We start from the raw sequence: 112,537 nt of genomic DNA on the forward strand, positions 1-112,537 counted from the left end.
GCTTCGCGGTCATGGCGGAAGCGTCGCGCGAGTTCAACTGGTCGCTGCCGATGCCTGTTATCGCCAAGATCTGGCGTGCCGGCTGCATCATTCGTTCGCAGTTCCTCGATGAGATCACCTCGGCCTTTACCAAGGCTCCGGACGCTGCAAACCTGATCGTGACGCCGGCTTTCTCCGAGATGGTTGAGGAATCTCTGCCTGCCCTGCGCCGCGTGGTTGGTGCCGCACTGCAGGCCGGTCTGCCGGTTCCGGCGCTCACCTCGGCTCTGACTTACTTCGATGCCTATCGCCAGGGCCGCGGCACGGCCAACCTGATCCAGGCACAGCGCGACTTCTTCGGCGCACACGGCTTCGATCGCCTCGACGGCAAGGACTTCCACCATGGCCCGTGGGGCAGTGGTGCGGCGACGTTCTAAGTCTGCTAAAAGGCCAGCCGGGTTTGCCCGGCTGGCCTTGCGTTTCTAGTACTACAGTTGCAGATGATCTCGTGTTTTGTAGTGAGTGATCATTGCTGACGCCTGATGCTTTCGTCGCCAAACTGACCATTCCAATATGAAGGAGAGCTTCGGCGGCCTTCGGATGGAGAGACGCATAATTAGGCCGCGTATTTCGGCAACGGAGGGGATGAGGGCAATTTTGCGGGTCAGGCAGCGATTGACGGATTTGGACTCCTTTCGTTCGGTTTGCCAAACGCCGAACGACGCAAATCAGCACTGAGCCTTGTGAGGAAAGCGGCCGCCGCCATGACCAACGTCATATGGCGGTGCCAGCCGTGCCAGGATCGGGCCTCGCAGTGGTCGAGGCCGAGATCATCCTTCGCGCGCTGGAAACATTCCTCAATTGTCCAGCGCAAACCTGCCGCACCCGCCAGTTCTGCAAGGGTGGCTTCTGCAGGCGCAAAGACCAGATAATAGCTCACCGCATCTGGGTTGGAGCGGCTTTTGCGGATCAGCACGTAGCGGGCAAAGCCAGGCGCCACAGCGTACGGCAAAGATATGCGCGCCCAATCGTAAAGCCGCAGTCCTTTGGCGCCTTCACCCGCCGGCAATGCCTGCCATGCGTCATCGGGTAAATCGTCTGCCATGTCTCGGGGATCGGTTTGCAGTAAGCCCTCGTCTGTCAACAACCGCAATGTTTGATTGGACCGGACGGACAGAACATAGGGTTGTTGGCGTTCCTCAAGCATGCGGCGGGTTTTATAATCACTGCCATAGACGGCATCTGCCAGAACCCATGCGCATGGTACTCCCTTGTCGAGCGCCTCACCGAGCATCGCCCGCGCCATAGCCGGCTTGGTGGCAAAAACGGTTTCCTTGGGAACCGCGGCGTCGTTTCGGCGCTTCTCATCTGTTGCCCATGCCTCGGGCAAATAGAGCCTGCGGTCGATCAGCGCCTGACCAAAGCGGCTGGCATAGGTAATAAAAACGCCAATCTGGCAGTTCTCGATGCGGCCCGCCGTTCCAGAATACTGGCGCGAAACACCGACAGAATGCTCACCTTTTTTGACAAAGCCAGTCTCATCGACCACCAAAACACCCGACGGATCGCCCAGTGTCTCCACAACATAATCGAAAACAATGTCACGCATTCGGTCTGCGTCCCAATTCGAGCGACCCAATAGAGCCTGAGTCCGCCACGGCCTGGAAAAGCCCGCCTGTTCGGCCATCAGCCAACCAGTTTTGCGTTCTATTCCAGACAAAAGGCCATCAATGAACGTTGAACACGTCTCTCTCGCCTCGCTGCGACGAAACACCGAGAAAAGCTGAACCTTAAGTGCCGAAAGCTCACGCTCCCAATCAATCGCAGTGCCAGTCCACGATGAAACGCTCATGCCGAATCCTCCACACGACAACCGCTTGAAGGGAATCACGAAACCAACACTAATGCAACTGTAGTACTAGGCTTTGTACGCCGGGAATGGCGTGTCAGAAGCGAATATCCGCCATCGGACGGACCAGGATGCGGGCGCTGCCGGCATCGAAATCGTCGAGCGTTTCGTTGTGATGCGCGACGATATCGGCGAAGTTCAGCGTATCGGAGTCGGCCGTCGTATGGCCATCGCCAACCAGCGTAACATCATAGCCCAGCGACACCGCACGCCTGACTGTCGTGTCGACGCAAAACTGCGTCATGCAGCCGCCAACGATCAGATGCGTGACATTTCGCTCCGCCAATCGGTCGGCAAGATCCGTTTCGAAGAACGAGTCTGAGCTCTTCTTGTGAACAATGGTGTCGCCCTCGGCAGGCGATAGTTCCGACCGGATGGCCCAGCCGGTAGTGCCGACCGCCAGGCGATGACCGGGATCGCCGTCGTGCTGGACGAGCACGACCGGTGCCTCGACGCGATGGGCCTCGGCACGAAGCGACTGGAGCCGTGAAACCGTTTCATTCAGCGCAGCATCGATGATGGGTTGACGCTCGGGAGTACCTTTTCCCGCAAGGATGGCGTTTTGTACGTCGATGATCAGCAGTGCCGTCGTCATATCCAGTGCGTCTCCGCTGTGATTGCTTGTCTCTCTACTGCCACCAGATCGGGGTTGGCGCGCCGATGGTCTAAATGCTCCTCCGCGACCAGACGGGCTGGCTGATGCTTTGCAGCAGCTCCGGCTCGATTCCGTCGATGCGCGCTATGACCGCCTTCGCCATTTCCCGCCCGGCATGGCGGACATCCTCATAGGCGGTGATGATCTCGGGACGGATCCAGTTGAGGATCGGCGCCGATTCCTTGGAGACCATGTCGACGTCGTGGCCAAGTCGCTTGCCGGCGGCCTCGATACCCGCGTTGACGGCGATGGCGGCGCTTCCGGCTGAGCAGACGATGCCGTCAGGCGCATTCTGGGCGCGCATCATCACCTCGACGGCATTGCGGATTTCCTCTAGCGGGTTGTCGATCGTCACGCGTAACGGCACTTCCTCGGCTCCGTAGTCATGCAGTCCGGTCTGAAATCCGATGCGCGTGTGCGTGTAGTACGTCAGCTTGCTTGGAGGCTGGAGCAGCGCAATGCGCTTGCGGCCCCTGCCGACCAGCTTTTCGACGGCCTGATGGGCGAAAGCCTCGTTGTCGAAGTCGTGAAAGGGATGGGTGAGGCCGGCATCGGTGCGCCCGTGCGTGGCAAAGGGCATGCTGTGCTCTGTGAGCAGGCGAACACGTGGATCGTCGGGCTCGATGCGCGAGATGATGACGCCGTCGGCGGACCCTGTTTCCAGGATGTAGCGTACCGGCAGCATCGGATCCTTGCTGTGGGAGTGCGGCGTGACGACGATATGGTAGGGTGTGCCGGTCAACACCTCCGAGATGCCGAATACCATCTGGCTGCTGAAGCCCATGATTTCTTCATCGATGCTCAACACCAGCGCAATGACGTTGGTCTTGCCGGTTCGCAGGCGCACGCCGGCCCTGTTCGGCTGGTAGCCAAGCTGGCGGGCGACCATGCGCACGCGTTCCTTGGTTTCCGCACCGATGTCAGGAGCATCCTTGAGCGCGCGCGATACCGTCGTCACGCCGAGCCCGGTCATGAAGGCAATCGTTTTCAGTGTCGGCCGCTCTCGAGTTGCCTCGGAGACCGCTCCTGCAAAATTCGCTTTGTTTTCCATCCCTCTAGGCCGTCCCGCGCGATTTGGTCCCGCTTATAGTGTCTTTTCGGAGCGCTGTAAGCACGAAGAACGCAAAAGCCGCTCCTCCTCTAAGAAGCAAAATCTGTAACGATACAGTAGAAATGTCGAGGACTTTTTATCGAGGGCAGATCGCGACTGCCCGCAATGGTTGAAATCGCTAATTTTTCCCGAATTTTGTGCATGTGCGAACGAAAGCACCGTGGAATGTTGTCGCACAGTTGATATAAATGCAGTTTTATCAAACATATAGCCAAATTGTGCAAATGCTCGTTCGGTTGCTCATCTTTGCGGCGACCTGTCGAAAATCAGCGCGTTCCGACAGGCATTGGTAGTAAATGGTGGCCAGGAGGAAAATTTTCTAGGCGGGCTGTTGCGCCGAAATATCGATTGAATTAAGTTTTTCCGGCAACGTTTCAGTGAGGGAGGAGAACTCATGAATTTTCGTTTGATGGCGGCTGCACTTGCCGCTTCCGTCGTGCTGCCGCTCGGTGCGGCGGACGCGACCGATCTTGAAGTCACCCATTGGTGGACATCTGGCGGCGAAGCTGCTGCCGTGGCGGAACTCGCAAAGGCCTTCGATGCGACCGGCAACAAGTGGGTCGACGGCGCAATCGCCGGTTCCGGCGGTACTGCGCGTCCGATCATGATCAGCCGCATCACCGGCGGCGACCCGATGGGCGCGACACAATTCAACCACGGCCGCCAGGCGGAAGAACTGGTTCAGGCTGGGCTGATGCGCGATCTGACCGATGTCGCTACTGCCGAGCACTGGAAGGACATCATCCGTCCGTCGAGCCTGCTCGATTCTTGCACGATCGACGGCAAGATCTATTGCGCCCCGGTCAACATCCACTCCTGGCAGTGGCTGTGGCTCTCGAATGCAGCCTTCAAGAAGGCCGGCGTCGAAGTGCCGAAGAACTGGGACGAATTCGTCGCTGCTGCTCCCGCGCTTGAGAAGGCCGGCATCGTCCCGCTCGCCGTCGGTGGTCAGCCGTGGCAGGCTGCCGGCGCGTTCGACGTGTTGATGGTTGCCATCGCCGGCAAGGATACCTTCCATAAGGTATTCAAGGACAAGGACGCTGAAGCGGCTGCCGGTCCGGAGATCGCCAAGGTCTTCAAGGCTGCCGACGACGCTCGCAAGATGTCGAAGGGCAGCAACGTTCAGGACTGGAACCAGGCAACCAACCTCGTCATAACAGGCAAGGCCGGTGGCCAGATCATGGGTGACTGGGCGCAGGGCGAATTCCAGCTGGCCGGTCAGAAAGCCGGTTCCGACTATACCTGCCTTCCGGGCCTCGGCGTGAACGAGATCATCTCCACGGGTGGTGATGCCTTCTACTTCCCACTGCTCAAGGACGAAGCCAAGTCGAAGGCGCAGGATGTTCTCGCCAAGACGCTTCTCGATCCTAAGACGCAGGTTGCCTTCAACCTGAAGAAGGGCTCGCTGCCGGTGCGCGGCGACGTCGACCTCGCGGCCGCCAACGACTGCATGAAGAAGGGTCTCGATATCCTGGCCAAGGGTAACGTGATCGAAGGTACGGACCAACTTCTGTCGGCTGACAGCCAGAAGCAGAAGGAAGACCTCTTCTCCGAGTTCTTCGCAAATCCGTCGATGACTCCGGAAGCCGCTCAGAAGCGCTTCGCTGAGATCATCGCTTCTGCCGACTGATCGTCGCATTCCGACGCTGTTGCGACCCGGCTCCGGTCAACGGAGCCGGGTTTGCCCGGAACTCCCATCGTGATCCGGGTGGCGGCGGCGCTCGATACCGGCGCGTGCTGATGCATGGTGGTCCGGTTTCGGTACGGGAGTGAGAAGAGGAGGCGACCGGCAGGAGGTTCGCCGCTCTGGATCTCAGAGGAATTGCGATTCAGGAGGAATTACAATGACGGGTCAAGCGAAAGCAGGCCGGCCAAATCAGTTACTGCGCAATCTGAATTCGAAGATTGCATCCATCCCCATGATCCTCACCGCCCTCGTTATCTTTCTCGGCGGCACGGTCTGGACGGTATTCTATTCATTCACCAACTCGAAGCTCCTTCCGCGGTTGAGCTTTGTCGGTTTCGATCAATACAAGCGCCTTTGGGCTGCTCCGCGCTGGATCGTCTCCATCGAGAACCTTGCCGTCTACGGCGTTCTCTCGCTCATTTTCAGCCTTGTCATCGGCTTCGTGCTGGCGGCGCTGATGGACCAGAAGATCCGGTTCGAGAATACGTTCCGCACGATCTTCCTTTACCCCTTTGCCCTGTCCTTCATCGTGACGGGTCTCGTTTGGCAGTGGGTTCTCAATCCGGAGTTTGGCATCCAGTCGGTGGTGCGTTCGCTCGGCTGGACGAGCTTCACCTTCGATCCGCTCTATACGCCGAGCATCGTCATTTACGGTGTTCTGATCGCAGCACTCTGGCAGGGAACCGGGCTCGTCATGTGCCTGATGCTCGCCGGTCTGCGCGGTATCGACGAGGATATCTGGAAGGCCTCGCGCGTCGACGGTATCCCGATGTGGAAGACCTATCTTTTCATTGTCATTCCGATGATGCGGCCGGTGTTCATTACCACGCTCGTCATCATCGCCAGCGGCATTGTCAAGGTCTACGACCTCGTGGTGGCGCAAACCAGCGGCGGTCCCGGCATTTCGTCGGAAGTGCCCGCCAAGTACGTCTACGACTACATGTTCCAGGCGCAGAATCTGGGTCAAGGCTTCGCGGCATCGACCATGATGCTTGTGACCGTCGCAATTATCATCGTTCCCTGGGCTTATCTGGAATTCGGGGGAGGGCGTAAACGTGCCTGACACCATTGCTCTCAAGAACACGGATACCGGTATCGTGACGGACAAGACACTTTCCGGGCCGCGTGGTCCGAAGCCGAAGCGGGTGATTTCTCCGCGCAATATCATGCTCTACGGCACCCTTTTCGTCGCTGCGGCCTATTACCTGCTGCCGCTCTACGTGATGATCGTCACGTCGCTGAAAGGGATGCCCGAGATCCGTCTTGGCAACATCTTCTCACCGCCGGTCGAAATCACCTTCGAGCCTTGGGTCAAGGCATGGGCGACAGCCTGCACCGGCCTCAACTGCGACGGTCTTTCGCGTGGCTTCTGGAACTCGGTGCGGATCACAGTTCCTTCCGTGGTCGGCTCAATCGCAATCGCTTCGGTGAATGGCTATGCGCTTGCCAACTGGCGCTTCAAGGGATCGGAGCTGTTCTTCTCCATCCTCGTGATCGGTGCATTCATTCCCTACCAGGTCATGATCTATCCGATCGTCATCGTACTGCGTGAACTGGGGATCTACGGCACGCTGACCGGCCTGATTATCGTCCACAGCATCTTCGGCATGCCGATTCTGACACTGCTCTTCCGCAACTATTTCGCATCGTTGCCGCAGGAGCTGTTCAAGGCGGCGCGCATCGACGGCGCGGGCTTCTGGCAGATCTTCCTAAAGATTATGGTGCCCATGTCGCTGCCGATCTTCGTCGTCGCAATGATCCTGCAGGTCACCGGCATCTGGAACGACTTCCTCTTCGGCGTCGTCTTCACCCGGCCGGAATATTATCCGATGACCGTCCAGCTCAACAACATCGTCAATTCTGTCCAGGGCGTGAAGGAATACAACGTCAACATGGCCGCAACCATCCTCACGGGTCTGGTGCCGCTGGTTGTGTATTTCGTGTCAGGGCGACTTTTCGTCCGCGGCATTGCCGCTGGCGCAGTGAAAGGCTGATCCATGAATTCGAGCGTTTCCATCAAAGATCTGTCGTTGAACTTCGGCGCGGTTAGCGTTCTCAAGGATCTCAATCTCGAGATCAATGACGGCGAATTCCTCGTGCTGCTCGGATCGTCCGGTTGCGGCAAGTCGACCTTGCTGAACTGCATTGCCGGTCTGCTGGACGCGTCCGACGGTCAGATCTTCATCAAGGGCAAGAACGTCACTTGGGAGGAACCCAAGGATCGTGGCATCGGCATGGTGTTTCAGTCCTACGCGCTCTATCCACAGATGACGGTCGAGAAGAACCTGTCCTTTGGCCTGCAGGTCGCCAAGATCCCGCAGCCCGAAATCGACAAGCGCGTGGCACGCGCTTCGGAAATCCTGCAGATCCAGCCGCTTCTGAAGCGCAAGCCGGCCGAGCTTTCGGGCGGTCAGCGTCAGCGCGTGGCGATCGGTCGTGCGCTGGTGCGCGATGTCGACGTGTTTCTCTTCGATGAGCCGCTTTCCAACCTCGATGCCAAGCTTAGGTCGGAACTGCGCGTCGAGATCAAGCGCCTGCACCAGTCGCTGAAGAACACGATGATCTACGTTACCCACGACCAGATCGAGGCGCTGACGCTCGCCGATCGTATCGCGATCATGAAGAGCGGCATCATCCAGCAGCTCGCCGATCCGACGACGATCTACAACAGGCCGCGCAATCTCTTCGTTGCCGGCTTCATCGGTTCGCCGTCGATGAATTTCCTGCGCGGTGAGATCACCAAGCAGGGCGAGCAGACGTTCTTCACTGCCAATGGCGTGAACTTCTCTGTCGCAGACTATCACACGCCCGAAGTGCTGCAGGCCGGCCGCAAGGTCATCCTCGGCGTTCGTCCGGAGCATGTGAAGGTCAACGAGAATCTCGGCGCCGAGGTTCACGATGCGACCGTCGACATCGAGGAACCTATGGGCGCCGACAACCTGCTCTGGTTGAAGCACGCCGGCCACACGATGTCGGTGCGCATCAACGGCGCACGCCGCTTCAACCCGGGCTCTGCCGTCAAGCTCGGCTTCGATATGTCTCTGGCGTCGATCTTCGATGCCGAGACCGAGCTTCGCCTCTAGAAACCGCAAATGCGGGCGGAGCAACCGGTTCCGCCCATTCGTCCAATCGGCCATCCGGCCACCAAGTTCGGCTGCGGCCCGCGGGTGCGGGCATTCCCAAGCGCGGCCCGATCGGGATAATGCTATGACATCCTTGCCGACAAATGGGTTTAACCTCGACCTATCCGGATCGTGGACCCTCACCTCAGCCGATGGCGACGTCACGACATCCATCACGCTGCCGGGCGATGTGCACACGGCACTGCATGCCGCCGAGCTTATTCCCGATCCATATTTCGGCCGCAACGAGGAGGTCGTTCAGTGGGTGGCGCACCGCGACTGGGTGCTTGAGCGTAGCTTCACACTGTCGGAGCCGAACGGCGACTGGTTTCTCGATATCGACTATCTCGATACCGTGGCTGCCGTCTTCATCAACGGTTCGCCAGTGCTGCTCGCAGATAACAGCTTTCGGCGCTATCGACCTGACGTCGGCGACCAGTTGAAGGCCGGCGACAACGTTATTCGCGTCGTCCTGCATTCAGGCATTGCGGCCGGTGCCGACCGACAGGCCAGGCAGCCTTTCTACATTCCCTATTCGACGGGCAATTCGCCGATCCCCAACGGTAACATGCTGCGCAAGCCGCAATGCCATTTCGGCTGGGACTGGAACATCGCGATTGCGCCGCTAGGGCTTTACGGCACGATCACGCTGCGCAAGCTCGAGACGGCACGCATCGAGCACGTCACGACGCGGCAGGTTCACAATCTCGACGGTTCCGTGGATCTGCAGGTCAGCGCGACGTTGTTTGCCAAGAACCTCGGGATTGTACCGGTACATTTCTCGCTTGATGGCGAGCGCGTTCGCCTCGACGTCGGCGTTGGTACCGGCGAGACGGTGGTCAATCATGTCTTCGAGATCGACAAGCCGCGGATCTGGTGGCCTGCCGGCAGCGGCGAGCAGGCGCTTTATGCACTGACGGTCGATCTGCCAACGGAGGCGGTGACCAAGCAGATCGGCCTTCGCACGGTCGAACTCATCACGACGCCCGATGCTGCCGGCAGCCGCTTTGCGCTGAAGGTCAATGGCCGCGAGATTTTCTGCCGCGGCGCCAACTGGATCCCGGCCGATGCGCTGTTCTCGCTGTCGAGCCCTGAGAAGACCGAGGATCTCTTACGGTCGGCCAAGGCCGCCAACATGAACATGATCCGCGTCTGGGGCGGCGGGTTTTACGAGCACGGCCATTTCTACGATCTCTGCGACCGGCTCGGCCTCATGGTCTGGCAGGACTTCATGTTCGCCTGCAACCTTTATCCCTCGACCGAGGACTTCCTCGACAACGTCACGCTCGAAGTCGATTATCAGGTCCGTCGGCTGTCCTCGCATCCGTCGATCGCACTCTGGTGCGGCGACAACGAGCTGGTTGGCGCACTGACCTGGTTCGAGGAATCGAGAAAGGATCGCGACCGCTATCTTGTTTCCTACGATCGCCTCAACCGGACGATCGAGCAGGCGATGAAGAAGGCGGCACCCGATGCCATCTGGTGGCCGTCGAGCCCGGCGTCGGGCTATCTCGATTTCGGCGACGCCTGGCATGCCGACGGTTCCGGCGATATGCACTATTGGTCGGTCTGGCACGAGAACAAGTCGTTCGACAATTACCGCACCGTGCGCCCGCGCTTCTGCTCGGAATTCGGCTTCCAGTCCTATACGTCGCTGCCCGTCATCAAGACGTATGCCGACGCGAAGGACATGAACGTTGCTTCGCCTGTGATGGAGCTGCACCAGAAGAATGCCGGCGGCAACGAGCGCATAGCAGGCACGATGTTCCGCTACTTCCGCTTCCCGAAGGATTTTCCGAATTTCGTCTATCTATCACAGATCCAGCAGGGTCTGGCGATCAAGACCGCGGTGGAATACTGGCGGTCGCTGAAGCCGCATTGCATGGGCACGATTTACTGGCAGCTGAACGACACATGGCCCGTCGCCTCTTGGTCGAGCCTCGACTACGGCGGGCGTTGGAAGGCGATGCACTATCTGGTGAAGCGCTTCTTCCAGCCGGTCGCGGTCGCGGCGATCCCGTCCGAGGATGGCAAGCAGATCCGCTTCTCGCTGGTCAACGATACGCTCGCCGAAGTCAGCGTCGATCTGTCGATCTCGATCCTCGACATGAGGGGCGAGCGCAAGCACCTGAAGGACGTCCAGGCCGTCTGCACGCCGGATGGCGCGGTTACCGCCGCATCCATCGATGTGGCAGATCTGCCTGCGGGCACGCTGCTTGCGTGGCGCTTCACGGCGTCGAACGGCATGGGCGGCGAGGGGCACTATGTCCATGGCACCTATAAGGCGCTGGAACTCGAGCCCGCCGGCCTGATGGTCACGCACGAATATGTCGAGGAGGCCGGCTCCGTCTGCCTTAACGTCACCGCCAAGGGACTTGCGCTCTTCGTGATGATCGAGACCGACACCGAGGGCAAGTATTCCGACAACGCCTTCGATCTGGCGGCGGGCGAGACGCGCCGCATCACCTTCGCCCCGGCCAGGCCGCTCGAGGACGGCCAACTGCCGGAATTCCGTTTCTACGACCTGCAATCTTGTCAGTCCGTGGATTAACCCTGACTGAAATGCAATGGGCACGAGGCCCGAGGAGGAATGATGACGAAACTGAGTTTCCAGCTTTACAGCGCCCGTAACTTCCAGCCCTATTCGGCGATCTTCGAAAAGCTCGGCAAGGCCGGCTATCAGGAAGTCGAAGGCTTTGGCGGCATCTACGCGGATCTCGACGATGCCGGCCTGAAGAGCCTGCGCGCGGAACTCGACAAGAACGGTCTGACGATGGCAAGCGGCCATTTCAGTCCGGATTTCCTGGATGGCGAAGTTCAGAAGTCGCTGAACATTGCAAAGATACTCGGCATGGACTCGATCTATGCCCCGCATCTGGCGGCCGATCAACGACCGACCGACGGTGCCGGCTGGCTCGCATTCGGCAAGCGACTGCATGAGATGAGCAAGCCCTACAAGGACGCCGGTTATGAATTCGGCTGGCACAACCACGACTTCGAGTTCGTGAAGCTCGCCGACGGCTCGCTGCCAATCGAGCGCATCTTCGAAGGCGCCTCTGACATTTCCTGGGAAGCCGATATCGCCTGGGTCGTCCGCGGCGGTGCCGATCCCTTCGCATGGATCGAAAAGCTCGGCTCGCGCATCACCTCTGCCCACGTCAAGGACATCGCTCCATCAGGTGAAAACAAGAACGAGGACGGCTGGGCCGATGTCGGCCACGGCACACTGCCTTGGGCAAAACTCATCGCAGCACTCAAGGACACCACGACCAAGCACTACGTCGTCGAGCATGACAATCCGGCCGATGTCGATCGCCTGATCACCCGCTCGATTGCATCCTTCAAGACCTACTGAGGCACACCATGACCAAGGAACTTGGCGTCGGCATCATCGGATGCGGCAACATCTCCACCACCTACTTCTCGCTTTCGCCCCTGTTCAAGGGACTGAAGGTTCTGGCCTGCGCCGATATCAACGTGCAGGCTGCCCAGGCCCGCGCCGAAGAATACGGCGTCAAGGCGCAGACGATCGACGAGCTTCTCGCCAATGACGAGATTGACGTCATCGTCAACCTGACCATCCCCGACGCGCATTTTCCGGTTTCGAAAGCGATCCTCAGAGCCGGCAAGCACGTCTATTCGGAAAAGCCGCTGGTCCTCACCCTCGAACAGGGTGAGGAGCTGCGACGCATTGCCAAGGAGAAGAACCTTTCCGTCGGTTGCGCTCCGGATACCTTCCTCGGCGGCGCGCATCAGCTTGCCCGCAAGTACATCGACGAAGGCGGCATCGGTCGCGTCACCTCGGGTGCCTGCTATGTCATGAGCCCGGGCATGGAGATGTGGCATCCGAACCCGGACTTCTTCTTCCTGCCCGGCGGTGGCCCGATCCTCGATCTCGGCCCGTACTACATCGCCAACCTGATCAACCTGATCGGTCCGGTGAAGCGTGTCGGCGCCATGACCTCCATGGCATCGGAAACCCGCACGATCACCAGTGCGCCGCGCAGCGGCGAGATCATCCCGGTAAAGACGCCGACGACGATCCAGGCGATCCTCGAATTCGTCAGCGGCGCGACCGTCACGCTGACGGCGAGCTGGGATGTGTGGTCTCACCGCCATGCGAACATGGAGCTCTACGGCACCGACGGTTCGCTCTACGTGCCGGATCCGAACTTCTTCGGCGGCGTCGTCGAGGCCAGCGGCCGCGACAAGGAGATCAAGGCGCTCGACGGCTGGGAGCATCCGTTCGGTATCTTCAACCAGGAGAGCCCGCAGGGACCGCGCGCAAACTACCGCACCGCAGGTCTCGCCGACATGGCGATGGCGATCATCGAGGGCCGCGATGCGCGTTGCTCGCTCGATCGCACGCTGCACGGCGTCGACGTCATGACGTCGATCCTGAAGTCGGGCGAGGAAGGCCGTTTCATAGAGCTGACGACGACCTGCACGCAGCCGGCCGCACTCGGCATCGAAGAGGCGCAGGCGCTCTTGAAGTAAGCGACCAAAGGACTATGGTCCGGCGCGGGCGACAAGCCCGCGCCTTTTTGCTTAAAGGATCAGAATTATGAGCTGGCAACCGGCTTCCGACCGCTATTCAAAGATGAAGTATAACCGCACAGGCCGTTCCGGCCTGAAGCTGCCGGCCGTCTCCCTTGGCCTCTGGCACAATTTCGGCGGCGACACGCCGCATGACCGCAAGATCGACATGTGCCGCACGGCCTTCGACCTCGGCATCACCCATTTCGACCTCGCCAACAACTACGGCCCGCCTCCGGGCAGCGCCGAGATCGCCTTCGGCGAGATCCTGCGCACCGAATTTGCCGGCCTGCGCTGCGAGCTGATCATCTCGTCCAAGGCCGGCTACGACATGTGGCCGGGCCCTTACGGCGAGTGGGGCAGCCGCAAGTATCTGATCGCTTCCTGCGATCAGAGCCTGAAGCGCATGGGCCTCGACTATGTCGATATCTTCTATTCGCACCGCTTCGACCCGGATACGCCGCTCGATGAGACCTGCGGCGCGCTCGATCATATCGTGCGTTCCGGCCGTGCGCTCTATGTCGGCATCTCCTCCTACAATTCGCAGCGTACGCGTGACGCGGCGGCGATCCTCAAGGATCTCGGTACGCCATGCCTGATTCACCAGCCGAGCTATTCCATGCTCAACCGCTGGGTCGAGGACGACAAGCTGCTGGATACGCTGGATGACGTGGGCATGGGCTCGATCGTGTTCTCGCCGCTGGCGCAGGGCATGCTGACAACCAAATATCTCGGCGGTATTCCGCAGGATAGCCGCGCTGCGCAGAACCACTTCCTCAAGAAGGACTTCATCCGTCCCGCGATCATCGACAATATCCGCAAGCTCAATGAGATCGCCGAACGCCGTGGTCAGACGCTGGCACAGATGGCGATCGCCTGGGTGCTGCGCGGCGACCGCGTGACGTCGGCGCTAATCGGCGCCAGCCGCTCGTCGCAGATCGTCGATTGCGTCAAAGCGCTCGATAATCTCGAATTCACGGCAGACGAACTCAAGGAGATCGATGGCTACGCCCGCGAGGCTGACATCAATCTCTGGGCAAAGTCTGCGGAACGGGAATAAATCCAAGCGCCCGGAACGATCTTTCGGGCGTTTTTCAAATGCTTTTTGATGTACGTGCTGCAAATCCAGCGTGTGTGGGAGGAGATGTCACCATGATCCGCAATCCTATCTTGCCGGGCTTCAACCCCGATCCGTCGATCTGCCGCGTCGGCGACGATTATTACATCGCGACCTCGACCTTCGAGTGGTATCCCGGTGTTCAGATTCACCACTCGCGCGATCTGGTCAATTGGACGATGGTGCGGCGTCCGCTTGAGCGCCAGTCGCAACTCGACATGCGCGGCAATCCCGACAGCTGCGGCGTCTGGGCGCCCTGTCTTTCCTATGCCGACGGGTTGTTCTGGCTTGTTTACACCGACGTCAAACGCTTCGACGGCAATTTCAAGGACGCGCACAACTACATCGTCACCTCGCCTGATATCGAAGGCGAGTGGTCCGAACCGGTCTACGTCAACTCCTCCGGCTTCGACCCCTCGCTGTTCCACGACGAGGACGGCCGCAAGTGGTTCCTCAACATGCAGTGGAACCATCGCACCGAGAGCTTCGGCGGTGCGCCGAAGTCGCCGGCCTTCGACGGCATCCTGCTGCAGGAGTGGGACGCGGCGACAAATTCGCTGAAGGGGCCGACCAAGAACATCTTCGCCGGCAGCCCGCTGGGCTTGGTCGAGGGCCCGCATCTCTTCAAGCGCAACGGCTATTACTACCTGACGACCGCCGAGGGCGGCACCGGCTATGATCATGCCGTCACGATGGCTCGTTCGCGGACGATTGAGGGCCCCTACGAGCTGCATCCGAACCGGCACCTGATCACGTCAAAGGATCATCCCGAAGCCATTCTGCAAAGGGCAGGGCACGGCCAGCATGTCGAGACGCCGGACGGCCAAGTCTACCACACCCATCTCTGCGGCCGCCCGATGCCGCCCAAGCGTCGCTGCACGCTCGGCCGCGAAACGAGCCTTCAGAAGTGCGTGTGGAAGGAGGATGACTGGCTATATCTCGAAAACGGCACGACCGTTCCGGATGTCACCGTGCCAGGACTGACCGGTGCAGTGCCTGTCGAGAAGCCGGTGCGCAGCGAATACTCCTTCGATGGCGTCACTCTGCCCGATGATTTCCAGTGGCTTCGAACGCCAAAGCCCGAGCGCATCTTCAACCTCACCGATCGCGCAGGTCATCTGCGACTGATCGCGCGCGAAAGCATCGGCTCGTGGTTCGAACAGTCTCTCGTCGCCCGTCGCCAGGAGAACCACAGCTTCCGGGCGGAGACTGTCGTGGAGTTCGATCCCGACACCTACCAGCAGGTTGCCGGCCTGACCCACTATTACAACAGGCATAAGTTCCATGCGATCGGCGTCACCCTGCACGAGAAGCTTGGACGGTGTGTCACGGTCTTTTCGTGTGATGGCGATTATCCAAACAGCCGCCTCAGCTTCCCGGCCGGCAGCGGCGTTGCCATTCCGGCCGAGGGACGCGTGCAGCTTTCCATGGAGATCCGAGACAACGACCTGCAGTTCTTCTGGCAGACGGAAGGGAAGGGCGCGTGGCAGCCGATCGGTCCGGTGCTCGATGCGGGCATCGTTTCCGATGAGGGCGGGCGAGGCGAGCATGGCTCCTTTACCGGCGCATTCGCCGGGGTCTTTGCCTTCGATACCTCAGGCCGCGCGAAGACAGCGGATTTCGACTGGTTCAACTATGAAGAGCTTTGATAGATATGCGACATCGCCCAGAAATGCCGGGCGATGTCGCAATCTTTAATTTAGAGTATTCTTCTAACCATATGTTATTATTACAGAAGTTTAATTTAAGTTTCAGTTTCAGTTCATCATTTTGGGCCTAGGTTCGGGCCGTGTTCAACACGAGGAACCTCCCATGAAAAAGCTTACCACCGTCTTTCTCGCTGCTGCCGTGCTTGCTGGTCCGCTGCTGGCAACGACCGAAGCGAGCGCTCAGGATCATCGTCGGCCGGTTGTCGTGGAGCGCGACGTGCACGTTACGAAGTATCGCTGGACGCGCGGTCACCGCATGACACCCGTCGAACGCCGCCATATGCGCGACGTGCGCGACTATCACCGTTATCGCCTGTCGGCTCCGCCACGCGGCTATCGCTGGGTGCAGATCGATAACAACTTCCTGCTCATCGGCGCCGTCAACGGTGTGATCGCGAACATCGTCATTCGCTGAACGGCCACGTCAGGAAAGGGCGGCTTTCGTGCCGCCCTTCTCATTCAATCGGACGCTTGTTTGCGGGCCTCCAGCAGCCGCTGTACGAAACCGGCCAGCAGGGGAAGCTGCTCGCACTCCTCACAACGGCAGCGATAGGCTTGTTTCGTCACGCAGCGCGTTCTCCCCAGCTCGCGAACGGATCCGGCAGTGCGCGCCACTTTTCCGGTGTAAAGGTCTCTGCCGGCACGAGGCAGCCGTCAAGCTTTTGCCGCATCCAATCTTCGTCCATCGGTTCACTGCCGATGAAGACGATCTCCTGTCGGCGGTCGCCCCAGACCGCGTCAAGATAGGGAGTTATGGTGGCCAGGAAGCGCTCATCCTCCGGCCATCGTTCACGCGGTACCGACGCCCACCACAGCCCCATCCTCGCTGTCCGCAGGAACGCTCCGGCCTGGCTGACTTCGCCGACATGACGAGGGCGCGTTGCAAGCCAGAAAAACCCTTTCGCTCGGACAACGCCCGGCCAGGCAGAACCGAAGAAGCGCTGCAGCTTGGCGGGGTCGAAGGGCCGTCTTTCCCGATAGACGAAGGAGCGGATGCCGTACTCCTCCGTCTCAGGCACGTGCTCGGAAAAGCCGTGCAGCTCCTTGTACCAGCGCGGATGCGTCTCGGCGCGATCGATGTCGAAACGTCCCGTCCCGAGGACCTCGTCCAGGTCCACTTGGCCGAAGTCGGTTTCGATCAGCCTAGCGTCGGGATTAAGTCCGACGATGATCTGACGCACTGCCTGGCGTTGTGCCGGCGTCGCGGTGCCGATCTTGTTGAGGATGATCACATCGGTGAATTCGATCTGCTCGACCAGCAGATCGATGATGGTGCGATTGTCGCCGTCGCCCGCGGTTTCGCCGCGATTAGCCAGAAAGTCTGCGGATGCATAGTCCGAGAGCAGGTTGGTGGCATCCACAACCGTCACCATCGTGTCAAGCCTCGCTACATCGGAGAGGCTGGCGCCGTTCTCATCGCGGAATTCGAACGTTGTCGCCACCGGCAGAGGTTCGGCAATGCCAGTCGATTTGATCAGGAGGTAGTCGAAGCGCCGCTGTTCCGCCAGGTTGCGGACTTCCTTCAGGAGATCATCTCTCAGTGTGCAGCAGATGCAGCCGTTCGTTTCCACCAGCTGTTCGTCGGTCCGTGACAGGTTGGCACCGCCGTCGCGAACGAGGGCTGCGTCGATGTTGACCTCGCTCATGTCGTTGACGATGACGGCGACGCGCAGGCCTTGCCGGTTTCCGAGGATGTGGTTCAGCAGCGTTGTCTTGCCGGCTCCGAGGAAACCAGACAAGACCGTTACGGGAAGTCTTCTATCCATCTTTTCTCTCTGATATGGTATAATATTACATTCGGTACGCTAGAAAAGGCGGGCTCCGGGCCTGGCTCCGGGCCCGCCTTTTCTGTGTCAGCTTTCTCGCGCAAGGCAGTCCTTCATGCTGTTGGCAATGCCGTGCATGAGGTTGAAATAGAGGTCCGGCCCGGCATCGAGCGTTGCCGCTTCGGGATCGAGCACACCGGCCTTCGCCTTGGTGCCCTCTATGACCACGTCGACCAATCGCGGCTGGAATTGCGGCTCGGCGAAAACGCAGGTGGCACCCAACTCGCCGACCTTCTTGTGAATTTCCGCGATGCGTTCGGCGCCTGGGATCGTTTCGGGACTGACGGTGATCGAGCCGGCGATCCGCACATTGTAGCGGTGTTCGAAATATTGATAGGCATCGTGGAAGACGATGAACGGCTTGTCCTTTACCGCTGACACGATGCCGGCGATCTCCTTGTCGAGTGCGTCGAGCCGGTCGTCCAACGTCTTCGCGTTCGCCTGATAGGTGAGGGCATTGGCGGGATCGGCTGCGACCAGAGTAGTCGTGATCTCGGCTGCCATCGCTTTTGCATTTTGCGGATCGAGCCAGAGATGGGTATCGAACGCGCCGTGATCGTGGTCGTGATCCTCATCCGCATGGGCCTGGTCGTGCCCATTGCCGTCGTGGTGGTTTCCATCATTGTGGTCGCCGTCATCATGCGGCTCGAACGCACCGCCTTCGCGGAATTTGAGCTTCGTTAGACCGGGAGCCTTGTCGAGTTCGGCGACGAGCGCATCGGACCCGATCGCCTCGAGAGGCTTCTCCAGAAACGCTTCGAGCCCAGGGCCGACCCAGAAGACGACCTTGGCATTCTGAAGCGCACGCGCGTTGGAGGGCTTCATGTTGTAGGTATGCGGCGAGGCGGCACCGTCGACGATCAGTTCGGGCGTGCCGACTCCCTGCATGATAGCCGATACGAGGGAATGCACCGGCTTGATCGAGGTCACGACGACAGGCGCATCGGCCGCTCTGCCCGCCTCGGCAAAAAAGATGGCGGGGACTGCGAGGATAAGGGCCGTCGCGAGTTTCATCTGTGTGCTCCGCTTGAATTGCAGTTGTAATGTTATTACATCAATTGCGTTATGCTATAACGTGTGCGATAGCAAGTCGCAACAGCACATTCGGAAAAATGATGTCCTTTCCCGCAAATTCCGAAGCGAAGCCGCTGGTGTCGCTTTCCAATGTCGGCGTCCAACGGGACGGCCGTTGGCTCGTCCGCGGCGTCGATTTCTCGGTCTCGCGCGGCGAGATCGTCACGCTGATCGGCCCCAACGGATCGGGCAAGTCTACGACGGTCAAGACGGCGATCGGCGTGCTGAAGCCGGACGAGGGCAGGGTGGACCGTGCCTCTGGTCTCAAGGTTGGCTACGTGCCGCAGAAACTGGCGATCGATTGGACTTTGCCGCTCACCGTTCGCCGGCTGATGACGCTGACTGGGCCGCTCTCCGAAGGCGACATGGCCGCTGCGCTCGATGCTGTCGGACTGTCGCATATGCTAGGCGCGGAAGTGCAGCATTTGTCCGGCGGCGAGTTTCAGCGGGCTTTGATGGCGCGGGCGATCGCCCGCAAGCCCGATCTCCTTGTCCTCGATGAACCCGTTCAGGGTGTCGATTTCTCTGGCGAGATTGCGATCTACGATCTGATCCGGTCGATCCGCAACACGACCGGCTGCGGTATCCTGCTGATTTCTCATGACCTGCATGTCGTCATGGCGGCGACGGACACCGTTATCTGCCTCAACGGCCATGTCTGCTGCCGCGGCACGCCACAGGCGGTGAGCCAGAGTGCGGAATATGTCCGCCTGTTCGGCAGCCGCGCAGCGCAGGCGCTCGCCGTCTACAGCCATCACCACGATCACACGCATCTGCCGGATGGCCGTGTGCTGCATTCGGACGGCTCGGTGACCGATCACTGCCATCCCGATGACGGGCACCATCACGGCCACGAGGGCCACGACCACGATCACGCCGGCCACGGTCACGATCATACCCATGCCGCCGGTGATCATCATACGGATGATCACAAACACGACCGCGATCACAGGCAGCCTGCAGGAGAACGCCATGTTTGACGATTTCTTCGTCCGCGCGATCCTTGCCGGCGTCGGGCTGGCGCTGACGACCGGCCCGCTCGGCTGCTTCATCATCTGGCGGCGCATGGCCTATTTCGGCGATACGATCGCTCATTCGGCCTTGCTCGGCGTAGCGCTCTCGCTGCTCCTGCGGTTCAATCTGACGCTTGCCGTGTTCCTTGTTGCGGCGACCGTGTCGATCCTTCTGCTGTTCCTGCAGAAGCGGCAGGCGTTATCTGCGGACGCGTTGCTAGGGATTCTCTCGCATGCGACGCTGGCGATCGGCCTCGTCATGGTCGCCTTCATGAGCTGGGTGCGTATCGACCTCATCGCTTTCCTGTTCGGCGATATCCTTGCGGTCTCGAAGACAGACATTGTCATGATTTGGGGCGGCGGCATTCTCGTGCTGGCGGCGATTGCCTGGCTCTGGCGTCCGCTACTGGCCTCTACGGTCAATCCCGAGCTTGCCGAGGCCGAGGGACTGCAGCCCGAGCGGGCGCGGCTCTTCTTCATGCTGCTGATGGCTGTCGTCATCGCCATCGCGATGAAGATCGTCGGCATCATGCTGATCACTTCGCTGCTGATCATCCCGGCGGCAGCAGCGCGCCGTTTCGCCTCGACGCCTGAGGTCATGGCCGCCTTCGCCTCGCTGATCGGCGCCGTCGCCGTCGTCGGCGGGCTGTTCGGCTCGCTGACGTATGATACGCCCTCCGGCCCGTCGATCGTCGTGGCTGCCCTGATCCTCTTCATCCTGAGCCTGCTGCCGAAGCGCTGGCGCGGGCAGGCCCTGGAAGGACAACGTTCATGAACGCACCTGCTTTGACCAAAAACCAGGCCCTCGTCTTCGAGGTACTCGAGAAGGCAGACGGACCGCTCAGCGCGTACACGATCCTCGACAAGCTGCGCGACCATGGCTTTCGCGCACCGCTGCAAGTCTATCGCGCGCTGGAGAAGCTGCTTGAGTATGGTGTCGTCCACCGGTTGGAGAGCATCAACGCCTTCGTTGCCTGCGCCCATCCGGATCAGAACTGCCACAGCCACGGCATCGTCGCCTTCGCGATCTGCGAAAGCTGCGGGCATGTCATGGAATTCCATGACCACGAGGTCGATCACCGCCTGATGAACTGGACCCGCGGCAAGAAGTTCAAGGCGGAGAAGACCACGATCGAGATCCGCGGTCTGTGCGAGACCTGTGCGGCTTAGGCTGCAACCACGCGCTCTCAATGATTGCTATGCGGCGGGGGTTGGGCACCGCACATATGCCAAGACGCCATCTGCTGTGGCTGATACGGACGGTTCCGCTCAGCGGATGTGCCACCGGCTTACAATGAGGCCGTGTATGCGAAGCGAGACGGCGCGCATTCGAGCCTGACAAGATCGAAACCACGAGGCAAACCCTCGGCCCACCCGCCCGGGTGGCCGACAACATCGAACGCTGCCGACAGGCGATTGAAGGATCGCCGGCGGCGTTTGAGGCAAATGGCCCGCAAGCCAATGAAACCGAGAACATTTCGATTGTGCCGAATACCTGCGGGATCGCCAGAACGATGGAAGGCTCATTGCTAGGAAAGCATCCAACCGGTCGATACGAGTTTTGCGCCGAAATCTGCTAATGAGCTTCTCGAAGGTCTTCGGTCCGTTGCCGCGCGACGGCGAAGAAGCAATGGACGGCCAATCGTGACGAGTTGACCTACCAACTCAACTACATCGCCCAGAAAACCAGCAAGGTCATGGCATAGCTCGCGCCAAAAAACCATTACAGTCAAGGCCGCAGACCTGACGCTGCATCTTCTCGAAGTCAATCTCAACAGTGCGCTGGCCGGGTTCGAATTCTTCATCTAAGGGGCCGCGCAGAAGAAACTGACGGCGGATTTCGGTCTTGTGAAGATCGCCGTCAAGAATGTCACCAGCGTTGGCCTCCTGTTCTGACGGCGGTGTCAGAGCGGATGCAGGTCGCGCGCGAAACGCTGCCAGTTGCCGACATACTTCTCGGCAGAGCGGCGCAGCCCTGCTATTGCTGCATCGTCGAGCGTGCGGACAACCCGCGCCGGCGAGCCGACGATGAGCGAATTGTCGGGAAACTGCTTACCCTCAGTGATCAACGCATTGGCGCCGACCAGGCAGTTGCGACCGATCTTGGCGCCATTAAGCACAGTGGCTCCCATGCCGATCAGGGAATTGTCGCCGATCACGCAGCCATGGACGATCGCATGATGACCGATGGTGCAGCCTTCGCCGATCGTCACCGGAAAGCCCGGATCGGTGTGCAGCATGGCGCCTTCCTGAATGTTCGTCGACCTGCCGACGGTGATCGGTTCGTTGTCGCCGCGCAATACCGCGCCGAACCAGACGCCCACATCCTCGCCAAGCGTAACTTGACCGATTACATGCGCGTCGGGGGCGATCCAATAGGTGCCGGCGGGCGGCAGGTCCGGCGTCAGTCCGGCGAGCGCGTAGACAGGCATGGCGTCTCCTCTCAGGCCACCTTGACCGACAGCGTGGCGATGCCGTCGATGCCGCAATCGACGCGATCGCCCTTCTTCACGGCACCGACGCCGGCTGGCGTGCCGGTCATGATGACATCGCCCGGGGCCAGGATGAAAAGCTTCGACAGTTCGGCGATGATCTCCGGCACCTTCCAGATCATCTGGTTGAGGTCGCCATCCTGCGCGCGTTTGCCGTTCAGCTCCAGCCAAATGCGTCCGCCCAAGGGGTGGCCGAGTTTGCTTGCCGGGACGATCGGCGACACCGGCGCCGAATATTCGAACGCCTTTGCGACCTCCCAGGGACGGCCGAGCTTCTTCGCCTCGGCCTGCAGGTCGCGGCGGGTGAAATCGATGCCGACGGCGTAGCCGTAGATGCAGTCGAGCGCCCTATCGACAGGGAGATCCTGGCCACCGGCCTTCAGCGCCAACACGCACTCGACCTCGAAATGCACGTCGCTGGAAAGCGGCGGGTAGGGAAAATCCCTGCCTGCGGGCAGCAGGTTGTCGGCGTTCTTCTGGAAAAAGAAGGGCGGCTCGCGGCTTGGGTCATGCCCCATCTCGATCGCATGCTCGGCATAGTTACGCCCGACGCAGTAGACCCGGCGCACCGGGAAGAGTTCGGCGGTGCCTTCTACGGGAAGCAGAACGGGCTGCGGCAGGGGGATGACGGTGGCGGGGAGGGACATCGCGAGCTCTTGCTGTTCATGAGTCCCCCGCATCTTAGACGGAAAGCGACCGCGGAGGGAAGCGTGGTTCAACAAGTGACCGTCGCCGTCGTTCTGCATCCTGACATTGCTGTCCTGCGCGGGGAAAACTGGCGTTTCGCCCGCCTTTGCGCTGTGAGCGCGGCATGACGACATCCAATTTCTACACCGAAGGCCTGAAAACCGGCCGGCCAACGATCGCCGCGGAAAACACGACTGGCTTTTTTATGCGAGCCTAAAACGTAACGAGTTTTTTAGGCGCGACAATGCGCGCCGGTCCGCCTTCATGGCGCGGCTTCTTGTACACCAATGGCCGGCGCGGTCACCACCTGCGCCAAACACAAGCAGCGCGCCGGCCGGTGTTTTTTCGGGAAGTCCGCAGCGGGAGCTGTTCATCGGAGGTTAAGGCCTATTAACCCAGACTCGCAACCTGAAAGGATGCGCCGATGATGAAGAAGCTTTTTCCCACACTCGCAGCCATGGTCCTGGCTGCATCTTTCGCCCTGCCGCTAAACGCCATGCCGATCGTCGTGCCGAAAGCAGCACCTATCCACACCACCGATGTCGAGCAGGTCAAAAACCGCGGTCATGGCAATGGATATGCGTATGGCCACTGGAAGAATCGGCGGTACGCTTACCGCGACTGCCGGTATTACGGCTCGTGCTACCGTCCGCGATACTACGGCTATCCCCGATATTCCGGATATCCCCGGTACGGCTATGGTGGCGACTACTACCCCTATCATCGCAGGTCAGGTGTGAGCCTGTATTTCAATTTCTAGTCGGCATGCCACGGACAGTGGCCACATGAGGAGGCTTGAACCCGTCGGACGAATGCCGGCGGCTTTTTCTTGGTGGCATACGCGAAAGAAAGACCGCCTCAACATGACCAGTTGAGACGGTCAATGCGGATGCAAAATCCGCCGCCCCAGTGCGTTGACGCAGAAGCACCGAGGCGCTGTTGCCGCCTCATCGTGTGGGTTGGGGTGAGATGAGGCAATGAGAACCTATCAGCGCCCGGCACCTTGCGAAATTATACGTAGGTTGTCGGAAGCTTGTGCGCAGGTATGAGGCGTCCAAACGCGCCATCTGTTGGCTGAGGCCGCGACGTAAGGACGCCGTCACGCGCCATTCATGTTCCACGGAACGAACCCGCGACCCCCTGATTACCAGCCAGCACGCCCGCGGCTGTCATCTAAGGGCGCGCCACCGAGGAGACCGCAGCCATCGGCGCGAATGCCGGCCCCAGTCGCAGAAGTAATGGGTGGCTACAGGCAACATCGAATAGTCATTGAAATTGGTCCGTCTCTCTGAGGCGGACTTTTTTCGTCTTTGGAGAAAAAGAGCCCGGCGTTGGTCTGGCCGGGCTCCGGCACCACGGCCTGGCAGCATGAAAGCTGCAAGCCGTACGACACTACAGGATCGGTGCCGCTGTTAAGTGAACTTTTGGCCCGTTGAAAGGTTCCGCGAAGAAAGCAAAGCCCGACGGGCTAGGGGGCGGCGCCGGGCCATTTGCGGACCTGCATAGGGCGATGCTTGGTCCCACAGCGTGTTGGAAACGCTGCATTGGTATAACCGGCGGCGGCGGAAAAGGTTCCCTATTGGCAAGCCTCCTCAAGCCACTTCCATCCAGCAAACTTGTCACCGACCTCGCGCAGGTGAGAGTAGCGTTGCAGGCTGTTCCATGAGCGGTGCCCGCTGACACTTGCGGCGAGCGGAATGGTGCGGCCCATCTCGAACAGGCGAGATACGCCTTCATGCCGCAGGTCATGGAAATGAAGGTCATCGATTTCGAGGAACTGGCAGGCCCGGGTGAACGCCGCACTCACTGCGTCGACACTATACGGGAAGATGCGTTCGCTTTTTCTTGGCATTGCCTTGATGATGCGCAGTGCCTCGGGCGGTAGTTCAACCCAGACATCATTTCCCTTCTTCTGTCCAGGATGCTTCATGTCGCGCACAAGGATGCGGCTGTGCGGCTCGTCAAGGTCATCCCAACGAATGCGGACAACCTCTTCCTGCCGGCGCGTCGAATAGGTCGCGAAGGCAACAATCTTGTGCATCGGCGAGGACTGCGGGGCGCGCGCTTGGCGGTCGACAAAGTGCTGCATGATCTTGTCGAGTTCAGGCAGGGTAGGGCGCCGATCGCGCTTCGCTGACTTGCTGATGGTTTCCTGGCGGGACAGAGCCGCTTGCGCGTTTCGCATCGCCTGGTCGTCGAGAGGAATGCTCCAGAGCGCACGGGCGTCCTTGAATACGGCCGAGAGGTGCGAGATGTAGTTGCCGACGGTCTGTGGCTTCCTGCCGCCGCTCAAAAGCTCGCGCGCAAAGGCCGATATGTCGCTGGCCTTGATCGCTGCGCAATCCATCGAGGCAATGGCGTATCCCTTGATAGAGCGGAGACATTGCTCTTTCGTGCGCCCAATGTCTTTCTTCTCTTTGGTGTACAGGTCGATCACGTCGGCCAGCGTAGAGGACTTTGCAGAAGCCCGTTCGATTGCGCCTGGCTGATCCAGTTCCGATTCACGAAAGCGGATCCACGCCTCGGCTTCGCGCTTCGTATCGAATGTCTTCGCCTCGCGCCAAACTATCGCACCGCCTTTCTTTCTGAGGATTTGAGCGGTATATCCGGTGCTTCCGTCCTGACGCTTGCGGGCGCTGATGGTTCCCATGGTACGAGATTTCTCCCTCGAAGTACTACAATGTTGTATCTTACGCTGAAAAACGGTGCAACAGGCGGAAAGAGCCTGACAAAGCATGACAAAGACCACCGAGGCTAACGAATTGAATTTCTACCAGAAAGCCTTGATTTCAAGGGTTCCGATCTTCGCCGTTGCGCCGATGATCGACTGGACCGATCGACATTGTCGCTATTTCCACCGGCAAATCAGCCGCAATGCGCTGCTCTACACGGAAATGGTCGTGGCCGATGCGATCATCCATGGGCCGCGCGAACGTCTCCTGTCCTTCGATGCGGTGGAGCATCCGGTGGCGCTGCAGCTCGGCGGGTCAGATCCGGCAAAGCTCGCAGAAGCGGTCCTGATCGCCGCGCCCTATGGCTACGACGAGATCAACCTGAATGTCGGCTGCCCCTCGGACCGGGTGCAGTCGGGCACCTTCGGCGCCTGCCTGATGCTGACGCCGGAGACGGTGGCGGCCTGCGTCAAGGCGATGAAGGCGGTTGCCGACCGGCCCGTGACGGTGAAGTGCCGGATCGGCGTCGACGAGCAGGATCCGGAAGCGGCTCTGCCCGATCTTCTTGACCGGGTGGTCGATGCCGGCGCCGACGCCGTCTGGATCCACGCGCGCAAGGCGTGGCTCAAGGGCCTGTCGCCGAAGGAGAACCGCGAAATCCCGCCGCTCGACTACGAGATCGTCTACCGCATGAAACGGGCGCGGCCGGATGTCTTCATCGGCATCAACGGCGGCATCCAGACGCTGGACGAGGCGGCCGCTCACTTGAATCATATCGACGGCATCATGCTCGGACGCGCGGCCTACCAGAACGCCGCTGTTCTCGCCGACGTCGATCAGCGATTCTACGGTGCAGCGGCCCAGGAGGCTGATTGGGGCGCGATCCGCGACCGGATGATGGCCTATGCCGAGCGCCATATCGAAAGCGGCGGGCGGATGCAGCAGGTGGCGCGGCACATGGTCGGGCTGTTTACCGGGCTGCCCGGCGCGCGGCGCTATCGGCAGATCCTTTCGACCGATGCGGTGAAGACAGGGGCGGGGCCCGAGGTGATCGCGGCTGCCTTCGCGGCGGTGGATTTCGAAGGCGCGCGGGAAGCGGTCGGCGCCTAGAGAGCGGTCAGGCAAGGCGGCCCCTCTTCGAGCCGGCGCCCGCTGCCACGATCGCTTTCCTCAACGGCCCTCCTGCCCATCCCCGCAAACGAAAACGGCGCCCCTTGCGGAGCGCCGTTCCATCCTGCCGAAACAGGAAATTTAGATTAGTTGGCCGAGATGTTGACGGCCTTCGGGCCCTTGCCCATGCGATCCGGCTCGGTGTCGAAGGTTACCTGCTGGCCTTCGCGGAGCGACGGGATGCGGGAAGCCTGGAGCGCGGAGATGTGAACGAAAACGTCCTTCGCGCCGCCATCCGGAGTGATGAAACCAAAACCCTTGTCCTGGTTGAAGAATTTTACGACGCCTTTGGTGGCCATTGGGATAGTCCTTTTCCCTTAGTCTGTCTGGTATCCATCCCCCCGAGAGGAAATGGACGGCTTTAGCTTTCGCGCTCCCTCATCGAAATTCAGCGCGCGAAGGGTCAGTCGAGTAGTTCACGAACGGGGAAAGAACGTCTACGCACGCGGGTGTCCCCCACGCTGCCTTCCTGCCGGAAGGCGTTACCACATCAGTCCAGTCACCGGCATGCAAATGCCCGAGAGCTGCATTTGGTGACAGCATTCGAAGCAAAAGGCAAGCGGCAATATTGTGGCACGCGATTCCGCGCGCCGGGAATGGCCAAAGATTCAGACACTTGACGAAAGGTAAGGATGCACAGCCGGCACTGTATCTTTTCCGGATTCTGTGCCGGAACGGCGCTGTTTCGGCGTTTTCGCACCCTCCGCCTCGATCCAGCCTCATCTGAAAAAGGTGCAAATGACGCCGTCAAGTGCCCGTTTGGCGGTTTGTGCTCGCAACGCCGGTCTCTCTGCAGCCCCCTATGTGTGCCGCACTTGCCCGGATGATGCGTGTTCTTGTGAAACACTGCAATCATTCGTGGCCATAGCCGTCATGCCGGCTTGATCCGGCATCCAGCGGCGCGATGTCGATCGCGCGAAGGCCATTTTGGGTTCGGGTTCATGTTCGCTGATCCATTCACCACGCGGACACGCGGTGAATGGATCCCGGATCAAGTCCGGGATGACGGGAAGAGGGTCAGGTCAGCGCCCCGGTCGCCCGGTCTTCCCCTTTGTCCTGCCCTTGCGCTTTTGCTCGGCCGGGTCCTCGTAGGAGCCAATGCCCGTCTTGCCGCGGACGAGGGGGCGCGGGTCGTCGGTGGGTCCTCGGGTCTCGCTGCGCTCGCCCGAGGATGACGACGGAGAGGGAAGCGGCGAGGCGCGCTTCTTCGTACCGATCGATTCCCCTGGCTTTTCCGGCAGCGCGCCGCTGACCGGTCTTTCGGTGCGGCCGACGGTCATTTCGTCGAGGCTGTTGCGGCGGAAGAGGCTCTTGCGCGCGGGCTCGGCGATGTCGCGGCCCATTTCGTCTCGGTCCGGCTTGCGGAAGAGGGGCGTTGCGGTGTCGGTGCCCGGGCCCATGTCGTCGAGGCCGGGCTTTGCGAAGTAGGAGGTTCCTCGCCCGCCCTCGTGGTTCGAGACGGCCCTTTGGGCCTCCTCACGATGAGGGCTCTCACTGTGGCCACGGCTCGCTGCTGCGTCCCCACCCCGAGGGCTACCCGCTGCAGTCGTCGCTCCGTCCTCATCCTGAGGCGGTCGCGCAGCGCCCCTCGAAGGACGAGGGCGGCCGCCTTCCATCGCCCTGGATTCTTCGCGGGCCAGAGGGTCGTCCATGGCTGCGAGTTCGACGGCCCTGAGGCGCTTGATCTCGTCGCGCAGACGCGCGGCCTTTTCGAAGTCCAGGTCGGCGGCGGCGTCGCGCATCTGTTTTTCCAGCGCGTTGAGATGGGTCTGCAGGTTGGCGCCGACGAGGTTTCCGCCGTCCGCAAAGCCCTTGCCTGACGCACCCGAGATGTCGGCGCGGACGTGGTCGCGTTCGTAGACGGAGTCGAGGATGTCGGAGATCTTCGCCTTGACCGATTCCGGGGTGATGCCGTGTTCGGCATTGTAGGCCATCTGCTTTTCGCGGCGGCGGCCGGTTTCCTCCATCGCCCGCTTCATCGAGCCGGTGACGTTGTCGGCGTAGAGTATGACCTTGCCGTCGACGTTTCTTGCGGCGCGGCCGATGGTCTGGACCAGCGAGGTTTCGGAGCGCAGGAAGCCTTCCTTGTCGGCATCGAGGATGGCGACGAAGCCGCATTCGGGAATGTCGAGGCCTTCGCGCAGAAGGTTGATGCCGACGAGCACGTCGAAGGCGCCGAGGCGGAGATCGCGGATGATCTCGATGCGCTCCAGCGTGTCGATGTCGGAGTGCATGTAGCGGACGCGCACGCCCTGCTCGTGCAGGTATTCGGTGAGGTCTTCGGCCATGCGTTTGGTGAGCACGGTGCAGAGGGTGCGGTAGCCCTTGGCCGCGGTCTCGCGGATCTCGCCGAGCACGTCGTCGACCTGGCTGCGGGCGGAGCGGACCTCGACGGGCGGGTCGATGAGGCCGGTCGGGCGGATCACCTGTTCGGCGAAGACGCCGCCGGACTGATCCATCTCCCAGCCGCCTGGCGTGGCCGAGACCGCGATGGTGTCGGGGCGCATCGCGTCCCATTCCTCGAAGCGCAGCGGCCGGTTGTCCATGCAGGAGGGCAGGCGGAAGCCGTATTCGGCGAGCGTCGCCTTGCGGCGGAAGTCGCCGCGGTACATGCCGCCGATCTGCGGCACGGTGACGTGGCTTTCGTCGATGAAGACGATGGCGTTGTCGGGGACGTACTCGAACAAGGTCGGCGGCGGGTCGCCTGGGTCGCGGCCGGTGAGGTAGCGCGAATAGTTCTCGATGCCCTGACAGGAGCCGGTGGCTTCGAGCATTTCAATATCGTAGCGGGTGCGCTGCTCCAGACGCTGGGCCTCCAGCAGGCGACCGGCCTTCTCAAGCTCGACGAGGCGGCCCTTCAGCTCCTCCTTGATCGACTTGATGGCAGCGTTCAGCGTCGGGCGCGGGGTGACATAGTGCGAATTGGCGTAGATCTTCACCGATTTCAGGTCGCCGGTCTTCTGGCCGGTCAACGGGTCGAACTCGGTGATGGCGTCGACCTCGTCGCCGAACATGGAGATGCGCCAGGCCGCGTCTTCCAAGTGGGCCGGGAAGATCTCGATCGTATCGCCGCGGACACGGAAGGAGCCGCGCTGGAAATCCATGTCGCGGCGCTTGTACTGCTGGGCGACGAGGTCGGCCAAGAGCTGGCGCTGGTCGAGTCGGTCCCCGACATTCATCTGGAAGGTCATGGCGGTATAGGTCTCGACCGAGCCAATGCCGTAGATGCAGGACACGGAGGCGACGATGATGCAGTCGTCGCGTTCGAGCAGCGAGCGCGTCGCCGAGTGGCGCATCCGGTCGATCTGCTCGTTGATCGAGGATTCCTTCTCGATATAGGTGTCGGAGCGCGGGACGTAGGCTTCCGGCTGGTAGTAGTCGTAATAGGAGACGAAGTACTCGACGGCGTTATCAGGGAAGAAGTTCTTGAACTCTGAATAGAGCTGGGCGGCGAGCGTCTTGTTCGGCGCCAGGATGAGCGCCGGGCGCTGCGTTTGCTCGATCACCTTGGCCATGGTGAAGGTCTTGCCGGAGCCGGTGACGCCGAGCAACACCTGGGAACGGTCGCCGTTCTCCAGGCCCTCGACGAGGTCCCTGATGGCGGTCGGCTGGTCGCCGGCGGGCTGGTATTCGCTGTCCATTCGGATCGAGATGCCGCCCTCGGATTTCTCCGGCCGCGCGGGACGGTGCGGCGTCCAGATCTTGCCGTTCTTGTGCAGCGGGTTGCCGCTCTCGATCAGCGCCGACAGTGCCTCGACAGTGGCGGTGACGGCGGTGCCGGCCTGCAGCGAGGCGGCCTCCTCCAGCGTCGTATCCATGCCCGCAACCGGGTTGAGGCCGGCTGCCGCGCGGGTCTTCGGGTCGGTCGAGCCGCCCATCGACGTGCCGCGTGCGGATTTCGACGCGGCGATCTCCACTTTCTTGCGATGCTTGCCCGCCTTTGAGGCGATTTGCCGCTGGGTCTCGACGCCGGAGGCCTCCGCATCGGCTTCCAACTGCTTCACCCAGTCGGCGACGGAACCCTCAAGAGGGGCGCCTTCAAAAGACGGCTGTGGGGCTTCCTCGAAGCCATTCGGGGCGGGAGATTTCTTCGGAGTTTTGGCCATGGGCGGAATATGGCGGGAGTCATTGCGAAAGTGAAGAGGCAAAGAGTACAAAAGGGAAACAAATGAATCGTTCGGATTTGGTAAACAGTGGCGTTCGATTTTCTCCTAACCCGCTGTCGGCTGAGGCCGCGGTGGGACGTCCTTGACATCTGAGGCGGGCTGCGAAGAGGCCCACGAAGGGGAGTAGACATGAGAAAGATCATCACAGGTGCATTCGCCAGTCTCGACGGCGTCATGCAGGCGCCGGGCGGCCCGCATGAGGACCCAATCGGCGGCTTCAAGTATGGCGGCTGGGCCGCCCCTTATTTTGACCAGGCGATGGGGGAGGCCGTGGGCGAGATGTTCGCCAATCCCTTCGATTTGCTGCTCGGCCGCAAGACCTATGATATCTTCGCCGCGCATTGGCCCTATGTCGCTGCCGACGACCCGATCGGACCGCTGTTCGATCGAATCACCAAGTACGTTGCGACCCGTAACCCGGACCTGAAGCTCAGCTGGCAGAACAGCCAAGTGCTCGGCGCCGACGTCGTCGGTGTGATCAAGGCGCTAAAGAGCAGCGATGGCCCGGATCTCCTGACGCAGGGATCGACCGACTTCCTGCAGACCTTGTTCCAAAACGACCTGGTCGACGAACTGCATATTTCATTCTTTCCCGTTGTGCTCGGCAAAGGCAAGAAACTGTTCGGCGACGGCGCCTTTCCGGGCGCGCTGAAACTCGTCGGTTCGAAGGTCTCCGGTTCCGGCGTGACGGTGAACAAATATGTCCGAAGCGGCGACATCATCACCGGCTCGTTCGAATTCGAGCAGCCCACTGCGGCAGAGCTGGAGCGGCGCAGGAAGCTGAGCTGAGGCGATGGGATGGGGTGCCGTCTTGAACCAAATGAGGAGCAGCGGATCCCGGCGCTGCTCTTCGTTTTCCTTGGACGCGGTTTCCAGAGGTGAGTCGTGGAGGAGCTTCCGCTGATCAAAACGCGGCGCAAGGGCAAAAACTCTATTCAGAGCATGCTGATCCCGAGCGAGACGATGGTCGCCGACGAATTGCGCGCCGCCCGGCCGGGCCATCTGTCGGATATCGCGGAGTAAGGCGCGCACTCGCGGCGAAGTACGAAGCGGATGCGTGCTGCCCGGTGACCGTGCACCGGCATCTGGTACGCATCAGCCAGGACGACAGCGCTCCCTTTTGGCGCGTTGTCGACCCCGAACGGCCGTTCGCCCGACGCATGGTAGGCGGGCCGGATCATATCCGCGAGAAGCTTGCCGCCGAGCGCTGAGCGACGGTCAAACTGTCGCAGGCGGGAACCACGACAGCATTGCTGACGTTAGCCGAGGCTGCCTGTCACAGCTTCGACCTCGCCCGTCCCTGGTCGATCCCTCTCTTCGACGGCATCCGGACATTGCCCGCCTCGCCGCCGCTTTCGGACGGAGGAACAATGATGTCCGCACTGCAGAGCCTGCGCGCGCTCACCCCGCAGCAGCGCAACACCGTGATCGCCAGCTATCTCGGCTGGACGCTCGATGCCTTCGATTTCTTCATTCTGGTTTTCGTTCTTAAGCACATTGCAGAGGAGTTTCATACCGACGTTCCGGCCGTGTCGGTTGCGATCTTCCTGACGCTGGCCATGCGGCCGCTCGGCGCGCTGCTGTTCGGGCTGGCGTCGGACAAATACGGCCGGCGGATCACATTGATGGTCAATGTGCTGTTCTATTCACTGTTCGAGTTCCTGACCGGCTTTTCCACCGGGCTGACCATGTTCATCGTGCTGAGAGCGCTCTACGGCATCGTCATGGGGGGCGAGTGGGGCGTCGGCGCCTCACTCGTCATGGAGACCGTGCCGGAGGAAAGCCGCGGCATCGTTTCCGGCATCCTGCAGGCCGGCTACCCCTCGGGCTATCTGCTTGCCTCGATTGTCTTCTTCCTGCTCTTTCCGGTCATCGGCTGGCGCGGCATGTTCTTCGTCGGCGCACTGCCGGCGCTGTTGGTGTTCTATATCAGGCGCAATGTCGAGGAGAGCCCGGCCTTCCTCAAGCGCCGGGAGCAGGGACGGCGGCCTTTCCTCAGCGTGCTGCGGGAGAATGTGCCGCTGTTCATATGGGTCGTGCTGCTGATGACGGCGTTCAACTTCTTCAGCCACGGCACGCAGGACATCTATCCGACCTTCCTGGAAACACAACGTAACTATGACAGCTACACAACGGGCGCGATCGCGATCGTCTACAATATCGGCGCGATCTGCGGCGGCCTGTTCTTCGGCGCGCTGTCGCAGCAGATTGGCCGCAGGAAAGCGATCGTTATCGCTTCGCTGATCGCCGTGCCGGTGGCGCCGCTCTGGGTCTATGCGCCGGGGCCGGTGCTGCTCGCCGTCGGCGCCTTCCTCATGCAGTTCTTCGTGCAGGGCGCCTGGGGCATCGTGCCGGTGCACCTGAACGAACTGTCGCCGGACGAGGTGCGCGGGACCTTCCCGGGCTTTGCCTACCAGCTCGGCAATCTGCTGGCCTCCGGCAATGCGACGCTGCAGGCGGGGCTGGCCGCGCATTGGGACGGCGACTATGCCTACGCGCTCCTGATCGTGGCGGTGATCGTCGCCATCGTCGTCGCGCTGCTTGCCGGCTTCGGCTTCGAGAAGAAGGACGTGCGGTTCGGCACGGATGAGGCAGAGGAGCCGCACGGCGTGCGCGCATGATCGGACAAGCGAACCGCTGAAGGCAGGCGCGGCATGGCCGCGCCTGCATTTCTTTCGACTACCCTTGGGTCAGACGATGACCGGCATCAGGAAGCGGACGAATTCAGATTCCTTCGCGACGGAGCTGTTCTTCTCTAGCCGCGGAAAGGTCCTTTCGCACACCGTGTTGCCCTGGTTGCCGCCAAGCAGCGTTACCGTCGTGCTCGTCCAGGCGACCACGAAGCCGACATGGCCGTTGCCTTTGGGCCCAGCTCTGGTCGGTGAAGGGCGGCGCATAGCGGCGAACCGCGGTGGCGCCCGGCTGCGGGTCTTGCCGCACATGAAACTGCTTTTGCTTGTCCCGGAAGAAGGAGCGGGCGCCCGGATGGTCGGTGCCCATGTGGCAGCTTGTGACGAGGAGTAGTTCACGAAAGCCGCGCACACCTTGAGGTCATTGAGGATGTGCGGGTTCTCTCCGGGATCAGGCCATTGGCTGCGTTCACGCGCTGGAAGGGCCGCCACGCGGCGGGCGATGGTCATCCAGTCCTTGCGTGGTCGATGCCGCCGACGACGCAACGTCGATGGACGCACCCGCCAGCGCTGCCTTTCCGGCATCCTCGTTAGGAACGATCGCGAAGCTGCCGTCGTCGCCGATGGCGAGACGTGCCCTTGCGGATATTGGCCGCATTGCAATCGCGCCGGGAGCGGGAGCCGCCTTCGCGGATTTCGTCGCGGTCTGTACAGAGGATCGTCTCCGGCGCGATTGCGCGGGCGTGGACGAATGGTCCGGGCGCGCCGGCTACCGGCGGGGTAGGGCTGTCCATGTTGGCAACGGGCGGCGTGCTTGGCAAAGCTTCTCGGCCGTCTGGCCGGTTGTCATGTTTTTCGCTTCCAACATTTTCATGACCTTTGCGTGGTATGGACATCTCAAGCACAAGGGCACGGCGCTGTTCATTGCCATCGTCGTCAGCTGGGCGATCGCCTTCTTCGAATACTGCCTTGCCGTGCCGGCCAACCGCATCGGTTCGGTGGTCTACTCGACGGCGCAGCTGAAGACGATGCAGGAAGTGATCACGCTGCTCGTCTTCTCCGGTTTCTCGGTGTTCTGGCTCGGCGAAACCCTGACCTGGAACCACGTGATCGGCTTTGCCCTGATCGCGATCGGCGCATCCTTCATCTTCCGCGGCTAACGGTCTGGAATTGCGGGCGACTTAACGGGCGGAATCGTCCCGGTCTCAGCGCGACAAGCCGATGCCGTTCCTGCACGCCCAGACAGATCTACCGCTCCACGAAGCCGCGCAGGCGTTCGAGCGCGGCGTCCCATTGTCGCGAGACGCTGTCGAGATAGGCGCGCATCTCGCCGATCCGATCGGGTTGGAAGGCGTAATGGCTTTCCCGCCCGACTTTGGCGGAGCGGACCAGGCCGGCCTGTTCCAGCACGTGCAGATGCTTCGTCACCGCCTGCCGGCTGAGTGCGGTCCCGACGGAAAGCCCTGATATCGAGCGTTCGCGCCCGTCGCTGAGGGTCGTCAGCAGCGACAGGCGCGTCGGGTCCCCCAGCGCGGCGAACAGGATTGCCGCGTTCGCGCGGTGGAATTCGACGTTAGCGATCGACGTATTCCTCGATGTTTTTCATCTGTTCGGCCCAGCCGCCGTCGTTCATGCGGAAGGCTTCCTCGCGGCGATGCGGCGGGACCTTGTCGAAACCCGATTCCGTGACGGTCAGGCGCGAGCCCGATGACGTCGGCTCCAGACGAAACTCGACCAGGGTCGGCGGCTCGCCGGAGTAGTCGACATCGGGATCGATGGCGTAGGGATGCCAGGTGAAGGAAAACAGTTCGGGCTCTTCCATGCGCTTGACGGTCGCCTGCCAGCGAATGTGCTCGTAGCCGGGGTAGGTGATGTGACCGGTCGAATTCTCGCCCGGCACGAAGGGGCCGTCCAGCTGGACGCGGAACCATTCGCCGAATTCGCGGTGATCGGTGATGGCTTTCCAGACGCGCTCGACCGGCGCATTCAGTTCGATGATCTTCTCAATGCGGTCAGACATATCAGCAACCTCCTGGTTGCCTTTTAAATCGCATATTCGCGATGAATTGGCAACCAAAAAGTTGCGAATTGTTACCCGAGGATGTCGTAGATGCGGAAGATGAAGCTGACCTGATAGACCAGATTGAGCCAGACAAAGGCCGTGTGGAAGCGGCGGTTTGCGGTCCATGCGGCGATGAGGCAGAGGATGACATAGACGATGTTGCGCGCCGGATACTCCCAGCCGATGGAGTGGATGTGGTCAGCGCCCTTGATCGCAGTGTCGACGATGTCGACAGCGTAGGTGAGGGCGAGCGTGCCGAAGAACCAGCGCCGGCGGGAGTGTACGGCATAGGGCTTGGCCTTTCCCGGATGCTGGATGATACCAGCGATGCCGGTCAGCAGCCGCGCAAGGCTCAGCGAGATTACCATCCCCATCACCACCTTGATGTGGAGAAAGACCTCCGGCGAGGCGACCGATTCCATGGCCTACTCCGCGGGAACCGGCTTGGGCTTTCCGCTCTCGTCGAGCGCAACCATGATGAAAGTCGCCGCTGTCACCTTTTCCATGTTGTTGTAGCGGGCGCGCGTGGCCCAAGCCTCGACCGAGAGCATGATCGAGGTGCGGCCGACGGCTTCGATCGTCGTATAGACCGACAGTGTATCGCCGATCTTCACCGGCAGGGCGAAGGCCATCTCCTTGACGGCCGCAGTGACGACACGGCCCTTGGCGCGCTCGGAGGCGGTGATGCCCGAGGCAAGGTCCATCTGTGCCATGACCCAGCCACCGAAAATGTCACCCGCCGGATTGGCATCGGCGGGCATCGCCACGGTGCGAAGGGTCAGCGCGCCACTCGGCTTGGCGTTGTCGGTCATGCAAGGTTCCTCTTCAGCATATGGATAGCGATTCCGAAGGACCGTAGCGCAGATGCCGTTGAAGCGAAACGCGGCCCTGTCGAGAGACGGTGCGTTGGCCGCCGCACCTGCTACCATAGTTCTATGAGATCTTACCTAGCGCGGTTTGCACGGGTCGTGGCTTGTCAATAAAAATCAATGCTTTGCCTTGGAAATATGCGGTGGTGGCGAAAGTGCTCACGCAGCGGCAGTTCAGTAAACTCTAATTAAAATTCACGATCCGGTAAGGCTCGCATTGCAGTATTTGACTATTCTCAAATTCTGAACTGCCGGGGCTCAATGCGTAACGTCAAGATTTCCACTCGCCTCTATTCTCTCGTGGGGCTGGCGCTGACCATTCTGGTGCTCGCCATCACCTTCTTCCTCAACTATTCGCACGCGAAGCTGGAGAGCGAGCGCAAGCATGGTCTTGCGCAGATGGATGCGACGGCGATCGCCATCTTCCAGAAATACTACAAGTTGGAACAGTCCGGCGCCATGACGCGGGAGCAGGCGCAGACCGCGTCGAAGGAGGTGATTTCAGCCATGCGCTACGGCGGCAATGGCTACTTCTGGATCAACGACATGCACCCGAGGATGATCATGCATCCGATCAAGCCGGAGCTGAACGGAACGGACCTGTCCCAGAACAAGGATCCGACCGGCAAGTTCATCTTCGTCGAGTTCGCCAATACCGTGAAGAAGAGTGGCGAAGGCTTCGTTGATTACTACTGGCCAAAGCCGGGTGCGGCCGATCCGGTGCTCAAATATTCTCATGTGGTCGGCTTCGAGCCCTGGGGCTGGGTGGTCGGCACCGGCGTCTATGCCGACGACCTTGCGGCGCTCTATCGCCAGAACGCGATCTGGGCCGTAGGGGCTTGCCTGATCGGCGCGATCGTGATCATCGGCGTCGCCTTCGGGATCGTACGCAGCGTGACCTCGCCGATCGCTCGGCTGAAGGGCGCGATGAACGCCATTGCCGATGAACGCGACGTCGGCGAGATCGTCGATCACGAGCGGCGTGACGAGATCGGCGCAATGGCGAAGTCTCTGCTTGTGCTGCGTGACTCCGTCCGCGAGCGTACCCTGATGCGCGATCGCGAGAGCCAGCACCAGCTGCAGATCGAGGAGGAGCGTCGCGGCAACGAGGCCAACTGGCGCTCGGCAGCCGATCGCCAGACCTTTGCGATCCAGTCGCTCGGGGCAGGCCTGGAAAAGCTTGCCGCCGGTGACCTGACCGTATCGATCGGCGATCTCGGCGACGATTACGCCAAGCTGCGTTCCGACTTCAACTCAGCCGTCGACGCGCTGAACGGCGTGATTCAGGCGATCGCGGAATCGACCCGTGTCGTCAACGACAGCGCCGGCAATATCAGTGCAGCCACGAACGATCTGTCGAAGCGCACCGAGCAGCAGGCGGCCGCCCTTGAAGAGACGGCGGCGGCACTCGACGAGATCACCGCGACCGTGCGGACTGCTTCGGAACGTGCGGCGGAAGCCCGCGAGATGGTGGCGGAAACCAAGACCAGCGCCGGCAAGTCGGGCGAGATCGTCCGCAATGCGGTCACCGCGATGAACCGGATCGAGGACTCATCAAACCGCATCAGCCAGATCATCGGCGTCATCGATGAGATTGCCTTCCAGACGAACCTGCTGGCGCTGAATGCCGGCGTCGAGGCGGCACGTGCAGGCGAGGCGGGTCGCGGTTTTGCGGTAGTCGCACAGGAAGTACGCGAACTGGCTCAACGCTCCGCAAACGCAGCAAAGGAGATCAAGGTACTCATCAGCACCTCGGCAAGCGAAGTCGGAAACGGCGTAACGCTGGTGCGTTCTACTGGTGATGCGCTGCTCGAAATCGAGGAGCTGGTCAATCGTGTCAACAACCATGTCGCCTCGATCGCGACTGCAGCGCGCGAGCAGGCCACGGGGCTCAACGAGATCAACACCTCGGTCAACCACATGGATCAGATGACGCAGCAGAATGCCGCGATGGTGGAGGAGACGACGGCTGCAAGCCAGACACTGGCCGAAGAAAGCCGGCAGTTGAGCACCTTGCTGGCCAATTTCAGACTGCGTGCTGCCCGTGGAAATGGTGCAGGACGGATGTCCCGCGCTGCCTGATGAGTTGACTAACAAATAGATCGAGGGTCTCCCGGGCGACGCCACGGGGGACCTTTTTCGTGATGCCTACCTGCCCGTTGCGTCCTTTGAATTTGCGCTTTCAGATAGTAATGTGCATGGCGTCCGCAATGGAGTCCACGAATGCTTCGGTTCTCGCCTTGCTTCCCATGCATGAGCTTGTTCGGCATCGTTTTCTGCTTGTTGTCGATTGCAGCCTGGGCGCCTTTCCTGAAGGACAACAGATCACTTGCCGGCTTCGATACCGATGTGGATGTGTCGTTCTCCAGTATCCTCAACCATCTCGATTTCGTGCTGATGGGGAATGTCAAAGTCACGAACGGCAAATGGTCGGTCTCTACAGGCGCGAGAAGCAAATGAGAGGGAACGCATGAGACATTTGCTGCTGCGCCTATTCGTGTCGCTTTCGACGCCGGGGTTGGCACTTGGCTTCATTTTCTTTGCCGCGTCGCTGACGCCGAGCCTCATGCCGCGCTCCTTCTTCATTCAAGGCGCGCTGTCGGGCATCGCCGCCGCCGTAGGGTATCTTTTCGGGGTAACCTTTACCTGGCTGTGGAAATACCTGGAGCTGCCGGTCGCCAGCGGACGCAGACTGCCCGGCAACCTGATCGTTTGCGGACTGGGTGTTGTGCTGTCGGTGGTCGTCCTTTGGCGCGCTGCCGGCTGGCAGAATTCGATCCGTGACTTGTGGCACATGGAGCGCGTCGATACGGCTGAGCCTTTCAGTGTCGCGCTTGTCGCAACCGTCGCCTTCTTCGTTGCTCTTCTGATCGGTCGGCTGTTCCGGTTCACGTGTCTGTTCCTGTCGAAGTGGCTGTCGCGCTTCGTGCCGCGCCGCGTCTCGCAGCTGACTGGGGGTGTCCTTGCGATCGCCCTCTTCTGGTCTGTCGTAGACGGCGTGCTCCTGCGTGCGGCGTTGCATCTAGCCGACAGTTCATTCCAAAGGGTCGATGCGCTTCTGGAAGACGGCGTTCCTATCCCAGGCGATCCGGCAAAGACCGGAAGCGCCGCCTCGCTTGTCGCCTGGGAGGGACTTGGGCGTCAGGGCCGTAATTTCATCGTCTCTGGGCCGACAGCCGCGCAAATCGGCGATTTCTGGAAGACGCCGGCGCGCGAGCCGCTGCGAACCTATGTGGGCCTCAACAACGCAGAAACGATCGAGGAGCGCGCAAAGCTCGCACTCGAAGAGATGAAGCGCCAAGGCGCATTCGAACGCTCGCTCCTCATCATCATCGTTCCGACGGGAACCGGCTGGATCGACCCGGAGGCAATGGACACGCTCGAGTATCTGCGTCACGGGGACGTGGCGAGCGTCGGGCTTCAATATTCCTATCTGACAAGTTGGTTGTCGCTGCTTGTCGAGCCGGAATACGGTTCGGCGTCCGCCAGGGCGTTGTTTCGCGAGGTCTACGGCTACTGGACAACGTTGCCGCGGGACGAGAGACCGAAGCTTTACCTGCACGGCCTCAGCCTTGGAGCACTGAATTCCCAAGTCTCCGCGGATATCTTCGACATCGTGGCGGATCCATTCCAGGGGGCGTTGTGGAGCGGGCCTCCTTTTGAAAGCAGGATGTGGCGAGACGTGACGGCCGCGCGCAATCCCCAATCACCTGCGTGGTTGCCGCAGTTCCGCGACGGATCCCTCATCCGATTCACCAACCAGACGAACCAGTTGGATATTCCCGGCGCAAACTGGGGACCCATTCGCATCGTCTATCTGCAGTATGCCAGCGACGCCGTGACGTTCTTCGATCCCTATTCTTTCTATCGGGAGCCGGCATGGATGAGGCGTCCGCGCGGGCCAGATGTTTCGCCGAGCCTGCGCTGGTTTCCGGCGCTGACAATGCTGCAATTGCTGGTCGATATGGCGATCGCAACGAGTTCTCCGATGGGGTACGGCCACGTCTATGCCCCCCAGCACTATATCGATGGCTGGATCGCCGTGACGGACGCGAAGATTGACCGCGAGCGGCTCAACGCCTTGAAGCGGCTGTTCGAGGAGCGGTCCGTGCAGACGGGCGAGGGCGACTAGTTATCCACAGACCGTGTTTCAAACAGGGAAACGCTATACGTTAACCATGTTCATTAGGCCTTCATTCAGCGTCTCGTATCAGTTTGCGCCGCAGTGGCTGGGAAACCACAGCATTGAGGCTCGAAACAATGACCTACAGCGGCTTTCTTCTTACTGCCATCGTGGCTGGTCTGATCACAATTCTGGCGGTCGGCAGTCGCCCGGCGACCGAGGCTGCGTCCAACTGGCCGCAGATGGACGTGATGAAGACGGATCGGATCGTCACGGGCAGCGTTCCTGCGCGATAAATGAGGGCGCGTCAGTTTTGTTCTGCGCCAGCGGCGGCGGGTGCATCAAATTGGTACTTCGGACGTCTCTCAGAGAGACGATGTTACTGATATTCAGACTCTGTTAGGTATCTCGGGGGCAAGGCCTTTTTCAACCCCGGCGGATGACCTAAGCCGACATCATGGGAGAGAAATCATCATCCGAATCGCGGCCGTGCCTGATCGATCTGGTGATCGTCGGGGTGGCCGCGGGGCTTCTGGCCTGCCTGCTGCGCGGCGGCAACATCGGTGCGATCGCGCCGGGAACTGCCTTGTCCTGGTATTTTCTGGGCTTCCCGATCATCAGGACAAGAAATCGCTCGCGCTAATTGGGAGTCCGAAGCAAGGGCGCGTTAATAGTAGGGGCTTAAACGGGTAGGGTTCGTAAGGCAATTTACCCATGTATAGTTCCGATCAACGATACGACGTCATTTGCGACCCGCTCGATCTCTGGATGGTGTGGGACAACCAGACTGAAGAGCCTGCGTCCTTCGGCGGGCAGATACTGCATGGCTTGACGGAACGCCACGCCGTCGAGGTCGCCAAAATCATGAATGAACTCTACGGCAGTGAGAAACGAGATGCGCCCACAGCGTTTCGCAGCGTCGGGGGCTGACGCTCTGAGGGCACGTCACCGGTGCGTTTAGCCGTCGGGCTGCACCGCCACAGAGTTCAGGCTAATCTCCGCCATCGCATGCTTTGGCAGCGCGATATGGGGAGGCGGATGCCATGGGCACGAAGGAATTGTTCTCAATCGCCGCCGATCATGCCGTGCGCTTTCGTGACACGGCCGACAGTCGCCCCCATCGCCCATTGCGTGACTATGCCACCGCCGTGGAGGCCTTTGCCGCCCCGCTGCCTGAACAGTCATCGCCGATGGTCGACGTGCTCGACGAACTGGTGACGACGGCGGAGCCGGGATTGCATCTGATGACCGGCGCGCGCTTTTTCGGCTGGGTCATCGGAGGCTCTCACCCGATGGGAGTTGCCGCCGATTTTCTAACGAGCGCGTGGGGACAGAATGCCGGCAACCATACGGCGTCGCCGTCGGCGGCCGCCGCTGAAACGGTAGGCGCGCGCTGGCTGCTTCAGCTGCTTGGACTTCCCGCTGGCTGTTCTGTCGGCTTTGTCACGGGCGCGACCGTCGCGAATTTCACCTGCCTTGCGGCCGCTCGAGGCGAGGTGCTGCTACGGTCAGGCTGGGATGTCGATGCCAACGGGGAGCGCCGCAAATCACGGTGCTGATCGGCGATGATGCGCATACGACGGTGTTCTCCGCGTTGCAGTTTCTCGGCCTCGGCCACGATCGCGTGGTGCGGATCCCGACGGATGATCTGGGGAGCATCGCGCCGGTGGCGTTCGAGCAGGCCGTTGCCGATGTCTCTGGCCCTTGCATAGCGATCCTCCAGGCAGGGCAGATCAATACGGGCGCCTGTGACGATTTCGGCAACTTGATCCCGATTGCCAAGTCGAAGGGCGCATGGGTGCATGTCGACCGGGCGTTCGGCCTCTGGGCGCAGGCCTCGGCGCGGCGGCGTCATTTAACCGCCGGCGTGGAGCAGGCGGACAGCTGGGCCACCGATGGGCACAAATGGCTGCAGACGCCCTGTGATTGCGGCTATGCGATCGTGCGCGACGAACTCGCGCACCGGCGGGCCATGCCATATCGGCGAGCTATCTGCCGCTTGCCAGCGAGGGCGAGCGCGATCCTTCGCACTATGTGCCGGAGCTGTCGCGGCGGGCGCGCGGCTTTGCCACATGGGCGATGATCAGGCATCTCGGGCCCAGCGGCGTCGAGGCCCTGGTCGACGGCGCCTGCGACGCTGCGACAGGCATGGCACTGGTGCTTGCCGGGGAACCGGGAATTGCGATTGGCAACGATGTGCTCCTCAATCAGGTGATTGTGCGCTTCGGAGCGGACCTGCCGCCTGAGCAGGCCGACGAGCTCACCAAGCGAACGATCGGCGCCTTTCAGCGCGAGGGCGCTCTGTTTGCCGGCGCAGCGACATGGCGCGGCAGGCAGGTCATGCGCCTATCGGTTGCCAACTACCAGACGAACGCTGCCGAAGCGGCGAAGGCGGTCGATGCGATCTTGAGAGCCTATCGGGCAGAGCGGCGCGACGCCGTGTAACCTTATAGTGACCTGTCGTGTCGTGGTTGCGACGGGACGCATGCCAGTCGCCGTCCAGCGTGGCCCGGCACTACTGCCCGCGACCCCTTAGCCAGTGATCGATTGAGAGAGTGCCCGCTCCGGCGGCGGCGAGCACGAACATGCCGCCCGCGATGGCCAGATCTTTTTCGAAATGAAGCAGTTCGTTCTGATCGCTGAAGTTGGTATGGAAAAGCGTGGCAGTGGCGACGCAAAATAGGCCTAAGGCGGACGCGCCGATGCGGGTCAAAAGCCCGGTGGCGATGGATAGGCCGGCGCCGATTTGGAGAGCGATCGTTGCTACAAGCAGTGGAACGCTCAATCCGAATTGTGCAGCCATCTCGACGGCCCCCGAAAAATTGAGCGCCAGCGAGACGCCCTCATGCAGAAAGATCCAGGCGAGAAGCAGTCGGCCGATCAATAGCGCAATGTCGATCGCTCCTGTGCCGACCGAGGATTTGCCGTCTGCCATATGAACCTCCGTGCCGCGCTGCCAACGACCTCAGGCAGCGCGCTCGCATCATAGACCAGAGACGAGAATTCGCCAGCCTTGCCTCCTGAGCCCTAGCGCGAGCAGGAGGCTAGGCAGCGTCCATCTCCGGATTGTCGATACACGCGGGAGCCTCGTGGACCTGGAAGCGGTTCTTGCCGTCAGTCTTGGCCTTGTAGAGTGCGGCATCGGCACAAACAAAGATGTTGGAGTTCATTGATGCATCGAAGAAGGCGACGCCCACGGACGCGCCGACATGCATTCTGGCGCCGTCCCGTTCGACCGAGTGGGTGAGGCAATGGACGACGGTCTCAGCGAGCTTGGCGACGCTTTCGGCGCTGTCGTAGCCGCTGACAAGGACCGCAAATTCATCGCCGCCAATGCGGGCCACGAGGTCTGCTCCCTTGCACGCTGAAAGCAGCCGCTCTGCCGTTTCCTTGAGGCACTCGTCGCCAGCCTGGTGGCCGAAGGTCGTTGATGCCCTTGAAGCCGTCGAGATCAATGAGCAGCAGGGCGGCGCTGCTGCCACTGATGCAGCGTAGTGGCAGGCGCTGCAGGGCCGTCTGAAACTGCGCGCGGTTCGGCAGGCCCGTCAGGATGTCGAATTCGGCGAGATAGCGGATCTGGTCAAACATCATCTTTTCGGCCGTGATGTCGAGCTTCATGCCGAAGATGCGGGCAGGGACATCGCCCTCACATTCGACGGTGGCCGTAATGCGGATCCAACGCGTATTGCCCTTGGGTGTCACGATCTCCGCGTCGAGCGTAAAGCCGCTCTGCTCCTGGATCGCGCGGCTGCGCAGCCGTACAAGCTCGGCAAGCGACTCCTTGGAATAGCATTTCAAGATTTCCGCGCGATCGAGATCGGCCTCGTATGGCACGTCGAAGAGATCATAGACCATCTTGGTCCAGACAAGGCGGTTGTCCGGCAGGCTGCATTCCCACACGCCGATCCTGGCGGCTTCGGATGAGCGATCGAATATCTTTCGGCTGTGGGCGAGGGCAATCGCCTGCTGTTCGAGCTGCTGCTCTTTTTCCGCGACGGCACTTTGGAGCGCCTCTATGACAGTCTGGCTGCCACGCCGGGATGGTGCCAGGCGAGCGGCGATTTTGGCGAAAGTAGCGAGGAGCTTCATGCCCGACCCAACGGTTGGCGATCCAAATCCTACAATCGTTGGAATGACTTAAGATTTCGTTCTGTGCATTGTGCAGCAAATTGCGTTGTCGAACAAACCGATGCCCAAACCGGAACATCTGCGCGTCCGGGCAAGCGTTTCTCCCTCGGGCCTGCGTGTGCTGTTGCGGCTCTATATCGGGCTCAAGACGCGGGCGGTAGCAATCCAGGTAAGCTTTCGTTCACCGTTCTTCATTAAATTTCGGCTTAAGTTTTAGATCCCTGCCGTTCCTCGGAAGCGATGAGAGCATGGCGTTTGTTTCCATTCTTCGGCAATACGTGTTGCCAGTGCTGCTCTCGACAGCACTGGCAACGTGTTCGACCGATGGCCTTATTCCGCCCGGCGACGTAGACAATGGCACACGGGTGGGGTCGATCTCTCCGCCTGAGCGTCGCGCGCCTGCTGCGCGGATGCAGATGGCACCGAGTGAGCAGGCCTATCCGGCAGCAAATGCGCCGGTCAGTGATGCTGCCGGATCCGTCGACTACCTCAACACGCCCAATCTTGCCGGAACGGGAAAACGCCGCGCCCAGAGCCAATCGCAAGCGCTTCAGGCACCTGCGCAGGCCGGGCGACTGCCGATGATCGATAGCGACGAGGCAATGGCGGGCGCACAGGGCGCAGCCGGCTCTCTTCGCAACCAGCCTACGACCTGGGGCGGCACGCAGCAGCTCGCCGTGCCTGCGGGCGGCGTCAATATGGACGCTGAACTTGGAGCCGAGCCCGCCGTCGGTCTTGCCGAGGAGCAACAGCAACAGATTGCCGAGGGCCAGTCCGATCAGCCCGTTGTCGATGGCATCGGTACCGACAATCCCACCCAGCTCAACCGCGTGCGGATCCCCGCGCCGGCCGCGCAGGCGCAGATGGGCAACGCGCCTGTGTGGACCGATGGAAGGCCGGTGGTCGCGCCGGCGCGCGTGCCGGAAGAGAACGAGGAACAGCAGGTCGCCATGCTGCGACCCAACAACCCGACCGCGCCGATGATGAGTGAACCGGCCGCCCCCGCAGATCCGAGCGTGATGCCGGCCTCGGAGCTTGCCTGCCGTCGCGACTTGAAGCGCATGGGCGTCGTCTATTCCGAGAAGCCGCCGATCTCGAACGGGCCTGCCTGCCAGGTGCCGTACCCGATTTCCCTGCAGGGCCTTTCCGGCAATATCGGCGTCCGGCCAGCGGTGACACTGAATTGCCAGGTGACACTCGCCTTCGCCAAATGGGTCAAGAACGAACTCGCGCCTTCCGCCCGCTTTCGCTACTGGTCCGGCATCAAGACCATTCAGCCTCTCGGCGGATATAGCTGCCGCCGCATGAACAACAGCCGGCAGCGCTACAACCCGATGTCCGAGCATGCCCGCGGCAACGCAATCGATGTCGGCAAATTCGTCCTGAAGAGCGGTCACGCGATCGACGTGCGCAAGAAAGGGCTGTTCTCGTTCCGGGAGGGCCGGCTGTTGCAGGCCGTGCGCAGCGACAGTTGCAAGTATTTCAATACGGTGCTCGGACCCGGCAGCAATCCGGAGCACTGGAACCATTTCCACTTCGATCTCCGGGCGCGCCAGAGCGGCAAAGTCTACTGCGATTGAAAAGGAAAGGCCGGCTCGAAAGCCGGCCCAAGGCGAACGCAGCGCGGGCGGCGCCGCCCGGCCGGGTCAAGGCATGTGATGACTGGATACACTTCACTGCATGTCGAGGAAGCAAAGGGAGCGTAACGAGATCGCTCAGGCAGCTCTCCGCAAGGGGTGCGGCGGGACGGAGAGCGCTTGCTTGCCTCGCCGTCTTTATGGCTGAGAAATATCACCGGTTGATGACATCTTGCCGCTTTGGAGTTTTCCACAGGCGCGAATGGTTTTTTCTTTCAGACGCGTTTTCACGCAAGTGAATACTCTGTTCGTCTGTGCCGGGATGTCAAAACTACTCAAAGCGGATATATAGCGCCCCAGCAACTCCCGCCGCAGATGTCAGAAGAGCCCTTTATGGCCCCGATCATTTCCATCCGAAATCTCACCAAGACTTATGCCAACGGATTTCAAGCGCTCAAGGGTATCGACCTTGATGTCGAGCGCGGCGAGATTCTGGCCTTGCTCGGACCGAACGGCGCGGGCAAGACGACGATGATCTCGATTGTCTGTGGTATCGCCAATCCGAGTGGCGGCACAGTGACCGTTGACGGTCATGATGTGGTCAAGGATTTCCGGGCGACGCGCTCTTTGATCGGCCTCGTTCCCCAGGAGTTGACCACGGACCAGTTTGAGACGGTGTGGAATACGGTCAGCTTCTCGCGCGGGCTGCACGGCAAGCGATCCGATCCGGCGCATATCGAGAAGGTGCTCCGCGACCTTTCGCTGTGGGACAAAAAGGACAACATGCTGCGGCAACTGTCGGGCGGCATGAAGCGGCGCGTGCTCATCGCCAAGGCGCTGTCGCATGAGCCGGAAATCCTCTTCCTCGACGAGCCCACCGCGGGCGTCGATGTGACGCTGCGAAAGGACATGTGGCACGTCGTCGAAAAGCTGCGGCGCTCCGGAGTCACGATCATCCTGACCACGCACTACATCGAAGAGGCAGAAGAGATTGCCGATCGCGTCGGCGTCATCAACGGCGGGGAGCTCCTGCTGGTGGGAGACAAGACGGCGCTGATGGCGAAGCTTGGCCGCAAGCAGCTCATTCTCGAATTGAACGAGCCACTGCAGGAGCTGCCGGACCGTTTTGCCGGCAACGGTCTTTCGCTCGCCGCAGACGGCAGCCGGCTGATCTACGATTTCGATGCCCAGAACGAGCAGGAGAGCGTCGCAACGCTGCTGACGCGGCTCGGCGAGCACAATATTCACTTCAAGGATCTTTCGACGCAGCAGAGCTCGCTGGAAGACATCTTCGTGGCGCTCGTGGGAGGAGCGAAATGAACGTCGAAGCAATCAAATCCATCTACTTCTTCGAAATGGCGCGCACACGCCGGACGCTGTTGCAGAGCGTCGTTTCGCCTGTCATTTCGACATCGCTTTATTTCATCGTTTTCGGCGCGGCGATCGGCTCGCGGATCCAACAGGTGGAGGGCGTTTCCTACGGCGCCTTCATCACACCGGGGCTGATCATGCTGACGCTGCTTGGCCAATGCATCAGCAATGGATCCTTCGGCATCTACTTTCCGAAATTCACCGGCACGATCTACGAGGTATTGTCGGCGCCGGTGGCCATGAGCGAAATCCTGCTCGGTTATGTCGGCGCTGCGGCGACAAAGGGGCTGATGATCGGGGTGATCATCCTGTTGACGGCGAATATATTTGTGGATGTGAGGATCGAGCATCCGGTGATGATGGTCCTGTTCTTCCTGCTGACGGCGATCACCTTCAGCCTGTTCGGTTTCATGATCGGCATCTGGGCGACCAACTTCGAACAGCTGAACCTCATCCCCATGCTCGTCGTGCCACCGCTGACCTTCCTTGGTGGCAGCTTCTATTCGATCAGCATGCTGCCGCCGTTCTGGCAGGCGGTGAGCCACTTCAATCCGGTGCTCTATCTCGTCAGCGGCTTCCGCTGGAGCTTCTTCGGCATTGCCGACGTCAATCCGCTGGTGAGCCTCGGGATGATCTCGATCTTCCTGGCGATTTGCCTGGGGACGCTGGGCTGGATCTTCAAGACGGGATACAGGCTGCGAAATTAACTGCTACCTGCGCGAGGTCCAAGGGCCGTCCCTAGTCTCGCATCCGCAGCTCGTCCGTCTGGATCTGCAGAGATCCGAGGGTGGAGAGGAAGCTCATACCGAGGAGGCTCTGGTCGAGCTTTCCGTCCTGCGCGACGCTGGCCGGAACGTTATGACGGATGATCGGGCCGATCGCGACCTCGGAGAGCGTCACACGGGCTGCGCGGGCGCGACCGTTGGCCGTCATGACGCTCATCGAATAATCGAGATTCTCGGGAATGATGCCGACCCGCTCCGCGTCCTCGCGGGATAGCGCGATCATGCTTGCACCCGTGTCGACCAGCATCGAAATGCTCTGGCCGTTGATCGTGACATAGGCCTCGTAGTGACCGTTCAGGAGCTTGTGAAGGATCACCTCCTCGACGCCCTCGCTGGTGGTCACGACGACTGCGCGGCCCGGGACAAGGCCGGCGAGCAGGCGGTGGCCGATGCCAAGCGCCTCCTGCCGATATAGATAGATGGTCGCAAGAGCGAGGATCAGCACAAGCCAGATCATCAAATTGCGCAGGGTCTCACTTGCGCTCGTGCGCCGTGCCCAGACGCCGGCGGCCAGCATCAGCGCGATCGGAAGCAGATAAACGACGCGGCCGAAATCGTCGGTCCTCATGCCGAAGATCCGGTTCGTGTCATCGCTGAATATGAGTACGGCGAGACCCAGGCCAAGGACCGCAAGGACGATCGTCAGACGGTTCATGCACGCTGCTCCGCTGTGGCCTGCATCATCGGCTGTGGCGGGATTGCCAGTCGGCTTGCGGCAAGCCGCGCGGGCAATATGGCTATCAGCTGCCGGCGTTCCTCGTCGGAGAAGGACATCCAACCGCCGATCTCGGGAAGCGTACGGCCGCAACCCATGCACAGGCCGGTTTCCGGATCGATCGAGCAGACATGGATGCAGGGTGTTTGCATGCAATCTATATCGAGGTTTCACAAAGCCATGGCAAGGGCGCAGACGGTGGCGATTTCCGAAATCTGCTGGGCCGCGCCAAGCGTGTCGCCTGTATGCCCGGCGAGCTTGCGACGGACGAACCGGGTAAAGGCCATGACCGACAAACCACAGGCAAGAAGCGCGCAGACGAGGGGCAGGAGGCCAAGGCTTGGCCAGAGCAGCAGAGCCGACAAAAGGCAGCCGGAGGCAAGCGCCATATGCATCGTGCCTTCGCTCGGCTGTCCTGCGGCGGCGGCTACGCCATCGGGTTTTGCCGATGGCAGCCGATGCCAGTGCCAAACAAGCGCGCCACGGCTGATGCAGGCTATCGCCGGCAGAGCGAGCGCTGCGGCCAAGGGCGGGGCTGCGCGTGCGACTGCGGCGAGTGCGCCTGCTCGAAGCGCAAACGACAGGATCAAGGCGATTGCGCCATAGGTGCCGATGCGGCTGTCCTTCATGATCGAGAGTGCATGCTCGCGGTCGCGCCCGCCGCCGAGGCCGTCGGCGCAGTCGGCCAGACCATCTTCGTGAAGCGCGCCTGTCAATGCCGCCTGTACGGCAAGCGCGACGAAAGCCGACATCAGCCGGTCTGCATGCAGGCAGAGCATCACCAGGAAGACAAGCGCGGGCAGGAGCGCAATGACAATGCCTGCGACCGGAAAGGCGCGGGAGGCCCTGTCAAGCTTGCCGTTGAAATCGACGAAGGCAGAAGGCGGCATCGGAATGCGGCTGAGAAAGGCAACGGCGCGAGCGACGTCGGCCGCATAGTTTCCAATGTTCATCGTGCAGCTCGACCCCGCGACCATATGCAGCGCTTTTGGAGTTGTTCGCCTCCGCGGCTGCCTTTAAGAGAGTGGCGACGAAAGAAGCTGATTTGCAGCGAAAAGACAAGTTATCGACCAAGACAAGGAAACCGAATTCATGAGCGTCTCAGGCCTGCCATTCGATGATTTCCGGGCACTTCTGCGCGATCTGCCGGGGCCGGATGCCAGGGCACTCGCAGCCGCACGCGAACGCGATGCGCAGCTGACGAAGCCGCCCGGCGCGCTCGGCCGGCTCGAGGAAATTGCGTTCTGGCTTGCCGCTTGGACGGGCAAGGCACCGGCGGTGAACCGGCCGTTGGTGGCGATCTTCGCCGGCAACCACGGCGTTACTAGGCAGGGCATCACGCCGTTTCCGTCGGCCGTGACGCAGCAGATGGTCGAGAATTTCGCGGCCGGCGGCGCGGCCATCAACCAGATCTGCGTGGCCTATGATCTCGGCCTGAAGGTATTCGATCTCGCTCTCGACTACCCGACCGGCGATATCACCGAGGAGCCCGCGTTGTCGGAGCGCGATTGCGCGGCGACCATGGCATTCGGCATGGAAGCGATCGCAGGCGGCACCGATCTTCTCTGCATCGGCGAGATGGGAATCGGCAACACCACGATCGCAGCGGCGATCAACTATGCGCTTTACGGCGGCAACGCGCGCGACTGGGTCGGTCCGGGAACCGGCTCGGAAGGCGAGATGCTGGAGCGCAAGATTGCTGCTGTCGAAAAGGCGGTCGCGCTGCACAGCGATCACCTGGACGATCCGCTGGAGATCATGCGCCGCCTCGGCGGCCGCGAAATCGCGGCGATGGCTGGAGCCATCCTTGCCGCGCGAGTCGAGCGGATCCCGGTATTGATCGACGGTTATGTCGCAACGGCGGCCGCCGCCATCCTGAAGGCCGCCAATCCTTCAGCGCTCGACCACTGCCTGATCGGTCACGTCTCCGGCGAACCGGGTCATCTGCGGGCCGTCGAGATGCTCGGCAAGACGCCGCTTCTGGCGCTCGGCATGCGGCTCGGCGAGGGGACGGGAGCAGCGCTGGCGGCCGGGATCGTCAAGGCAGCGGCGGCCTGCCATTCCGGCATGGCAACGTTCTCGCAGGCCGGCGTCAGCAACAAGCACTGAGCTTTCGGGTTTGTGACAGGTTGATGACAGAGTTCTTGCCGCGGGGGTCGTGAACCGGTATTCGCAATTTCTGACTGGTGGCGGCAACGGCCGCCATTGATGGACAACGAGGGCACTTGATGAAACCTGCCGTGACAAAACTCACTGGCATCAGCCACTTCCTTGCAGCAGCCGGCTATTCGATCGGCGGTTTCCGGCGGCTGATCAAGGAGGCTGCGTTCCGGCAGGAACTGTTGTTCTTCGCGGTTTCGCTGATCCTGCTGATCGCTGTCGGTGCGGCACTCGCCGAGCTGATGATCGCCACTGTGTTGTTTCTCGCACTCTTCGCTGTCGAGGCGCTGAACACGGCGATCGAGGAAGTCATCGACAGGATTTCGCCCGAGATCTCGATGGTGGGAAAGCACGCCAAGGATCTCGGATCTTTCGCCGTCGTCTGCATGATCGTCGCATGCGGCGTGTTCCTGGTGTTCACGATCGGGAAGCATCTGCTGTTCGGATGACGGCGCCCGCAAGGTGCGCTCCTCGGCGGATGCATCGCTCGGCAAATAGTGATGCTTTTGGCCGTAGGCGGCAGCCATCAGAAACCACTAGCGCGGTAGCTTCGCCGCGGGCGTGGCCGCGAGTTTCTTGCCCAGTTCGACTGCCTTGATAGATCCGTTGGTCTGGTAGAGCAGGCTCGCAATGACGCGTTGAGACTGTCGCTGACCGACAGGCTGGATGCCCGAGACGGCATCGCGAGACGCTGTCTTGCATGCTGCGCGCAAGGCGCCGTAGAACTCAGCGAGACCGCCAAACGAGCTCTCAAGAACCTGACCGATCCGACCGGCATCGACAATGACCTGCAGGACTTAAAAGACGACCCTGATTTGAAGCGGATCATCGACTAATTTAGGACGGCTACGCAAAGCTCCGACGCTTGCGGGAAACCACCGGCGTATCCTCGACTGCCGGGACGGTCTGCAGCACGCGCTTGGCGGGCAGGATCGCTATAACTTCGGTGCCTTCGCGCAGCTTCGACTTGAGGATGAACTGGCCGTCGTGCTTGGCGAGGATCGCCTGAACAATCGGCAGACCGAGGCCGGTGCCCTGTTCTGCGCTCTTGATCGCGATCGACCCCTGGCCGAAAGCCGACAGGACTACAGGGATCTCTTCTTCCGGAATTCCGGGACCGTTGTCCTTGATGGAGATGTACTGGCCGCCGCCTGCCGTCCAGCCGACCTTCACGTGGATTTCGCCGGCTTGTGGCGTGAACTTCACGGCGTTCGAAAGCAGGTTGAGGATGACCTGGCGCAGCGCTTTCTCGTCTGCCCAGACGGCAGGCAATTCGGCCTCGAACTGCTGCGAGATGGTGATGTTCTTGCCGCGGGCGCGCAGTTGCACCATGCCGATGCAATCTTCTGATATGTTCAGCAGCGAGATTGCGTCCTCGCTGAGCTCGTATTTGCCAGCCTCGATGCGCGACAGGTCGAGGATCTCGTTGATAAGGTTCAGCAGATGCTCGCCAGAGCGGTGGATGTCGTTGGTGTATTCCTTGTAGGTGGGGTTGTTGAGCGGCCCCATCACCTCGGCAGACATGACCTCCGAGAAGCCCAGGATGGCGTTAAGCGGTGTGCGCAATTCATGTGACATGGAGGCGAGGAAGCGGGACTTTGCCAGGTTCGCTTCCTCCGCCCGACGACGGGCTTCATCCGACATAGATTTTGCGACTTCCAGCTCGGCGATCAGATCGTCCTTCTCGGCCTGATATGCGAGGATCTTCAGGTTGGACTGGAAGAGCCGGTCGCTGATGTAGTTGAAAAGGATCACCGTCGTGGTGAAGATGGCCGTCAGGCTGATCTCGAGGATTTCGCGGGAGAGCCCGGCCTTGGCAACCAGTCCGAGAACGACAGGTGCAAAGGTTATCAGGACCGACGGCGTCAGCATGAAGTTCGACATTGCCGTGACGGAGAGCGCAATGAGCAGCGTGGCACCTTTGTAGAGCAGGAAGCTAGAGGGCTCGCATGCGGTGCAGTCCTGCAGGGCGAACACCGCCCAGCAGCAGCCAACCATGAATTGCCCAAGCAAGAGAACGCGGCGCCATTTGCGCGCGGTTGTCGCGTTGATCTCCTGACCGCGGGCGCGTCGCGCGAGGAACACGTTTGCGGCATGGGCCGTCAGCGTGAGCAGCGCCCACAGAAAGATCTGCGTGTTTTCGGTGAAGTAGACGCCGAGAGCGGCAATAATGATGACGAAGAGCGGTACGATCGACGCGCCCTGGAGGACAGCATTGATGTACATCACGAGGACGTCGCGATCGAATGCGCCGCTTGCTGCGTGGCTCGACTGGAGGCGTTCCCGCGTCAGTCGAACAGCCTTCGACACAGGCTTGTTCCGGTGACTGCGTGACTTGTCGACGATGTTCTTATCGGCCGATGTGCTAACGCCTGTACTCATTGTGCACGTTGAAACTTGATCCGCGGGTGTCTACACCCTAGACCGCAATTCTTAAGATGATGTTAGGCATCTTTGCCAAGGATTTGTTTTTGAAGGAGGCGAAAGCGTGACACGCGGTTTGCGGGTGATGCGCGACGGCGTGACGGCGCTGGCTCTGCTGGCATTCCTATGGCTGATTGCAGCCAAGCTGAACGACGGGGCCGAGACGGTTTATTCCGGCCAATTTCATGCGGCGGACGGCGACAGCCTGAACCTCGGCAAGGAGCGAATGCGGCTTTACGGCATCGATGCGCCGGAGCTCAGCCAGAGGTGCGAACGGGCAGGCAGCGCATGGGCATGCGGGCAGGAGGCGAAGCGGGCACTGCAGGTTCTTATCGTGCCGGCAGATACGCAGTGCAGCGGAACGGAGCGGGACCGCTTCGATCGTCTGCTTGTCGTCTGTCGTTCCGGCGGCGTCGATCTTAACGCTGCAATGGTGCGCAGAGGCATGGCGGTATCCTATGGCGCCTATGGCGACGAGGAAGCGCGGGCGCGGGTGGAGAAAGCCGGACTCTGGGCAGGCACGTTCGAGATGCCCCGCAGCGTCCGCGACCATGCGCCGCGTGCAGATGCTCGTGGCATCATGGGGTTGCTTGGATGGTGATTGGCAAAAACGCGCCGGACGAGTGGGTGCTGGATGCTCTTCGGCAGGAGATTGCAGCCTGCCGCATCTGTCGTGACGCGCCGCTTGGCGGGGCGGTCGCTCGTTTGCCGCACGAGCCACGGCCAGTCGCCGTGATATCGTCGAAGGCGAGGATATTGATCGCGGGGCAGGCGCCTGGCCTCAGGGTTCACGAGACCGGCATTCCGTTCAACGATGCATCCGGCGATCGCCTGCGCGACTGGCTGCAGGTCGATCGGGAGACGTTTTACGACCGCGATCGCTTCGCCATCGTGCCGATGGGCTTCTGTTTCCCCGGCTATGACGCCAAGGGTAGCGACCTGCCGCCGCGCCGCGAATGCGCACCACACTGGCAGAGCAGGACGATTTCGGCGATGCCGCAGATTGAACTTCTGCTGGCGGTCGGCCGATATGCGCAGGCCTGGCACATGGGCGCCAAGCGCCGCGAAAACATGACCGAGACAGTGCGGGCCTGGCGGGCGACGCTGTCGCATCGGCGCTCACCGGCAATTTTGCCGCTGCCACATCCGAGTTGGCGCAACACGGCCTGGATCAAGCGCAATCCGTGGTTCGAGGCGGAGCTGCTGCCAATTCTGCGGGAACGCGTGAAACTCCTGACTGACTGAAACAAAATTCTTTTAAACTGCCGGAATCGCGCTATACAGAGAAAATAATTCGAAGGGGCTTTGCTGTATGGACCGTCTTGACCGCAAGATCCTGCGCCTTTTGCAGGAAGATTCGACTTTGGCCGTTGCCGATCTCGCCAAGAAGGTCGGGCTTTCCACGACACCCTGCTGGCGGCGCATCCAGAAGATGGAAGAGGATGGCGTCATCAAGCGCCGCGTCGCCATCCTTGATCCGGAAAAGGTCAACACCAAGGTCACGGTCTTCGTGTCGATCCGGACAGCAACGCACTCGATCGAGTGGCTGCGGCGTTTTTCGGAAGTCGTTGCCGATTTTCCCGAGGTGGTCGAGTTCTATCGCATGAGCGGCGACGTGGACTATTTGCTGCGCGTGGTCGTGCCAGATATTGCCGCCTATGACGCCTTCTACAAGCGGATGATCGCGAAGATCGAGATCCGCGACGTGTCTTCCACCTTCGCCATGGAGCAGATCAAGTATTCGACGCAGCTGCCGCTCGATTACATGATTCTCGACAACGCCAAATCGAACGAGGACTGAGGGGACGCCGCTGGTCGCTGCGCCTTCTGCTACTCGCTTTGCCGCAGGTTTCTCAGCCGGTCGAAAAGAACCGCGAGAACGATCGCGCCGCCGATGAAGGTGCCCTGCCAGAAGGCATTGATACCAAGCAAGCCAAGGCTGTTTCGGATGACTTCGATCAAGGCAGCGCCGACGATGGCACCGAAGGCGGTGCCGACGCCGCCGGCGAGATTGGCGCCGCCGATGACGGCTGCGGCAATCACCTGCAGTTCCATGCCCGCGCCGATGTTCGTGGTTACGGCGCCAAGCCAGCCGGTCTGGATGATGCCGGCAACACCGGCCGACAACGCCGAGATCATATAGATCGCGACCTTGATCTTCCTGACGGGCACGCCAGTCAGCGTCGCGGCGTGCTCGTTTCCACCGATGGCGAAGACGTAGCGACCAAATCGCGTCCAGCGCAGCACAAAGCCGGTCAGAAGTGCCAGAACCGCCATGTATAGCACTGGGTTGGCGATGCCGAAGAGCCATGCGCCGCCGCCGAGCGCCAGCAGCTTGTCGTGATCCGGGCCAAACTGGAAGACGACGGTGTTGTTCGAGGCCACCATCGCGAGGCTGCGGGCAATCGACAACATGCCGAGCGTGACGACGAAGGGCGGGAAATCGAGATAGGCGATCAGGATGCCATTGAACGCGCCGACCACCAGCGCTGTGCCAATCGAGGCTGCAATGCCCGTTCCGATGCCGTAGCCGGCATGCATGGTAACCGCGAGCACCATACTACAGAGGCAAAGGACCGAACCGACCGAGAGGTCGATGCCGCCCGTGATGATGACCAGCGTCATGCCGAGCGCGATGATCGCGATGAAGGTGACGTTGCGGGTGATGTTGTAAAGGTTGGCGGGCGTGGCGAAGGAGCTGGTCGCGAAGGACAGGAAGATACAGGCGAGAACGACGGCAACGAGGACCCAGAAGGTCTGGCTCGCGAATACCGATGCGAACCAGCTGCGTTGCTTCTGCGCTATCGTCTGATCGAGGGTTATTGCCATGGTCGACCTTCACTTACGTTAGGACCGGGTACGGATCACACTTGTTCGATTGCGCCCGTTATGAGCCCTGTGACTTCCTCCGGCGAACTCGCCGCGATCTGCTTGTCGGCAACCTTGCGCCCGCGCCGCATGACAATCACACGGTCAGCAACCGAGAAGACATCAGGCATGCGGTGGCTGATCAGAATGACGGCGATGCCACGATCGCGCAGTTGGCGGATGAGGGCAAGAACCTCGGCAACCTGGCGCACGGAGATGGCGGCGGTGGGCTCGTCCATGAGCACGAGCTTTGCCTCCGCCAGCATGGTGCGGGCGATCGCGACCGCCTGGCGCTGACCGCCCGACATCTGCTTGACCAGGTCTCGCGGGCGCGTCTCCGATTTCAGTTCCCTGAAGATTTCGCCGGCGCGCCTGTACATCGTCTTGTAGTCGAGAATGCGCAGGGGCCCGAAACCGCGGCGGATTTCTCGGCCTAGGAACACGTTGGCGGCAGCCGTCAGATTGTTGCAAAGCGCCAGGTCCTGGTGGACGATCTCGATGCCCCGCTGCCGGGCTTCGACCGGCTTGTGCAGAATGAGGTCTTGACCATCAAGCTGCATCGTTCCGTGGCTTGGGCGGAAATTGCCGGCAATCATTTTCACGAGCGTCGACTTGCCGGCGCCGTTGTCGCCCATCAAGCCCACGACCTCTCCCGCCTCGAGCGAAAACGAAACGTCGTTGACCGCCTGTATGGCGCCGAAATGTTTTGAGATGTTGGCGAGCTCGAGAACTGCCACCAGCCGTCTAGCCTCCCAAAGCCGCGACCCTGTTTCGAGCCGCGATTTCGCCCGCCAGTTTCGTCCCCGCGAGCGCTCTCGACATTTATCCAGAACCACGCGAAACCGTCAATCGGATGTCGCTAATTTGCGGTCCCCGCTACAATTATTCGTTTTGTAGTACAATTTCGTTGACGCGCGGAAGTGTCTGTATATTAGCTGTTGTTGGAGGAGAGCATGCTGATCCTTGTCACCGGTGCAACGGGCAAGGTCGGGCAGCACTTCATCGTTGGGCTGCTCGACGATCCGCGATTTTCAAAGGCGCGCATTCGCGCGCTTTGTCATAATCGCTTGTGCCCAGAAACCGAGCGTGTCGAGGCGGTGCGCGGCTCGATCAGCGATCGCGAGGCGGTGAGGAATGCGCTCGCTGATGTCACGCATGTCGTGCATCTCGCGACGTGCAAGGAGACGCCAGACGAGGTCATGGACGTCACCGTCAAGGGACTTTTCTGGCTTCTCGAGGGCTTCAGAACGAGCGCCACTGCGCGCCAATTCATTCTCATCGGCGGCGATGCGGGGATCGGCCACTTCTTCTATCGCCATGAAGCGCCAATCACTGAAGCGACGCCGCATCAGGCCTATCCCGGCTGCTATGCGCTGTCGAAGGTGCTGGAAGAGGTGATGCTGGTGCAGTTCCAAATCCAGTACGGCATCAATGGCTGCTGTCTGCGTGCGCCCTGGATCATGGAGAAGGACGACTTCAAGTTCACATTGTCGTTCGGCGACGACGTTTTCGGCGGGCCGGACTGGAAGGCGCTCGTGCCGCGGGCTGACGCGGAACGCTATGCACGGGAGCACGCGGTTCCGCTGTTGCGTGATGCTGACGGCAGGCCCTTGAAGCGCAATTTCGTTCACGTCGACGACCTCGTCTCCGCGATCCTTGCCGCGCTCGACAATCCGCGCGCCAAAGGGCAGCTGTTCAACATTTGCATGGACCGACCCGTCGACTACGGTGAGGTTGCGGCCCACCTTGCGCGGACGCGCGAGCTCGGCTCGGTCGACATACCGAGCCAATTCCATTCGAACTGGATGGACAACAGCAAGGCGAAGTACCTGCTTGGATGGCGGCCCGTCTACGATCCGGAAATGCTTATCGACTCGGCCTGGGGGTATGTGCGTTCGGAGGAGGATCCTCGCATCGTCTGGTATCCGGGTTGATCATGTGGCGGGCGATGGCGTCCGCCATTTTCAATGGGAGGTAACTATGAGGAAGGCATTATTGCTTACAGCCGCGGTGCTGGCGCTGACGGCCGGACAGGCCCTGGCGGCCAAGAAACAGTTGGTCATCGTCGTGAAGGGCCTCGACAACCCGTTCTTCGAGGCGATCAACCAAGGTTGTCAGAAATGGAACAAGGAAAATCCGGACTCCGAATATGAATGCTTCTACACTGGTCCTGCATCGACCTCCGATGAAGCCGGCGAGGCGCAAATCGTTCAGGATATGTTGGGCAAAGCGGAAACGGCGGCCATCGCCATTTCACCGTCGAATGCCAAACTGATCGCACAGACGCTGAGAACGGCAAGCCCTAAAGTGCCTGTCATGACGCTCGACGCCGACCTTGCGGCAGAAGACTCAGCACTGCGCAAGACGTATCTCGGCACCGACAACTATCTGATGGGCGCACGCATCGGCGAATACATCAAGAAGGCAAAGCCGAAGGGCGGCAAGATCTGCACGATCGAAGGCAATCCTGGCGCCGACAATATCCTGCGCCGCGCTCAGGGGATGCGTGACACCCTGACCGGCCAGAAAGGCCTGGCCGAGCTGAAAGGCGAGGGCGGGTGGACGGAAGTTGCCGGTTGCCCGGTCTTCACGAACGACAACGGCGCCACCGGCGTGCAGGCGATGACCGATATTCTCGCCGCCAACACCGACCTCGATGCCTTCGGCATCATGGGCGGCTGGCCGCTGTTCGGCGCGCCGCAGCCCTATCGCGACCTGTTCAAGCCGATGGCTGAGAAGATTGGCAAGAACGAGTTCGTCATCGGTGCGGCCGACACGATCGGCGATGAAGTCGCCATCGCCAAGGAAGGCCTCGTGACGGCACTTGTCGGCCAGCGGCCATTCGAGATGGGCTACAAGGCACCATCGGTGATGATGGATCTGATCGCCGGCAAGCCGGTCGAGGATCCTGTTTTCACCGGCCTCGATGAGTGCACGAAGGATACGGTCGATACCTGCATCCAGAAATAGTTGGCAGGAGGGACAGCGGGTGGGCGAAGATCGTCCGCCCGCTGCTCTTTGACGGACGAATGCGGCGATCACTGCGCCGCCGATGTCCGCTCCAGCCTAGCGACGACCTTCTCGCTCGTCAGTTCCCGGACTGCATCCTTGCCGATCCAGCGGGCTGTCCGGTCGTCCGACGCGGCAAGGCTCTCGGCAAGTGCCAGCGCGCGACCATGACAGCGGAGGTTGCGTTTGCCGATGTTTCTCAGCGCCCAGTTCACCGCCTTGCGCACGAAATTGCGCGGGTCGGCAGCATGTGCCGCTATGAGCGGAAGCCATGCCAGCAACGTCTCGTCCGGCTCTTGCTTCAAATGAACGGCAGCGCCTGCCATCATCGCGAAGGCGGTTCGCCGGACAAACTCCCGATCATCGGCTGCGAATTCGGGGACTAGTGCCTCGATGCGGGCCTCGACGCAAAGATCGGCCGCGCAATCGACTATTTCCCACGAGTCGAAATCATCGGCCCAGGTTCGCGCGATATCTGGTGTGAGCTTCTTCGGTTCGGCCGTATAGAGTGCGAGTAGACGCGCCTCGCGGACGTTGCTTTGCCAAAGCTCGAGGGCACGGGCGTGGTTTCGCTTCGCTGCTCTGGCGATCTTTTGGAGGTCTGGATTGGAGATTCCGAGCGCCGTTTCGGTGACGATGCCGAAACGGGCCATACCTGCGATATTTTCCTCCGAGCGCAACGCCTGCAGATGCGCAATCAGCTCCGCGGCGGTGGAGGAAGGACCGATCATTTCTCGAGTCGAGCCAACAGCGAGGACGTATCCCATCTGTTGCCGCCCATGGCCTGTACGTCGCCGTAAAACTGGTCGACAAGGGCGGTGACTGGCAGCTTCGCGCCGTTGCGGCGCGCTTCGTTGAGGACGATACCGAGATCCTTGCGCATCCAATCGATGGCGAAGCCGAAGTCGTACTTGCCCGCGTTCATCGTCTTGTGCCTGTTCTCCATCTGCCAAGAGCCGGCGGCACCCTTGGAGATAACCTCGACAACCTTCTCGATGTCGAGGCCGGCGCGCTTGCCGAAATGAATGCCTTCCGCGAGCCCCTGGACGAGACCGGCGATGCAGATCTGGTTGATCATCTTGGTCAGCTGACCGGCGCCGGCCGGTCCCATGAGGCCGACCATGCGGGCGTAAGCATCGATCACCGGCTTCGCCTTCTCGAACGTGGCTTCATCGCCGCCGCACATGACGGTCAGAACGCCGTTTTCGGCGCCTGCCTGCCCGCCGGAGACGGGGGCGTCGATAAAGCCACAGCCCTTGTCTTTCGCCGCGCCATAAAGCTCGCGGGCGACTTCTGCGCTCGCGGTCGTATTGTCGATCAGGATCGCACCCGGCTTCATCGTCTCGAGAGCGCCGTTCTCCGCCATTGTCACTGCGCGGAGATCATCGTCATTGCCAACACAGGTAAAGACGAAATCAGCATCCTTTGCGGCTTCCGCGGGCGTGGGGGCTGACTTGCCGCCGAATCTCTCCGCCCAGGCGGCGGCCTTTCCTGCGGTCCGGTTATAGACCGTGACGTCATGGCCGCCTTTCACCTTGAGGTGGCCCGCCATGGGAAACCCCATCACGCCGAGACCGATGAATGCGACTTTTGCCATGTGCCTATCCTTTCGCGATTGCAGGGCACGAGGATTAGCCGAAAGTACCGCGCGCGAAAAGTCGCCGGGGCCGCAAGTGACCTCGCAGCGGAAAAATTTTCCCCGAAAGCAGCGAATACTGGTCCGGATAATCCCGCAAGCGCACAAAGATAATAAATATAAATGTCGATTGAGTTTATAGAGTTTATCAGAATTGGAGTATCGAAACATTGGAGCGGTGAGACCTGCCGACTTCCAAGGAGGAACAACTGTGATTTCACGACGTCAAACACTGGGGCTTTTCGGCGCGGCTGCGGCCACGGCATTGTTGCCGGGAATCAAAGGCGCGCGTGCGGCAGCGTCCGAGTTCCGCATCGGCTGGCAGAAGAACGGGGTACTCGCTTTGGCCAAGCGGCGCGGCGCGCTGGAAAAGCGGCTTGCCGACAGAGGCATCACCGTCAGCTGGTCGGAATTCACCTCCGGTCCGCCGCTGCTGGAGGCGCTCGGCGCAGGTGCGCTCGATTTCGGTGCAACGGGCGACGTGCCGCCGCTTTTCGCCCAGGCGTCCGGTGGACACCTCTACTATGTGGGACTGTATCGGGGCAGTTCGGCAGGCTCGGCAATCCTTGTCCGAAATGATTCGCCGATCCAGACGCTCGAAGACCTGAAGGGCAAGAAGGTCGCTTTCAAGCGCGGTTCGAGCGCCCACAATGTAACGGTCAAGGCTTTGCGCAAGGCTGGCCTGACGCCGGAAGATATCGAGGGTCTGGATCTCAGCCCGCCGGACGCGGCCGCTGCTTTCAAGAACGGCAGCATCGATGCATGGTCGATCTGGGATCCATATCTGGCCATTGCTCAGGCCGATCCCGAAACTCGGGTTCTGACCACGGCCGAGGGCATTGTCGACTCCTACAGCTTCTTCCTTGCGAATGCCGAGTTCACCGATGCGAACGGACAGGTCATCGTCGACGTGCTTGATGAACTTGCGCAGGTCGGCCGGTCCGCACAGAGCAATCTCGAAGCGACAGTCACGGAGCTCTCCGAAATCACCGGCGTGCCGCCGGAGGTAACGCGCGTGACGCTGACGCGTGCCGGCGCCGATCTCGGCAGCGTATCCGGCATTACGGACGCCGCTGCGGCCTACCAGCAGGCGCTGGCAGATGAGTTCTACAAGCTCGGCATCGTCCCGAAGCAGCTGAAGACCGGCGATATCGTCTGGCGTGCGAAGGCAAGCTGATTTCAATTCCGACTAGAAGGCATCAGATCCATGACCGGCAAACACGATCCTATCAATTTTCTCTGGTTCATCCCGACCTCGGGGGATGGCGCCTATCTTGGCTCGAACGAACAGACGCGTGCTCCAGAGATCGGCTATCTCACGCAGATTGCCCAGGCAGCCGATCGCCTGGGCTATTCTGGTGTATTGCTGCCGACGGGCGTGGCCTGCGAAGAATCCTTCGTTACCGCCGCAGCTCTTGCCGCCAAGACCGAGAGGCTGCAGTTCCTGGTGGCAATCCGTCCTGGCACGGCCTCGCCGGCATATTACGCGCGTCTAACGACGACGCTCGATCGTATTTCGAACGGGCGCCTGCTGCTCAACATCGTCGTCGGCGGCAGTCCGGCAGAACTTGCAGGCGACGGCATTCATCTCGCGCATGACGAGCGCTATGCCCATGCCGATGAATTCTTCACCGTTTTTGAAGAGCTGCTTGAAAAAGGTACCGCGAGCTACGACGGCAAGTACATCAAGGCGACAAATGCGCGCCTTGGCTTCCCCTCCGTCCAGAACCCGCGTCCTCCGCTCTATTTCGGTGGTTCGTCGGACGCCGGCATCGATTTCTCGGTCGGTCGCGTCGACAAGTACCTGACCTGGGGCGAGCCACCGGCCCAGGTTGCCGAAAAGGTTCAAAAGGTGCGCGCCGCTGCCGCGCAAAAGGGGCGCGAGGTCAGCTTCGGCATTCGCCTGCATTTCATCGTCCGCGAAACGGACGAGGAGGCATGGGCAGCGGCCGATCGCCTGATCTCGAAACTCGACGATGAGACGATCCGCGAGGCGCAGGAGCGCTTCGTCAAGGAATCCGATTCTGTCGGCCAGAAGCGCATGGCGGCATTGCACGGCGGTCGCCGGGAAAAGCTGGAGGTCTCGCCGAACCTGTGGGCCGGTGTCGGCCTAGTGCGCGCCGGGGCAGGGACGGCACTGGTCGGCTCGCCGAAGACAGTGGCCGCGCGCCTGCGCGAATATCAGGATGTCGGTATCGATACCGTCATCGGATCCGGTTATCCGCATCTCGAGGAGGCCTACCGCGTTGCCGAGCTGCTGTTCCCCGAACTCGGGATCACGCGCCAAGAGCAGCGACACGGCTTCCAGACCGATTTCGGCAAGCATCAGGTCTTCGGCGGCGGCAGCCATGGCGGAAACCTGAAAGTGGTCTCCGGCTCCTGATCCGCCAATTGGCGCCGCCCCGGTGTCGGGCGGCGCTTTTTCATTGGGGAACGCACCGGGTCCGGAAGCTAGATAGAGTACGCAGAAGCGAGGAAATTCTTCATGTCGACTTTCGATACGCCGATCGGGCGGGCGCTGACCGAGCGCGCTGAACGCAAGAGAAGCCTCCGAGTCTCGCTTCCGGGGCGCGATAAGGTGTTTCCCTTCCTCGTGCCCGTGGCAATCATTGCCGCCTGGCAGCTGGCCTCGTCAGTCGGCTGGATCTCCTCCCGCATCATGCCATCACCTGTTGACGTCGCCGCGGCCTTCTGGTCGACGACCGTCACCGGGCAGCTTCCCCATGATATTCTGGTCAGCGCCGCCCGCGCCTTTGCGGGATTGCTGGTCGGCGGCTCGATCGGTTTCCTCCTCGGCATCGCCAACGGCGTCTCGAAAGTCTCGGAGCAGCTGACGGATACGACACTGCAGATGCTGCGCACGATCCCGCATCTCGCCATGATCCCGCTGGTCATCCTCTGGTTTGGGATCGGCGAAGAATCGAAGTTATTCCTGACCTCTCTCGGCGTGCTTTTTCCGGTCTATCTCAACACCTATCACGGCGTTCGCAACGTTGACCGCGATCTGATCGAGATGGGCGGGGTCTATGGGATGGGAAGCTGGACCTTGTTCCGGAAAGTGATCTTCCCCGGCGCGCTGCCGTCGATCTTCGTCGGCCTGCGCTATGCGCTCGGCATCATGTGGCTGACCTTGATCGTGTCTGAATCGATCGCGGCTTCATCAGGCATCGGTCACATGGCGAATAACGCCCGCGAATTCATGATGACCGACGTGGTCGTGCTGGCCCTGGTGATCTACGCCGTTCTCGGCAAGCTTGCCGATGTCGTTGCCCGTGCCCTGGAGCGCCGGGCGCTCAAATGGAACCCGGTTTACGAAAAGTAGGAGTGGCGCCATGACCATCATCGCGCATGAGCGTTTTCAAGGGGCTGCGGATGAAATTGAATACGAGACAGATCGTGCGACACCGGCCGGCACCGGTGCTGCGGCAATCACGCTGAAGGGACTTGAGAAAAGCTTCGGCAGCAACCGCGTGCTGCGCGGTATCAACCTCCACATTCCGGCCGGCCAGTTCGTCGCTGTCATCGGCAAGAGCGGTTGCGGCAAGAGTACGCTGCTGCGGATCCTGATGGGGCTCGACGAGCCGACGAGCGGCGAACTGCATTTCGAAAACCCCGATGGCGCGGATTCCGAGGCGAACGCCCGGATCGTGTTTCAGGAGCCTCGTCTGCTCCCCTGGCTGAGCGTCGCCGAAAATGTGGCGGTCGGGCTCGGTGACGGGATCGACAAGCGGGTCGCCGCCGCTGAGGTCGAGGCGGTACTCGGTGAGGTACAGCTTGCCGAGAAGGTGAAGGAATGGCCGGCTCGTCTTTCAGGCGGCCAACGGCAGCGTATCGCGCTGGCGCGGGCACTTGTGAGCAAGCCCGGCGTCCTGGCGCTCGACGAACCGCTCGGCGCACTCGACGCACTGACGCGGATCACCATGCAGGAACTGCTCAATCGCGTATGGCGAGAGCTGGGCTTTACCGCGGTGCTGGTCACGCATGATGTCAGCGAGGCGGTGCATCTTGCCGATCGTGTCATCGTCCTGGACGAGGGGCGCGTTGCGCTTGACCTGGCGATCCCCTATCCGCACCCGCGCCGCCACGGCAACCCGGAGCTTGCCGAACTCGAAGGGCGACTGCTCGCGGTGATCCTGGGGACGGACACCGCTCACTGAACTGAACCGTTCGTGATGTCCGACAGGCGAATCTCAGATCGCGCCGTCGACGATCACCATCGGTGTGCCCTGCGAGCAGCGCTCGATGCGGGCGTTGATCTTATAGATGTCGCGAAGCATGGCGTCTGTGATGACGTGCGACGTCGGCCCGCTCGCCGCCATCATGCCACTGGCAATGACGATCGTGTTCTCACAATAGCGCAGCGCGTGATTGAGGTCGTGGAGCGCGATCAGCACGATCATTCCGTTGCGGCGGGCAAGGTCGGCGATAAAGCTTAGCACTTCGACCTGTCTGTGGAGGTCGAGTGCAGAGGTCGGCTCATCCATCAGCAGCACTTCAGGCTTGCGGACCAATGCCTGCGCGAGGGACACGAGCTGACGCTGACCTCCGGACAGTTCGCCAAGGCCGCGGAAGGCGAGGTTTTCGATACGGAGGGCCTTCAGGATCTCATCGATGCCATCAAGCTCGTCGTCGGCGACCCGCCAGCCGCTGCCTTGCTTGGCCGACAGAAGGATCGATTCAAACACGGTCAGTACGGCATTGGCGCCCGTATCCTGCGGCATGTAGCAGATCGTTCGCGATCCGCGATCGGTGTCGGAAAGCTCGACCAGTCCGGGACCCTTCACCAAGCAAGCAATCCGCTTGAACAGCGTCGACTTGCCGGCCGCGTTGGGGCCGATGATGGCGGTGACGCTGCCGCCTTTCAGATCGTCGATGCTCACGTTTGATAGAACGGTCATGCGCCCGTAGGCGGCGCCGACGTCTGCGAGGGCCAGCGCTACCATGCGCGCCTCCTGTTGCTGAAGATGAGAATGAAGAAAAAGGGTACGCCAACGAGCGCCGTGATGACGCCAATCGGCAGGATCGCCCCTGGGATCAGGATCTTGCTGACGACCGATGTCACCGACAGGAGAAGTGCGCCACAGATGACCGAACCCGGCAGGAAGAAGCGCTGATCTTCGCCGACAACCATGCGGGCGATATGCGGGCCGACGAGCCCAACGAAGCCGATCGTGCCGACGAACGACACCGGGATGGCGGCCAGAAGGCTGACGATCATCATCGTTTGCAGACGCAGCCGGCGGACGTTGATACCGAGACTGGCGGCCTTGTCGTCCCCGAGCCGCAGGGCGGTCAGCGCCCAGGCCTGTCGCATGAAGAGCGGCACAGTGACAGCAAGCACCGCGGCAGTGAAATAGACCTTCGCCCAAGTGGCCTTGGTCAGGCTGCCCATCGTCCAGAAAACGACGGCGGCCAGCGCCTGTTCGGAGGCGAGGTATTCCAGCAGCGACAGTGCGGCATTGAAGGTGAAGACGAGGGCAATGCCGAGGAGCACGATCGTTTCGACGCTCACGCCGCGCATGGTCGAGGCAAAGTGGATGAAGAGCGCAGCCGCCATCGCCATCAGGAATGCATTCAGCGGCACCATGTATTCGATCGCGCCCGGAAAGATCGCAACGCCGCCGACAAGTGCCAGAGCGGCGCCGAAGCTCGCGGCGGCGGAAATGCCCAGCGTGAAGGGGCTCGCCAGCGGGTTTGAAAGGATCGTCTGCATCTGCGCACCCGCCACGGAAAGCGAGGCACCGACGGTGACCGCCATCAAGGCAATCGGCATGCGGATATCCCAGATGATGACCCGAAGCTGGTTGGCAGCCGCGGCGGGGTCAAAGAGCGCCGACAACACGTCCGAAAGCGCATAGTTGGCAGGCCCGAGCGCCATATCGGCCGAGATGCTGAAACAGAGCGCCGCGGTGAGCGCGACAAGGATGAGGATACGGCGAAACGCAAGGGCGCGATATTGCTCGCGCCCCGTCGTTTCAACCTGAACCTGACCGAATGAGGCCATCAGTTGGAGCCTTTTTCAAGAGAAACGAAATAGCCCGGCTTGTACGTCACCGGCAGGAACTTCCTGTGGAATTCCGCGAAGTCGGCTTCGGGATCGAGATCGGCGAAGAGTTCCGGGTGAAACCACTTGGCGAATTGCTGAATCGGGAAGAACTCGTAGGGCGCGCCATAGAACTGATGCCAGACGGCATGCACGTTGCCGCTCTTCACGGCCTTCAACTCAGGAAATGGTGTGCGTGTCATGAGATTTGCCAGCTTCTCGCGCGCCAGCGTCATATCCGCGCCGCGCCCAACGGGCACGAACTGGTTGATGTCGGATTCGGCTGCCCAGTTTGATCCGGTAACGATGACATGCTCCGGATCCGAGATGACGAGTTGTTCGGGATTGAGATCGCCGAACGTTGTCTTGATGCCGTCGGCAGCAACATTGTGGCCGCCAGCCTGTTCGACCATGGCGCCGAAATTGACCGGGCCGAAGGTGCGGCAGCACGTGTTTTCGCCGGAAATGCCGGGCGCGCGTTCGATAAAGACGCTTGGCCGCTTGAGATCCTCGACGGTCGCAAGTCTGTCGGTCACGCGCGCAATCTCGGCGCGGCGATAGGCGATAAACTCCTTGGCCCGCTCTTCCGCGCCGAAGAGCTTGCCGACAAGCTCGATCGAAACCTCGCTGTTTTTGTCCGGATCAATTCGGAAATCGAGATAGACGACCTTGATGCCCGCGGCGGCCGCCTTCTCCTCGAAACCGCTTTCCTTTGCGGACTTTTCCGATTCGAGATTGAGCGTGATGACATCCGGCGACAACGAGATCGCTGTTTCGAGGCTGAAATCGCCCTGGGGCACATAGCCGAAACGCGGTAGTTTCTCGATCTGTGGGAAACGTTCGGCGTAGGCCTTGTAACTGTCGGGGTCCTTCTTGATGAGGTCGTCGCGCCAACCGACGATGGTGTCGAAGGCCTGCTCACCCTTGAGCGCCGCGATCACATGGATCTGGCGCGCCTCGCCAACGATGACGCGCTTGGCGGGCAGGTCGGCCTCGACCGTGCGGCCGGCGACATCGGTGATTTCCGCTGACAGGACGGGGGTGGTCAGGAGCGCCAGCGAAAGGGCGGCAACGTGCCGGAGTGTCGTGAACCGCATGGAGACCTCTATTTGAAGCAAAAACGAACCGAGCCGCACGTTTGCGGCTCGCCCTGCGGTGCGCCGGCTGACCTCTCGGGTCATGCCGGCTGCGTCTTACCGGTCGTCCTTCAACGAAACGAAGTAACCCGGCTTGTACTCCAGTGGCAGGAAGCGGGCGTGCAACTCCTTGAAGGTTGCCTCAGGGTCAAGATCCGCGAAGAGATCCGGATGCAGCCACTTTGCAATCTCCTGGATTGCCACGAACTGGTAGGGGTTGTTGTAGAACTGGTGCCAGATGGCGTGAACGTTCTTGTCTTCGACGGCCTTCACGCCGGTAAAGGCAGGGCGCTTGGTCAAGGCCTCGAGCTTGCGGTGCGCTTCCTTGAGGTCCGAGCCATAGCCGACGCCGACCCAGGCGCCGCCTGGCACATACTTATCCCAGTTGCCGCCGGTGATGATGATCTGGTCTGGATTGGAGGCGATGATCTGCTCCGGATTGACGGTGCCGAAGGTGCCCGGAATGATGTCCTTGGCCATGTTCTTGCCGCCTGAAATCTCGACCATCTTGCCGAAGTTCTCGTCGCCGAAGGACATGCAGCAATCGTCGGAATAGCCGCCGGCGCGCTCCACGAAGACGACCGGCTTGGCCGGGTTGTTCTTTTCGAGAACGTCGGTCACCCGCTCGATGCGGTCGGCGCGGAACTTGATGAAGTCCTCGGCGACAGCCTCCCTGCCCATCAATTGACCCATGATGCGCATGCTGGGCTCGGTGTTTTCCATCGGCTTTTCGCGGAAATCCACATAGACCAGCGGGATGCCGACCTTGGCGAGCTTCTCGATATAGCCGGCTTCTTCGGTTGCTGTCTTGGCGTCGACGTTCATCAGGATGACATCGGGCTTGAGGGCCACGGCCTGCTCGATATCGAAGGTACCGTCCTTCATGCCGCCGAAGGTCGGAAGCTTGGTGATGTCGGGATACTTCGTAAGATAGGCCTGGTAGGATTCAGGATCGGCCTTGGGCAGGTCGTCGCGCCAGCCGACGACGTGCTCAAAAGGTGCTTCCTTGTCGAGGGCGGCCAGGAAGTAGATCTGCCGTCCTTCGCCGAGAATCATGTGATTGACGGGAGCGTTCACTTCGACGCTACGGCCGGTGACATCCTTGACCGTGACCTTGTCGGCCAGGGCCGGCAGGACCATGGAGACGAGAAGACCCATTGCAAGCGCTGCTGTTTTGCCTGTAAGTCGCATCGAAAAGTATACCCCCGTGGAAAACTTTTCGTCGTCTATTATTTTCTGACTTAAACAGTCAAGTTATATCTATTAGAACGATTTCAAACTGAAATAGCGATTGGCATGAGCATGAGTGAAATGGGAATTGCAGGCGGGCACAACTACGGGCTTCGCGAGGAGATCAAGGCTTACTGGTCGGCCCGCGCGGCGACCTTCGATCTGTCTCCCGGGCACGAGATTTTTTCCGAGCCCGAGCGTGTTGCCTGGCATCGCCTGATTCTAAAGCATCTGGGGCCCGGCGACGGCAGGCTGGCCCTCGACCTCGCAAGCGGCACCGGCGTTGTTTCCCACTTGATGGACGATCTTGGGTTCAGGGTCACGGGGTTGGATTGGGCTGAGCCGATGCTCGAGCGGGCGCGCGCCAAGGCAAAGGCGAGGGGACGGTCTATTTCATTTCGGATGGCGGACGTCGAGGCGACGATGGAACCCGATGCGACGTACGACGTCATCATAACCCGCCACCTCGTCTGGACACTCGTGGATCCCGAGGCGGCTTTTTCCGAATGGATGCGCGTCCTGAAGCCCGGCGGAACGATTCTGATCGTCGATGGTGACTTCGTGAAGGCGGGCCGTGTGGAACGGATGCTGAAAGCACTTGCGAAGACCATGGAGAGGGTCGGTTTGCTCAAGGCTGATCCGCAGCATGCACCGCTGGAACTGATGAAAAATCACAACGACATCGTTTCGCGCGTTCATTTCTCGAACGGGGCGCGGGCCGAGCTGGTCGCGGGAATGCTCGGCGGCGCGGGCTTCGAAGGCATGACGATCGACACGAACCTGCGCGAAATCCATAAGAGCCAGGCGAAGCACTGGAATTATCTGAAGGCGCTGTCACGTGGCATCCAGCATCGTTTTGCCATCAGTGCACGTAAACCGGGCGGCTGAGGCGGCCACCAGGAACTGCAACAACGAGCGGCGATCCTCGAGGCGGCTAGAACAGCAATGCATTGACCGTGACGATCACGAAAAAAGCAACGACGACCAAGGAAGCTGCCCACACAACCGTGCGGTTGGCATTGGCCAGGACTTGTGGTCTGGGGCCGCGCTTGGGATTGAATTTGTGCCGCCGCTTTAGTGCGGTTCCACTGTGTGAAGATCGCTTCTCTGCAGCCATACCGCCTCACTTGCAGCCGTGGGATTGTTAAGACGCAAATCTAGCATGAAAGCGGTCCAATATTTAGTGTGCGGTGCTGACGTCGCGCTCGACGTACGCTTGGATGCGATCGACCAAAATCTCGGTTCCCTGCCGACGCGAGCCACCGTCGCCGTAACCATCGAGGAAGACGACTTGCTCCGTGAAGAGCATGGTTGTTCCTGATGGTGTCGCCTCGAAGGTGATTGTCGCGAGCGAGGCCGAAATGCGTGTTTCGCCAAGCTTCATGTCGTAAGCATAGATGATGCGGGCTTGCGACACGATGTCGAGGTAGCGCGCCTCGTACGCGTGCGGAACGCCGTTGCTGTCGGCAACGCGGTTCCGTTCCTGGCCGCCGACGCGGAAGTCTAGGCTATATTCGAGGGATACCCATTCGTCGTGGCAAGCAAACCACTGGCGCTTGGCCTCCGGATCGGCCCAGGCAGCAAAGACGCGTGAGACGGGCGCCCGCATCTTTCGCCCGATCGCGAATGTCTCGTGCATGGCGGAATGCTTCGTCATGTCGTTCTTCGCTCCGGTTGGTCGTCTGCGAGGAACTGCTCCAGGCGGTCGAAGGTTCTGTTCCAGCTTGCTTTGCGCTCGGCAAGCCAGCGCTCCATCTGCGCTAGCGCCTCCGTCTGCAGGCGATAGGTCCGCACACGGCCGCTCTTTTCCGAGCGGACGAGTCCGCTCTTTTCCAGAACCGCAAGGTGCTTCATAACAGTCGGAAGTGCCATCGACAGAGGCCCTGCGAGATCCGACACGGAGGCAGGCCCACGACCGAGACGATCGATCATCCCGCGCCGGCTGCGGTCCGACAGCGCCTGGAACATCTGATCGAGCGCGGCAGGTTCGTGGATCATTCCGCAGCTTCATCCGGTCGGAAGCGAGCAGGCAGCCGCTCGCGATAGGGATAGAACTTGAAGTATGGTCGCGCCTCTTCCAGAACGCGCGCAAACGACGGGCGCGCCAGAAGCCTGCTATAGTAGCCGTGCAATCTTGGCTGGTTCACGAAAGGCACAAGGGTCTCTGAGTAGAAGAGGGCGGGGGCGGCGGCACAATCGGCCATGGTGAAGCTGTCCCCGGCGATCCATGGGTGATCGCCAAGTTGCTGCTCGATCAGGTCGTAGGCTTTCCGAAGGGCCGCCTCGGCCTGGACCACGCGGGCTGGATCGCCGCCGGCGCGCAGTCGTTCGGCGACGATCTGCTGCATCGGCTCCTGCACGTGCAGGTCGAAGCAACGATCCCACAGTCTAACTTCGAGCGCTTTATCGAAATCGTTCGGGATAAGGGCATCCGCACCCGGATAATACCGATCGAGATACTCGATGATGATTGTCGTCTCGGGGATCGTGCGATCGCGCGCTTCATCGCGCAGCACCGGCATCTTGCCGAGCGGCGAGACGCTCAGGAACGCGGCTCTCGACGCCTCGTTTCCGAGGTCGACATGTACCGGCTCAAAGGGTGTGGCGTTCTCGTAAAGCGCGACAAGGACCTTGTGGCAGAACGATGCAAGCGGATGACTGTGGAGGAAGAGCGACATACGGCCAGCCTTTCACGTTGTTTGAAAACTTGCGTGAATGGCTAAGTATCAGGCCATCGATGTATCTTCAATAAAAAAGTTGCGCGAATGGCTAACTATCAGCGGACGGAGGAGCCGCGATTGTTGGCCCGTTGTCCAGCCGCTTCGAACGCTGGGCGGGTGCGACGATTCCATGCGACCTCTCCTCAGGGTTGCTGATGAGAAGTTTAGCTTTAAATCATCATTCGTCTACCAATGGGTCGCAATCAACGATTGCATTCAGTGGCCCCGGCGATGTATCGCGATATTCCGTCGCTGCTGGTATCAGCCAAGGCGCGCGATGACCAGATGGCCCGGGCTTGGATGACCTTCCTGCATGCGCACGTTGATCCCTCTCATCTCGACGAGTTCGAACCCGGTCGCTGCGAGCCGATCGCTGATATAGGCGGCGGAATGAAGGAAACGCTGATGGGGTCCGACCATGTAGGGTTGGCCCTTGGCCTCGGCTTCGGGGAGCTCTTCCGACGAGAAGATGAAAAGGCCACCTGGGTTGAGGTTTTCGGCGGCACCGAAGAACAGCGGTTCGAGCGCGCCTAAATAAGGCAGGACGTCTGTTGCGGTGATGAGGTCGAATGGATCCTCGTCATTGTCATCCAGGAACTCCTCGACTTCTGCGACGAAGAGCGTTTCGTAGAGCTCTTTTTCGTGGGCGATCTCGACCATCTTCTCGGAGATATCGAGGCCCGTCATGTCCTCACAGAGATCGCCGAGCGCGCCGGCGGTGAGGCCGGTGCCGCAGCCGAGATCGAGCATGCGCTTGAAGGGGCCGAGGTTGAGCTCCTGCAGGCGCTGGCGGACCATCATCGGTACGTGGTAGCCGAGCTGTTCCACCAAAACATCCTCGAAGACCTCGGCGTGCTGGTCGAACAAGGTCTCGACATAGGCATCCGGCGCCTTGGTCGGCGTTTCGCCGCGTCCCATGGAGGCGATCCTGACGGCTGCGCCCCCACGGTCTTCGGGATCGATGGCGAGCACTTCCTCATAGGCTTTCACAGCCGCATCGACATCACCTGCCTTCTCGAGAGCAAGCGCCCGGTCGTAGGCTTCCGCAAGTGCGTCTTCGTCGATCTTCTTGGCCATAGCAATCCACCACCGTTTTTATTCCAGAGCTGCGTCTACGGCGACTGAATGCCTTTTGCATTGGCAACGTTCGGGGAGCAGAATAAGCTCCCTCTAATGGATAAAAACAAAATGGAGGAAATGCCATGGTTGCCGAAATCAGCAAGGCAAATTTCGAGAAGGAGTTGGACAGTCCGCGCCCGGGGCTTCCGGCGAGCCCCGGGGAGATCACGAATACGCTCAGCCACTACTATCGTGGCGAGCTCGGCCGGATGATAAGCTGGCGCGATCGCATCGACCGAACATCCAACTGGGCCATCACGGTTGCGGCAGCGCTGCTTTCGGTATCTCTCTCGACACCGACCTCTCACCATGGCGTGCTGCTTTTCGGTATGATGCTGATCACGCTGCTGCTGCTCATCGAGGCGCGCCGCTACCGTTTCTTCGATATTTACCGTGCCCGCGTGCGAAAGCTCGAGCGGGGATATTTTGCTCAAATTCTTGCGCCAGACGGCGAGCCCAAAGCCGATTGGGCCGGCGCCATCGCCAAAAGTTTGCGCAAGCCGCAATTTCTGCTGAGCTATCGCGGGGCGGTGCAACGCCGCCTGCGCCGGAACTATTGCTGGATGTACCTCATCCTGCTTCTCGCATGGTGCCTGAAGATCACGACACCCAAGCTTCAGACCGAAGGCAATCCGCTAACGCAGGCGCATTCCTGGACCTATGTCATCGACAACGCGGCGCTTGGCCCTATCCCCGGTTTGGCCGTGCTCTGTATCGTCGCGCTGGCCTATCTCGGCATTCTATATGGCGCACTGCGTCGCCAGATGGACGAAGGCGAGTTCGTCCAAGGGGAGGCTCATGTCTGACCAGCCGCTGCACGGTCAGTTGAGGATGAACTCACCTTTCAGCGCACGCCATTCGGTCGCCGAGATGAGCTTGCGGTGTATGTAGCGTACCGAATGCAGCGGCCCGTCGAGCTTTTCCTGCCAGAATTTGAGGAAGCCGCGCATCTCGGGAAAGTCCGGAGCAAGATCGTAGTCCTGCCAGATGTAGGTCTGAAGAATCGTCTGGTGATCCGGCATGCGGTAGATGATCTGGGCGGTCGTGAGGCCGTAGCCTCGAAGCTGCCTTTCCATGTCCTTGTGCATCGTCGTCTCGCTTCTCGTTCCAATGATCGCGCATTAGCGATCCTTGAAATGGAACCATGACATGCTTAACCGAAGCGAGACGAATTGCTAGAGGAATATGGATTTATTCTGAAATTTCAATTCGTTAGCAGCTCTCTTTGGCGAGTGCTGCCAAGTCCTTAGCGTTTCAGGTGGCGGGTCAGGCGACGCTCGATCCAGCCCCAGAGATGGCGTAGCGCTTCGACCATGCTGAGATAGAAGATCGCCGCCCAGAGATAGGTCTGATAATCGAAGGTGCGCGAGAAGGCGTAACGCGTTTCACCCATCAGGTCGAGGACGGTGATGATGGCAACGACCGCCGAGCCTTTGATCAGCAGGATGATCTCATTGCCGTAGGGCCGCAAGGCGACGATCAGCGCTTGCGGCAGGATGATCTTGCGGAAGGCGATGATCTTGTGGATGCCGAGCGAGGCTGCGGCCTCGTGCTGGCCGCGCGGAACGCTCTGGACGGCGCCACGCAGGATTTCAGCCTGATAGGCGGCGGTATTGATGGTCATCGCAAACAGGCCGCAGTACCAGGCTTCGCGGAAGAACCACCATAAGCCGACAGCTTCCAGTTGTGGACGGAAACTGCCCAGGCCATAGTAAATGAGGAAGAGCTGGGCCAGCAGCGGCGTGCCACGGAACACATAGACGTAGCAGTAGGCGATGCCATTGATGAACCTGTTCTTTGACATGCGGGCAAAGGCCAGCGGCAACGACAGGATCGCTCCGAAGAACACCGAGATCGCCACCAGCGCGATCGTCGTGTACAGGCCATGCAAATAGCGGGGGCCGTAGCGGGTGAACTTCTCGGGATCCCAGCCGCTCACCACCATCGCGATAAGGGCGGCGGCAAGGACGATCCAGATGGCGACGACGACGTAGCCGGTGATGCGCGTGGCGGTGATCGGCTTGTGCGCTTGCTTCGGCGCCGGCTGCGCCGGAATGAGCGTCTGGGCATGGCTCATCGGCTGATCTCCGACCGCTTGGCCCACCGCTCGATGTAGCTGAGGCCGAAGGAGGAAATGACGGCAAGGCCGAGATAGAGAGCGCAGGCGACGGTATAAAACAGGAACGCCTGCTTGGTGACCTTAACGGCGACACCGGTCTGCCGCAGGATATCGGCAAGGCCGATGATCGAGACGTAGGACGTATCCTTGAGAAGGATCATCCAGAGGTTCACCAAGCCGGGAAGGGCGATGCGCACGAGTTGCGGCAGCACGATCAAGAGTAGGGTTCGCCCGCGATGAAAGCCCAGAGCGTCCCCTGCCTCGTACTGGCCCTTCGGAATGGCCCGGAAAGCCGACAGCAACACTTCCGAGCAATAGGCGGAGAATACAACCGAAAGCGCAATCATGCCCGCGAAGAAGGCGTTGATTTCGATGCGGCCGTCGTAGCCTATCGAGGCGAGGACCGACTGGATCAGGATCTGCATGCCGTAATAGATGATGAACAGGGTCAGCAGTTCCGGCAGGCCACGAAAGATCGTGGTGTAGATGCCGGCGGCCAGACGAACCGATTTCTCTTCCGATTGCTGGCCGAGCGCCACGAGAAAGCCGATGATAAGTCCGATTGGCAGGGTAACCAGCGCGACCGCAACGGTGACCTTCAGGCCGGCGGCGATCTCATCGCCCCAACCGGTGTCGCCACAGGCCAGGATCGTCGAAGAGGCGAACCAGGTGAAGAGTCCTGCAGGTCCGCAAAGCGGATCGAAGATATACCCAATCCAGGCCCAGAATGAGCCTAGCGCGGAAAATAATCCGCCCATGCCAGTTTTCCCCTCGCGGTTTGTACCGCTTTGATCTTTCCATTCTTGTCAAACAAAAATGGCGGAAGAGCAAGCCTTCCGCCATCAGCTTTATGAGCGACCTACAGCTTTTCTTATTGGCCGTAAACGTCGAAGTCGAAGTACTTGTCCTGGATCTTCTTGTATTCACCGCTGGTGCGGATCGCAGCAATCGCCGTGTTCAACTTTTCGCGCAGTGCGTCGTCACCCTTGCGCACGGCAATGCCTGCACCAACGCCGTTGATTTCCTTGTCGACTGGCAGGGGCGTCAGGATCTTGCAGCATGCGCCGGCATCCGACTTGACCCACTGCGACAGAACGACGATGTCATCGATGACGGCGTCGACGCGGCCATTCGTGATGTCGAGCTTGTACTCGTCTGCGGTCGGATAGAGTTTCAGCTCGGTATCGGGCAGGTGCTTTTCAGCATAGTTCGAGTGGGTGGTGGAGGTCTGTGCACCGATCGTCTTGCCCTTCAGGCCGGCAACGTCGGTGACGGTCGAATCCTTCGGTACGGCGATTGCCGGCGGGGTGTTGTAGTACTTGTTCGTGAAGTCGACGAGCTTCGAGCGTTCCGGCGTGATCGACATCGACGAGATGATCATGTCGAACTTCTTGGCCTGCAGCGCGGGAATGATGCCGTCCCAGTCGCTGCTGACGATGGTGCACTCGGCCTTCATCTCGGCGCAGAGCGCGCGGGCAATGTCCATGTCGAAGCCCAGGAACTGGCCGCTGGCGTCAACATATTCGAAGGGCGGATAAGTCGAGTCCGTGCCGATGACATACTTCTCGCCATCAGCCATCGCGGCGCCTGCGAAAAGAGACATCGCGGCGACGGAAGCGGCGGCGAGAATACGGGTGGAGATACGCATGTTAGTCCTCTCTGTTGGTGCCGCCGTTCGTATTTTTCTTTTGCGACGGAGGCAGAATGGGGCGGTGCGGACACTGCCTTGGCGCGATAATCAAACCTTTTTCAGCGGAATTGCAACTGGAATCGCAGGGGCGCGGCGGACAGCCAACTATGGCGAAGATGAACAATGCCGCACTGCCACATTCATACCGGGTTAATAGTCCAGTTCCTAAGCTCGACTTTGTACATTATGCAGCGAAGCAAAGTGCTTGTGTCATCCGCTTGAGGCGGCTTGGTTGAGTTTCAGGAATGTCCGGGTCTGGCGGGTGCTGTCGATAAATATCCTGATCCCACAGGATCATGCGAACCGCACCGATGGCATCGGAGAAGGTGAACTCTGTTTTCTTGTACCAGGCGGCGGCATAGGGAAGGACGCCATGACCGAGCAGATCGCATGCCCAGAGTGTGACGAGGCTGTAGAGCGCCAGCAGCGACGGGGTCGTGCGCATGATGGCTTTGTCGTTCCACTGCCGTTGGGTTTCCACGCCAAGATGCGCTCGCGTTTCGGCGAAGGTGACCTCGATCTGCCAGCGCCGAACGAAATAGGCAATGATCTGAGCGGGCTCAAGGTTGACGTTGGTGCTCATGAACGCCTGGGGTTCACGACGGCCTGATGGATCGCGAACGAGAACCCAGCGAATTGGTCTTGGGGGCGTTCCACGCCGATACCAGAGGCCGGTTCCTGATGTGACATCAAGGGTTTTGTCGGTTTGCTTGCCGTACCAGGACGATGCGACGATGCGCTGCCACTCGGTCTTTGCGTCTTTGAGGAGCGTTTTCAGTTTCGGCAATGGCCTGCCTTTTTGCGCCGGTCGCCCGAGCGTATGTTCGTGCCGTTGATCTGGTGGAGCAAAGAGACTGGCATCCAGACGCAACCGCGTGATGAGAGTGGCCGTGTCGGGAAGAGCCGCAGCCAGTGTATGAACGGCAAAGCTGCTATCGCCGACAAAGATGATTTCGCGGCCCGGCAGCCAGCGGCAAAGCTGCAAGACGCCTTGCCTTGCCCAATCAGTCAGCAGCTTGTGCTTTCGGCCCTTCTTCTGATCATGGCGCTCAGAGGGACACAGGATCGTCAGCACCGGCAGGGCTTTAATACATTTTGCCCATGGGACAGGTGAAAGAACCATGAAGCTCAACCATCTCAAGCCGCTGGCCTTGACAAAGTGGCCATGGCTGGAGCGCACCGGGTCACGATAAATTCCACGCGCGGCGATGCGTTGGCCCCAACGCCGTTCGATTGTATCATCCATGCCAATCACGACAGGGCCCTCGGGCACGAGCCGGGCAACAATGATGGACAGCAGACGGGCCGCCAACGTGCGAGGGTTCCAGCGGGCTCGGTTGAGGAGTTGATGATAGGCGGCAAAATTACTTACCTCCGCGCGTCCGGTGATGCGCAGGCAGGCCGTCACCGTTCGCTTGCCAGGCGAAAGGAGCGCACCCATCACCAGGACCAGCAGATGCTCCCAGCTTGGCGCGGTAAACCAGAAACGAAACGGCGACAGCCATTTGCGAAGGATGTGGGGGACCGCGTCTCCCGGCTCACGGCTACAATCATGTTGTTCGCTCATCCATTCGTTCGAATCCGATCAAACGAATGGCGCAAGGCCGGGACCCTGCGGCGAATTGATTCACCCAGGGCTGCTCAGATGCCCCCGAAATCACCACCGATTTTGTACAAAGTCGAGCTAAGACTCGTGGAACAAATGCAGTCCTCGCGCGGTTGTCGCCGCGGGTGAGTGCCCCAAAATCGGACGTGGCCACGACCGCGTCTCAAAAAGCATAAAAGTCAACGAGGAGCCCCTATGGGTATGAAATCGAGATTGTTTGCCAGTGCCGCCTTTCCGCTGTTGTCACTGTCGCTCGTAATGCCTCCAGTGCATTCCTTTGCCGCAGTTGCCAGCGTTGATCAGGTTCGCGCAGCGCCGCAAGCGGTCGCGGGCAGCTTCGAGGTTGCGCAGGATGCGCCCTCCGACGAAGAGCTTCTGAAGAAGCGGCATAAGCAGCACGACGGCGGCGGCAAGGAACAGGCGCCGGCGGCCCAGGAGCAGCCCCCACAGCAGGCGGCGCCTGCCGAGCAACCGCAGCAACAGCAGGAAGCGCCCGCCGAAAAGCCCCACAAGCAGCGTCAGCCAGCAGCGGAGGCGCAGCCCGAGCAACAGGAAGCACCGGCAGAGAAGCCCCGCCGTCAGCAGGAGCCTGCGGCCGAGCAGCAGTCTCAGCAGCTACAAGAAGAAGTTCCCGCCGAAAAGCCGCGCAAGAAACGGCAGCCCGCCGCCGAGCAGGCAGAGCCTGCCGCGCCGCAGGAGCAGGTAGCTCCCGCACAGCAACAGCAGCCGGCGGAGAACCAGGAAAAGCCGCGTCGTAAGCGCGACAAGCAACAATCGCTGGAGGAGGCCGCGCCGCAACCTCAGACGGAACAGGCCGCCCCGCAGCAGGAGCAAGCTCAGCCGCAGGGTGCAGAGTCGCAGCCCAAGGGTAAGGGGGGAAGCAAGCAGCAGGCGACCGAAGGCTCGGAGCAGCCGGTAAAGCCACGTAAGAACCCGGCCGCCGCTGAAGCGCAGCAGCAGCAAACGCAGAAGCCGGCAGCGGAACAGACCCCCGTTCCACAGGACCCGCCGGCTCCCGAGAAGCCGCCCGTTCCGGCACAGGAACCGGCGACAGAGGCCCAGCCTGGCGGTGCGCAGCCGGCCCAACAGCAGGGCGAACAGGTCCCAGTACCTCAGCAGGGTGAGCAGGCGCCTGCCCAGCAGCAGGGCGAGCAGATCCCGGCGCAGCCGAAAGGAGCACCGACCGATCAGCCGGCAACGGGTCAGGCCGAACAGGTTATTCCGGCTCCAGAGACGATCACGCCCAAGGAACTCGAGCGTCGCAAGGCAATTGCCGCGGATCCGAGCAAGAGCACGGAAACCGTCGTTCTGCCTGTTGAAAACGGTGCCGCCGTTCTCGATAGCGACAAGGACGCCGATCGCTCCGGTGGCATCCAGTCCCGTCGCGATCGCGACAGGCAGCGTGGCCAGGAGCAGAATTTCCGCGTTCCGAAATCCGATGCTGACGCCCAGATCGTAACCGAAGGCGCCAAGGCCGCGCCGATCAGGATCGAAGCCGTCACCAGCGAGGAAGGCCGACGCCTCGACAGGCGTCCGCAGTTCGAGCGGCCGGAAGGCGCACGCTTCGGCGAGCGCGGCGACGACAATCGCGTGATCATCCAGATCAATAACCAGACGATCGTTCGCGGTGATGACGACCGGCGCTTCCTACGTGACGGCGAGCGTCCGATTTACGAGCAGCTGCCGCGGGACCGCTACCGCGAGACGATCGACCGTGACGGCTATCAGATCGTGACGATCCGCAACCGCTATGGCGACATCATTCAGCGGTCGCGCGTAGACAATCGAGGGCGCGAGTCGGTCCTCTACTATTCGCCGGATCTCTACGAAGATCCGGACCGCGGCTACTTCGAGGATCCGGGTCGCGATCTGCCGCCGATGCGCCTGCGCATTCCGCTTGATGACTACATCATGGACACGAGCAGCGATGACGACCGCAACTACTATGACTTCCTTCGCGAGCCGCCTGTGGAGCCTGTGGAGCGTGTCTATTCGCTGGATGAGGTGAAGTATTCGGCGCGTATCCGCGACAAGGTTCGCCGTATCGACCTCGATACGATCACGTTTGCGACGGGCAGTGCCGAGATCCCGATGAGCCAGGCGCGCAGCCTGCGCAAGGTTGCCGATGCGATCAACGAGGTGCTGCGCAAGGATCCGGCGGAAACGTTCCTGATTGAAGGTCACACGGATTCAGTCGGCTCCGACCAGAGCAACCTTGTCCTGTCGGACCAGCGCGCGGAATCGGTGGCGAACGTCATGACCGACGTTTACGGCATCCCGCCTGAAAACCTGGCGACGCAGGGCTACGGCGAGCGTTACCTCAAGGTCAACACGCAGGGGCCGAACCAGGAAAACCGCCGCGTCACCATCCGTCGCGTGACGGCACTCGTACGTCCGGTCGCCTCACGCAACTGAGCCGACAGTCAGAACTGATCGAGAGCCGCCGGGAGACCGGCGGCTTTTTTGCACGCCACACCCTTTGCCGTGGGTAGCGAAGCTCTAGGTCGTAAAGCGGGCGTCAACGATCGGTGTTGCGAGGCCGCAAAGTATTGTCGGATCGAGCCGCAGGCCGCAGGCCTCAATCATGCGGCGCGAAGCCCTATTGTCGGCGTGCACGAACTCAACCACTTCGTCTGCGCCCAGCTTTTCGAATGCGGCCATAATTGCCAGAGCGTTGACAAGCCGGCCGAGCCCTTTTCCACGCTGATCTGCTGTGACCGTTGTCAAGCCGACCCAGGCGACGCCACGATAGCTGCTGTAGGTATTGAAGGGCAGATTCGCGTGAGCCGTGGCGACGATATCGCCGTCCTCGCCTGCGACGGCGACCGTCACAGCCGGCACGATCTTGCCAAGCAGCATGTCGGTGGAGAACGGCGCGATGCCATTGTGCGCCATGCAGAGCTGAATGCGCCGAACCGTCTCGTCTTCGGGACGGGCCAAAACGTCGAGGCAGGTTAGCCTGTCGGGTAGGCCGGCCGCCCGGATCGGGGTGCAAGCGGCGACTGCCGTCGTGCGGTCCGCCCTACAGACGGTCCACACGTCAACCCGGTAGGACGATCCGAGCTTCCAACGGATGTCTTCGATGCGCGTCGTCGGCATCATGCGAAAGCCGAAGACACCGTCTTTGGCGAGGCGCTCATCGACAAAGGCCCAGTCGATGCGGTCGAAATCGTCGAACGAGAAGAACCGACCCGCTTGCACGAGGCCGGGTGTGGCCGCAATCCTCGCCTGTGCCTCGTCGGACTGACGCTGCAGTCGCTGCTGTTTTTCGGTGCCGTAGTGGTTCATGGCTCCCTCGCAACAAGCTACTTTGCAGGTAGTTCCACCATTCCCGAAATGAAATCTGCGATCGCCTGCGTATCATCGAGATTGAAGACCGGCAGAAAGGCTTCGGCAACCGGGTGATCGGCCGCAATGGCGGCGATGAAGGGATCTGTCGGCGCGAGAGGCTCCTGGTGGGCTGCTTCCAGCCGCCGGGCCTCAATCTTTGGGATCGGTTCGCGCTTGTAGCCCTCGATCAATACGAGGTCGCAGGGCGCAATCCGGCCAAGGATCTCTTCGAATGTTGGCTCGGGGGCACCGCGCAACTCGTGCATGATGGCGAAACGCGTGCCGGAAACGATAGTGACTTCGTGGGCGCCGGCCTGCCGGTGGCGGTAGCTATCGGCACCGACCTTGTCGATGTCGAAATCATGATGGGCGTGCTTGATCGTCGAAACGCTGTAGCCGCGGCGGGTAAACTCCTCGACGAGGCGGACGGCCAGGCCGGTCTTGCCCGAGTTCTTCCAGCCTGCGATGCCAAAGACTTTCGGGTTTTCCATCAGACCAGCACCCTCAGCCAGCGTTCCGCCTCGGCGAGATCGTCGGGCGTGTTGACGTTGAAAAACGGATCGAGAAGGCTCGCGCGCGTCGGGCGCAGCGGAAAGGCAACTTCCGTAACGTCATGCCGTAAGAGGAAGTCCCGCACGCGGCGTTTTTCGTCGGTGGCGATCCAGGCTTCCAGATCATCGGCAAGCTTGAGGGGCCACAAGCCAAACACCGGATGACTGCGGCCTTCCGAGGCCGCGATGGCAATTTTCTCGGGCCCATCGATGGCGGCGGCGAGCCAGTCGACTAGGTCGCGGGGAAAGAATGGACTGTCTACCGATACCGTGACCACGTGCGTAACACCTCCGAGCGTCGCGCCATAGGCCATCGCGGCATGGATGCCGGCCATCGGTCCCGCTTTGCCGGGAACTATATCAGGAATGAACAGGTGGCGGCAATTTTCCGGCGTCGCGTCGGCGTTGACGGCAAGGATACTTACCTGCGGCTCAAGCTGTTCGACGACACGCTCCAGCAAGGTGCGGCCGCTGAGCTGCACGGAGGCTTTGTCGCGGCCCATCCGCGAGGAGCGCCCGCCGGCCAGGACGACGCCCGGTATATTGGATCTATCCAGCGAAAAATCGTTCATAATTGCCTCAGACAGGTGTTCTCGGCTCGGACTCTTGGGCGACCGGGGATACATGGCGCTTGGCCTCACGATAGAACGTGTAGAGGCCGGACGCGATGACGACTGCAGCACCGGTGAGTGTCCAGAAATCAGGGAGTTCCGCAAAGAAGACGAAGCCCAGCAATGTCGAGAAGATCAGGCTCGTGTAGCGGAACGGCGCCACGAAGGAGATTTCGCCCGTTCGCATCGCCATGATCACGGACTGATAGCCGATCAGGACGAGAATGGCCGCGAGTAACAGATGGAAAAGCGACGCAACGCTAACCGGCTGCCATCCACCGAGCAGCGGCGTCAGCAAGGCGCCGACGATCGTCACGGAGACGGCAGTGACCACGGTGATCATCAGCGACGGGATCTCCGGGCCGATGCCGCGCGTGGCGAGGTCGCGGCCGGCCGTGGTGAGCACGCTGCCGACGCACAGGAGTGCGGCGGCCGTGAAGCCGTCCGGTCCCGGTCGAATGATGATCAGTACACCAAACAGCCCCACGAGAATCGCCGACCAGCGACGCCAGCCGACTGGTTCCGAGAAAAACAGCGCCGCGCCGAAGGTCACGACCAGCGGCAGCGATTGCAGGATGGCTGAAGCATTCGCGATCGGCATCATTCCAAGCGCAGTAATATAAGTAACGGCTGCCAATATCTCGCAAATGACGCGGACGATGACCATCGGCTTGAGCACCATGCGCCACGACCGCAATGCGCCCATGTAGCGCGCGATGACGTAGACAAAGATACTGGTGAAGAGGCCGCGCAGGCACATGATCTGGCCGGCATTCATGTAGGCGATGACTGATTTGGAGAGTGCGTCGCTGCAGGAAAATCCGGCCATGGCCGAACTCATGTAGATGGCGCCCTGGGTATTGCGGGACCGCGGCATGTCGATATTCCGATTCTCGTACACGTCCTTTTAGAGGGTGCCAGGCGGGATGGGAATCGAAGGAAAGCCACACCTGACATAATTCGATTGCGCAGTGCACAATAATGCAGGCGATGCGTGCCGACACTGCAGGAAACGGGTGGCTGCCAGCCCCAATCTCTGAGATTTGGAATACCGCCAACAACAAGCGGAGGTTCCGATATGAGATATCTGGATGGCAAGGTTGCGATCATAACAGGCGCGAGTTCCGGTATCGGCCGGGCAGCGGCCAAGCTCTTCGCCGCGGAAGGTGCGCTGCTGGTCGTGGCGGCGCGGCGCGAGGCCGAACTCGGCATGCTGGTGGAAGAGATCGGGGATGCAGGCGGCGAGGCGGTCGCGGTCGCGGGCGACGTGCGCGAGGAGGCTTTGAACCGGCGGCTGGTCGAGGTGGCGTTGCAACGCTTCGGCGGTCTAGACGTCGCCTTTAACAATGCCGGCAGCGCGGGCGAATCCACACCCGTGGCCGAACTGTCGCTCGGTGCCTGGAATGAGATGATTGCGGTCAACCTGACGAGTGCCTTCCTTGCGGCGAAATACCAGGTGCCGGCGATGATCGAGCGCGGCGGCGGATCGATCGTCTTTACCTCGACGTTCGTCGGCCATACGGCGGGGATGCCCGGCATGGGTGCCTATGCAGCCAGTAAGGCGGGACTGACCGGTCTTGTGCAGGTGCTCGCGGCCGAGCTCGGTCCGAAGAACATCCGCGTCAACGCGCTGTTGCCCGGCGGCACTGATACCGCGATGAATCCGGCCAATTTCGAGAATCCCGATAGCGAACTCGTGGCCTTCATCCACGGCCTGCATGCGCTGAAACGCCTGGCGCAGCCAGAGGAGATCGCCAAGGCGGCGCTCTTCCTCGGATCCGATATGGCGAGCTTCGTCACGGGAACAGCCATGCTGGCGGATGGCGGGGTATCGATCAACCGGACGTAGTTTGCACGATCCGGCGAGCGTCACCCGCCGGTGACGCTCATGTGGCGGGCAACGGCGGGTCGATTATGGGTGCGGTCGATGATGAAGTCGTGGCCTTTCGGCTTGCGCGAGATCGCCTCGTCGATCGCGGCATAGAGCAACCCGTCGTCTGGTGTGGCGCGCACGGCAGCGCGCAGATCGGCGGCGTCGTTCTGTCCGAGGCACATATAGAGCGTGCCGGTGCAGGTCAGCCGCACGCGATTGCAGCTTTCGCAGAAGTTATGCGTCATCGGCGTGATGAAGCCCAGCCGGCCGCCGGTCTCCCTGACTTCGACATAGCGGGCCGGGCCGCCGGTGCGGTAGCCGATCTCGGAGAAGGTGAACTGGCGTTCGAGATCGGCGCGCAGCTTCGACAGCGGCAGGTAGCGATCGGTGCGGTCTTCCTCGATTTCACCCATCGGCATGGTTTCGATGACGGTCAGATCCATGCCGCGACCATGCGCGAAGCGGATCATCTCGGGCATTTCGACGTCGTTGAAGTCCTTGAGCGCCACCGCATTGAGCTTGACCTTGAGGCCGGCTTTCTGTGCCGCATCGATGCCTTCCATCACCTTGTGGAAGTCGCCCCAGCGGGTGATCTGGCGGAACTTGTCGGGATCAAGCGTATCGAGGGAAACATTGATGCGGCGCACGCCGCAATCATAGAGCTCGTCGGCGAAGCGGGAGAGCTGCGAGCCGTTGGTGGTCAGCGTCAGCTCGTCGAGGCCGGAGCCGATCTGCTTGCCGAGTTCGCGCACCAGATACATGATGTTCTTGCGCACCAGCGGTTCGCCGCCGGTGAGCCGCAGCTTGCGCACACCTTTCGCGATGAAGACGGAACAGAGCCGATGGAGTTCCTCGAGCGTCAAAAGCTCCTGCTTCGGCAGGAAGGTCATGTGTTCGGCCATGCAATAGGTGCAGCGGAAATCGCAGCGGTCGGTGACGGACACGCGCAGATAAGTCACGGCCCGCTTGAACGGGTCGATCATCGGTTTTGCCTCTGCGACCAGTGGCGATGCGCTGCCTGTCGTTCCGACGTTGCTGTTCACGAATGCCTCCGCAATGCTACTAATGTGCGTATAGGCTATTGCCGCGTCAAGGGAAACGCTTCTTGGGCACGGCAAATTGAACTTGCCTCGCCACGCTGCATTGCCTACTCGTGATTTTGAAGGGGAATGGGATCATGAGCGATATCTGGCCGACTGAACTCAGAGTTTCGAAAGACCGGCAGCACCTCGTTGTCACGTTCAACGACGGGCAGAGCTTCGATCTTTCCGCCGAGATGGCGCGTGTGCTTTCTCCATCCGCGGAGGTGCAGGGGCACGGGCCGGGACAGAGGGTGACGGTGCCTGGCAAGCGCAATGTCGCAATCATCTCTCTGACACCGACCGGCAACTATGCGGTGCGCATCGGCTTCGACGATATGCACGATACCGGCATCTATACCTGGACCTATCTGCGCGAACTTGGCGAGCATGGCGAAGAGCTGTTTGCTGCCTATGAAGAAGAGCTGCGCGACAAGGGCATGAACCGCGACACGTCAGAGAAGCCACGCTGAACGACAACGGCCACAAGGGGGAGTGCATGGCGGGAACGAGCAAACGAAACTGGCTGCGCGCCAAGGGCAGCCCGAGTGAAAGTAGGGTGACCTTTCTCGAACTGTTCTTCGATCTCGTTTTCGTCTTCTCGATCTCGCAGCTCTCGCACGCCCTGGCGGCCCATTATACGCCGATCGGCGCTCTTGAGGCCGGCCTGATGACGTTTGCGGTCTGGTGGGTGTGGATATTCACCGCCTGGGTGACCAATTGGCTCGATCCCGACAAGATGCCGGTTCGGGGCATGCTCGTCGTGCTGATGTTGCTTGGCCTCGTTCTTTCCGCGTCTATCCCGGAGGCTTTCGGCGATAAGGGGCTGCTCTTTGCCGGCGCTTACGTGCTCATGCAGGTCGGTCGATCTCTTTTCGCGGCCTATGCGGTCAAGTCGGACGCCTCCAAGTACCAGAACTTCGTCCGCATCAGTAGCTGGCTAATTTTTTCCGGCGTATTTTGGATCGCCGGCGGCCTGCTGCAGCATGACGCGCGGATGATCGCATGGCTTATTGCAATTGCCATCGAATATGCCGGTCCGGCGAGCGGCTTTGCCGTGCCGGGACTTGGCAAATCGACCACTTTAGACTGGGACGTGTCAGGCGCCCACATGGCCGAGCGTTGCGCGCTTTTCGTCATCATCTGCCTCGGCGAGGCGGTGCTGGTTTCGGGGCGGACATTTTCTGAAATGCCATTTTCAACGTTGACCGCGGTCGTCTTCGGGACCGGATTCGTCGGCACGGTGGCGATGTGGTGGCTCTACTTCCGTTTCGGCCACGAGCGGGCGGCGCATCGCATCGAGCACGACGAAAAGCCGGGAGGCGTGGCGCGGCAGGCGTTCACCTATGCGCATATTCCAATCCTGGCAGGGATCATTGTCCATGCCGTCGCAGTCGAGTTCATGTTCTCGCACCCGCACGAGACCGGCAATCTTGGCGTAATAGCGTCGGTGCTCGGTGGCTCCGGACTGTTCCTTGCCGGCAATCTCTGGTTCAAGGGAGCGACCAGCGCGCGCTTGCCGCTGTCGCACCTTGGGGGCCTCGTGCTGCTGATCCTGCTTGCCTTCATCGCACCGTTCATCGAGCTCTACCTTGCCGGTATCCTTGCGACGCTGGTGCTGATCATCGTGGCCGCATGGGAATATAAATCCCTTGCAGGGGGGGCAGTCGGCCACACCGTTCACTGAATCAGTCTTCGTAGACCAAGTCCTGCTGTAGGACACGGATGATCCGTTCCATCGAATCGGCCATCGCCATGCATTGTTCGATCGGTTCGGGTGACAGCACGCGCTCGATGAGATCGGTCTGAATAACCATGGCCTTTTGCGTGACATCGCGGCCTTCCGGCGTCAAAAAGAGCCGAAGCACGCGCTTGTCCTTCTCGTCGCTACGCCGTTCGATCAGCCCGCGCTTTTCCATCTGCGGCAGGAGCATGCTCATGTTCGAGCGGCCGACCAGCAGTTTGCGCGCGAGTTCCTGCTGCGAGATACCTTCGAAGCGGTAGAGATTGATGAGAATATCGAGATGCGGGGTCTTGATATCGAGTTCGGTGAGCGAGCGGCCGAGCGACTGCTGCATGAGCTGGCAAGCGCGGGCGACAGCGATCCAGCTGCGAAAACGCGGATGATCCCAGGGTAGGGATTGATTTTTGTTCATCGTTGTACTTTATTGTTCAGTGTTGAACATTGTTGGATTCCCACTATGACAAACTTTGCGCTGAAGGTCACCCGCCTCGGATTTTCGCTGTTGCAGTCGGTTTCGCCGCGCATCGCCGGAAAGGCGGCATTCCGTCTGTTTTGCGTAACGCCCTCCACGAAGCCCAAGGGCGAGAAGGCTAAAGCAGCACATGCAGCGGGCGCGGAAAAGCTCGCCGGAGCGGAGCGGTTCACGCTTCGTCTTACCGGCGGCGGACGGGCGCATGCCTATCGGCTGAACGGCGGCGCTTTGGGGCGCCGCCCCCGGTATCTTGTGACGCACGGCTGGGGATCGAGCGGCGCGTATATGGGCGATCTCGCGGAGACGCTGGCGGCAACCGGCGCGGAGGTAATCGCAGTCGACTTTCCCGGCCATGGCCGCGCGGCGGGGCGGGTTCTCCACATGGGCATGGCGGTAAAGGCAATCGCGGCAGCTGAGCGTCGATTCGGGGCGTTCGACGCTGCAATCGGCCACTCCTTCGGCGGCGCTGCACTGATGGTGGCGGCGGCAGGGATGCTGCCCGGTGTTACTGCCGTGCTCCCGGAGAAGCTCGCGCTGATCGGCTCGCCGAGCGAGATGCACTGGCTCTTCAAGGATTTCGGCAAGATGATCGGCCTTGGACGGTCGGCGCAACAGGTGCTTGAGACCGAGGTGTTCCGGGTCACCGGCCGGCGATTGGAGGAATTCGACGCGAGCAGGGCCGCCGACGCGATCCGGCGCCCGGTGCTGATCGTGCATGCCGAAGACGATAAGGAAGTGAACGCCAACCACGCGCGGCGTTACGCGGCGGCAAGCGATCATGTGCGGCTCTATTGGGCCAATGGGTTCGGGCATCGCCGGATCGTCGGGGCGCGGCCGGTTCTGGATGCAATCACCGGTTTTCTCGCTGAGGGCGATGCGGACAAAGCTGCTGAGATCATTCCGCTTTTCGATCTTCCCGCCAGGCGTATGTCATTGTAACGTCACGCTAGGCAGCTAAAGGCCGCCACGACAACGCGGGCAGGACAACCATGAAAATCGTCGAAACGGTGGAAGAACTCGCGGCGATCTACGCTGGCGGGTTGACGCAGGCATCCGTGGCCAAGGTGACGGATTGTCTGACGCCGCTGTATCGCGAAATGATCGAGGCATCGCCCTTCGTGGCGCTGGCGACCGTGGGACCCGAAGGGCTCGACTGTTCGCCGCGCGGCGATATTGGCGGGGTTGTGCGCATCATCGACGACAGGACGCTGCACCTGCCGGACTGGCGCGGCAACAACCGCGTCGATTCGCTCTCCAACATCGTCCGCGACCCGCGCCTGGCGCTGATGTTCCTCATTCCCGGATCGAACACAACGATGCGCATCAACGGGCGCGGCGTCGTGACCAATGACGAGGCGGTCCTTTCCAGCTTCGAGATGGACGGAAAATATCCGCGGACGGTGATCGTCATCACGATCGACGAGGTTTATTTCCAGTGTGCTCGTGCGCTGATCCGTTCCGAGCTATGGAACCCGGAAACCTTCGTCGATCCGAAGAGCCTGCCGACACCGGGGTTGATGCTGAAGGCGGCGACCGGGGATTTCGACTACGAAACCTATGATCGCGAATGGCCGCAACGCGCGGCCAAGACGATGTGGTAACTTCAGTCGTTCTTCCGAATAGGCTCGCACGCAGGCTATCGATGGCTGTTGCTTGCGATAGCGACAGGTGTCGTGACGATCGCAGCTCATCGACGGCAACGGGCAGGCCGGGACGGTATCGGCTAAGATTTATGCCTTGTAGATCAGCCAGCTTTTTGTGAAGTCTTTCTGCATACCGTCTTCGAAGAGGACGCTGCAGTTGCGGCCGGAATTCTTGGCGCCGTAAAGCGCCACGTCGGCCTTGTGATAAAGCTCGCCGGCGTCCTCGGCGTAGGATGCCATGCAGACGCCGACCGATACGGTGACGGGTCCGTAGTTGACCCTCGTGCGCGAGTTCGTGAAGGGTGTCGTTTCCAATGTGCGGCGGATGCGTTCGGCCGTTCCCATCACTTCCTCGGAAGTGTTGCCCTCGATGATCAAGGCGAACTCCTCGCCGCCGGTGCGGGCGACGAAAACGTCGCGGCGTACATTGGCTCGGATGACCGAGGCGACAGTCGCAAGGATCTTGTCACCCACCGGATGACCATAGGTGTCGTTGATCTTCTTGAAGTTGTCGATGTCAGCAAGCACGAGCGCGGTAACTGGACGCATTGCCGGATTGTTGAAGACGGCCGACAGGCGGTCGTCGAAGGCACGTCGGTTCGACAGGCGCGTCAACGAGTCAGTATTGGCAATGCGCTTATACTCGTCGAGTTCCTTGCGGACCTGATCCATTTCCTGCGAACGCTGAACGACGTTCTCGACCGTGCGTTCGCCGTGCGCCATGGTGTCGCCGGTTGCCTCGGTAAGCAGGGTGAGGGCGTTTTCGATAAGCTCCACGCTTGTATGGTTCTTCGAGCTGATCCGCTTGTAGGTTTCGCCGAGAAGCTTGTTGTAGCTCTCCAGCGATATTTGCTCCTGGCGAAGGACGCGCAACAGTGTCTCGAGCTCGGCGGCGATGCGACCGTGCGCGTCGTCGAACACGCGGGCAGGGCTGTGCGCAAAGTATTGTGCACCGAGGGCATCCAATTCGCCCTGCGTCGCCTGACTGCCGAGCGCCGCGAGGTCGCGAGTCAGCGCCGGGTTGGAGCCGATGTAGGCTTCGTAGAAGAGTTCGTAATTGCGAGGGATCGGCGCAACGCCCATGGAGCGCATGGCGAACGTGATCTGACCTGCCACGTCGGGAACCTGCGCCCTCGTTGGCGCTGCGGCCGTCGTCATGCGACTACTCCTCAATTGAATGTCAAATGCAGTCTTTAATTGGTTATCCTACAAATATTGGGAAATGATTAAGGGGGGATATACCAATGATTACATATGAGATTTGTCCGATCTTCTCCATACTTGCTTATCGCATTGATTTTATCTGAGAATTTGCATCGACGTAACAATTGTTGCGCCTTATGCGCGAGTAACGCGAAATAAAAAATCCCACCGGCCGTTTTGGTTGCTTTCGATCGTCTCTAAATTGTTGACAGTCGGCGTCGATTGGTCGCGCTGTTGTGCGTCGCCGAAGTGGCGCACGTCCCTTCCCAGCGAGCCGCGGGGCTCCGCTGGAAGGCCAGAGAGCATGAAAACGTCTTGTGACACTTCACCCATCGTGCTCGTCGCCGTCGTTGTCGCTGGGTCTGTCGCGCTGAACCAGCAGGACGGCTCCTTCGATGGGGTCTTGCGCAGCGCCGTCCTCGCCAGTGTGAGGGCATAGGATGTACTCAGCATTGCGGGCTCCAAGAGCGAGATCGATAGCGCTGCGGTCGACCATCGGGCGACCGCAGCGACGAATTGAGGCCGATCAGCCGAGGTTGAATTCCTGGAAGAAGTCGTTGCCCTTGTCGTCGGTGACGATAAAAGCCGGGAAGTCTTCAACCTCGATTTTCCAGACGGCCTCCATGCCGAGCTCCGGATATTCCAGGACGTCGACCTTCTTGATGCAGTCCTGCGCCAGCCGCGCGGCCGGTCCGCCGATGGAGCCGAGGTAGAAGCCACCGTGCTTCTTGCAGGCTTCGCGCACGGCGCGGGAGCGGTTGCCCTTAGCAAGCATCACCATCGATCCGCCGAAAGACTGGAACTGGTCGACATAGGAATCCATGCGGCCGGCCGTGGTCGGGCCGAAGGAGCCGGAGGCATAGCCTGCCGGGGTCTTGGCCGGACCGGCGTAATAGACCGGATGGTTCTTCATGTAGTCGGGCATGCCTTCGCCCTTTTCCAGCCGCTCGCGGATCTTGGCGTGGGCGAGGTCGCGTGCGACGATAATCGTTCCCGTGAGCGAGAGACGGGTCTTGACCGGATGCTTGCTGAGCTCGGCGAGAATGCCGGACATCGGCTGGTTGAGGTCGATGCGGACCATCGATTCCGACAGGTTCGACTGGTCGATCTCGGGCATATATTTCGACGGATCCGTCTCCAGCTGCTCGATGAAGATGCCCTCGCGGGTGATCTTGCCCTTCGCCTGACGGTCGGCGGAACAGGAGACGCCGAGGCCGATCGGCAGCGAGGCGCCGTGGCGCGGCAGGCGGATGACGCGTACGTCATGACAGAAATACTTGCCGCCGAACTGAGCGCCGATGCCCATCTGCTGCGTCAGCTTGTGGATTTCCCTCTCCATCTCGATATCGCGGAAGGCGTGGCCGCTTTCAGAGCCTTCGGTCGGCAGATCGTCGAGATAGCGCGTCGAGGCGAGCTTGACAGTCTTCATGTTCATCTCGGCGGAGGTGCCACCGATGACGATCGCAAGATGGTAGGGGGGACAGGCTGCCGTACCTAACGTAAGGATCTTCTCCTCAAGGAAGTCGATCATGCGGTCATGCGTCAAGAGCGACGGGGTGCCCTGGTAGAGGAAGGTCTTGTTGGCCGAACCGCCACCCTTGGCGACGAACAGGAAGTCATAGGCGTCGGTTCCCTCCTCGTAGATATCGATCTGCGCCGGCAGATTGTTCTTGGTGTTCTTTTCTTCGAACATCTTGACAGGCGCGAGCTGCGAGTAGCGCAGGTTCTTCTTTTCGAAGGCGTCCATCACGCCTTTGGCGAGAGCCGAATAGTCCTCACCTTCGGTCCAGACGCGGCGGCCTTTCTTGGCCATGATGATCGCCGTACCGGTATCCTGACACATCGGCAGCACGCCGCCGGCTGCGATGTTGGCATTCTTCAGCAGATCGTAGGCGACGAAGCGGTCGTTGTCGGTGGCTTCCGGATCCTCGAGGATCGAGGCGAGTTGCTTCAGATGGCCGGGCCGCAGGAGATGGTTGATGTCGGCGAATGCCGTTTCGGCCAGCAGGCGAATGCCTTCCGGCTCGACGGTCAGGATGTCCTGTCCCTTGAAGCTGTCGACAGAGACGTAGTCGCTGCTGATCTTGCGGTATTGGGTGGAGTCTTTGCTGAGGGGGAAAAGATCGTCAGCCATCGAAGGGCCTTTCATGCGGATCGAAATCGCAGATGGTCTATTCGGGCATCTTCGCAATTGCAATAATTCTAAAACTTGTTTGTTTTAGTCATGAAAGCCCGTGAAAACACCGCCGCGAGGGCGGCGGTGTTTGCGACTTCGATCAGGCTCTTCGCCGGATTTACTTCGGGCCGATCATCGTTTCGGGACGGACGATCGTGTCGTATTCCTCAACAGTGACGAGGCCGCTCGCCAGGGCTTCTTCCTTCAGCGTCGTACCGTTCTTGTGTGCGGTCTTGGCGATCTTGGCGGCATTGTCATAGCCGATCTTCGGGGCGAGCGCCGTGACCAGCATCAGCGACCGGTCGAGGCCGGCCTTGATGTTGTCCTCGCGCGCCTCGATGCCGACGACGCAATTGTCGGTGAAGGAGACGGCGGCGTCACCGAGCAGCTGTACCGACTGGAGGAAATTGTAGGCCATCATCGGATTGTAGACGTTGAGCTCGAAGTGACCCTGGCTGTCGGCGAAGGTCAGCGCCGCGTTGTTGCCGAAGATGTGAATGCAGACCTGTGTCAGCGCTTCGCACTGCGTCGGGTTGACTTTGCCCGGCATGATGGAGGAGCCGGGCTCGTTTTCCGGCAACGCGAGTTCGCCGAGGCCGGCGCGCGGGCCGGAGCCCAAGAGGCGGATGTCATTGGCGATCTTGAAGAGAGCGGCGGCGGCCGCATTGATGGCGCCGTGGCTGAAGACCATCGAGTCATGGGCGGCGAGCGCTTCGAACTTGTTCGGGGCGGTGACGAAAGGCAGGCCGGTGATCTGCGCAATCTCGTCGGCGACCTTCTCGGCAAAGCCGACCGGCGCATTGAGGCCCGTACCGACCGCAGTACCGCCCTGGGCCAGTTCGCAAAGGCCGGGGAGCGTCATTTCGATACGCTTGATGGCGGAGCCGACCTGCGCGGCATATCCCGAAAACTCCTGGCCAAGCGTCAGCGGCGTCGCATCCTGCGTGTGCGTGCGGCCGATCTTGATGATGTGACTGAACTCGGTAACCTTCATGTCGAGGGCGGCATGAAGGTGCTTCAGGCTCGGCAATAGGTGGCGCACGATCTGCTCTGCGCAGGCGATATGCATCGCCGTCGGATAAGTATCGTTCGACGACTGGCTCATATTGACGTGATCGTTCGGATGTACCGGCTTCTTCGAGCCCATCACGCCGCCCAGCAATTCGATCGCGCGATTGGAGATCACCTCGTTGGCATTCATGTTCGACTGCGTGCCGGAACCTGTCTGCCAGACGACCAGAGGGAAATGGTCGTTGAGCTTCCCGTCGATGACTTCCTGCGCCGCATCAACGATGGGGTTGCCGATCGCCGGCTCGAGCTGGCCGAGCGCCATGTTTGTGCGGGCCGCTGCCTGCTTGACGATGCCGAGGGCGCGAACGATCGAAAGCGGCTGCTTTTCCCAACCGATCTTGAAATTGCCGAGCGAGCGCTGCGCCTGCGCACCCCAATATCGGTCATTTTGCACTTCGATCGGGCCGAACGTATCTGCTTCGGTGCGGGTGGAGGTCATGGCCATGCCTTTCTGTCGCGGTGCCTCTCAGAGATGCGGTCTTATAGGGCCGAAACCGGCCGAAGAAAACCGTCCAGAAATGAAAACATGAATGGGCAATTCATATTATTTGGCAGGATCAGTGATCTTTTAGACACGGCTGAATTTTTATCTTTCAGCGGCTTTTTGACCACTGTGTCTTAACGCGAAAATAAAGTAAAAAATTAACCAATAATTTCATAATTTTGTGTGAACTGCGGATCAACGCAAGCGTTCGTCGCGTTACTGTAGGTTGAGTTGGCCGAGGCTGGCGGCGGCGCCTGCTTTCTGCCATGTGACGCTCGCGCAGGATGAAACGAGTTCTGAGGCGGGTCTCGCCCGCGATTTGAAGACAGCATGACACTGGGACTGGATAAAAGTATGACATTCCTTCTGAGAGGTGCGGTTTCCGCACTCGCGCTTTCCTGCGGTATAGCTGCGATGGGTGTCGCGCCCGCGCATGCCTACACGTTGATGGATATGATCCGCGGGGATCGCGCGCGGACGCAGAGCACGATTGTCAATCCGAGGTCATCGGTTCCTTCGTTCCTTCAGTCGGCTCCGGACGCGCCGCTGCCGAAGGTGTCAAGCCCGCGCTACTATACCTACCAGCCCGATGCGATGCGCTTCGTCGATACCGGCAAGTTCACCGATCCTGTTGTCACAGGAGCAGTCGCCGACGCGTCGGCGGTGACCGAGACGATGCCGTCGGTTCAGCGCCGCTTCCTCATCGAGGCAAAGGTGCGCGCACCCGTCGACGTCGCCAAGGCGCTAGAGGCCTATTATGGTGACGTGAAGAACCCGCTGGTTTGGCTCACCGGAACGGATGTGAATGATCGCGCCAAGGCCGCGATGGCCGTATTGGCAGACGCGGCGTCGGTTGGTCTCGACGCGGCCGACTATGCGGTCCCGGTGCCGACCGAGGATCCGACCAATCCGGATCCAGCGATCCGCGACCGCGCCCTGACGCAGTTCGAGCTGGAGCTTTCTGCCAAGGTGCTCGCCTATGTGCAGGATACCGTGCGCGGACGCATCGATCCGAACAAGCTCTCCGGCTATCATGATTTCAAGCGTAAGGATGTGAACCTCGCGCCGGTGCTGAAGCTCGCCCGCATGAGCCCGGATACGGCAGCCTATCTCAGAAGCCGGACGCCCGATGGGCCGCAGTTTGTTGCGCTCGAGGATGAGTTGGCGAAGCTGCGCGCCGAAGGCGCAAGCGACGACCGCATCGATATTGCCCTGAGCGGCCTGCTTCGTCCGGGCGATAACTCTTCCGAAATCCCGAATATCGTGAAGGCGATCGACAAGCGCGGTTCGGCCGCCCTCAAGGGCGAACATGCAGCGACGCTCGCCGCATATACAGGTAGCACCGACTATTCGCCGGAGATCGTTGCACTCGTCGAAGGTTTCCAACAGGAACATGGCCTGAAGCCGGACGGTGTCATCGGCCAGGCCACGGTCCGCGCCATGACCGGCGGCGACAGCAACGCTTCGAAGGTCGATAAGTTGATCGTTGCCATGGAGCAAGCGCGCTGGCTGCCGGCTGACCTCGGCTCGCGTTACGTTTTCATCAACCAGCCAGCCTACATGGTCTATTACCACAACGACAACAAGGAACAGTTGTCGATGCGTGTCGTCGTCGGTCAGCCGTCGCACCAGACCTTCTTCTTCCAGGACCAGATCGAGACGGTCGAGTTCAACCCGTTCTGGGGCGTGCCGCAGTCGATCATCATCAACGAGATGTTGCCGCGCCTGCGCTCCGACCCAAGCTATTTGGATCGGATGGGCTATGAAGTAACGGTTGGCGGCCGCGCCGTGGCGTCGTCCAGCGTCGACTGGTACGGGTCTACGACCAACGTCTCGGTGCGCCAGCCGCCGAGCGACGACAACGCCCTTGGCGAACTCAAGATCCTGTTCCCGAACGCGCATGCGATCTACATGCATGACACGCCCTCGAAGAGCTTCTTCAAGCGCGACATGCGTGCCCTCAGCCATGGTTGCGTGCGCCTTGCTGAGCCGCGTGCGATGGCGGCAGCCGTCTTGAACACTTCGGTGGACCAGATCGGCAAGGAAATCGCCACAGGCAAGAACCACGCCTTGCAGGTTCCGCAGAAGATACCGGTTTACGTAGCTTACTTCACGGCCTGGCCGAACAAGGATGGCGTCGTGCAGTATTTCGACGACGTATATGGCCGCGACGCCTATGTGCAGAAGGCCTTCGAGGCCACGACGAAGGCACGCGACGCGCAGATCTGACCGCGCCGAGCAGATAACACGACAAAGGCGGCCGGCGAGCCGCCTTTTGCTTTTGCGTCAGCCTGCTGCCGCGGCCGGCTCCGCGGAAGCAAAATCCCCGATCAGTTCATCAACGAGCGCAGGCGTCAGCTCCTTGAAATGGGTGATGACGCGGGTCGGCGCGAGAGTCTCGACGGGGACGTCGGAATAGCCGAACGGCACGGCGATCGAAGGCACCCCCGCATTTCGAGCAACAAGAATGTCGTTGACGCTGTCGCCGACCATGATGGTCCTGCGGACGTCGCCGCCGGCGCGTTCAATGGTTCCGAGAAGATGCTGGGCGTCCGGTTTCCTGATCGTGAAGGTATCGCCGCCGGTAATGGTGTTGAAATAGTGAGTGAGTTCAAGCTTCCCGATGAGGCCGCGCGCCAGACCTTCGAGCTTGTTGGTGCAAACGGCAAGCGTGTAGCCGGCGCTCTTCAACTGATCCATTGCCTCGACAAGGCCCGGGTAAGGGAGCGTATGTCCGGGCATGTTGTCGGTATAGTGTGTGATGAAGCGGTCGAGCAGGGCCGGGATCTGCTCCTGTGATAGCCGATGTCCCCGAAGGTTGCAGGCCCGCTCGATCATCACCTTGGCGCCTTGTCCGACGAGATGCGTGAGGTCGTCGTAGCCGACTGGTGCCAAACCGATCGCGGCGATCGTATAGTTCAGGCTTTGCACGAGATCGGCGTGAGTATCGAGCAGCGTTCCATCGAGATCGAATACAACGAGGGCAGGGGTCAAGGATTCCGCCTTTCAGAAATGGTGTCATTCGGCAGTAGGTGATGAGGACGGGAAAAGCAACGTTTCGCGGCAAACGCGACCAGTTGTAAATGCTCACGGCTTTTCGAAAATCATTACGCTATTTTGGCTTTCGTTTGGCAAGCGAGCCGTGTAAACAGCACATCCAACGCAATAATCGGAGTGAGCGGCGCATGGATGCCCGCGAAATGAAGATCAAAGCCGCCGAGGCGGCACTCGCTCATGTCGAATACGGCATGCGGCTTGGAATCGGAACCGGGAGCACTGCCGAAGAGTTCGTGCGCCTGCTCGCGGAAAAGGTTGCCACCGGTTTCAAGGTGGAAGGAGTGCCAACCTCTGAACGCACCGCGAGGCTTTGCCTCGAGCTTGGCGTTCCGCTGAAGTCACTCGATGAACTGCCCGAACTCGATCTGACAATCGATGGCGCAGACGAGGTCGATTCCGACCTGACGCTCATCAAGGGGGGCGGTGGTGCACTGCTGCGCGAGAAGATCGTTGCTGCGGCATCGCAGCGCATGATCGTCATTGCCGACGAGAGCAAACTGGTGGCGACACTGGGCGCCTTCGCGCTGCCGATCGAAATCAATCCGTTCGGGCTTGTCTCCACGCGCATGGCAATCGAAAAGAAGGCTTCGAAATTGGGGTTGGGCGGCACCCTGACGCTGCGCCAAGGCGGTGGCGAAGACTTCATGACGGACGGCGGCCACTACATCATCGATGCATCTTTTGGCCGCATTCCTGATGCAGAGGCGCTTTCAAACGAGCTGAATTCAATACCCGGGGTCGTTGAACACGGGCTCTTTCTCAAAATGGCGGCGCTTGCGATCATTGCAGGTCCAGCAGGTGCGCGCACGCTGCGGGCGAACAGGTAACAGGAGCATTGAAACTTATGATTAAATTTGCAGGTCTTGGCCGTTTTGCTGCTGCGACCGTTATTCTCTCGGGCGTCGCATTTGGCTCTGCCGCACACGCTCAGGAAGCCTCTCCGGAGCAGTTGAAGGCAGCCCGCGCTGCCATCGACGCGATTGGCGCCACTGCGCAGTTCGACAACATCCTGCCTGGCTTGGCTGAACGCCTGAAGGCCGATCTCATCCAGGATTCGCCGAACTACCAGGATGCGATCACCGCTGAGGTCGACAAGCAGGCCTTGGCCCTTGCTCCGCGCCGCGCCGACCTCGAGAAGGAAGCCGCGTTGACCTATGCCAAGGCATTCTCCGTCGAGGAACTCAACGCGATCGCCGAGTTCTACAACTCGCCGGTTGGCAAGAAGCTGCTGAAGGATGGCCCGATCGCATCGCGCGAAACCGTGAAGGCCGCCGACATCTGGGCGCAGGGCATTTCTCGCGATCTGCAGAAGCAGGCGAGCACCGAGCTCAGCAAGGTCATCAAGGCGCCGCCGCCGGCCGCCGATCCGGCCAACCCGGCCGCAACGGCCGCGCCGAAAGCCGCTACGCCGGTCGCAAAGCCGAAGCCGTAAACTGGCGTCAATAAAGATCAAAAGCCCGGCATCGTCCGGGCTTTTGTTTTTGCGGCGGTCGATACTATATCACTTTCACCTCACCAGCCGATTCTGGAGTTTCTCATGACGTCCTACGACTACGATCTCTTTGTCATTGGCGGTGGCTCAGGGGGTGTTCGCAGCGCCCGCGTTGCAGCCGTGCTCGGTAAGAAGGTCGCGATCGCAGAGGAATACCGCTACGGCGGAACATGCGTGATCCGTGGCTGCGTACCCAAGAAGCTTTTCGTCTACGCGGCTCAGTTCCACGAGCACTTCGAGGATGCCGCCGGCTTCGGCTGGACGGTGGGCGAGAGTTCGTTCGATTGGAAGAAGCTGATTGCCGCGAAGGACGCCGAGATTGCGCGATTGGAAGGGCTCTACAAGAAGGGGCTTGCGGGGGCGAACGCAGAAATTCTGGAAACGCGGGCCGAGCTCGTCGATGCCCATACGGTTCGACTGATCAACACCGGCAAGACGGTGACCGCCAGGACGATTGTGATCGCGACCGGTGGCCGGCCGAACCCGCACATGGCTTTGCCGGGCAACGAACTCTGCATATCGTCCAACGAGGCCTTCCATCTGGACGAGCTCCCGAAGTCGATCGTGATTGCCGGTGGCGGTTACATCGCGGTGGAATTTGCTAATATTTTCCATGGCCTTGGCGTCGAGACGACACTGATCTACCGTGGCGCGGAGATCCTTTCTCGTTTCGATCAGGACCTTCGCCAGGGGTTGCACGAGGCGATGTCCGCCAAGGGCATTCGTATTCTCTGCCACGACACGCTGGAGAAGGTATCGAAGCAGGACGGCCGTCTTTCCGTTGAGACGCTGAACAACGGCACGCTGACGGCCGATGTCGTGATGCTGGCGCTTGGGCGCATCGCTAATACCGAAGGCCTCGGCCTGGAAGCGGCCGGCGTGAAGACTGACGAGCGCGGAGCGGTGGTGGTCGACGAATATTCGCGCACCAGCGTCCCGCACATCTATGCGCTTGGCGATGTCACCGACAGGATACAGTTGACGCCGGTGGCGATCCACGAGGCGATGTGCTTCATCGAGACCGAGTACAAGGATAACCCGACCAAGCCGGATCACGAAACGATCGCAACGGCAGTCTTCTCGCAGCCTGAGATCGGTACTGTCGGGCTGACCGAGGAGGAGGCGGGCAAGCGCTACAAGGAACTCGAGGTCTACCGTGCCCAGTTTCGTCCTCTGAAGGCGACCCTGTCAGGGCGTGGCGAGAAGATGATCATGAAGCTGATTGTCGACGCGTCCGGTCGGAAGGTCGTCGGAGCGCATATCCTCGGCCACGATGCCGGAGAAATGGCGCAGATCCTCGGCATCGCGCTCAAAGCCGGCTGCACCAAGGACGATTTCGACCGGACGATGGCTGTGCATCCCACGGCGGCGGAAGAGCTCGTCACGATGTATGCACCGAGCTACCGCATACGGGATGGCATCCGCGTCTGACGCCGATCAGCTTGTGATGCGAGGCGTACGGATGACCTTGAGGAAGAGCGCCTGCATGGCATCTGTGATGCCCTGGGTCGGCGTGACCTCGAAGTAAAGACCGGGCGAAGCGCAGCTCTGCATCTTCGTCGGGATTTCGCTCTGGAAAGGCTTGATCCAGGTGTTGTACCAGCTGTTTTTCGGCAGCGGCAGGTAGGTGGTGTAGAGCACTGCGATCTTGACGCCGCGATCCTTCAGCGGTTTGCAGAAGGAGATGTCGATCGGCTCCTGGCAGCGCTCGCCGGTCTTCGGTTTCGTGCAGTTCGACTTCTTGCTGTCGCCGACGCCGTCCGACACGAAGAACAGAATCTTCTGCGGCTGGGCTTCGGTGCTGCCATCGCCCGGCGTCGAAATGATCTTGTTCATCTGCGTCAGCGAGTTGTCGAAGCTTGTTTGCTGGTCGTTGTTATAGCCCTGTCTCGGAATAGACATCAAAGTGACGGCGTTCGTATAGCTTGCGACCTTGGCAAGGTCGGTGATTGGCTCGGAAATCGTTGTCAGGTTTACGTCCTCCGCCTTCTTGCCGAAGGTGTAGACACCCATTCTGAACTGGTTGTCGGAGGCGCGCTCGGTCCTAGCCGTTTCGGTCAGTTTCTGGGTCGCCTGTCGCACAACGTCTACGCGGAGTGTAACGTCGTTGTTGCGGGCGATATTATAATAGCTGTTCTTATCCTCGACGCCGGCTTCAGACACGACGTGGCACGCGAAAGCGCAGGTATCGGGCGTCTTGCTCTCCATTTTCGCGACGTCCGCAGGCGTGGCGCCGACACCCATCGAGGGCGTATTGTCGATCAGGATGTAGAAATCCATGAACGAGGCCGTCTGAAACATTGCCGTTGCGGTGCCTGATATGTCGACGCTCTTGCGACCGAAGATCTGCATGAAGGTCGTCGGAATAGACGCAGTAAAGGTAACCGCGGAGTTGAGCTTGTTGGATGCGCGGCTGACCTGGACATTGACGGCGACCTGGCTTGCCGTCAGTTCACCCTGCATCTGGCCAACGAAAATGTTTCGCGCGTCGTCCTGTCCGGTCGAGATCGGCCCGTCGCTGGTCATCTTCATTGCGGCGGCGGCTGCGGCCGACTTCTCTGAAATCGCGCCGACGGCTGCTGCGTCGGCCGCCGCGTAGAGCTGCGTGCGGAGGCTAAGCGCGTGCGCGAAGTCGACGGCCACGCCTGCGGATCCGATGAGCGGCACCATCAGGATGGCTGTCAGCATGCCGAAATTGCCAGAACGGTCAGTACAGAAACGATACAAGCTGCGCACGAAATCAGTCCCACGGTTCCACCATGCCATCGGTGTTCAAGCGGGAGTCCTCATGACGCCCATCAGAATTGATGGGTTTCTACGGTATAAGCTTAAATTAGATACAAACTGTCTTGGTATATTGATCGTTAATCGCACGCCCGCTGTTTGAAAACACGTCGCCGAATTCCTTTATATCGTTCGTTGTTCGTCGATTGAATCGGTAGCGCCAAAGAGCGGAACGCCGCTATGCAAGATCGTGCTAAAGGTTTATAAGCCGCCCAACATTTTTAGGACGGAACATCCGGACTGGACCGGATGCTGGAACAGGTGAGTGAGATGGCACAGAATTGGACTCCGAGCAGTTGGCGGCAAAAACCGATCCAGCAGGTTCCGGACTATCCGGACCAGGCGGCATTGGCAGCAACGGAAGCCCAGCTCGCATCCTATCCGCCGCTCGTTTTTGCGGGCGAAGCGCGCCGTCTCAAGAAGCACCTTGCCAATGTTGCCGAGGGTAACGGTTTTCTGCTGCAGGGCGGGGACTGTGCCGAGAGCTTCGCCGAGCATGGCGCGGACAACATCCGCGACTTCTTTCGCGCGTTCCTGCAGATGGCCGTCGTATTGACGTTCGGTGCGCAGTTGCCAGTCGTCAAGGTCGGCCGCATCGCCGGTCAATTCGCCAAGCCACGCTCCTCCGGGATCGAGACGCAGAACGGCGTTTCGCTGCCGAGCTACCGCGGCGACATCGTCAACGGCATCGAGTTCACCGAGGAAGCGCGTATTCCGAACCCGGAGCGCCAGGCGATGGCCTACCGCCAGTCGGCGGCGACGTTGAACCTGCTGCGCGCCTTTGCGATGGGCGGCTATGCCAACCTCGAGAACGTGCATCAGTGGATGCTCGGTTTCGTCAAGGATAGCCCGCAGGGCGAGCGCTACCGCAAGCTTGCCGGCCGCATCAGCGAAACCATGGACTTCATGAAGGCGATTGGTATCACCTCGGAAAACAATCCGAGCCTGCGCGAGACGGATTTCTTCACGAGCCATGAAGCGCTGCTGCTTGGTTATGAAGAAGCGCTGACGCGCGTCGACTCGACGTCTGGCGACTGGTACGCGACCTCCGGTCACATGATCTGGATCGGCGACCGCACCCGTCAGGCTGATCACGCGCATGTCGAATATTGCCGTGGCATCAAAAACCCGATCGGCCTCAAGTGCGGTCCGTCGCTGCAGGCGGACGACCTCCTGAACCTGATCGATATCCTCAATCCGCAGAACGAAGCGGGCCGGCTGACGCTGATCTGCCGCTTCGGACACGACAAGGTCGCCGATCATCTGCCGCGCCTCATCCGTGCGGTCGAACACGAAGGCCGCAAGGTCGTTTGGTCCTGCGATCCGATGCATGGCAACACGATCACGCTCAACAGCTACAAGACCCGTCCGTTCGAGCGGATCCTGTCGGAAGTCGAAAGCTTCTTCCAGATCCATCGCGCCGAGGGCTCGCATCCGGGCGGCATCCACATCGAGATGACCGGCAAGGATGTGACAGAATGCACCGGCGGCGCCCGTGCTGTGACAGCAGAGGATCTGCACGATCGCTACCACACGCATTGCGACCCACGTCTCAACGCCGACCAGGCGCTGGAGCTTGCCTTCCTGCTGGCCGAGCGCATGAAGGGCGGCCGCGACGAAAAGCGGATGGCCGTCAACGGCTGATCAAACAAGACGGAAGAAAAGGAGCCCGGCCGACGCCGGGCTTTTTTATTGGATTAGGACAGACTGTGGGGCGGGCGTTGGTCGTGCCTACAAGGCTTCACCGGACGTGATGCCGAGCGTCTCCAACCCAGGCCGCCGACTGTTGGGTGGTGTGCTAGCGGATCTGACTGGCGGCCCAGTGGATCGCGCTGTCCAGTTCGGCGAACTTTGCGGATTGCCAGTGGAAATAGTCTTCGATGAATATCCGGGAAAGCCACAGCGCACCGCGGTTGCGAGGGCTTTCCCAGCCAAGCAGGTTATCCGTTTCGGCGCGCTTGAACATCCGCTTCAGATTGGTGAGGGAGATGCCGAACTCATTTGCGAGTTCGCTGATACTCACGCCCACTAGCAGGACGCGCTTGTGCTCCCGCGCATCGTCGGGGAGGCGGCTGATCAGATCGTGCAGCACGAGGCCGCCGACATCGGACCAGAGGAAGTGGCCGATACTGCTCCGTGGCTCCTTCCAGATCGGCTCCTGGATGAGGGCGCGTGCAGCACGCGGCTGCGCGAGATGAAAGAGCCGGGGCTCGTCCGCGGTTAGACTGGCACGATTGCCGTCGTCGAGTTGATCAAGGCAGGCCATATGCCCCAGGAACCACGAGGCCATGGCTTCCTCGCTGACCTCGGTCGTCTCGAGGCGACGCAGGCGCCGATCGGGCATTTCATCAGGAGCATCCCGCAGAAATTTGTAGGCGATGAGTTCGGCAAGGAATGAGGCTGCCGTATTTTTGCTGGCGAGATCAAACTCCTCGGCGACCTGCATCATGCGACCAGCCGTAAGCCCTGAAACGGGATTGCCTCGATCGCGTCCGGTATGCATGGCAAACAACGTCTGCGTCAGCAGCCACTTTTGGTGCGAGGCGGCGAGGCGGGCAAGACGAGGAGCGCGTTTGTGAATGCCGATAAGATGGAGCGCGATCTGACGCTCGATCGACAGAAACAAGGGGTGATGAAGGATTTCATCGCGTGTATGCAGTCGGCCAGTGAACATCGTCTTCGCGGTCGGATAGAATTCGTTCCAGTTGCTCCTCTTACATTTGTGACGGTGTTTCAATGCGGAACTTGGTGAGCGGGTCGTTAATTGCTCGGTATAGTTAAATTCTACGGCCCGGGATCATTTCGTCAACTTGGCAGGCGCTGATTCAGCCGCTCGATGTCTTCGCGCAATGCTGCAATTTCGGTGAGCACCCGCATGTCTATCTTCTGATGCAGGGAGAGAACCTCAAGTTCTGCTTTGAGATTGACTTCGTAGTCTTTCGCCGCCTCGAAGCGATCGCGCTCTGCTTGCCGGTTCTGCGACATCATGATGATGGGAGCCTGGATTGCGGCAAGCATCGAGAGCACGAGATTGAGGAAGATGAAGGGATAGGGATCGAAGGCGCGGGTGAATAGGACGACGGTGTTTACGACGCACCAGAAGAACAGGAACAGGAAGAAGGCGACAATGAACGACCAGGAGCCGCCGATGCGGGCAATCGAATCCGCCAGGCGCTCTCCAGCGGAAGATTCCGCCTGCAAGGCCGCGTTAATGTCCGTCGAGATTATCTTGCGCTCGTGGGCTTTTGCGAGAACGCGCTTCTCGATTTCGCCGAGTTCATCGGGTTTGTCGAAGTGATGGTGGATGAGGTCCGATAGGTTATGCATTGCCGACTCCGAATGCTAGATCGCTCGGGCGCCAGTATTCCGTAATGTTTTCAAATTGCAATGCGGGCTTGTGCCGCTCTTTTACGTGCCTTGCGCATACAGCCACGCATGCTGTGGGAAGAAGCGATCGAGCGTCTGAGCCTTGCCGAACATGATGTCGTGCTGGAGGTATCGATAGTCCCGTACGAGGGGATCGAGGCTCTTCGGTTTCAAAACCCAATCGGGCGACGGCGTGTTGTCGCGCGCAATCAGCTGATAGCGATCGATGACGCTGTACTTCTTCTGCACGCGGCCGAGAAAGCCCGTGTAGTAGGGATGCTCGAAGCCGGCGAACTTTAGAAGATGGTAGGGAAGGAGCGACGGGCTGATCGTACCCACATCCTTCTTGCTGCCTTTCTTGTTGGACCAGATGACGAGCGGCGTCTCGTGCTCCTGCTTCATGACGCTGACCGATGCCTTGCGCGTGGCAACCTGGTCGGGCATGTAGCCGGTCGCCGTGTAGACGTTGCCGAGTGGCGGAAGGTGATCGCCCCAGAGGACGATGATCGTCTCGCGATCGCGCTTCTCGGCCCAATTCATCAGCATCTTGAGGCTGTCGTCGGCTTCCTTGATCCCTTGCGTATAGGTGGCCAGCGTTGCCCGGTCCGCATCGTTCAGGTTGCCCTTGATGTCGACGCTGTTGTGTACGTAACGGTTCGGCTCGTAGGGACCATGTCCCTGCAGAGTGACACCAAAGAAGAAGAACGGACGATCAATACCGTCGGCCTCGTTCATGATCTCCTTCATGAGGGACTCGTCCGAAGCGAAGATGCCCCTCTTTTCCATCGGAGGCATGGTTTCTTCAGAGCGGAACTGTTCGAAACCGAAGTCCTTGTAGACTTCGTTGCGGTTCCAGAACCAGCCGCTGAATGGATGCAGAGACCGGGCGGCATAGCCTTCGCCGCGGAAGAACGTCGCAAGCGAGGGGACGTTGCTGCGAATATACTGCTGGTAGGGAATGCTGCCATAGGGCAGGAAGGCATTCGAGAAGCCCGTCAGTGCCTCGAATTCGACATTGGCGGTCATGCCGCCAAACTCGGGTGAGAAGACATGGCCCGACTGCTCGGCCCTGATATTCGGCATCGGATCCGGCGACAGGGTGACGGTCTTCAGCCGGGTCGGATCCCAGAAGGATTCACTCATCAGCATGATCACGTCGGGCTTTTCGCGCGGGCCGCTGAGATAGCCGTAGTTGCGGGTCGGAATAGCATCAAGCGCCTGCGTACCGAAGCCGACCGGCGCTGCCACGTCGGCCATCGGAATGTTGAAGATGAAGGCGAGGATGAAGCCGTTGCTGCGGTAGTTTTCCTTCTGATCCCACATCATCGGCACGACCTGAAGGCGATCGCGTATGTAGGAGTATTTGGAATAATCCATCAACGCGCCAAAAGCTGCGATAACAGGTAAGCCGATACAGAGTTGACGCAGTTGGGCGGTCCTTGAGAGCCGCGGACAACGGCGCCAAGCGAAATGCCACAGGACGGCAATCGCGACCGCGGAAAGAACGATGCCAACGACCATGGCAACCGCTGTCCACGGCCGGTCGCGCGCCATCACGGGAAGCAACTCCATGATCTGGCGCCCAAATAGGACGTCGGACGGGTACAGGGGGTCCGTGAGATAATGCTGCTTCTGGCTGGAGACGATGGCGGGAACGAGCACCAGCGGCAGAACGATCAACGCCGAAATGAATCGTCTTCCCAGGGCAGCGTCCAGCGAGAGCATCAGGACGGTCAACATCACGACCGTTGTCATGCCGGGGCGTACCGGCGATGTCAGGAATTCGCGCACATCGGCGAACCCATCGCGGGCGATTATTTCGACCGCTACAGTGGCGAAGAGAGCAATCAGCGCCGAAAGGCAAATTCCGAGCGCAGCGCGTAAAGCTGGCGATTGGGCGCTTCCCCTGACACCAGTGGAAAGCGACGCGAAACGCGCTGCCGCTGCGGACCTCATTCCCAACGCGATCAACTAAGAAACTCCAACGTCATAAAAGCTTCATCGAACTGTCACATCTTCGTCATGAACGCTAGATGAACCGTTATGTTTCCCACATTTGTGATCGGTGGATAAAGCGCCGCCGGCGCCGTCCGCGGATGCCCGCTTCGGTTCACTTGCTTGTGCCGAGCGGCGAGCCGTCGTAGGTCTGACGAGTTCGATGTCAGGAGGATTCAGATTGAGAAGTTCCATCGAGATCTACAACATCAAAACAGGCCAGGCGCGCGTTGTCTGGCAAACCACGCAACTGGTGGAAGCGCCAAACTTTTCGCCGGATGGAGGCTATCTTCTGCTGAACGGTGACGGGCTTCTCTACCGCCTGGTGCTTGACGGTTCGGGCAAGGTCGAGAAAGTCGATACCGGATTTGCCACGGCCTGCAACAACGATCACGGCATCTCGCCTGACGGCCGTCAGATCGTCATTTCCGACAAGACCGAGTTCGGGAAATCGACGATCTATGTACTTCCGGCAGAAGGCGGCGCGCCGCGTCTGGTGACGCAAAATCAGCCGTCCTATTGGCACGGCTGGTCGCCCGACGGGAAGGATCTCGCCTATTGCGGCATCCGCGACGACCTATTCGACATCTACACGATTTCGGTAGACGGCGGCGACGAGAAGCGGTTGACACGCGGCGAGGGGCGCAACGACGGGCCAGATTATTCGGCCGACGGCCAGTGGATCTACTTCAATTCCAGCCGCACGGGCCTCATGCAGATCTGGCGCATTCATCCGGATGGGACCGGCCTCGAACAGATCACCAGCGACAACTACGGCAATTGGTTTGCTCATCCGTCGCCCAACAACGATAAGGTCCTGATCCTCTCCTACGACCCCGACGTCTTCGACCACCCTCGCGATCTCGATGTTTGTCTGCGGCTGATGGATATGGATGGCGGCAACCTGACGACGCTCTTCAAACTCTTTGGTGGGCAGGGAACGATCAACGTGCCGAATTGGTCGCCGTCAGGCGATGAGTTCGCCTATGTGCGGTACTACCCGATCTCAGCATGAAGGATTGCATCGACAGATTTTTCGCGGCATAGACCCTCCGTCGGGTGCCCGTCTCAGGCGGGAGAATCGGGAATTCGGTGAAAGACCGAAACGTGCCCAACGCTGTAAGGCTGACGACTGCCGCAACAAGCCACTGGTCCAGTATCGGGAAGGCGCGGCAGCCGGATGACGCCAAGTCAGAAGACCGGCCCGACATCATAGACTGACCCGCGTGGACGGCGGGGCGGTTGTGTTGTTGGGGATTGACGATGCGACCAGACAATTCAGGCTCCCTGTCGGGAGCCGCAGCCTTTTCGGCCGAGGAACGTGACGCCGTATACAAGGCGATATCGACGCGTCGTGACGTACGTTCGGAATTTCTCCCGGACCCCATACCGGATGACGTCATCATCAGGCTTTTGTCGGCTGCGCATCACGCGCCGTCCGTCGGGTTCATGCAGCCTTGGAATTTCATTCTGGTGCGCGATCAGCAGGTGAAGGAGGCGGTCTGGCAGGCGTTCGATTACGCCAACCGCGAGGCCGGCGAGATGTTTCAGGGGGAGCGACAGCAGCTCTACCGGTCGCTGAAGCTGGAGGGCATCCGAGCCGCACCGCTCAGCATTTGCGTCACCTGTGATCCCAATCGCTGCGGCGATGTCGTTCTCGGCCGAACGCACAACCCACGAATGGATTCCTACTCCACGGTCTGCGCCGTGCAAAATCTGTGGCTCGCAGCCCGCGCCGAAGGCGTGGGGGTCGGCTGGGTGAGCATCTTTCACGAGTCCGATATCAAAAGGATTCTCGGCGTTCCGGAGCGGGTCGAGATCGTTGCCTGGCTCTGTGTCGGCTACGTCGATCAACTCTATCAACAGCCGGAGCTGGCGGTCAAAGGATGGCGCCAGCGCCTGCCGCTCGAGGAGCTTGTCTTCATGGATCTTTGGGGCAATTCAGCGGAATGATGCGGCCTACTGTTGCTGCGGCTGGGGGCCTGGCTTTGCCGGGTTCTTGAGGTCGATCGTACCTTGGTCGCCGGCAAGGAACTGCGGGCCGATCTGGCGCACCTTGCTTCCTGCCGGATCATAGGGCCTGTCCGGCACCTGAGGCTGAGGCGCGGCCGGTGCGACGGCATGGCTCTCCATCTCGGGCTTCTTGGTTTCGATCGTTGTGATCGATCCCTGTTGTGGCGGTTCGCTGATCGATTGGTTTTTTCGCATCCGCGCGTAGTAAGCGTTAAGATCGCAACTGCAGGACGATTTTTCGCCGGGCTTGCGGTTCTTGTAAGCGAAAGCATTCGGCATGGCGGTGTAAGGAGCGCCTGTCGTCGCGGAGATCATCTGCGATGTCTCGGTGCTGGAGACGTCATGATAGAAGAGCTCGGTTTCGATGCCGGGACACATCTTCGAGCAGGTGTCGGCATCGCGGGCAAAGTCTTGGGATGTTGCGTTCGAGCTCAACGGAAAGAAGCCGCCGTCACAGCTTCGCACGCATACGGTGTTCAGATGAGAGAGCGGCGACAGGCCCGGGAGACCATAACGGCGCTGGCTTGGATCGCCACCCAAGGGAATGAATGTGTCGTTCCGCAACGCCTGATCTTCGATGCTGGGTGGCGGCGCATATCCTTGGCCGGTGTCAGCGGGCCACTGCGCCTCGTTGCAGCCGTTGTCGTCGAGCGCTGCAAGAAGCTCGTTCCTCATGCGGACATCCTCACTCTGGCCGCGCAGTTCGTCGCGACGCTGCTGCAGATAACGGATGTTGTCGACCATCTTGGCTTCGGCGCGCTCGAGTTCGCCACAGTAGCCGTCATCATCGCCGATCACGACCATGCTGCCGCTCGTGCAGCCGTTTTGGCGCAGATCGCTCCGGAGTTTGCGAAGTTCAAGGTTTTGTTCGGCTATGGCGCTGGCGTATTTGCGCACTTCGGGCGTGCTGCCGATGATCTGCGGCAGGTCGGCGAGGCGGCCGCGCAGGTCGCCACAGATCGCCGGCATCTGGGCATGGGTCGGCCCGGTCAGAGCAAGGGCGGCTGTGAGTGACAAAATCCAGCGCTTCAAGGCATCGTCCCATCGGTGAGCAAATACCAGGGTCATCAGGCGCGGCGTCCTGCCGCGCCTTCATTGCTAGCCCGCTTGTCGCAACAAGCTGCGGTCGGAACCTTAACGCATTTTTTCAATCTGCCGCAAATCACGCTGGCTGTGAAGCCTCGACGACGGCGAGGGCGGCCATGTTGACCACGCCGCGGGAGGTCACGGAAGGCGCCAGGATGTGCGCCGGCAGTGCCGCGCCAAGCAGGATCGGCCCGACATGCAGTCCATCGATCATCGACTTTACAACGCCCAATGTGATGTTGGCCGCATCGAGGTTCGGGAAGACCAGCAGGTTGGCTTCGTCATGCAGTGTCGTATCGGGCATGACGCGCTTGCGCAGCGCGTCGGAGATTGCGCTTTCGCCGTGCATTTCCCCGTCGACTTCCAGTTCCGGCGCAGCCTCGCGCACCAGCTGAAGCGCAGCGCGCATCTTCGTCGCGCTCTCGGATTCACGCGAACCGAAGTTCGAGTGGGATACGAGGGCAGCACGCGGCGTGATGCCGAAGCGCTTGATTTCCTCTGCGGCGAGTATTGCGGACTCGGCAATCTCTTCGGCGCTCGGATTGAATGTAACGTAGGTGTCGGTGAAGAAAGTAGCACCGCGTTGCGAGATCAGCAGGCTGAGCGCCGAGAAGTCGCAAACGTCTTGCCTCTTGCCGATGATCTGGCGGACATCGCGCAGATGCTTCTCGTAGCGGCCTTCCAGGCCACAGATGAGCGCATCAGCTTCGCCGCGCTTTAGCGCCAAAGCGCCAATGACCGTCGTGTTTGTGCGCACGATCGTGCGGGCCGCTTCCGGAATGACGCCACGCCGTCCGACCAGTGAGAAGTAAAGATCCACGTATTCGCGGAAGCGCGGATCGTCTTCCGGATTGATCACGTCGAAATCTGCAAGCGGGCGGATGCGCAGACCGTAACGCTGCAGGCGGGTTTCGATGACCGATGGGCGGCCGATCAGAATCGGCTCGGCAATGCCTTCTTCGAGCAGGACCTGTGCTGCGCGCAGGACGCGCTCATCCTCGCCTTCGGAGAAGATAACCCGCTTGCGCTCGGCGTTCTTGGCCGCCGCAAAGATCGGTTTCATGATGAAGCCGGAACGGAAGACGAAGCGATTGAGCTGATCGAGATAGGCGTCAAAATCGATGATCGGACGCAACGCGACAGCGCTCTCGGCAGCGGCTCTCGCGACTGCCGGGGCAATGCGCAGGATCAGGCGCGGATCGAAGGGCGAGGGGATCAGATAGTTTGGACCGAAGACCGGTGTCTCGCCGGAATAAGCGCGGGCTGCGACATCAGATGGTTCCTCGCGTGCAAGGGCGGCAATGGCGCGCACGGCGGCCATCTTCATTTCTTCGTTGATCGTCACTGCGCCGCAATCCAGCGCCCCGCGGAAAATGTAGGGGAAGCAGAGAACGTTGTTCACCTGGTTCGGGAAGTCGGAACGACCGGTGCAGATCATCGCATCGGGGCGGGCAGCGCGGGCGAGATCGGGCATGATCTCCGGCGTCGGGTTGGCAAGCGCCATGATCAGCGGGTTCTCGGCCATCTGCGCGAGCAGTTCCGGATTCAGCACGCCGGCGGCG

The 112,537-nt window shown here is 60.6% G+C and carries 110 protein-coding genes, 3 pseudogenes and 1 riboswitch (2 of these 114 running past the window's edge); of the genes and pseudogenes, 58 read left to right on the top strand and 55 right to left on the bottom strand.

Translation table 11 applies throughout. The annotated features are described in order from the left end of the window. Positions 1-416, top strand: the end of a protein-coding gene (gene gndA, locus LPU83_RS48880) for an NADP-dependent phosphogluconate dehydrogenase (RefSeq protein WP_029709870.1). Its footprint begins 1,036 nt before the window's first position; only the last 416 of its 1,452 coding nucleotides appear in the window; its start codon lies off the left edge, out of view; its stop codon occupies positions 414-416. 227 nt (positions 417-643) lie between these two features. On the opposite strand, the gene LPU83_RS48885 is transcribed toward gndA, so the two are convergent. The 3 genes from LPU83_RS48885 to LPU83_RS48895 form a co-directional block, all read right to left on the bottom strand. Then, on the bottom strand, positions 644-1,831 hold the full coding sequence (locus tag LPU83_RS48885) for an IS701 family transposase (RefSeq protein ID WP_024312901.1): 1,188 nt from the start codon (positions 1,829-1,831) through the stop codon (positions 644-646). A 94-nt stretch (positions 1,832-1,925) separates the two neighbouring features. Continuing rightward, on the bottom strand, positions 1,926-2,483 hold the full coding sequence (locus tag LPU83_RS48890) for an isochorismatase family protein (RefSeq protein WP_024312900.1): 558 nt from the start codon (positions 2,481-2,483) through the stop codon (positions 1,926-1,928). Between the two features lie 70 nt (positions 2,484-2,553). Further along, positions 2,554-3,594, bottom strand: coding sequence for a LacI family transcriptional regulator (locus tag LPU83_RS48895; RefSeq protein WP_024312899.1), 1,041 nt, complete (start codon positions 3,592-3,594; stop codon positions 2,554-2,556). A gap of 454 nt (positions 3,595-4,048) precedes the next feature. Here LPU83_RS48895 and LPU83_RS48900 point away from each other — a divergent pair, with 454 nt between their 5' ends. From LPU83_RS48900 to LPU83_RS48945, 10 genes are all read left to right on the top strand, one after another. Beyond that, a complete protein-coding gene (locus LPU83_RS48900; RefSeq protein ID WP_024312898.1) occupies positions 4,049-5,284 on the top strand; it encodes an ABC transporter substrate-binding protein in 1,236 nt (411 codons plus the stop codon). Between the two features lie 214 nt (positions 5,285-5,498). Beyond that, positions 5,499-6,404, top strand: a complete 906-nt coding sequence (locus LPU83_RS48905) for a carbohydrate ABC transporter permease (protein ID WP_024312897.1) — start codon at positions 5,499-5,501, stop codon at positions 6,402-6,404. Further along, the gene (locus LPU83_RS48910; RefSeq protein WP_024312896.1) at positions 6,397-7,335 is read left to right on the top strand and encodes a carbohydrate ABC transporter permease; all 939 of its coding nucleotides are present in this window, start codon (positions 6,397-6,399) and stop codon (positions 7,333-7,335) included. Before LPU83_RS48905 ends, LPU83_RS48910 begins: the two co-directional genes overlap by 8 nt. A gap of 3 nt (positions 7,336-7,338) precedes the next feature. Further along, a complete protein-coding gene (locus tag LPU83_RS48915; protein WP_024312895.1) occupies positions 7,339-8,424 on the top strand; it encodes an ABC transporter ATP-binding protein in 1,086 nt (361 codons plus the stop codon). A gap of 124 nt (positions 8,425-8,548) precedes the next feature. Continuing rightward, on the top strand, positions 8,549-11,014 hold the full coding sequence (locus LPU83_RS48920; RefSeq protein WP_024312894.1) for a beta-mannosidase: 2,466 nt from the start codon (positions 8,549-8,551) through the stop codon (positions 11,012-11,014). Positions 11,015-11,056: 42 nt separating this feature from the next. Beyond that, the gene (locus LPU83_RS48925; protein WP_024312893.1) at positions 11,057-11,818 is read left to right on the top strand and encodes a sugar phosphate isomerase/epimerase family protein; all 762 of its coding nucleotides are present in this window, start codon (positions 11,057-11,059) and stop codon (positions 11,816-11,818) included. Positions 11,819-11,826: 8 nt separating this feature from the next. Next, positions 11,827-12,960 (top strand): Gfo/Idh/MocA family protein, encoded by a 1,134-nt coding sequence (locus LPU83_RS48930; protein ID WP_024312892.1) that lies wholly within the window; start codon positions 11,827-11,829, stop codon positions 12,958-12,960. Positions 12,961-13,027: 67 nt separating this feature from the next. After that, entirely contained in the window at positions 13,028-14,059 is a 1,032-nt protein-coding gene (mgrA, locus tag LPU83_RS48935; protein ID WP_024312891.1) for an L-glyceraldehyde 3-phosphate reductase, read from the top strand. Positions 14,060-14,151: 92 nt separating this feature from the next. Continuing rightward, positions 14,152-15,765 (top strand): glycoside hydrolase family 43 protein, encoded by a 1,614-nt coding sequence (locus tag LPU83_RS48940; protein ID WP_024312890.1) that lies wholly within the window; start codon positions 14,152-14,154, stop codon positions 15,763-15,765. A 163-nt stretch (positions 15,766-15,928) separates the two neighbouring features. Then, positions 15,929-16,240: an RcnB family protein gene (locus tag LPU83_RS48945; protein WP_024312889.1), complete on the top strand. Its 312-nt coding sequence runs from the start codon at positions 15,929-15,931 to the stop codon at positions 16,238-16,240. Between the two features lie 148 nt (positions 16,241-16,388). Here the strand turns inward: LPU83_RS48945 and LPU83_RS48950 are convergent, their stop codons facing one another. Beyond that, positions 16,389-17,591, bottom strand: coding sequence for a GTP-binding protein (locus LPU83_RS48950; RefSeq protein ID WP_024312888.1), 1,203 nt, complete (start codon positions 17,589-17,591; stop codon positions 16,389-16,391). Between the two features lie 87 nt (positions 17,592-17,678). Beyond that, a complete protein-coding gene (gene znuA / locus LPU83_RS48955) occupies positions 17,679-18,665 on the bottom strand; it encodes a zinc ABC transporter substrate-binding protein ZnuA (protein WP_024312887.1) in 987 nt (328 codons plus the stop codon). A 101-nt stretch (positions 18,666-18,766) separates the two neighbouring features. Between znuA and LPU83_RS48960 the strand changes: the two genes are divergently transcribed. Genes LPU83_RS48960 through LPU83_RS48970 form a run of 3 tightly spaced genes read left to right on the top strand, consistent with a single transcriptional unit; the run spans position 18,767 to position 20,908 of the window. Further along, positions 18,767-19,705 carry an ATP-binding cassette domain-containing protein gene (locus LPU83_RS48960; RefSeq protein WP_024312886.1) on the top strand — a complete coding sequence of 313 codons (939 nt, stop codon included), beginning with the start codon at positions 18,767-18,769 and terminating at the stop codon, positions 19,703-19,705. Next, entirely contained in the window at positions 19,698-20,513 is an 816-nt protein-coding gene (znuB, locus tag LPU83_RS48965) for a zinc ABC transporter permease subunit ZnuB (protein ID WP_024312885.1), read from the top strand. Before LPU83_RS48960 ends, znuB begins: the two co-directional genes overlap by 8 nt. After that, positions 20,510-20,908: a Fur family transcriptional regulator gene (locus LPU83_RS48970; protein WP_024312884.1), complete on the top strand. Its 399-nt coding sequence runs from the start codon at positions 20,510-20,512 to the stop codon at positions 20,906-20,908. The genes znuB and LPU83_RS48970 overlap by 4 nt, the downstream gene beginning before the upstream one ends. 734 nt (positions 20,909-21,642) lie before the next feature. Here the strand turns inward: LPU83_RS48970 and LPU83_RS48975 are convergent. Together LPU83_RS48975 and LPU83_RS48980 are read right to left on the bottom strand one after the other, a co-directional pair. After that, complete coding sequence (locus tag LPU83_RS48975) at positions 21,643-22,170, bottom strand: gamma carbonic anhydrase family protein (protein WP_024312882.1); 528 nt, start codon at positions 22,168-22,170, stop codon at positions 21,643-21,645. 11 nt (positions 22,171-22,181) lie between these two features. Beyond that, positions 22,182-22,877 (bottom strand): fumarylacetoacetate hydrolase family protein, encoded by a 696-nt coding sequence (locus tag LPU83_RS48980; protein ID WP_024312881.1) that lies wholly within the window; start codon positions 22,875-22,877, stop codon positions 22,182-22,184. 464 nt (positions 22,878-23,341) lie between these two features. Between LPU83_RS48980 and LPU83_RS48985 the strand changes: the two genes are divergently transcribed. Then, positions 23,342-23,677: a hypothetical protein gene (locus LPU83_RS48985; protein ID WP_024312880.1), complete on the top strand. Its 336-nt coding sequence runs from the start codon at positions 23,342-23,344 to the stop codon at positions 23,675-23,677. Between the two features lie 816 nt (positions 23,678-24,493). Here the strand turns inward: LPU83_RS48985 and LPU83_RS48990 are convergent. Then, positions 24,494-25,567, bottom strand: a complete 1,074-nt coding sequence (locus LPU83_RS48990; protein ID WP_024312879.1) for a site-specific integrase — start codon at positions 25,565-25,567, stop codon at positions 24,494-24,496. A gap of 85 nt (positions 25,568-25,652) precedes the next feature. Here LPU83_RS48990 and dusA point away from each other — a divergent pair, with 85 nt between their 5' ends. Then, complete coding sequence (dusA, locus tag LPU83_RS48995; protein ID WP_024312878.1) at positions 25,653-26,699, top strand: tRNA dihydrouridine(20/20a) synthase DusA; 1,047 nt, start codon at positions 25,653-25,655, stop codon at positions 26,697-26,699. Between the two features lie 146 nt (positions 26,700-26,845). Here dusA and LPU83_RS49000 read toward each other — a convergent pair whose 3' ends face one another. Further along, on the bottom strand, positions 26,846-27,058 hold the full coding sequence (locus LPU83_RS49000) for a cold-shock protein (protein WP_024312877.1): 213 nt from the start codon (positions 27,056-27,058) through the stop codon (positions 26,846-26,848). Positions 27,059-27,781: 723 nt separating this feature from the next. Beyond that, positions 27,782-30,865 (bottom strand): excinuclease ABC subunit UvrB, encoded by a 3,084-nt coding sequence (uvrB, locus tag LPU83_RS49005; RefSeq protein WP_024312876.1) that lies wholly within the window; start codon positions 30,863-30,865, stop codon positions 27,782-27,784. Positions 30,866-31,054: 189 nt separating this feature from the next. Between uvrB and LPU83_RS49010 the strand changes: the two genes are divergently transcribed. The 3 genes and pseudogenes from LPU83_RS49010 to LPU83_RS49020 all read left to right on the top strand — a co-directional run bounded on the left by LPU83_RS49010 (position 31,055) and on the right by LPU83_RS49020 (position 33,546). After that, complete coding sequence (locus tag LPU83_RS49010) at positions 31,055-31,714, top strand: dihydrofolate reductase family protein (RefSeq protein WP_024312875.1); 660 nt, start codon at positions 31,055-31,057, stop codon at positions 31,712-31,714. Positions 31,715-31,810: 96 nt separating this feature from the next. Further along, positions 31,811-32,136 (top strand): annotated as a pseudogene (locus LPU83_RS49015) (hypothetical protein). A gap of 162 nt (positions 32,137-32,298) precedes the next feature. After that, entirely contained in the window at positions 32,299-33,546 is a 1,248-nt protein-coding gene (locus LPU83_RS49020; protein WP_024312874.1) for an MFS transporter, read from the top strand. Between the two features lie 69 nt (positions 33,547-33,615). On the opposite strand, the gene LPU83_RS74105 is transcribed toward LPU83_RS49020, so the two are convergent. Further along, on the bottom strand, positions 33,616-34,065 hold the full coding sequence (locus tag LPU83_RS74105; RefSeq protein WP_024312873.1) for a C40 family peptidase: 450 nt from the start codon (positions 34,063-34,065) through the stop codon (positions 33,616-33,618). Positions 34,066-34,403: 338 nt separating this feature from the next. Between LPU83_RS74105 and LPU83_RS49030 the strand changes: the two genes are divergently transcribed. Continuing rightward, positions 34,404-34,715, top strand: coding sequence for a DMT family protein (locus LPU83_RS49030; RefSeq protein ID WP_029709867.1), 312 nt, complete (start codon positions 34,404-34,406; stop codon positions 34,713-34,715). Between the two features lie 88 nt (positions 34,716-34,803). On the opposite strand, the gene LPU83_RS49035 is transcribed toward LPU83_RS49030, so the two are convergent. From LPU83_RS49035 to LPU83_RS49050, 4 genes are all read right to left on the bottom strand, one after another. Further along, on the bottom strand, positions 34,804-35,136 hold the full coding sequence (locus LPU83_RS49035) for an ArsR/SmtB family transcription factor (RefSeq protein ID WP_029709866.1): 333 nt from the start codon (positions 35,134-35,136) through the stop codon (positions 34,804-34,806). Beyond that, entirely contained in the window at positions 35,129-35,575 is a 447-nt protein-coding gene (locus LPU83_RS49040) for an SRPBCC family protein (RefSeq protein WP_024312870.1), read from the bottom strand. Before LPU83_RS49040 ends, LPU83_RS49035 begins: the two co-directional genes overlap by 8 nt. Positions 35,576-35,646: 71 nt before the next feature. Further along, positions 35,647-36,039 (bottom strand): hypothetical protein, encoded by a 393-nt coding sequence (locus LPU83_RS49045; protein ID WP_024312869.1) that lies wholly within the window; start codon positions 36,037-36,039, stop codon positions 35,647-35,649. 3 nt (positions 36,040-36,042) lie between these two features. Continuing rightward, positions 36,043-36,429, bottom strand: coding sequence for an acyl-CoA thioesterase (locus LPU83_RS49050; RefSeq protein ID WP_024312868.1), 387 nt, complete (start codon positions 36,427-36,429; stop codon positions 36,043-36,045). Between the two features lie 318 nt (positions 36,430-36,747). On the opposite strand from LPU83_RS49050, the gene LPU83_RS49055 reads away from it, so the two are divergent. The 7 genes and pseudogenes from LPU83_RS49055 to LPU83_RS49085 all read left to right on the top strand — a co-directional run bounded on the left by LPU83_RS49055 (position 36,748) and on the right by LPU83_RS49085 (position 43,054). Beyond that, on the top strand, positions 36,748-38,568 hold the full coding sequence (locus tag LPU83_RS49055) for a methyl-accepting chemotaxis protein (RefSeq protein ID WP_024312867.1): 1,821 nt from the start codon (positions 36,748-36,750) through the stop codon (positions 38,566-38,568). 141 nt (positions 38,569-38,709) lie between these two features. Continuing rightward, positions 38,710-38,946, top strand: a complete 237-nt coding sequence (locus tag LPU83_RS49060) for a hypothetical protein (RefSeq protein ID WP_024312866.1) — start codon at positions 38,710-38,712, stop codon at positions 38,944-38,946. Positions 38,947-38,956: 10 nt separating this feature from the next. Next, the gene (locus tag LPU83_RS49065; protein WP_024312865.1) at positions 38,957-40,618 is read left to right on the top strand and encodes an alpha/beta hydrolase; all 1,662 of its coding nucleotides are present in this window, start codon (positions 38,957-38,959) and stop codon (positions 40,616-40,618) included. A gap of 113 nt (positions 40,619-40,731) precedes the next feature. Beyond that, positions 40,732-40,905 (top strand): hypothetical protein, encoded by a 174-nt coding sequence (locus LPU83_RS49070; protein ID WP_157997354.1) that lies wholly within the window; start codon positions 40,732-40,734, stop codon positions 40,903-40,905. Between the two features lie 161 nt (positions 40,906-41,066). Beyond that, positions 41,067-41,252, top strand: a complete 186-nt coding sequence (locus tag LPU83_RS49075; RefSeq protein ID WP_024312864.1) for a hypothetical protein — start codon at positions 41,067-41,069, stop codon at positions 41,250-41,252. Between the two features lie 71 nt (positions 41,253-41,323). Next, a complete protein-coding gene (locus LPU83_RS49080) occupies positions 41,324-41,539 on the top strand; it encodes a hypothetical protein (RefSeq protein WP_024312863.1) in 216 nt (71 codons plus the stop codon). A 113-nt stretch (positions 41,540-41,652) separates the two neighbouring features. Then, positions 41,653-43,054 (top strand): annotated as a pseudogene (locus tag LPU83_RS49085) (pyridoxal phosphate-dependent decarboxylase family protein). A 70-nt stretch (positions 43,055-43,124) separates the two neighbouring features. Here LPU83_RS49085 and LPU83_RS49090 read toward each other — a convergent pair. Continuing rightward, positions 43,125-43,544 carry a DoxX family protein gene (locus LPU83_RS49090; protein WP_024312859.1) on the bottom strand — a complete coding sequence of 140 codons (420 nt, stop codon included), beginning with the start codon at positions 43,542-43,544 and terminating at the stop codon, positions 43,125-43,127. Between the two features lie 109 nt (positions 43,545-43,653). After that, positions 43,654-44,698, bottom strand: a pseudogene (locus LPU83_RS49095) (diguanylate cyclase domain-containing protein). A 287-nt stretch (positions 44,699-44,985) separates the two neighbouring features. On the opposite strand from LPU83_RS49095, the gene LPU83_RS49100 reads away from it, so the two are divergent. From LPU83_RS49100 to LPU83_RS49110, 3 genes are all read left to right on the top strand, one after another. Continuing rightward, on the top strand, positions 44,986-46,317 hold the full coding sequence (locus tag LPU83_RS49100; protein ID WP_024312858.1) for an extensin-like domain-containing protein: 1,332 nt from the start codon (positions 44,986-44,988) through the stop codon (positions 46,315-46,317). A gap of 390 nt (positions 46,318-46,707) precedes the next feature. Beyond that, the gene (locus tag LPU83_RS49105) at positions 46,708-47,634 is read left to right on the top strand and encodes an ABC transporter ATP-binding protein (RefSeq protein ID WP_037069746.1); all 927 of its coding nucleotides are present in this window, start codon (positions 46,708-46,710) and stop codon (positions 47,632-47,634) included. Continuing rightward, positions 47,631-48,392: an ABC transporter permease gene (locus LPU83_RS49110; protein WP_024312856.1), complete on the top strand. Its 762-nt coding sequence runs from the start codon at positions 47,631-47,633 to the stop codon at positions 48,390-48,392. The genes LPU83_RS49105 and LPU83_RS49110 overlap by 4 nt, the downstream gene beginning before the upstream one ends. Before the next feature lie 31 nt (positions 48,393-48,423). Here LPU83_RS49110 and LPU83_RS49115 read toward each other — a convergent pair whose 3' ends face one another. From LPU83_RS49115 to LPU83_RS49125, 3 genes are read right to left on the bottom strand one after another with little or no spacing between them, the layout of a single operon-like run. After that, a complete protein-coding gene (locus tag LPU83_RS49115) occupies positions 48,424-49,125 on the bottom strand; it encodes a TIGR02281 family clan AA aspartic protease (RefSeq protein WP_024312855.1) in 702 nt (233 codons plus the stop codon). Further along, complete coding sequence (locus tag LPU83_RS49120) at positions 49,122-49,337, bottom strand: DUF1289 domain-containing protein (protein ID WP_024312854.1); 216 nt, start codon at positions 49,335-49,337, stop codon at positions 49,122-49,124. Before LPU83_RS49120 ends, LPU83_RS49115 begins: the two co-directional genes overlap by 4 nt. Positions 49,338-49,355: 18 nt before the next feature. Beyond that, positions 49,356-50,138, bottom strand: a complete 783-nt coding sequence (locus LPU83_RS49125) for an adenosylcobinamide-GDP ribazoletransferase (protein ID WP_024312853.1) — start codon at positions 50,136-50,138, stop codon at positions 49,356-49,358. A 139-nt stretch (positions 50,139-50,277) separates the two neighbouring features. On the opposite strand from LPU83_RS49125, the gene cobT reads away from it, so the two are divergent. The 3 genes from cobT (at position 50,278) to LPU83_RS49140 (ending at position 52,181) form a co-directional block, all read left to right on the top strand. Then, positions 50,278-51,294 carry a nicotinate-nucleotide--dimethylbenzimidazole phosphoribosyltransferase gene (cobT, locus tag LPU83_RS49130; protein WP_024312852.1) on the top strand — a complete coding sequence of 339 codons (1,017 nt, stop codon included), beginning with the start codon at positions 50,278-50,280 and terminating at the stop codon, positions 51,292-51,294. A 119-nt stretch (positions 51,295-51,413) separates the two neighbouring features. Beyond that, on the top strand, positions 51,414-51,794 hold the full coding sequence (locus tag LPU83_RS49135; RefSeq protein ID WP_029709865.1) for a diacylglycerol kinase: 381 nt from the start codon (positions 51,414-51,416) through the stop codon (positions 51,792-51,794). A 189-nt stretch (positions 51,795-51,983) separates the two neighbouring features. Continuing rightward, positions 51,984-52,181: a hypothetical protein gene (locus tag LPU83_RS49140; RefSeq protein WP_024312850.1), complete on the top strand. Its 198-nt coding sequence runs from the start codon at positions 51,984-51,986 to the stop codon at positions 52,179-52,181. Between the two features lie 10 nt (positions 52,182-52,191). Here the strand turns inward: LPU83_RS49140 and LPU83_RS49145 are convergent, their stop codons facing one another. Further along, complete coding sequence (locus LPU83_RS49145; RefSeq protein ID WP_024312849.1) at positions 52,192-53,727, bottom strand: sensor histidine kinase; 1,536 nt, start codon at positions 53,725-53,727, stop codon at positions 52,192-52,194. A gap of 106 nt (positions 53,728-53,833) precedes the next feature. Between LPU83_RS49145 and LPU83_RS49150 the strand changes: the two genes are divergently transcribed. The 3 genes from LPU83_RS49150 to LPU83_RS49160 all read left to right on the top strand — a co-directional run bounded on the left by LPU83_RS49150 (position 53,834) and on the right by LPU83_RS49160 (position 55,570). Continuing rightward, on the top strand, positions 53,834-54,370 hold the full coding sequence (locus tag LPU83_RS49150; RefSeq protein WP_024312848.1) for a thermonuclease family protein: 537 nt from the start codon (positions 53,834-53,836) through the stop codon (positions 54,368-54,370). Beyond that, positions 54,364-55,014, top strand: coding sequence for a uracil-DNA glycosylase family protein (locus LPU83_RS49155; protein WP_024312847.1), 651 nt, complete (start codon positions 54,364-54,366; stop codon positions 55,012-55,014). Before LPU83_RS49150 ends, LPU83_RS49155 begins: the two co-directional genes overlap by 7 nt. Positions 55,015-55,081: 67 nt before the next feature. Next, on the top strand, positions 55,082-55,570 hold the full coding sequence (locus tag LPU83_RS49160) for an Lrp/AsnC family transcriptional regulator (protein WP_024312846.1): 489 nt from the start codon (positions 55,082-55,084) through the stop codon (positions 55,568-55,570). Positions 55,571-55,599: 29 nt separating this feature from the next. On the opposite strand, the gene LPU83_RS49165 is transcribed toward LPU83_RS49160, so the two are convergent. Together LPU83_RS49165 and LPU83_RS49170 are read right to left on the bottom strand one after the other, a co-directional pair. After that, entirely contained in the window at positions 55,600-56,598 is a 999-nt protein-coding gene (locus tag LPU83_RS49165) for an ABC transporter permease (protein WP_024312845.1), read from the bottom strand. A 35-nt stretch (positions 56,599-56,633) separates the two neighbouring features. Continuing rightward, positions 56,634-57,377 carry an ATP-binding cassette domain-containing protein gene (locus LPU83_RS49170; RefSeq protein ID WP_029709864.1) on the bottom strand — a complete coding sequence of 248 codons (744 nt, stop codon included), beginning with the start codon at positions 57,375-57,377 and terminating at the stop codon, positions 56,634-56,636. 213 nt (positions 57,378-57,590) lie between these two features. Here LPU83_RS49170 and LPU83_RS49175 point away from each other — a divergent pair, with 213 nt between their 5' ends. Next, positions 57,591-58,571: an NAD-dependent epimerase/dehydratase family protein gene (locus LPU83_RS49175; RefSeq protein WP_024312843.1), complete on the top strand. Its 981-nt coding sequence runs from the start codon at positions 57,591-57,593 to the stop codon at positions 58,569-58,571. 46 nt (positions 58,572-58,617) lie between these two features. Beyond that, positions 58,618-59,607: a substrate-binding domain-containing protein gene (locus LPU83_RS49180; protein ID WP_024312842.1), complete on the top strand. Its 990-nt coding sequence runs from the start codon at positions 58,618-58,620 to the stop codon at positions 59,605-59,607. A 68-nt stretch (positions 59,608-59,675) separates the two neighbouring features. On the opposite strand, the gene LPU83_RS49185 is transcribed toward LPU83_RS49180, so the two are convergent. Together LPU83_RS49185 and LPU83_RS49190 are read right to left on the bottom strand one after the other, a co-directional pair. Beyond that, positions 59,676-60,377: a DNA alkylation repair protein gene (locus tag LPU83_RS49185; RefSeq protein WP_024312841.1), complete on the bottom strand. Its 702-nt coding sequence runs from the start codon at positions 60,375-60,377 to the stop codon at positions 59,676-59,678. Continuing rightward, complete coding sequence (locus LPU83_RS49190) at positions 60,374-61,243, bottom strand: NAD(P)-dependent oxidoreductase (RefSeq protein ID WP_024312840.1); 870 nt, start codon at positions 61,241-61,243, stop codon at positions 60,374-60,376. Before LPU83_RS49190 ends, LPU83_RS49185 begins: the two co-directional genes overlap by 4 nt. Before the next feature lie 250 nt (positions 61,244-61,493). Between LPU83_RS49190 and LPU83_RS49195 the strand changes: the two genes are divergently transcribed. From LPU83_RS49195 to LPU83_RS49210, 4 genes are all read left to right on the top strand, one after another. After that, positions 61,494-62,459 (top strand): aliphatic sulfonate ABC transporter substrate-binding protein, encoded by a 966-nt coding sequence (locus LPU83_RS49195; RefSeq protein ID WP_024312839.1) that lies wholly within the window; start codon positions 61,494-61,496, stop codon positions 62,457-62,459. 30 nt (positions 62,460-62,489) lie between these two features. Beyond that, on the top strand, positions 62,490-63,665 hold the full coding sequence (gene ssuD / locus LPU83_RS49200) for an FMNH2-dependent alkanesulfonate monooxygenase (RefSeq protein ID WP_024312838.1): 1,176 nt from the start codon (positions 62,490-62,492) through the stop codon (positions 63,663-63,665). A gap of 102 nt (positions 63,666-63,767) precedes the next feature. Beyond that, positions 63,768-64,604: an ABC transporter permease subunit gene (locus LPU83_RS49205; protein WP_024312837.1), complete on the top strand. Its 837-nt coding sequence runs from the start codon at positions 63,768-63,770 to the stop codon at positions 64,602-64,604. Positions 64,605-64,614: 10 nt separating this feature from the next. Beyond that, positions 64,615-65,439 carry an ABC transporter ATP-binding protein gene (locus LPU83_RS49210; RefSeq protein ID WP_024312836.1) on the top strand — a complete coding sequence of 275 codons (825 nt, stop codon included), beginning with the start codon at positions 64,615-64,617 and terminating at the stop codon, positions 65,437-65,439. 33 nt (positions 65,440-65,472) lie between these two features. Here LPU83_RS49210 and LPU83_RS49215 read toward each other — a convergent pair whose 3' ends face one another. The 4 genes from LPU83_RS49215 to LPU83_RS49230 form a co-directional block, all read right to left on the bottom strand. Continuing rightward, positions 65,473-66,225, bottom strand: coding sequence for an ABC transporter ATP-binding protein (locus LPU83_RS49215; RefSeq protein WP_024312835.1), 753 nt, complete (start codon positions 66,223-66,225; stop codon positions 65,473-65,475). Further along, positions 66,219-67,286, bottom strand: coding sequence for a FecCD family ABC transporter permease (locus LPU83_RS49220; protein ID WP_024312834.1), 1,068 nt, complete (start codon positions 67,284-67,286; stop codon positions 66,219-66,221). Before LPU83_RS49220 ends, LPU83_RS49215 begins: the two co-directional genes overlap by 7 nt. Continuing rightward, positions 67,286-68,422: an ABC transporter substrate-binding protein gene (locus LPU83_RS49225; RefSeq protein WP_024312833.1), complete on the bottom strand. Its 1,137-nt coding sequence runs from the start codon at positions 68,420-68,422 to the stop codon at positions 67,286-67,288. Before LPU83_RS49225 ends, LPU83_RS49220 begins: the two co-directional genes overlap by 1 nt. Before the next feature lie 96 nt (positions 68,423-68,518). Then, positions 68,519-69,652, bottom strand: a complete 1,134-nt coding sequence (locus LPU83_RS49230) for an ABC transporter substrate-binding protein (protein WP_024312832.1) — start codon at positions 69,650-69,652, stop codon at positions 68,519-68,521. Positions 69,653-69,763: 111 nt separating this feature from the next. On the opposite strand from LPU83_RS49230, the gene LPU83_RS49235 reads away from it, so the two are divergent. Further along, entirely contained in the window at positions 69,764-70,579 is an 816-nt protein-coding gene (locus LPU83_RS49235) for a class I SAM-dependent methyltransferase (RefSeq protein WP_024312831.1), read from the top strand. 46 nt (positions 70,580-70,625) lie between these two features. Here the strand turns inward: LPU83_RS49235 and LPU83_RS73610 are convergent, their stop codons facing one another. The 5 genes from LPU83_RS73610 to LPU83_RS49260 all read right to left on the bottom strand — a co-directional run bounded on the left by LPU83_RS73610 (position 70,626) and on the right by LPU83_RS49260 (position 73,488). Beyond that, a complete protein-coding gene (locus tag LPU83_RS73610; RefSeq protein WP_024312830.1) occupies positions 70,626-70,808 on the bottom strand; it encodes a hypothetical protein in 183 nt (60 codons plus the stop codon). Positions 70,809-70,871: 63 nt separating this feature from the next. Next, positions 70,872-71,348 carry an SRPBCC family protein gene (locus LPU83_RS49245; protein WP_024312829.1) on the bottom strand — a complete coding sequence of 159 codons (477 nt, stop codon included), beginning with the start codon at positions 71,346-71,348 and terminating at the stop codon, positions 70,872-70,874. Next, entirely contained in the window at positions 71,345-71,689 is a 345-nt protein-coding gene (locus LPU83_RS49250; protein WP_037069750.1) for an ArsR/SmtB family transcription factor, read from the bottom strand. Before LPU83_RS49250 ends, LPU83_RS49245 begins: the two co-directional genes overlap by 4 nt. Further along, a complete protein-coding gene (locus LPU83_RS49255) occupies positions 71,686-72,369 on the bottom strand; it encodes a glutathione S-transferase family protein (RefSeq protein WP_024312827.1) in 684 nt (227 codons plus the stop codon). The genes LPU83_RS49250 and LPU83_RS49255 overlap by 4 nt, the downstream gene beginning before the upstream one ends. 303 nt (positions 72,370-72,672) lie before the next feature. Then, entirely contained in the window at positions 72,673-73,488 is an 816-nt protein-coding gene (locus LPU83_RS49260; RefSeq protein ID WP_024312826.1) for a class I SAM-dependent methyltransferase, read from the bottom strand. 125 nt (positions 73,489-73,613) lie between these two features. Between LPU83_RS49260 and LPU83_RS49265 the strand changes: the two genes are divergently transcribed. After that, on the top strand, positions 73,614-74,336 hold the full coding sequence (locus LPU83_RS49265) for a DUF2270 domain-containing protein (protein ID WP_024312825.1): 723 nt from the start codon (positions 73,614-73,616) through the stop codon (positions 74,334-74,336). Between the two features lie 15 nt (positions 74,337-74,351). Here LPU83_RS49265 and LPU83_RS49270 read toward each other — a convergent pair whose 3' ends face one another. The 5 genes from LPU83_RS49270 to LPU83_RS49290 form a co-directional block, all read right to left on the bottom strand. After that, positions 74,352-74,618 carry an usg protein gene (locus LPU83_RS49270; protein ID WP_024312824.1) on the bottom strand — a complete coding sequence of 89 codons (267 nt, stop codon included), beginning with the start codon at positions 74,616-74,618 and terminating at the stop codon, positions 74,352-74,354. Positions 74,619-74,776: 158 nt separating this feature from the next. Beyond that, on the bottom strand, positions 74,777-75,607 hold the full coding sequence (locus LPU83_RS49275; RefSeq protein WP_024312823.1) for an ABC transporter permease: 831 nt from the start codon (positions 75,605-75,607) through the stop codon (positions 74,777-74,779). Beyond that, the gene (locus LPU83_RS49280) at positions 75,604-76,407 is read right to left on the bottom strand and encodes an ABC transporter permease (protein WP_024312822.1); all 804 of its coding nucleotides are present in this window, start codon (positions 76,405-76,407) and stop codon (positions 75,604-75,606) included. Before LPU83_RS49280 ends, LPU83_RS49275 begins: the two co-directional genes overlap by 4 nt. A 113-nt stretch (positions 76,408-76,520) precedes the next feature. After that, entirely contained in the window at positions 76,521-77,297 is a 777-nt protein-coding gene (locus tag LPU83_RS49285) for an ABC transporter substrate-binding protein (protein ID WP_024312821.1), read from the bottom strand. Positions 77,298-77,523: 226 nt separating this feature from the next. Continuing rightward, positions 77,524-78,906, bottom strand: a complete 1,383-nt coding sequence (locus LPU83_RS49290; protein ID WP_037068948.1) for an IS701 family transposase — start codon at positions 78,904-78,906, stop codon at positions 77,524-77,526. Positions 78,907-79,140: 234 nt separating this feature from the next. Between LPU83_RS49290 and LPU83_RS49295 the strand changes: the two genes are divergently transcribed. Continuing rightward, positions 79,141-81,360, top strand: coding sequence for an OmpA family protein (locus LPU83_RS49295; protein ID WP_024312820.1), 2,220 nt, complete (start codon positions 79,141-79,143; stop codon positions 81,358-81,360). An 84-nt stretch (positions 81,361-81,444) separates the two neighbouring features. Here LPU83_RS49295 and LPU83_RS49300 read toward each other — a convergent pair whose 3' ends face one another. From LPU83_RS49300 to LPU83_RS49315, 4 genes are read right to left on the bottom strand one after another with little or no spacing between them, the layout of a single operon-like run. Next, the gene (locus LPU83_RS49300; RefSeq protein ID WP_024312819.1) at positions 81,445-82,233 is read right to left on the bottom strand and encodes a GNAT family N-acetyltransferase; all 789 of its coding nucleotides are present in this window, start codon (positions 82,231-82,233) and stop codon (positions 81,445-81,447) included. 17 nt (positions 82,234-82,250) lie between these two features. Continuing rightward, positions 82,251-82,766, bottom strand: coding sequence for a molybdopterin-guanine dinucleotide biosynthesis protein B (gene mobB / locus LPU83_RS49305; RefSeq protein ID WP_024312818.1), 516 nt, complete (start codon positions 82,764-82,766; stop codon positions 82,251-82,253). Continuing rightward, positions 82,766-83,398, bottom strand: coding sequence for a molybdenum cofactor guanylyltransferase MobA (gene mobA, locus LPU83_RS49310; RefSeq protein WP_024312817.1), 633 nt, complete (start codon positions 83,396-83,398; stop codon positions 82,766-82,768). The genes mobB and mobA overlap by 1 nt, the downstream gene beginning before the upstream one ends. A gap of 7 nt (positions 83,399-83,405) precedes the next feature. Further along, positions 83,406-84,314: a DMT family transporter gene (locus LPU83_RS49315; RefSeq protein WP_024312816.1), complete on the bottom strand. Its 909-nt coding sequence runs from the start codon at positions 84,312-84,314 to the stop codon at positions 83,406-83,408. 201 nt (positions 84,315-84,515) lie between these two features. On the opposite strand from LPU83_RS49315, the gene LPU83_RS49320 reads away from it, so the two are divergent. Next, positions 84,516-85,286, top strand: a complete 771-nt coding sequence (locus LPU83_RS49320) for an SDR family oxidoreductase (protein ID WP_024312815.1) — start codon at positions 84,516-84,518, stop codon at positions 85,284-85,286. Positions 85,287-85,306: 20 nt separating this feature from the next. On the opposite strand, the gene moaA is transcribed toward LPU83_RS49320, so the two are convergent. Further along, positions 85,307-86,353 (bottom strand): GTP 3',8-cyclase MoaA, encoded by a 1,047-nt coding sequence (gene moaA / locus LPU83_RS49325; RefSeq protein ID WP_024312814.1) that lies wholly within the window; start codon positions 86,351-86,353, stop codon positions 85,307-85,309. A 134-nt stretch (positions 86,354-86,487) separates the two neighbouring features. Here moaA and LPU83_RS49330 point away from each other — a divergent pair, with 134 nt between their 5' ends. Next, positions 86,488-86,862, top strand: coding sequence for a gamma-butyrobetaine hydroxylase family protein (locus LPU83_RS49330; protein ID WP_024312813.1), 375 nt, complete (start codon positions 86,488-86,490; stop codon positions 86,860-86,862). Positions 86,863-86,888: 26 nt separating this feature from the next. After that, positions 86,889-88,076, top strand: a complete 1,188-nt coding sequence (locus LPU83_RS49335; RefSeq protein WP_024312812.1) for a low temperature requirement protein A — start codon at positions 86,889-86,891, stop codon at positions 88,074-88,076. A 1-nt stretch (position 88,077) separates the two neighbouring features. Here the strand turns inward: LPU83_RS49335 and LPU83_RS49340 are convergent, their stop codons facing one another. Continuing rightward, entirely contained in the window at positions 88,078-88,545 is a 468-nt protein-coding gene (locus LPU83_RS49340; RefSeq protein WP_024312811.1) for a MarR family winged helix-turn-helix transcriptional regulator, read from the bottom strand. Positions 88,546-88,590: 45 nt separating this feature from the next. Between LPU83_RS49340 and LPU83_RS49345 the strand changes: the two genes are divergently transcribed. Together LPU83_RS49345 and LPU83_RS49350 are read left to right on the top strand one after the other, a co-directional pair. Next, complete coding sequence (locus tag LPU83_RS49345) at positions 88,591-89,544, top strand: alpha/beta hydrolase (protein WP_024312810.1); 954 nt, start codon at positions 88,591-88,593, stop codon at positions 89,542-89,544. A 50-nt stretch (positions 89,545-89,594) separates the two neighbouring features. Further along, entirely contained in the window at positions 89,595-90,206 is a 612-nt protein-coding gene (locus tag LPU83_RS49350; protein WP_024312809.1) for a pyridoxamine 5'-phosphate oxidase family protein, read from the top strand. A 129-nt stretch (positions 90,207-90,335) separates the two neighbouring features. On the opposite strand, the gene LPU83_RS49355 is transcribed toward LPU83_RS49350, so the two are convergent. Continuing rightward, complete coding sequence (locus LPU83_RS49355; RefSeq protein ID WP_024312808.1) at positions 90,336-91,406, bottom strand: GGDEF domain-containing protein; 1,071 nt, start codon at positions 91,404-91,406, stop codon at positions 90,336-90,338. 349 nt (positions 91,407-91,755) lie between these two features. Here LPU83_RS49355 and LPU83_RS75145 point away from each other — a divergent pair, with 349 nt between their 5' ends. After that, positions 91,756-91,890 (top strand): hypothetical protein, encoded by a 135-nt coding sequence (locus LPU83_RS75145; RefSeq protein WP_258579348.1) that lies wholly within the window; start codon positions 91,756-91,758, stop codon positions 91,888-91,890. Between the two features lie 87 nt (positions 91,891-91,977). Here LPU83_RS75145 and LPU83_RS49365 read toward each other — a convergent pair whose 3' ends face one another. Beyond that, positions 91,978-93,585, bottom strand: a complete 1,608-nt coding sequence (locus tag LPU83_RS49365; RefSeq protein ID WP_024312806.1) for a fumarate hydratase — start codon at positions 93,583-93,585, stop codon at positions 91,978-91,980. A gap of 160 nt (positions 93,586-93,745) precedes the next feature. Next, positions 93,746-95,137, bottom strand: a complete 1,392-nt coding sequence (gene fumC / locus LPU83_RS49370; RefSeq protein WP_024312805.1) for a class II fumarate hydratase — start codon at positions 95,135-95,137, stop codon at positions 93,746-93,748. Between the two features lie 399 nt (positions 95,138-95,536). On the opposite strand from fumC, the gene LPU83_RS49375 reads away from it, so the two are divergent. Further along, a complete protein-coding gene (locus LPU83_RS49375; RefSeq protein ID WP_024312804.1) occupies positions 95,537-97,411 on the top strand; it encodes a L,D-transpeptidase family protein in 1,875 nt (624 codons plus the stop codon). Between the two features lie 57 nt (positions 97,412-97,468). Here the strand turns inward: LPU83_RS49375 and LPU83_RS49380 are convergent, their stop codons facing one another. After that, positions 97,469-98,176: an HAD family hydrolase gene (locus LPU83_RS49380; protein WP_037069758.1), complete on the bottom strand. Its 708-nt coding sequence runs from the start codon at positions 98,174-98,176 to the stop codon at positions 97,469-97,471. Positions 98,177-98,367: 191 nt separating this feature from the next. On the opposite strand from LPU83_RS49380, the gene rpiA reads away from it, so the two are divergent. From rpiA to gor, 3 genes are all read left to right on the top strand, one after another. Then, complete coding sequence (rpiA, locus tag LPU83_RS49385; protein WP_024312802.1) at positions 98,368-99,066, top strand: ribose-5-phosphate isomerase RpiA; 699 nt, start codon at positions 98,368-98,370, stop codon at positions 99,064-99,066. 17 nt (positions 99,067-99,083) lie between these two features. Next, complete coding sequence (locus LPU83_RS49390; protein WP_024312801.1) at positions 99,084-99,671, top strand: DUF2059 domain-containing protein; 588 nt, start codon at positions 99,084-99,086, stop codon at positions 99,669-99,671. Between the two features lie 105 nt (positions 99,672-99,776). Further along, entirely contained in the window at positions 99,777-101,162 is a 1,386-nt protein-coding gene (gor, locus tag LPU83_RS49395) for a glutathione-disulfide reductase (protein WP_024312800.1), read from the top strand. A gap of 6 nt (positions 101,163-101,168) precedes the next feature. Here the strand turns inward: gor and LPU83_RS49400 are convergent, their stop codons facing one another. Beyond that, positions 101,169-102,497 (bottom strand): TadE/TadG family type IV pilus assembly protein, encoded by a 1,329-nt coding sequence (locus tag LPU83_RS49400; RefSeq protein ID WP_051166622.1) that lies wholly within the window; start codon positions 102,495-102,497, stop codon positions 101,169-101,171. A gap of 288 nt (positions 102,498-102,785) precedes the next feature. Between LPU83_RS49400 and LPU83_RS49405 the strand changes: the two genes are divergently transcribed. Then, positions 102,786-104,159: a class II 3-deoxy-7-phosphoheptulonate synthase gene (locus LPU83_RS49405; RefSeq protein WP_024312798.1), complete on the top strand. Its 1,374-nt coding sequence runs from the start codon at positions 102,786-102,788 to the stop codon at positions 104,157-104,159. A 154-nt stretch (positions 104,160-104,313) separates the two neighbouring features. On the opposite strand, the gene LPU83_RS49410 is transcribed toward LPU83_RS49405, so the two are convergent. From LPU83_RS49410 to LPU83_RS49420, 3 genes are all read right to left on the bottom strand, one after another. Next, a complete protein-coding gene (locus LPU83_RS49410) occupies positions 104,314-105,189 on the bottom strand; it encodes a hypothetical protein (RefSeq protein ID WP_024312797.1) in 876 nt (291 codons plus the stop codon). 131 nt (positions 105,190-105,320) lie between these two features. Continuing rightward, positions 105,321-105,842: a DUF1003 domain-containing protein gene (locus LPU83_RS49415; protein ID WP_024312796.1), complete on the bottom strand. Its 522-nt coding sequence runs from the start codon at positions 105,840-105,842 to the stop codon at positions 105,321-105,323. Positions 105,843-105,923: 81 nt separating this feature from the next. Then, entirely contained in the window at positions 105,924-107,852 is a 1,929-nt protein-coding gene (locus LPU83_RS49420) for an LTA synthase family protein (RefSeq protein ID WP_024312795.1), read from the bottom strand. Between the two features lie 205 nt (positions 107,853-108,057). Here LPU83_RS49420 and LPU83_RS49425 point away from each other — a divergent pair, with 205 nt between their 5' ends. Together LPU83_RS49425 and bluB are read left to right on the top strand one after the other, a co-directional pair. Continuing rightward, a complete protein-coding gene (locus tag LPU83_RS49425; RefSeq protein WP_024312794.1) occupies positions 108,058-108,891 on the top strand; it encodes a TolB family protein in 834 nt (277 codons plus the stop codon). 25 nt (positions 108,892-108,916) lie between these two features. Then, positions 108,917-109,098, top strand: a riboswitch (cobalamin riboswitch). A 41-nt stretch (positions 109,099-109,139) separates the two neighbouring features. Beyond that, positions 109,140-109,829 (top strand): 5,6-dimethylbenzimidazole synthase, encoded by a 690-nt coding sequence (gene bluB / locus LPU83_RS49430; protein WP_024312793.1) that lies wholly within the window; start codon positions 109,140-109,142, stop codon positions 109,827-109,829. A 6-nt stretch (positions 109,830-109,835) separates the two neighbouring features. Here bluB and LPU83_RS49435 read toward each other — a convergent pair whose 3' ends face one another. Both LPU83_RS49435 and LPU83_RS49440 read right to left on the bottom strand, forming a co-directional pair. After that, positions 109,836-110,921 carry a DUF2865 domain-containing protein gene (locus LPU83_RS49435; protein ID WP_024312792.1) on the bottom strand — a complete coding sequence of 362 codons (1,086 nt, stop codon included), beginning with the start codon at positions 110,919-110,921 and terminating at the stop codon, positions 109,836-109,838. A 130-nt stretch (positions 110,922-111,051) separates the two neighbouring features. Then, positions 111,052-112,537, bottom strand: the 3' portion of a protein-coding gene (locus LPU83_RS49440; RefSeq protein ID WP_024312791.1) for an NADP-dependent malic enzyme. Its footprint extends 827 nt past the window's final position; 1,486 of the gene's 2,313 nt are visible here — the last part of the coding sequence; its start codon lies off the right edge, out of view; it ends in the stop codon at positions 111,052-111,054.

Origin of the sequence: Rhizobium favelukesii (assembly GCF_000577275.2) — a bacterium.
GTDB classification, from domain to species: domain Bacteria; phylum Pseudomonadota; class Alphaproteobacteria; order Rhizobiales; family Rhizobiaceae; genus Rhizobium; species Rhizobium favelukesii.

Coding starts and splice junctions, on each gene's coding strand:
- LPU83_RS48925 (WP_024312893.1), top strand. CDS start 11,057: ATGACGAAACTGAGTTTCCAGCTTTACAGCGCCCGTAACTTCCAGCCC.
- LPU83_RS49120 (WP_024312854.1), bottom strand. CDS start 49,337: ATGCAAACACCCTGCATCCATGTCTGCTCGATCGATCCGGAAACCGGC.
- LPU83_RS49405 (WP_024312798.1), top strand. CDS start 102,786: ATGGCACAGAATTGGACTCCGAGCAGTTGGCGGCAAAAACCGATCCAG.
- LPU83_RS49220 (WP_024312834.1), bottom strand. CDS start 67,286: ATGGCCTCATTCGGTCAGGTTCAGGTTGAAACGACGGGGCGCGAGCAA.
- LPU83_RS49110 (WP_024312856.1), top strand. CDS start 47,631: ATGAACGTCGAAGCAATCAAATCCATCTACTTCTTCGAAATGGCGCGC.
- LPU83_RS49280 (WP_024312822.1), bottom strand. CDS start 76,407: ATGGGCGGATTATTTTCCGCGCTAGGCTCATTCTGGGCCTGGATTGGG.
- cobT (WP_024312852.1), top strand. CDS start 50,278: ATGAGCGTCTCAGGCCTGCCATTCGATGATTTCCGGGCACTTCTGCGC.
- uvrB (WP_024312876.1), bottom strand. CDS start 30,865: ATGGCCAAAACTCCGAAGAAATCTCCCGCCCCGAATGGCTTCGAGGAA.
- LPU83_RS48920 (WP_024312894.1), top strand. CDS start 8,549: ATGACATCCTTGCCGACAAATGGGTTTAACCTCGACCTATCCGGATCG.
- LPU83_RS49320 (WP_024312815.1), top strand. CDS start 84,516: ATGAGATATCTGGATGGCAAGGTTGCGATCATAACAGGCGCGAGTTCC.
- LPU83_RS49125 (WP_024312853.1), bottom strand. CDS start 50,138: ATGAACATTGGAAACTATGCGGCCGACGTCGCTCGCGCCGTTGCCTTT.
- LPU83_RS49410 (WP_024312797.1), bottom strand. CDS start 105,189: ATGTTCACTGGCCGACTGCATACACGCGATGAAATCCTTCATCACCCC.
- LPU83_RS48940 (WP_024312890.1), top strand. CDS start 14,152: ATGATCCGCAATCCTATCTTGCCGGGCTTCAACCCCGATCCGTCGATC.
- LPU83_RS49295 (WP_024312820.1), top strand. CDS start 79,141: ATGGGTATGAAATCGAGATTGTTTGCCAGTGCCGCCTTTCCGCTGTTG.
- LPU83_RS73610 (WP_024312830.1), bottom strand. CDS start 70,808: ATGGCTGCAGAGAAGCGATCTTCACACAGTGGAACCGCACTAAAGCGG.
- LPU83_RS74105 (WP_024312873.1), bottom strand. CDS start 34,065: ATGACCATCGCCCGCCGCGTGGCGGCCCTTCCAGCGCGTGAACGCAGC.
- LPU83_RS49230 (WP_024312832.1), bottom strand. CDS start 69,652: ATGCGACTTACAGGCAAAACAGCAGCGCTTGCAATGGGTCTTCTCGTC.
- mobA (WP_024312817.1), bottom strand. CDS start 83,398: ATGAACGATTTTTCGCTGGATAGATCCAATATACCGGGCGTCGTCCTG.
- LPU83_RS49075 (WP_024312864.1), top strand. CDS start 41,067: ATGGGAGAGAAATCATCATCCGAATCGCGGCCGTGCCTGATCGATCTG.
- LPU83_RS49300 (WP_024312819.1), bottom strand. CDS start 82,233: ATGAACCACTACGGCACCGAAAAACAGCAGCGACTGCAGCGTCAGTCC.
- LPU83_RS48960 (WP_024312886.1), top strand. CDS start 18,767: ATGTCCTTTCCCGCAAATTCCGAAGCGAAGCCGCTGGTGTCGCTTTCC.
- fumC (WP_024312805.1), bottom strand. CDS start 95,137: ATGACCTCCACCCGCACCGAAGCAGATACGTTCGGCCCGATCGAAGTG.
- znuA (WP_024312887.1), bottom strand. CDS start 18,665: ATGAAACTCGCGACGGCCCTTATCCTCGCAGTCCCCGCCATCTTTTTT.
- LPU83_RS49175 (WP_024312843.1), top strand. CDS start 57,591: ATGCTGATCCTTGTCACCGGTGCAACGGGCAAGGTCGGGCAGCACTTC.
- LPU83_RS49185 (WP_024312841.1), bottom strand. CDS start 60,377: ATGATCGGTCCTTCCTCCACCGCCGCGGAGCTGATTGCGCATCTGCAG.
- LPU83_RS49135 (WP_029709865.1), top strand. CDS start 51,414: ATGAAACCTGCCGTGACAAAACTCACTGGCATCAGCCACTTCCTTGCA.
- LPU83_RS49100 (WP_024312858.1), top strand. CDS start 44,986: ATGGCGTTTGTTTCCATTCTTCGGCAATACGTGTTGCCAGTGCTGCTC.
- LPU83_RS49355 (WP_024312808.1), bottom strand. CDS start 91,406: ATGACGACGGCCGCAGCGCCAACGAGGGCGCAGGTTCCCGACGTGGCA.
- LPU83_RS49055 (WP_024312867.1), top strand. CDS start 36,748: ATGCGTAACGTCAAGATTTCCACTCGCCTCTATTCTCTCGTGGGGCTG.
- LPU83_RS49000 (WP_024312877.1), bottom strand. CDS start 27,058: ATGGCCACCAAAGGCGTCGTAAAATTCTTCAACCAGGACAAGGGTTTT.
- LPU83_RS48915 (WP_024312895.1), top strand. CDS start 7,339: ATGAATTCGAGCGTTTCCATCAAAGATCTGTCGTTGAACTTCGGCGCG.
- LPU83_RS49050 (WP_024312868.1), bottom strand. CDS start 36,429: ATGACCGACAACGCCAAGCCGAGTGGCGCGCTGACCCTTCGCACCGTG.
- LPU83_RS49275 (WP_024312823.1), bottom strand. CDS start 75,607: ATGAGCCATGCCCAGACGCTCATTCCGGCGCAGCCGGCGCCGAAGCAA.
- LPU83_RS49080 (WP_024312863.1), top strand. CDS start 41,324: ATGTATAGTTCCGATCAACGATACGACGTCATTTGCGACCCGCTCGAT.
- LPU83_RS49245 (WP_024312829.1), bottom strand. CDS start 71,348: ATGACGAAGCATTCCGCCATGCACGAGACATTCGCGATCGGGCGAAAG.
- LPU83_RS49165 (WP_024312845.1), bottom strand. CDS start 56,598: ATGGCAATAACCCTCGATCAGACGATAGCGCAGAAGCAACGCAGCTGG.
- LPU83_RS49290 (WP_037068948.1), bottom strand. CDS start 78,906: ATGAGCGAACAACATGATTGTAGCCGTGAGCCGGGAGACGCGGTCCCC.
- LPU83_RS49210 (WP_024312836.1), top strand. CDS start 64,615: ATGACCATCATCGCGCATGAGCGTTTTCAAGGGGCTGCGGATGAAATT.
- LPU83_RS48990 (WP_024312879.1), bottom strand. CDS start 25,567: ATGGGAACCATCAGCGCCCGCAAGCGTCAGGACGGAAGCACCGGATAT.
- LPU83_RS49255 (WP_024312827.1), bottom strand. CDS start 72,369: ATGTCGCTCTTCCTCCACAGTCATCCGCTTGCATCGTTCTGCCACAAG.
- LPU83_RS48985 (WP_024312880.1), top strand. CDS start 23,342: ATGATGAAGAAGCTTTTTCCCACACTCGCAGCCATGGTCCTGGCTGCA.
- LPU83_RS48930 (WP_024312892.1), top strand. CDS start 11,827: ATGACCAAGGAACTTGGCGTCGGCATCATCGGATGCGGCAACATCTCC.
- LPU83_RS48945 (WP_024312889.1), top strand. CDS start 15,929: ATGAAAAAGCTTACCACCGTCTTTCTCGCTGCTGCCGTGCTTGCTGGT.
- LPU83_RS49225 (WP_024312833.1), bottom strand. CDS start 68,422: ATGCGGTTCACGACACTCCGGCACGTTGCCGCCCTTTCGCTGGCGCTC.
- znuB (WP_024312885.1), top strand. CDS start 19,698: ATGTTTGACGATTTCTTCGTCCGCGCGATCCTTGCCGGCGTCGGGCTG.
- LPU83_RS48900 (WP_024312898.1), top strand. CDS start 4,049: ATGAATTTTCGTTTGATGGCGGCTGCACTTGCCGCTTCCGTCGTGCTG.
- LPU83_RS49045 (WP_024312869.1), bottom strand. CDS start 36,039: ATGGAATCGGTCGCCTCGCCGGAGGTCTTTCTCCACATCAAGGTGGTG.
- LPU83_RS49215 (WP_024312835.1), bottom strand. CDS start 66,225: ATGGTAGCGCTGGCCCTCGCAGACGTCGGCGCCGCCTACGGGCGCATG.
- LPU83_RS49020 (WP_024312874.1), top strand. CDS start 32,299: ATGTCCGCACTGCAGAGCCTGCGCGCGCTCACCCCGCAGCAGCGCAAC.
- LPU83_RS49335 (WP_024312812.1), top strand. CDS start 86,889: ATGGCGGGAACGAGCAAACGAAACTGGCTGCGCGCCAAGGGCAGCCCG.
- LPU83_RS49010 (WP_024312875.1), top strand. CDS start 31,055: ATGAGAAAGATCATCACAGGTGCATTCGCCAGTCTCGACGGCGTCATG.
- LPU83_RS48885 (WP_024312901.1), bottom strand. CDS start 1,831: ATGAGCGTTTCATCGTGGACTGGCACTGCGATTGATTGGGAGCGTGAG.
- LPU83_RS49390 (WP_024312801.1), top strand. CDS start 99,084: ATGATTAAATTTGCAGGTCTTGGCCGTTTTGCTGCTGCGACCGTTATT.
- LPU83_RS49115 (WP_024312855.1), bottom strand. CDS start 49,125: ATGAACCGTCTGACGATCGTCCTTGCGGTCCTTGGCCTGGGTCTCGCC.
- rpiA (WP_024312802.1), top strand. CDS start 98,368: ATGGATGCCCGCGAAATGAAGATCAAAGCCGCCGAGGCGGCACTCGCT.
- gor (WP_024312800.1), top strand. CDS start 99,777: ATGACGTCCTACGACTACGATCTCTTTGTCATTGGCGGTGGCTCAGGG.
- LPU83_RS49415 (WP_024312796.1), bottom strand. CDS start 105,842: ATGCATAACCTATCGGACCTCATCCACCATCACTTCGACAAACCCGAT.
- LPU83_RS49400 (WP_051166622.1), bottom strand. CDS start 102,497: ATGGCATGGTGGAACCGTGGGACTGATTTCGTGCGCAGCTTGTATCGT.
- LPU83_RS48890 (WP_024312900.1), bottom strand. CDS start 2,483: ATGACGACGGCACTGCTGATCATCGACGTACAAAACGCCATCCTTGCG.
- LPU83_RS49060 (WP_024312866.1), top strand. CDS start 38,710: ATGCTTCGGTTCTCGCCTTGCTTCCCATGCATGAGCTTGTTCGGCATC.
- LPU83_RS49065 (WP_024312865.1), top strand. CDS start 38,957: ATGAGACATTTGCTGCTGCGCCTATTCGTGTCGCTTTCGACGCCGGGG.
- bluB (WP_024312793.1), top strand. CDS start 109,140: ATGCGACCAGACAATTCAGGCTCCCTGTCGGGAGCCGCAGCCTTTTCG.
- LPU83_RS49260 (WP_024312826.1), bottom strand. CDS start 73,488: ATGGCCAAGAAGATCGACGAAGACGCACTTGCGGAAGCCTACGACCGG.
- LPU83_RS48950 (WP_024312888.1), bottom strand. CDS start 17,591: ATGGATAGAAGACTTCCCGTAACGGTCTTGTCTGGTTTCCTCGGAGCC.
- LPU83_RS48980 (WP_024312881.1), bottom strand. CDS start 22,877: ATGTCCCTCCCCGCCACCGTCATCCCCCTGCCGCAGCCCGTTCTGCTT.
- ssuD (WP_024312838.1), top strand. CDS start 62,490: ATGACCGGCAAACACGATCCTATCAATTTTCTCTGGTTCATCCCGACC.
- LPU83_RS49265 (WP_024312825.1), top strand. CDS start 73,614: ATGGTTGCCGAAATCAGCAAGGCAAATTTCGAGAAGGAGTTGGACAGT.
- LPU83_RS49270 (WP_024312824.1), bottom strand. CDS start 74,618: ATGCACAAGGACATGGAAAGGCAGCTTCGAGGCTACGGCCTCACGACC.
- LPU83_RS49105 (WP_037069746.1), top strand. CDS start 46,708: ATGGCCCCGATCATTTCCATCCGAAATCTCACCAAGACTTATGCCAAC.
- mobB (WP_024312818.1), bottom strand. CDS start 82,766: ATGGAAAACCCGAAAGTCTTTGGCATCGCAGGCTGGAAGAACTCGGGC.
- LPU83_RS49330 (WP_024312813.1), top strand. CDS start 86,488: ATGAGCGATATCTGGCCGACTGAACTCAGAGTTTCGAAAGACCGGCAG.
- mgrA (WP_024312891.1), top strand. CDS start 13,028: ATGAGCTGGCAACCGGCTTCCGACCGCTATTCAAAGATGAAGTATAAC.
- LPU83_RS48905 (WP_024312897.1), top strand. CDS start 5,499: ATGACGGGTCAAGCGAAAGCAGGCCGGCCAAATCAGTTACTGCGCAAT.
- LPU83_RS48970 (WP_024312884.1), top strand. CDS start 20,510: ATGAACGCACCTGCTTTGACCAAAAACCAGGCCCTCGTCTTCGAGGTA.
- LPU83_RS49365 (WP_024312806.1), bottom strand. CDS start 93,585: ATGGCTGACGATCTTTTCCCCCTCAGCAAAGACTCCACCCAATACCGC.
- LPU83_RS49340 (WP_024312811.1), bottom strand. CDS start 88,545: ATGAACAAAAATCAATCCCTACCCTGGGATCATCCGCGTTTTCGCAGC.
- LPU83_RS49160 (WP_024312846.1), top strand. CDS start 55,082: ATGGACCGTCTTGACCGCAAGATCCTGCGCCTTTTGCAGGAAGATTCG.
- LPU83_RS49205 (WP_024312837.1), top strand. CDS start 63,768: ATGTCGACTTTCGATACGCCGATCGGGCGGGCGCTGACCGAGCGCGCT.
- LPU83_RS75145 (WP_258579348.1), top strand. CDS start 91,756: ATGAAAACGTCTTGTGACACTTCACCCATCGTGCTCGTCGCCGTCGTT.
- LPU83_RS49315 (WP_024312816.1), bottom strand. CDS start 84,314: ATGCCGCGGTCCCGCAATACCCAGGGCGCCATCTACATGAGTTCGGCC.
- LPU83_RS48895 (WP_024312899.1), bottom strand. CDS start 3,594: ATGGAAAACAAAGCGAATTTTGCAGGAGCGGTCTCCGAGGCAACTCGA.
- LPU83_RS49190 (WP_024312840.1), bottom strand. CDS start 61,243: ATGGCAAAAGTCGCATTCATCGGTCTCGGCGTGATGGGGTTTCCCATG.
- LPU83_RS49345 (WP_024312810.1), top strand. CDS start 88,591: ATGACAAACTTTGCGCTGAAGGTCACCCGCCTCGGATTTTCGCTGTTG.
- LPU83_RS49030 (WP_029709867.1), top strand. CDS start 34,404: ATGTTTTTCGCTTCCAACATTTTCATGACCTTTGCGTGGTATGGACAT.
- LPU83_RS48975 (WP_024312882.1), bottom strand. CDS start 22,170: ATGCCTGTCTACGCGCTCGCCGGACTGACGCCGGACCTGCCGCCCGCC.
- LPU83_RS49235 (WP_024312831.1), top strand. CDS start 69,764: ATGAGTGAAATGGGAATTGCAGGCGGGCACAACTACGGGCTTCGCGAG.
- LPU83_RS49250 (WP_037069750.1), bottom strand. CDS start 71,689: ATGATCCACGAACCTGCCGCGCTCGATCAGATGTTCCAGGCGCTGTCG.
- LPU83_RS49285 (WP_024312821.1), bottom strand. CDS start 77,297: ATGCGTATCTCCACCCGTATTCTCGCCGCCGCTTCCGTCGCCGCGATG.
- LPU83_RS49350 (WP_024312809.1), top strand. CDS start 89,595: ATGAAAATCGTCGAAACGGTGGAAGAACTCGCGGCGATCTACGCTGGC.
- LPU83_RS49155 (WP_024312847.1), top strand. CDS start 54,364: ATGGTGATTGGCAAAAACGCGCCGGACGAGTGGGTGCTGGATGCTCTT.
- LPU83_RS49145 (WP_024312849.1), bottom strand. CDS start 53,727: ATGAGTACAGGCGTTAGCACATCGGCCGATAAGAACATCGTCGACAAG.
- dusA (WP_024312878.1), top strand. CDS start 25,653: ATGACAAAGACCACCGAGGCTAACGAATTGAATTTCTACCAGAAAGCC.
- LPU83_RS49180 (WP_024312842.1), top strand. CDS start 58,618: ATGAGGAAGGCATTATTGCTTACAGCCGCGGTGCTGGCGCTGACGGCC.
- LPU83_RS49090 (WP_024312859.1), bottom strand. CDS start 43,544: ATGGCAGACGGCAAATCCTCGGTCGGCACAGGAGCGATCGACATTGCG.
- LPU83_RS49375 (WP_024312804.1), top strand. CDS start 95,537: ATGACATTCCTTCTGAGAGGTGCGGTTTCCGCACTCGCGCTTTCCTGC.
- LPU83_RS49040 (WP_024312870.1), bottom strand. CDS start 35,575: ATGTCTGACCGCATTGAGAAGATCATCGAACTGAATGCGCCGGTCGAG.